This is a genomic window from Rhizobium sullae, from assembly GCF_900169785.1.
GTDB lineage: Bacteria > Pseudomonadota > Alphaproteobacteria > Rhizobiales > Rhizobiaceae > Rhizobium > Rhizobium sullae.
In genome coordinates, this window is record NZ_FWER01000003.1 from 112,975 (window position 1) to 207,882 (window position 94,908).

Sequence of the window (94,908 nt, forward strand, 5' to 3'; positions counted from 1 at the left end):
GCTACCCGGATTTCCAGGCGCATCTGCATCAGGAAGTCGAAGCGACGATCTCCAACCCGATCGCCAAGCACGACCGGTGGGCCTCCAATGCGCCGGGCACCCACATCCTCAACCGTTTTGCCGATGCCATCATCGGAAACCTGCGGCAGACGCTGAGCGGTCTCGACACGGCAACCTTCAACAGCGCGGCTGCGCTGCTTTCGGATCGCAAACGCGGCCTCTATTTCGTCGGCGGCCGCATCACCGGCGCGCTTGCCGAATATTTCTTCACCCATATGCAGGTCATCCGGCCGAATACCGCTCTTCTGTCGTCCAACTCGTCTAGCTGGCCGCAATATGTTCTCAACATGAATGCCGGCGATCTGCTGATCATCTTCGATATCCGCCGCTACGAGCAGGAGATGGTGAGCCTTGCCCAGGCCGCCCGCACGCGCGGCGCCGAGATCATCGTCTTTACGGACCAATGGGGATCGCCGGCGGCAAAGCTCGCAAGACACGCCTTCCGCGTCCAGATCGAGGCGCCGTCGGCCTGGGATTCCTCGGTCGTCACGCTCTTCATCATCGAAGCGCTCATCGAAGCAGTCCAGAATTCGACTTGGGACGAGACGAAGGAGCGCATGAAAACACTGGAGGGCCTGTTCGAGCAGACCAAGCTCTTCCGAAAACCTGGCTAGGAGGAGAGAGCAGGAACCAACAAAGACAAAGAGGCTGCATGAAAGAAATAGAAAAGCGTGTCGCAAACGAACCAGAGTTCGAAAATACTGAAAATCGCAAGAAGAACGAACGTCACGCAACCGTCATACAAGCTTCATGCAACGCCAGTAACAGCATCGCCGGACCACTAAAAACCGAAGGAGAACAACAGTGATCTCTAACATTTCTCGACTACTCTCGCTTTCTACTGCCATCGTCGTCGCTTCGACTGCGATCGCGGCAGCAGAACCGAATGCCGAACTCATCGCTGCCGCCAAGAAGGAAGGCACACTGACGACCATCGCCCTCCCGCACAACTGGTGCGGCTACGGCGACGTCATTGCCGGCTTCAAGGCCAAGTACGGCATCGAAGTCAACGAACTGAACCCGGACGCAGGTTCGGGCGACGAAATCGAAGCCATCAAGGCCAACAAGGGCAACACCGGCCCGCAGGCTCCGGACGTCATCGACGTCGGTCTCTCCTTCGGCCCGTCGGCCAAGGCTGAAGGCCTCATCCAGCCCTACAAGGTCTCCACCTGGGATTCCATTCCGGACTCCGCCAAGGACGCCGACGGCTTCTGGTATGGCGACTACTACGGCGTTCTCTCGTTCGTCGTAAACACAGACATCGTCAAGAACGTCCCGAAGGATTGGGCTGACCTGAAGAAGCCTGAATACGCCAACACCGTTTCGCTCGCCGGCGATCCGCGCGCGTCGAACCAGGCCGTTCAGGCCGTCTACGCCGCTGGCCTCGCCGCCGGCGAAAAGGATGCCACGAAGGCTGGTGAAGCAGGTCTTGCCTACTTTGCAGAGCTCAACAAGGCCGGCAACCTCGTTCCGGTCATCGGCAAGTCCGCGTCGCTCGCTCAGGGTTCCACCCCGGTCGTCGTCGCCTGGGACTATAACGGCCTTGCATGGCGCGACAGCCTCAATGGCAACCCGCCGGTTGAAGTCGTCGTTCCGGCGTCGGGCGTCGTTGCCGGTGTCTACGTCCAGGCGATCTCCGCCTTCGCTCCGCACCCGAATGCTGCCAAGCTCTGGATGGAATACCTCTATTCCGACGAAGGTCAGCTCGGCTGGCTGAAGGGCTATTGCCACCCGATCCGCTTCAACGATCTGGCTGCAAAGGGTAAGGTTCCGAAGGAACTGCTCGACAAGCTGCCGCCGGCTGAAAGCTATGCCAAGGCTACCTTCCCGACGCTCGAAGAGCAGGCCGCAGGCAAGACGGCCATCACCACCAAGTGGGACAGCGTCGTCGGCGCCAACGTTCAGTAAGGCATGACATCCTGCCTCCCCGCCGTTATGAGCGGGGAGGCATTTTCTTTCACTCCGACGCCCCCGGATGAGCTTCGCATGAGCACCGTTTCAACGCCTATGGCGAGCACCGCCCCGCTGATCAACAAGGATCGCGTGATAGACTGGCTGGGTATCGCGCCCTTCGTCATCTTCGCTCTGCTGTTTCTGATCATCCCCACACTTTATCTCGTCGTCGGCGCCTTCCTCACGCCGGAAGGCGAATTCACCTTCAAGAATATCGGCGATCTCTTCACGCCGTCGATCATGAGCGCCTACTGGATCAGCATCCGGGTATCCGTGGCTTCCGCTCTCGGCGGCGCGCTGATCGGCTTTTTCCTGGCTTGGGCAGTCGTTCTCGGCGGCCTGCCCTCCTCGGTTCGCTCGACGCTTCTGACCTTCTCCGGCGTGGCCTCGAACTTTGCCGGCGTGCCGCTTGCCTTCTCGTTCCTGGCAACGCTCGGCCGTACCGGCCTCGTCACCATCTTCCTGCGCGACTGGTTCGGCTTCAATCTCTACGGAACCGGCTTCAACCTTTTGTCCTTCTTCGGTCTCACCATCACCTACATGTATTTCCAGATCCCGCTGATGGTGCTGATCCTCACGCCGGCGCTCGACGGCATGAAGAAGGAATGGCGCGAGGCCGCTGAGATTCTCGGCGCCACGAACCGCCAGTATTGGACGATGGTTGCCCTGCCGATCCTCTGGCCGAGCCTGCTCGGCACCACGCTGCTGCTTTTCGCAAACGCCTTCGGCGCCATTGCCACAGCCTATGCGCTGACCGGCAGCTCGCTGAACATCGTTCCAATCCTGCTTTACGCGCAAATCCGCGGCGATGTCCTTCACAATCCGAACCTTGGCTACGCGATCGCGCTCGGCATGATCGTCATCACCGGCGTCTCCAACGTCCTTTACCTGATGCTGCGCATGCGCGCTGAACGGTGGCAGAAATGAAAGCTCAACGTCTCGGCGCCTGGATCGCCATCTTTCTAGGTGCATCGTATTTCATCATTCCGCTGATCGGCACGATCGAGTTTTCGCTGCGAATGCGCCGCGGCGAATACAGCTTCGACGCCTATCAGTCGGTCTTTTCCGACATCCAGTTCCGTGAAACCTTCGGCTATTCCATGCTGATGGCCCTTTTGACGATCGTCTTCGGCATGTTGCTCGTCGTGCCGACGGCCTATTGGGTTCGCCTGCGCCTGCCGCAGATGCGCCCGATCGTCGAATTCGTGACGCTGCTGCCGCTGGTCATTCCGGCGATCGTCATCGTCTTCGGCTATCTGCGCATGTACAATTCGTCATCGGTTCTGCCGTTGACGGGTTATACGACCGGCACGAACATCCTGCTCGTCTGCTCCTATATCACGCTGTCCCTGCCCTATATGTACCGTGCCGTCGACACCGCCATGCGCGCCATCGACGTGCGCACGCTGACGGAGGCCGCCGAAAGCCTCGGCGCAAGCTGGCCGACCATCATGTTCCGCTGCATCTTCCCGAATGTGATGAGCGGCGTGCTGTCCGGCGCCTTCATCACGCTCGCGATCGTCATGGGCGAATTCACGATGGCGGCACTCCTCAACCGGCCGGCCTTCGGGCCGTACCTACAGCTCGTCGGCGCCAACAAGGCTTACGAGCCGTCGGCGCTCGCCGTCATCGCCTTCTCGATCACATGGCTCTGCATGGGTCTGCTGAACCTCATCTCCCGCTTCCAAAAATCCGCCCCCGCAAGGTAACTGGCCATGTCATTCCTCACGCTGACCAATCTTCAGAAGTCCTTCGGCCAGGTTCAGGTCGTCCATAATTTCAACATGAGCATCGAAAAGGGCGAATTCGTCTCCTTCCTCGGGCCATCGGGCTGCGGCAAGACCACGGTGCTGCGCATGATCGCCGGCTTCGAAACGCCGACTGGCGGCAGCCTCTTCATCAACGGCAAGGATCAGCGCCCGCTGAAGCCGAATCAGCGCAACATCGGCATGGTCTTTCAGGCCTACGCGCTGTTCCCGAACATGAGCGTGCACGACAACGTCGCCTTCGGCCTCAAGGTCGCGGGCATGCCGAAGGCCGATATCGATGCGCGCGTGAAGGAGATGCTGGGCCTCATCCGCCTCGATCACCTCGCAGATCGCTTCCCCTACCAGATGTCCGGCGGCCAGCAGCAGCGCGTGGCGCTTGCCCGTGCGCTCGCGGTCAAGCCGCAAGTTCTGCTGCTCGACGAGCCGCTTTCCGCGCTCGATGCGAAGATCCGCGTCTCGCTGCGCGAAGAAATCCGCCTCATCCAGCAGAAGCTCGGCATCACCACCATCTTCGTGACGCACGACCAGGAAGAGGCGCTCTCGATCTCCGACCGTATCGTCGTCATGAACGGCGGCAAGGCGGATCAGATCGGCACACCTTTCGAGGTCTACAATACGCCCGCGACCCGTTTCGTCGCCTCCTTCGTCGGCACGCTGAACATGATTGAAGCACAGGTCATCGATCCGGCGGCGAACCGCATCCAGATCGGCGACCAGGGCGTGACGCTCAAGCAGTCGCTCGCAGCCTACAAGGCAGGCGACATCGTCTCGTTGGCGCTTCGTCCGGAAGCGGGCTCTCTTTCCGACAGCGTCAAGAGCGATACGGCGCTGACCGGCCAGGTCATCTCCGCCCACTTCCTCGGCTCCGTCATTCGCACCCGCATGAACGTCGGCGGCAACGTCATTTCCTTCGATATGTTCAACAGCCCGGGCCTCACCCCGCCGCAGTCTGGCGAAACCGTCACGCTCCGCTTCATGGCCGCCGACCTGCTCGTCGTCCGCGATTGATCGTGCGAGCCGAAAGTCTGCTCGGCGAAGGCTTGGTTGGCGAGGCTTACTTCGATTCCGGCGCGTTTCGGGAGGATTTGGCACGTCGAGTAGGGATGCCGACCGAGCGCCCGTATCCGGACCGCGCGCCGGATCTGGGTGAACCCAGCGTCACCGGAAGATCAGAGATTGCTTAGCCACTGAGCGCTAACTGATATTCCCTTCCGATGCGTCGCGCCTCCTTCATTTCCAAACATCTTCAACAATCGTGATGCCGCCATCAGTAAAAAGCGCTTGAACTGACGGGCGCCATGCCGCATGGACCCAACGATCCCCGTCCATCAAAAGGCGCAGCCTCATGTCTCCCACCACGACGCCCGCCGCGGCCCCTCGCCGTCTCACATCCCAGGATTTCCGCACGCTCGGCCTTTCGGCTCTCGGCGGCGCGCTGGAATTCTACGACTTCATCATCTTCGTGTTCTTTGCCACCGTCATCGGCCACCTGTTTTTTCCGCCGGACATGCCGGATTGGCTGGTAACGATCCAGACGTTCGGCATCTTCGCCGCCGGCTATCTCGTCCGTCCGCTTGGCGGTATCGTGCTCGCGCATTTCGGCGACCGCTTCGGCCGCAAGCGCGTCTTCGCCTTCTCGATCCTGCTCATGGCGCTTTCGACCCTCGGCATGGCGGCCATGCCGACCTATGCCTCGATCGGGGTCGCCGCTCCCGTCCTGTTGATCCTGATGCGCATGCTGCAGGGTGCCGCAATCGGCGGTGAAGTACCGGGCGCCTGGACCTTCGTCGCCGAACACGTCCCCTTCCGCCGCGTCGGCTTTGCCTGCGGCTTCCTCTGCTCTGGCCTGACGCTCGGCATCCTGCTGGGTTCCTTCATCGCGACGATCATCAATTCGATCTTCACGCCGGAGGATGTCGCTGCCTATGCCTGGCGCATCCCCTTCTTCATCGGCGGCGTCTTCGGCCTCGTCGCCGTCTATCTCCGCCGCTGGCTGCGGGAAACGCCGATCTTCGCCGAAATGACGCGGAGCCGTTCGCTGGTGCCGGAACTGCCGCTGAAGGCGGTTCTCCGCGATCATCCGCGCGGCGTGGTCATCTCGATGCTGCTGACATGGATCCTGTCGGCAGGCATCGTCGTTACGACGCTGATGACCGCGACCTTCCTGCAGAAGCTTTACGGCTATACCGCCCAGCAATCACTTGCCGCGACAAGCTTCGGCACGCTGTTTTTGATCTTCGGCACGGCAGCCGCCGGCGCGATCGTCGACCGGATCGGCTCCGGCAGGTTCTTCACCGTCACAAGCATCTTCTTCGGCGTCGCGACCTTCGCGTTCTACACCTATGCCGCCGTCTCGCTGACCATACTCTTCGTGCTGTACGCGATCATGGGCCTTGCCGTCGGCATGGTTGGCGCCGTGCCCTATGTGATGGTCCGGGCTTTCCCGGCCCGCGTCCGCTTCACGGGCCTCTCATTTTCATACAACGTCTCCTACGCGATTTTCGGCGGCCTTACGCCGCTCGCAGTGGCTTCGCTTCTGCCGATCAACCCGATGGCGCATGCCTATTACCTGCTCTTCATCGCAGCGCTCGCCTTTGTTCTCGGGCTTTACCTGATGGCCAAGGGCGACAGCATCGAAGCCGAAGTCGGCATCGAGGAACTCACCGAGCGGCTTGCGGCAAGCTCGTAAGCCACATCCCCAACGGCCGGACGGCAGTTTGCCCGGCAAATCATCATTCGAGGATATTTCAATGATTACCTGCCATTTGCGCTACGTCCTCGACCCTTACAAGGTCGCGGAATTCGAGGAATACGCCCGGCTCTGGATTCCGATCGTCAATCGGATGGGCGGCACTCATCACGGCTACTTCCTGCCGTCGGAAGGCGCCAACAACATTGCCGTTGCCCTCTTTTCGTTCCCGAGCCTTGCCGCCTACGAGGATTATCGCACGCGCATGGCGACAGACCCCGAATGCCAGGCGGCCTTCGAGCTTGACCGCCACAACCGCAGCATCATCAGCTATGAACGAAGCTTCATGCGGCCCGTCCTCGGATGAGCTGAGTATAACCGTATGAAAAAGCCCTAACGGATCGCCTGCTCGTTCCCATCAAAGCGATGCATATGCGCCTTGTCCGGCGTCGCGTAGACGATCTCGTCGGGCTCGTACTGGTGTTCGCCGAAGAGGCGCGCCGTCAGCAGGCCGCATTGGTCGGACTCAAGATAGACGATCGTGTCGGCACCGAGATGTTCGACATGGACGATTTTCGCCTTCCAGGTCCCCTGCTCGCGCGAAAGCGTCAAATGCTCGGGACGAACGCCGATCGTCTTCGCCTCCCCGTCGCCGAGCTTTTCTGCCGGAATCAAGTTCATCATCGGCGAGCCGATGAAGCCTGCGACGAAGACGTTGGCCGGACGGTTGTAGAGTTCCATCGGCGATCCGACCTGCTCGATCGCACCGGCGTTCAGCACGACGATCTTGTCGGCCAGCGTCATCGCCTCGACCTGATCGTGGGTGACGTAGATCATCGTCGCCTTCAGGCTGCGGTGCAACCGGGCAATCTCGAGTCGTGTCTGGACGCGCAACGCCGCATCGAGGTTCGACAGCGGCTCGTCGAAGAGGAAGAGTTCCGGTTCGCGCACGATGGCGCGGCCGATCGCAACGCGCTGGCGCTGGCCGCCGGAGAGTTCGGCCGGACGGCGCGCCAAGTAGGGCTCCAGCGACAACATTGACGATGCCTTGTCGACGCGCGTCTCGATCTGGTCCTTCGGCATTCCCGCCTGCTTCAGGCCAAGACCCATATTGTCCTTTACGGTCAGGTGGGGATAGAGGGCGTAGGATTGGAAGACCATCGCGATGCCGCGCTTGGCAGGCGGCGTCAAGGTTTCGTCCTTGCCGTTGATGAGAACGGTGCCGGACGTCACGTCCTCGAGGCCGGCGATGCTGCGCAGCAGGGTCGATTTTCCGCAGCCAGACGGCCCGACGAAAATGACGAATTCGCCGTCCTTGACCTCAAGGTCGATGCCCTTCAGCACTTCATGCGTGCCATAGGTCTTGCGGATGGATTTGAGTTGAAGCGATCCCACTAGTCGTTCCCTTACAGTTTGACCGGTTGCCCGGTGCGCACGCTCTCATCGGCGGCGAGGCAGATGCGCAGCGACGCGACGGCGTCTGCCATGTGGCGATTGAGGTCGATGTCCTCGCGAATGGCCTTCAGCACGAAGGCCTGCTCACGGTCGCAGAGCTCCTGATGGCCCGGTTCGCCGGCCATCGTCATGTCCTGATCCGGCGTAATGAACTTACCGTCCGGCCCGGTCTCGGCGCTATGGAGCCGGATAACGGAGGTCTTGGTGTGCGTGTCGATATCATCCGATTTCGCGTTCGGATCCATGACGATGGAAACGGCACCCTTCGGGGACATGACATCCTTCACGAAGAAGGCCGTCTCCGAGATCATCGGCCCCCAGCCGGCTTCGTACCAGCCGACGGAGCCATCTTCGAAGATCACCTGCAGATGGCCGTAATTGTACATATCCGGCGCGATCTCGTCGGAAAGCCGCAAGCCCATGCCGCGCACCTCGACCGGCTTCGCGTCGGTGATCTGGCACATGACGTCTACGTAGTGAACGCCGCAATCCACGATCGGCGATGTCGTCTGCATCAGCGATTTGTGCGTCTCCCAAGTCGGGCCGCTAGACTGCTGATTGAGGTTCATGCGGAAGACGTAGGGTCCGCCAAGCTTCCGCGCTTCCTCGATCAGCTTCGTCCAGGACGGATGATGGCGAAGAATGTAGCCGATCACCAGCTTTCGTCCGGATTTCTTCGCAGCCGCTACGACGCGCTCGGCGTCAGCAACAGTCGTTGCCAGCGGCTTCTCCACGAAGACATCGCAGCGCGCCTCGAACGCGGCGACTGCATAATCGGCATGGCTGTCGGAATAGGTGCAGATGGCGCAGAGATCGGGCTTCAGTTCGGCCAGCGCCGTCTCGAAATCCGGATGGATCGTGTAGCCCTCAAGCTCCTCCGGCAACGTCGGCCTCGAACGGTTGACGAGACCGGCGATCTCGAAGCCCGGATTGTTGTGATAGGCAAGCGCATGGCTGCGGCCCATATTGCCGAGCCCCGCGACGAGAACGCGGACCGGCTTCTGCGAAACGGTCATTTCACTGCTCCGGACGTGATGCCGCGGATCAGTTGCCGCGAGAAGATGACGTAAAGCACGAGGATCGGCAGGATCGCCAGCGAAAGTGCTGCCAGAACGGCGTTCCAGTTGGTCACGAATTGGCCGATAAATATCTGCGAGCCGAGCGTGACGGTCTTGGTGGATTCAGACGGCGCCAGGATCAGCGGGAACCACAAATCGTTCCAGATCGGGATCATCGTGAAAACCGCGACTGTCGCCATTGCCGGGCGCACGAGCGGCAGCACGAGCCGGAAGAAGATTGCATATTCAGACAACCCGTCGATGCGCCCGGCATTCTTCAGGTCGTCCGAAACCGTGCGCATGAATTCCGACAGGATGAAGATCGCCAACGGGATGCCCTGCGCGGTATAGACGAGAACCAGCGCCGTCAGCGTATTGACGAGGCCGGCGGCCACCATGCCCTGCAGGATAGCCACCGTGCCGAGACGGATCGGGATCATGATTCCGATCGCCATGTAGAGGCCCAAGAGCGTGTTGCCGCGGAAGCGGTATTCGGAAAGCGCGAAGGCCGCCATCGCACCGAACAGCAACACGAAGAAGATCGAAACAACCGTCACGATGAAGCTGTTCTGGAAATAGGTTGCGAAATCGCCCTGCCCCAGCACCGTCTGATACCCGACAAGGCTGAAGGTCGAGGGCGTCGGCACCTGCAGCGGCGAGCGGAAGATCGCGTTGCGGTCCTTGAACGAGTTGATGATCGTCAGAAACACCGGAAAGATGGCGACGAGCGTATAGCCGATCAAAGCCAAATGCACGAGGCCGGCGCGGAGGGGGGACGTGCGTGCTCTATTGGACATGGACCACGCTCCTTAGAATTGATACCGGCGCATGCGCCGCTGGATTGCGAAAAGATAGAAAGAGACGCCGGCGAGGATGATCAGGAACATCACCGTCGCGATCGTCGCGCCCATGGAGCGGTCGCCGAGCTGCAACTGGAAGCCGAAGAAGGTGCGGTAAAGCAGCGTTCCCAGGATATCGGTTGACATATTGGGACCGGCAAGCGCGCCCTGTACGGTGTAGATCAAGTCGAAAGCGTTGAAATTACCGACGAAGGTCAGGATCGAAATGATGCCGATCGCCGGCAGGATGAGCGGCAGCTTGATCTTCCAGAACTGTGCCCAGCCGGTGATGCCATCGCATTCCGCAGCCTCGATCACCTCTTCGGGAATGCTGAGCAGCGCCGCATAGATCAGCATCATCGGGATACCGATATATTGCCAGTTGGAGATCAGCGACACGGCGACCAGCGCCGGACCGGACTGGCCGAGCCAGGGCGCGAAGAAGGACTTCATGCCGACAAGGCTCATCAGCCATGGTGCGACACCCCAGATCGGCGAGAGGATCAGCTTCCAGATGAAGCCGACGATCACGAACGACAAGAGCGTCGGCAGGAACATCGCCGTGCGGTAGAAGGCGACGAAACGCAGCCGCGGCGTGGACAGAAGCGCTGCAAGCGCAACGCCGATCGGATTCTGCACGCACATATGAATGGCGAAAAAGATCAGGTTGTTGACAAGCGCATTCCAGAAATCATGCGCCCAGCGCGGATCGCCGAACAGCACCTTGTAGTTCGCAAGGCCGACGAAGGCGGGCGTGCCGTCGACGATGTTGTAGAACGAAAGCCTGAGCGTTTCGATCAGCGGCAGGACCATGATCGCCGAATAGACGATGATTGCCGGGAGAAGAAAGACGCCGATATGCCAGCGCACCGGGCGCCTGATCGGTATCGCGGTTTCCGCTGTCAGATCGGTCATTGTTCTGGCTCGCTTTGCTTCGTTCTCTCCCCTCGTCCCTGTCCTCGGGTTTATGTCCGGGGTTCACACAGGGATCCAGTTGCGCCGCGTTGGCGGCACGGGAGACTCTTCTCACGCGAAAGACTTCGCGTGGCTGGCTTCCTGTGACGAGCACAGGAATGAGGGCGGCGAAATCGCCGCCCTGCCTAATCGACGCCGGCTTACTTGCCCGGCTTGTACCAGCCGTCGAGACCCTTCTGGAGCTTTTCGGCAGCCACTTCCGGCGTGTCGGTGCCGTTGATGACATTGGCCGATTCGACCCAGGTTTCGTTTTCCAGGTTCGGCGTACCGCGCGACAGGATCTGGTAGGTCGAGCGGACGGTCGACTCGTACGGGCCGCGCCAGGAAACGAATTCCTGTGCTAACGGATCGCTCATCTTCACCGGGTTGGAGTTCAGGCTGAAGAAGCCCGGCAGCGAGTTCGCGTAGATGTCTGCGAATTCGGAGGAGGCAACCCAGCTCAGGAACTTCTTGGCTTCTTCGGCATGCGCGCTCTTCGTATTGAGACCGACGCCGATGTCCGGATGGTCGGAGATGTAGCCGGTGTCGCCAGCCTTCGGAACCGGCGGCGGGAATGCGCCCATCTTGAACTGCGCCTGGCTGTTGAACAGCGAAATTTCCCAGGAACCAGCCGGGTAGATCGCCGCACGGCCGAGCGTGAAGAGGTTCTGGCTGTCGGAATAGGTCTGCGCTTCGAAGCCATCGCCGAGATAAGGCTTCCACTTGGCAAGTTCCTTAAGGGGCTCGACCCACTCGGCATCCGTCAGCTTCTTCTTGCCTTCGATCAAGGCCATGCGGCCCTCTTCGCCCTTCCAATAGTTCGGGCCGATGTTCTGGTAGCCCATGGTCGCGGCCTCCCAGAGGTCCTTCGTACCCATTGCCATCGGAATGTAGGTGCCGTCCGCCTTGATCTTTTCGAGAGCGGCGTAGAACTCGTCCTGCGTCTTCGGAACGGCGATGCCGAGCTTTTCGAAGGCATCCTTGTTGTAGATGAAGCCGTGGATGACCGAAGCCATCGGTACGCAGAAGGTGGACTTGCCGTCGTCGGTCGACCAGGCAGCCTTCGCAACCGGCGTGAAGTTTTCCATGCCTGGCAGGCTGGTGAGATCGGCAAGCTGCTTCTTGTTGAAGAGTTCGAGCGACGCGTCGAACGGACGGCAGGTGATGATGTCGCCTGCAGAGCCGGCATCGAGCTTTGCGTTCAGTGAAGCGTTGTATTCCGTCGGAGCAGTCGGCGAGAAGACGAGCTTGATGCCCGGGTTCTTGGCTTCGAAGGCCGGAATGATCTTTTCCTGCCAGATCTGCAGGTCGTCGTTACGCCAGCTTTCGATCGTCAGCGTGACGTCCGCAGCATAGGCAAAGCCAGCAGACGTGAGCAGACTGGAGGCAAGCAGCAGGCTTTTCAGAGCAGTGTTTTTCATTTCCCTCTCCTGTTTTAAGCGCCGCAAGGCGCTATCTTGGTTCTGGTACAAGCAGTTGGCGTGCCTGAGGTTTACACCCAACGCCACCTTGGTGGGGCCGCCAGCAACTGCCGGCCCCGGAAGCTCGACGGACCCGGAAAGCAAAGACGCCCCCGGCCAGTATGCGCCCTCCCAATACGCTGAACTGGGCGCGATATTCTCGAAAGGAAAAAGCTGCGGCGGTCTGATCTCCCATGAAGCGCGCGCCCTGAAGCGGCAATCGTGATGCGATCTTTCTTAAGACACCAGCAGATCATTTTAGCGCCGGTTTCTATCTGCCTCTAGGTGCTGTTCCCTTTTCCGGAATTAAGTCCAAAAAAATACCAATTGTCCAGCCAAATTTAACTTTTGGCGCATACAAATTTCGTTTAAAAATTTTATCATTTAAAATCAAATAGATAAAACGGCAAAATTTTCGAGCCAATTCCACTTGGTAAATGGTATTTTTTTGGTATTGTAGTAAAACCAAGGGAATGCGGCATTCGGAGGTTCGATGACGGAACTTGCAATCGGCATAGACGGAGGCGGATCTGGCTGCCGTGCTGCAGTTGCGGACGGGAGGGGCAACGTTCTGGGCCGCGGCAAGGCGGGGCCTGCCAATATCCTTTCCGATCTCGACAACTCTCTCCTCAATATCGTGGAGTCAGCGCGCGAGGCTCTGCGGGATGCGGGCCTGCCTGCAGAAACCGTTTCCAAGGTCTCCGCTGTCGTCGGCGTCGCGGGAGCCAACGTCGGCGACTACGGAACCCGCATCGACCGCGCCCTGCCTTTCGCGGACGGCCATGTCGTCACCGATGCTCTGATCGCGCTTCAGGGCGCGCTTGGCGATTCCGACGGCGTCATCGGCGCCTTTGGCACTGGCTCGGTCTATAATGCACGCCGGGACGGCAAATTGCGCGGCATTGGCGGCTGGGGATTCGTCGTCGGCGACCAGGCAAGCGGCGCGCGCCTCGGCCGCGACCTATTGGAAAAGTCCCTGCTCGCCTACGACAAGGTGCGTCCGTCGTCGCCGCTGACCGCAAGGCTGATGTCTGAATACGGCGGCAACCCCGAACGCGTCGTGGAATTCGCCCATACCGCAAAGCCCAAGGATTTCGCACGCTATGCGCCGCTGGTCTTCGAGTATGCCGCCCAAGACGACGAGATCGCAATTGCCATCGTTAAGGACGCCGCAGCGGCGATCGGCGAGAACCTGGACACCCTCCTCTGGCCGCAATGCCCGGCGATCTGCCTGCTCGGCGGCCTCGCAAAGGCCTATGGACCCTGGCTTGCGGAGCGGCACAGGGCACTGCTTGCAGAGCCGAAAGGCGACGTCCTCCAGGGCGCGATCGATCTCGCAGTAAAATTTCTCCAAGAGCGACAGAAGGGTGCGGCATGACGGATGATTTCGCCAGCATCCTTTCGCCCGAGCGCCTCCAGGCCGGCGGCAGCGGCCCGCTCTATGTCAAGCTGCGCCGCACCCTTGAAGAGGCCATCCGCGCCGGTACGCTCGGCCATGGCGATGCCTTGCCGCCGGAGCGCGACATCGCGGAGTTTGCGACCGTCAGCCGCGTTACAGTCCGCAAGGCGATAGACGAACTCGTTGCGGACGGCCTGCTCGTGCGCCGCCACGGCTCCGGCACGTTCGTGGCCAAGCCGGTCTCGAAGGTCGAACAGCGGCTGTCCCAACTCACCTCCTTCACCGAGGATATGGCCCGCCGCGGCATGACCTCGCGCTCCGAATGGCTGCACAAAGGCATTCACACCCCCTCGCCCGACGAGATGATGATTCTCGGCCTCGCCGCTGATATCAAGGTCTCGCGGCTGAGCCGCCTGCGCATTGCCGACGATCAGCCTCTGGCGATCGAGAATGCTAGTGTTTCCGGCGAATTCCTGCCGGACCCTTTCGTGGTGACGACATCGCTTTATGCCGAACTCGAGCGGCGTCAAGTTCGTCCCGTCCGCGCGGTGCAGCGCATCTCGGCCACCAACATGAAGGAAGCCGACGCCCATCTCCTTGGCGTCCCTGTTGGTGCCGCCGGCCTGTCGATCGAACGTATCTCCTATCTCGGCTCGGGGCGGGCCGTCGAATTCACCCGCTCGCTCTATCGTGGGGACGCGTATGATTTCGTGGCAGAACTGACGATCGGGGCAAGCTAAGCTTAGGCGTAAAACATCCTTGCCGCGAAACGCACGCACCGCACCGCCGACGCTTTTTCCATTGTCATCGACGCCGTCGAGCGCGCTGAAATGGATCCTGCTCATTCAGATCTCGATGAATTGCTGTAGACCCGCATGGCATCGATCCCCGAACCGGAACCGGGTCTTGTCATCCGTTACGATTATCTGTGGTCGCGTGAAGCCCTTTCTGGCAGACATCAAGGGAAGGACAGACGCCATGTCTCGTCGCTGCAAGCGACAGCGGCAGCCAGCCCCGTTATGTCGTTCTCTTGCCAATCACTCATGCACCGCCATCCGGAAGCACGGTCGGTGTCGAAATACCGTTGAAAGTAAAGCAGGCAATCGGTCTCAACGATGAGCCGAGTTGGGTCATCGTCTCAGAATACAATGTCGACGAATGGCCGACTGTCACCAGTACCTGGCAGCGAGGGAACATTCGCTTACGGTTTCATTCCTCCAAGCCTCTTTGGCTGGGTCAAAGTCAAATTCCTCGAACTTGCGCGGGGTAACAAGACAGCCTCGGTACGCCGGTGACCGAGACTTGTCTTTCGATTCAAATAGATAAACCCGGAAAACGAGTCACTTTCCGGCTTTTTTGAATCGACCTGAACATCGCGCGCTCCGCCCTTACGCCGCGTCGTCGATCTGCTCAGCCGCCTTGCGCGGCACGTAGTTGAGCACCGGCCCGAGCCAGCGTTCCACTTCGGAAATCTCCATGCCCTTACGCGCGGCATAGTCCTCGACCTGGTCGCGTTCCACCTTGGCAACGCCGAAATAGTAGCTGTCGGGGTGGCCGATATAGAGGCCGGAGACCGAAGAACCGGGCCACATCGCGTAGCTTTCCGTCAGCTTCACGCCAGCTGCTTTCTCAGCGTCGAGCAGGCGGAAGAGCGTTGCCTTTTCCGTGTGGTCGGGCTGCGCCGGATAGCCAGGTGCGGGGCGGATGCCGGCATATTCCTCGGTAATGAGTTGCTCGTTGCTGAGCGTCTCGTCTTTGGCATAGCCCCAGTATTCACGGCGGACCCGTTCGTGCATGCGCTCGGCAAAGGCCTCCGCAAAGCGGTCGGCGATCGCCTTGACGAGGATCGAGGAGTAGTCGTCGTTCGCCCGCTCGAAGCGCTCGGCAATGGCGATTTCCTCGATACCCGCCGTCACCACGAAGCCGCCGACATAATCCTCGACACCGCTCGAAACCGGCGCGACGAAATCCGACAGCGCCACGTTCGGGCGGCCGTCGCGCTTCGAAAGCTGCTGGCGGAGCGTATAGAAGGTTGCAAGCTCTCTGTTGCGCGCCTCATCCGTGAAGAGACGGATATCGTCACCGACAGCGCCAGCCGGCCAGAAGCCGATCACGGCGCGCGGGCGGAACCACTTCTCGTCGATCACCTTCTTCAGCATCGCCTGCGCATCGACCCAGAGCGCTCGCGCCGCTTCGCCCTGCTTCTCGTCTTCAAGGATCGCGGGATAACGGCCACGCAATTCCCAGGTCTGGAAGAACGGCGTCCAGTCGATGTACTTGGCGATTTCCGCCAGATCGTAGTCCTCGAACACCTTGGTGCCGATGAACTGCGGCCTGGTCGGCTTGTGGGCGGCCCAATCCACCTGCTGCGCATTCTCGCGGGCGCGAGGGAGCGGCAGGCGAACCTTCTCCGCTTCGCTGCGCGCATGGGCGGCAGCAACCTTGGCATATTCGCCGCGAATGTCATCGATATAGGACTGGCGCGTATCCGGAGAAAGCAAGGACGAGACGACGCCGACGGCACGGCTCGCATCCGTCACATAAACCGTCTGGCCCTTGTTGTAGCCCGGATGGATCTTCACAGCCGTATGAACGCGGCTCGTCGTCGCGCCGCCGATCAGCAGCGGGATATCGAAGCCCTCACGTTCCATTTCGGCTGCCACATGCACCATCTCGTCAAGCGAAGGCGTAATGAGACCTGAAAGGCCGATGACATCGACCTTCTCGGCCACCGCCGTCTCGAGGATTTTCGTCGCCGGCACCATCACGCCGAGGTCGATGATCTCGTAATTGTTGCAGGCAAGTACGACGCCGACGATGTTCTTGCCGATATCGTGCACATCGCCCTTGACGGTCGCCATCAGGATCTTGCCGGCAGTCTTCCTCTCATCGCCGCCGTTCAGGCGCTTTTCCTCTTCCATGTAAGGCAGCAGCACGGCGACCGCCTGCTTCATGACGCGCGCCGACTTGACGACCTGCGGCAGGAACATCTTGCCCGAGCCGAAGAGATCGCCGACCACGTTCATGCCGGCCATCAGCGGGCCCTCGATGACATGCAGCGGACGCGCCGCCTTCTGGCGGGCCTCCTCGGTATCGGCCTCGATATATTCGGTGATGCCGTTGACCAGCGCGTGTTCAAGACGCTTCTCGACCGTCCATTCGCGCCAGGAAAGATCCTGAACCCTGGCTTCCTTGGTCCCTGAACCGCGGAAACGTTCGGCGACCTCGAGCAGGCGCTCGGTACCATCCGGACGGCGGTTCAAAACGACGTCCTCGCAGGCCTCGCGCAGTTCCGGATCTATCTGGTCGTAGACCGCGAGCTGGCCGGCATTGACGATGCCCATGTCCATACCCGCCTGGATGGCGTGGTAGAGGAATACGGCATGCATCGCCTCGCGCACCGGCTCGTTGCCACGGAACGAGAACGAGAGGTTGGAAACGCCGCCGGAAATGTGCACCAGCGGCATACGCTGACGGATCGTGCGCGTCGCCTCGATGAAATCGACGCCGTAGTTGTTGTGCTCCTCGATGCCGGTCGCGACCGCGAAGATGTTGGGATCGAAGATGATGTCTTCAGGCGGAAAGCCCGCCTTCTCGGTCAACAGCTTATAGGCGCGCGTGCAGATTTCCACCTTGCGCTTGTAAGAATCCGCCTGCCCCGTCTCGTCGAAGGCCATGACGACGACGGCGGCACCATAGCGGTGCAGCAGCTTCGCCTGGGCAAGGAAATTCTCCTCGCCTTCCTTCAGCGAGATCGAATTGACGATCGGCTTGCCCTGGACGCATTTCAGGCCCGACTCGATGATCGAGAACTTCGACGAATCGATCATCACCGGCACGCGGGCAATATCCGGCTCGGCGGCAATCAGATGCAGGAACTCGACCATCGCCTTTTCCGAATCGATCAGGCCCTCGTCCATGTTGATGTCGATAACCTGAGCGCCGTTTTCGACCTGATCGCGCGCCACATCGAGCGCCGCATTGTAGTCGGCATTGGTGATCAGCTTGCGGAAGCGGGCCGAACCGGTGACGTTGGTGCGCTCGCCGACATTGACGAATGGGATATCCTTGGTCAGCTCGAAGGGCTCGAGGCCGGAAAGCGACATGAACGGCCGGTGCTCCGGGATCGGCCGTGGCTTGTACTTGGCGACCGTTTCGGCGATCGCGTGGATATGCTCCGGCGTCGAGCCGCAGCAGCCGCCGACGATATTGACGAGGCCCTCGCGCGCGAAGCTGTCGATCTGTGCGGCCATCAGCTCCGGCGTTTCGTCGTACTGGCCGAATTCGTTCGGCAGGCCGGCATTCGGATAGGCGCAGACGAAGACGTCGGCAACGCCCGAAAGCTCCTGCAGGTGCGGACGCATCGCATTGGCGCCGAGCGCGCAGTTGAGACCGATCGTAAATGGATTGGCGTGACGCACCGAATTCCAGAAGGCCGATGGCGTCTGGCCGGACAGCGTGCGGCCGGAAAGGTCGGTGATCGTGCCGGAGATCATCACCGGCAGGCGGATGCCCTTCGCTTCGAACCGCTCCTCGCAGGCAAAGATCGCCGCCTTGGCGTTCAGCGTGTCGAAAATGGTCTCGATGAGGATGATGTCGGCGCCGCCATCGATGAGGCCGTCGATCTGCTCGCCATAGGCGATGCGCAGTTCATCGAAGCTGATCGCACGGAAACCCGGATTGTTGACGTCAGGCGAAATCGAGGCGGTACGGTTCGTAGGGCCGATGGCGCCGGCGACGAAACGGCGGCGGCCATCCTCGCGCTCGGCTCGGATCGCCGCGCGGCGCACGATCTCGGCGCCCTCCTTGTTCAGCGCGTAGACTTCGCCTTCCATCTGATAATCGGCTTGCGCGATGCGGGTCGAGGAGAAGGTATTGGTTTCGAGAATATCCGCGCCGGCCTTGGCGTATTTGTAGTGGATTTCCTCAAGCGCCTGCGGCTGCGTCAGGATCAGAAGGTCGTTATTGCCCTTCTGGTGACAGGCGCAGCCGATGAAGCGCTCGCCCCGGAACTGGTCCTCATCGTAGCCAAGGCCCTGGATCTGCGTGCCCATGGCGCCGTCAAGAACGAGGATTCGCTCGCTTGCGGCTTTCCGCAGAGCTGCAAAGACTTCGCTGCCGTCGCGTTTTGCCCCTTCGGGACCGAAAAGATTGTCGAACACGGGCGGACTCCTTGACGTCGTTAAAGACCAAAGTGACCAAATCACATAAAGATATCTTTATGTCAATATATGCCTGGCGTTTAATGCTTTGCAAGGCTTGGCGGGTGACAGACTCGAGCGTGCCCTATATAGGCCTTTTCGCAAGGCGTTGTGCACGAAATGGGAGGAGTAACATGGCACCTGCAATCGGCGGCACCGGGCTCGGAAACTGGAGCGCCCGTGCCTATCACCGGAACTGGCTTCTTGCCCAGGCGAACGGCCTTTTCGATTTCTTCCAGCACAATTCTATCAATCCCAAAGGCGGTTTCTACGATCTCGACGATCATGGCAAGCCGCTTGATGCGGAGGGACAGGTTCGCAGCATCCATATCGCATCGCGCGCAGTCCATTGCTTCTCGGTCGGCGTCCTTCTCGGCCGTCCGGGTGCCGCCGGCGTCGTCGATCATGGCATGGACTATCTCTGGAACCATCATCGCGACAAGAAGAACGGCGGTTATTTCTGGTCGCTGAATGACAGCGGCCCGGTTGATTCCAACAAGCAGGGCTACGGCCACGCCTTCGTATTGCTCGCCGCCTCTTCCGCCAAGACGATCGGCCATCCGCTGGCCGACGGCATGCTGGCCGACATCACGGAAATCCTAAACACGAAGTTTTGGGAGGCGCAACACGGCGCCATCGCCGAGGAATTCACCGCCGACTGGCGGCCGCTCGACGGCGGCGCCTATCGCGGTCAGAACTCCAACATGCATCTGACCGAAGCGCTGATGGCCGCCTTCGAGGCCACCGGCGACAAGGACTATCTCGCCAAGGCCGAAAGCATTGCCGATCTCGTCATCCTCCGCGCGGCCGGTTCCGTCGGCTGGCGCGTTGCGGAACATTTCAGCGCCGATTGGGCCCTCGACAAGAATTACTATCATCCGAACGAAATGTTCCGTCCCGCCGGCACCACGCCCGGCCACTGGCTGGAATGGGCTCGCCTCATCCTGCAGCTCTGGTCGCTCGGCGGCAAGCGCCACGACTGGATGCCGGACGCGGCAAAGGGCCTCTTCTCGCAGTCCATGGCGCTCGGCTGGGACAGCAGGAAAGGCGGCTTCTTCTATACGCTCGATTGGGACGATAAGCCCGCCAAGCGCAACAAGCTCTGGTGGCCGGCCTGCGAGGGTGCCGCCGCCGCCCACTTCCTCAACGAGCACCTGCCGAGCGACTTCCACGAGCAAAGCTACCGCAAGATCTGGAATGTCATCGAACGCGCCTTCATAGACCACGAGAACGGCGGCTGGCACGAAGAGCTGACGGAAGACCTCGTTCCCTCCCACAGCCTCTTTCCCGGCAAGGGCGATATCTACCATGCCCTCCAGGCCTGCCTCATTCCGCTCTTCCCGGCGGCCGGCAGCCTGACCAAGGGGATTATCGAAGTCGGCGGGAGGATTTAAAGCAAGTGGCGGGCGCAAGGCCGGTAGGTGCGCCCCACAGTTAAATCCCTCAGCTCAACCGCAAGGAATCCAAATCCTTCGCCAGCATCAGCGATAGCGCCTCGACGACGAGATTGTGGTCGTCGCGTTGCGGCAGGCCGGAAACCGTGACGGCGCCGATGCAGCCGGTCCCTTTGACGTTGATCGGGAAACTGCCGCCGTGCGGCGCGTAGTCGGCACCAGAAAGCCCGTTGTCCTCGACCGTCTTGCCGTCTTTCTGCAGCTTCAGGCCGCACGCATAGCTGCTCTTGAAATAGCGGAGCACCATGTTGCGCTTGCGACGCACCCACTGGACGTTGTCGGGTGTTGCACCGGGAAGTGCCGCATAAAAGGCCGGCATTGAGTGGAGTGTTACGTCGATTGCCACGCCGAGGCCGCGTTCGGTCGAAAGTTCCTGCAGCAGCTTGCCGAGCTGCCAGGCGGTCGCAAGGTCGAAGGTATCGAAACTCAGCACCTTTTCTTGCTCCGCGATCCGGCCGAGATCCTCCTCGATGGTCATAGCCCCACTCCTCTTCTGCAATCGGACGGCAGAAAACATCCGCATGCGGAGCCGAAAAGTAAAGCAAAATCGTGGTGATACCTGCGATCAATGCGGCATCGACGACAGCGCCCCGATGATTTCCGCCGGCTGCATGGGTTCGCTGGAACGCAGCTTCACCTTGCCGTCGCGATCGAGCAGCACGAGCCCGAACTCGCCAGGCCGCGGTCCTTCGAGGCCGTCGCGGATGTCGTCGGCATCGAGCTCGTAGGAGCCTTCGAAAAGCGGGAACACCCCGCCGCCGGCAATGCTGAACACCTCGATATCCTCCTCGATGAACCGCAGATGCGAGGTGCGCAGCAGCTCGTCCTGAACGGTCGCGCGATCGTCATCCGCATCCGCGAATATGATGAGCAGCCGTTTGTAACCGATGAACGGTTTGAGACAGTCCGGCGAAACGGGCGCACGCGGCGCCGGACCCATGATTTCGCGTATGATTGATTTTAGCATGGGGCTCACATCCTTCGTATCTGTCTTCAACGATTGGAAGTGAGACCGGTTCCCTGCCGGGTGGGGACCGCGGTCCGGCCGCGATCCCTCAAGGCTCATTCGGGCGGTTTGCGTTCGGCCGTGCGGCTGGTGACGGCGACGATATCGGCGCCGCCATTGGCAAGAAGGCGCTTGCGCACCAGCACGCGCATGACGCGGGCGGCCGTCGAGAAGCTCATCTGATCGAGCGGACCCTCGCCTTCCCAGGGTTTGGTTAGTCTTTCGGTAACGGCGCCGACAATGTTCATCGGCACGATATCGTCGCATTCGCGCATGGCTTCGAAGACGAGACTGATCGGGATGACCCGGCCTTCGAACGTGACGATCGGTTCGGTAAGTTCCGTATCCCATTCCTCGAAGGCATAGAGCGCTTCGCGGAAGAGTTCCTGAAGGGTGATCGGCGCGTGTCCGTTGTGAAGTGGCGGCAAGGCATTCGTCATGTCTGTCTCCTCTCGTGGATTAAGCCAGTTCCTCCTCATCGGCCGGGATCGAAGCAGGACACACAGAACCCCAGGGGTTCTCTCCGGACCGAATAACACGATCGATTTTATAGTGTAACACTCGCGTGATAAAGCGATTTATGCCCGCCGGGCTGCCAACGGGTGCCTTGAAACGGATAAGCCATTGATATCGCTTAGGACATCAATGGCTTTTTTTTTCACTTTGAAGTGGAGATTTGAGCTTACTGTTCGAGCGCGAAGGTCACGTTGACCGTAACATTATAGGTGTTTTCACCGCCCTGGACCGGCACGGAAGCGTCGCTCGCCTCCTTCATCATCGCCGCGCGATAGGCCGGCTGCGGCAGGGGCCGAACGTTGTTTTCGCTGATCTCGATGATGCGGCCGAGCTTCACGCCGGCAGCCTCCGTCAGCGTCTTTGCCTTCTTGATCGCCGCCGCAACGGCATCCTTGCGAGCCGCCTCGATCACTGCCTCCGGCTTGTCGTTGGTGAACTGGATGTCACCGCCCTGGTTGATGCCGAGCGTCACGGCCTGGTCGATGATGCCGCCCAGCTCGCCAAGATCGCGCACGCGCACCGTCAGCCCGTTCGAAACCTGGTAGCCGATCAGCTCCGGCGGTTTCGGCTGGCCATCGGTGTTCTGCGGATAGTTATACTGCGGCTGCACCGAAAAGCCCGATGTCTGCAGATCCTTGTCGGCAATCCCGCCCTTCTTCAGCGCTGCCAGGACGCTCGCCATCGCCTTGTTGTTCTCGTCAAGCGCTTCGCGCGCCGTCTTCGCCTGTTTGACGACGGCAAGGTTGAGCACAGCCATATCCGGCGCCACCGCCGACTGGCCCTCGCCCGAGACCATGATCACCGGCTCGCGCGGCTTCGATTCGTCCGCCGCCGAAGCCGAAGCCCCCGCAAGCGCGGCCGGCATGCCGATCAGCACGCCGAAAGCCAAGTTCCTGATAGTCCGCAGCGCCATTTTTTCACTCCTTGGTTGTCGCCATTTCACCTCACTCTTTGCCGATTGATTGTGAAGCTATTGCGGCAGCGTCTTGTCGCTGCATCCGAATTACGTTAGAGCGAAATCGCACCGGGGAACCATTGCCCCGCTGCCCGCGAGGCAAAGCCACGTGAGGGCCTGTAGCTCAATGGTTAGAGCCGGCGGCTCATAACCGCTTGGTTGGGGGTTCGAGTCCCTCCGGGCCCACCATCGACCAAAAGCCTTGAAAATACAGGGCTTTTTAGCGGTCTCTGCGTCCTCTGTACACATCAGCGTACACATCGCCGTACCCATCTGAGCTAGAAGGGAAAAGGCGTGAAATGTACTTATGGAAGCGCAGTGGGGGATTCACCTTTCAACAAAGAATTCCTTCTAGTCTCAAGATCAGGTTCGGCACCTCGCCCCTCAGAGTGAATCTAGGGCCGATATCTGCCGCAACAGCGAAAAAAAGGGCTTTTCTGCTCGCGGCGGAAAGCCTGCGCCTGATGGAAAGTCCGACGATGACGAGAGAAATCCTTTTGAAAAGTCTGTCAACGCTGGCCCAAGAATTGAAATCCTTGGATCGAGAGCGCTTCGGTGCTGGTCTCGGCGAGCTGCGCGCCATGTCGCGAATAGCGGACGCGATAGAAGAAGGTGATGTTGATTTTCTCCCGGCCCTTCGTCGGGAAGAACAGGTCGCCATCGCTCGGAAGCGCGAGATCGAATTATTTCGCGATCGGTTAGGCAAAATCTCCGGCGCGCTTTCCAGCGATGCGGTTGCCTGGGAGGCCGAACGGGCAACGTATGAAAGCGTCGTAAGCTTGCTTGGGAGAATTGAGCACCAAATCGCCGCTCCGGCTCCCCCGATAGCGGTTGAGGCTGACTCCGAACACGAGTGCGACGAAAGGGCTTTCAAGCCAACAACGCTTTTGAGCGTAGCTGGGCGATCGATTCTCGATGCCAGAAAAGCCGCGCTGAACCCAGACGATAAGGACGGCACGCGCTATGAGGAGCGCTTGGAAACAGCGTTTACGGCTTTTTTGGAGGTGATTGGCGACAAGCCACTCCGGTACTACCTGCCGATCCACATGCAGGATTTTGCGACCATTCTCGCTCGCGTGCCTGCGAATCGCTCGAAAATCAAATCTTTCAAAGGAATGACTTTGAAAGAAATGGGTGAGGCGAACTCGAAGTTGCCTGCGGATCAGCGTCGGCGATGCCTGTCCGAAACAACCGTCGGCAGCTATCTTTCTGAAGTGAAAAATATCTGGTCGCGAGTGGCGGCCGGGGTGCCAGGCCTTCGCGATATGGGGGCGTATAAGGTCACAATGCCAACAGAGGCTGAAGAGGCTATCGACCGTGACCCCTTGCTCTTGACGTCCGTCAATCTTTGGCTGCGTTCGGCAAGCGAAAGCGCATTGATCAGGAAGCCACACAAAGTCTGGCTACCTCTTGTTGGGCTACTGACGGGAATGCGGCTCGCCGAGCTCGTTTACCTGCAGAAGGCCGACATCGTGGATGTTGAAGGAAACGAGGTACTTGACCTTCGCCTTCCACTTTGGATCGACGGGCAAGAAGTGGATAGGCCGGTAAAAACCAAGGCTTCGAAGAGGATCGTGGCAATACATCCGTTGCTGCGAGAAACGGGCTTTGTCGAGTACATGAAGACATGCAAGACGAAAACTGGTTTTGTCTTTGATCGTTTTCACAGTGCGGAAGACCCAGCGGACGCAGCTCAAAAGCAGATGTCTAATGACATGCATGGGCTCGGCATTCACATGAGGCAGAGACAGGTTTTTCACAGCCTACGGCACAACGCCAAGGACTGGGTTCGTTCGAATGTCGGGGATCGTTTGGCCGATAAACAGTGCGGACATGCACTCAACGGGACAGCGGCCAACTACGGTGCGAAGCTTTTGACGCCGCCGGAAGTAAGGCTAATAATGTCGATGCCTGCGCCGGAAGGAGTAGATTTCTCGCCGTTTATCTCTCGCCGTTAAAAACGGCCTTGCACCCGCTACCGCCGCCACGGTTTAATAGGCGAAACATCGGGTGTAGGCACATGAGAATCCGAGAATATTTCACTGGCAAATCGGACGTTACAAAGGCTCCTTCGGGGGCCTTTTTCAATGGACTTGTCAACAAATTTGACCTTCTCGCGGTCTCTCGACGCTTCGCCCACGCACCTCATGACCGCGCGATAGTCTCTGATCTTCGCCAGCGCTCTCGGAACGCGGATGTGTCTGGCGCGGCGCTGCTAGAGGCCTATTTGGTATGGGAGCTGTCGCATTGGCGGCGGCTGGATATTCCGAAGCTAAGTCTGCTCTTGAGGTGGGTGCAGCGTTTTGATCCGAGCTTGTATGCCTATCTGTGTCACATCGACCAATTTCGGCAATGGAGAGACATCGCCGTCAGATCGGGCGCAGAGTTCAATAGGCTGGTCGCGTCTGGATACGAATGGCCGGACAGATGCGAGCCTTACTACCATCTTTCCGGCATAAAAGCCCTTGAGGGGATGCGTGCTGTCGGCGCTGGCCTATTGTCAGAACAAGCTAGAGTCTCCCTGGACCCAACGCCTGCTTCTCGCGCCGATACCGAAGTGGGAACGAGCGGCGGTGACGGATCGGGCGGCGGCGATAAGCGGCCCACTCCGAAGCCAAAAGGGGAAGATGAGGAGCCAATCAGCCCTCGCTCTTTTTTCGTCCCCGTCGATGTAGTGCCGGAAATGCTGCCGCCGTGGATTTCAAGGAGCGCCGATTGATGACTTTCGACCTCCTCGCGACACCACCGGCCACGGACATTGCATGGTCTTGGCTAAATGCGATCTTACCAGATGATTCAAGTTCGCCGTGGGGGGCCGTGCTGTATACCTTCAGCGCCGCCCTGACGCTCTTCGCCTGTGGCCTGATCGGATACATGACGATTTCCGGAATCGTACAATCCGCTTACACTGGTAAGGTGCTTGGGGAACGCTGGCATAAGATTTTTACCCCCTTGCGACTGATCGTCGGCATCGGCTTGCTCGTCCCGATCAACAGCGGTTTTTCCCCGGTCCATTTCCTCATTAAGGATATAGTGGGGCGGGTGTCGATCAACATCGCAAACGCGGTTTGGGTGGGGTTCGTGACGGATGTCGCTGGCCATGGCACGCCGATCTTGCCCACCAGCTCCGGAGGCTCCGGCCTTGTGCTGGACATAGCCGAACATGAAATTTGTGCTGCGGTTGGCAACGCAGTCGGACGCGGCCGGTACAATTCCACAAGCCCTATTCCCGATCCGCGCGGCGATGTCGGCGGCCTTGGAATCTTGGGATACCAGCAACAAGTTTCGTGGTCATACGGATCGGATTGCGGTCGGTTTTCGTTCACGATCCCCGACAATCGAGCGGCATTTTCAGAAGCTCGCCGAAACGCAGTCGCGACGATCGTCAGCGCGATCCGGCCAATCGCGACCGCATACGGCAAGGCGTATGCGGATGGCCGAAACCCAGGCGCGACGCCGGAAACGGCAATGCTTTCTGAATCGACTGGAAAGCTCCCTGCCGGGGTCGCTGAAGTGATCCGGGCAGCAGGGGCGGCATATGATGCGGTGATCTCCGAAGCTGCTCGTACGGAGGCCGTAAGTCTGGAAAGCGAGGCCCGTTCGAAACTCGTCGATACGGCAAAGGCACAAGGCTGGATCAGCGCGGGAAGCTACTGGCGATCTCTCGCCCAATTCTCGGAACTGACCGCCGCTCTTTCCGGGGAGAGGGTCGAGAACACGGCTCCCCGGTGGGGAAAGATGTCCGGCTTTGAGAACACCATAAAGGCCGCTCTGGCGGGTCTGCGGCACCAGATAACCGGCGAGCAAATCGCCGTCGATCTCAGCGCCGCCGATCTCGCAGCGGCCGGGGATGAATCGGCGGACTTTTTGACCAAGGTACTCGGCCCGGTCACGCGCAATATTAGCGAATGGCTTGTTTCCACCGATCCGGACGCGGACCCGATGGGAGCAATGATCTCATCCGGACACGCGATGATTTCGGCCGCTGGAGTCGGTGTTGTCGCCGGAGCTGCGGCCAGCGCCGGGGCGTCAAATTGGCTCTCTGAGGCCGTAGGAGCTGGCGGGGCAATTGCGTGGTTGCTCGACTGGTCAAAGTTTGCCATCGGCGCTCTGTGGCTGATCGGCGCGGCATGGGCTTACGTCCTGCCGATGTTACCCTTTCTTCTCGTGATCGTCGCCGCCATCACATGGGCCTCTGCCATCATTGAGGCTATGATTGCGGCGCTTCTCTGGTCGCTGACCTGGCTGAGACAGGACAGCGATGATTTTGCCGGTCGGGCGCAGATGGCAGGGCTGATGCTCTTGGTCAATGTCGGCCTTCGACCAGTTCTCGCCGTCCTATCTCTGTGCGGCTCGTACATGCTCCTGTCCATTTCCCTTGGAACCGTTCAGCGGCTTTTCGCGACCGCCTTTTTCGGAAGCACGGGCGGACACATCAGCGGACTTGCCGGTCTGATCGTCTCGCTACTCCTGCTGACGTTTATTCAGTGGTTTTTGTGCCTGCAGATTTTTGGCCTAATTGCCTCCCTTGCCGACAAGGTGGCGACCGGCTGGCTCGAAATGCCCTCAAGCGGCCAGATGGGCGAAGGCGGACACGTAGCGGCCGCTGTCGGCGGCGCTGCGGCCCTTGCGTCTCGGGGGACGCCGGGAGCCATTCCGCCGTCTCCTCGTCCGGAAAAAGAGGAACCTGACGATGACGACAACTCTAGTAGCAAGGCGACTGCCGTTTCGAGCGCGCCCCCGATCAAAAAACAGGAGAACAGCCGATGAAGATGAAGCTGATCATTTTGACCACCGCAATTTCGGCTCTCTCAGGCTCCGCATACGCGGAATGCTATCCTCTAACGGGCAGCCTAGTTGGAGGGTACGCGAAGCCTGCAGCAGTGGCTCATTGGCATTATGACCAATCGAAAAGCTCGCAAGACCTTTTCCCTTTTAGGAATGCCACTGGCGAGCCAATGGAACTCGATCTACCGCCTTTTCTGTCAGCGCGGCGGCTCGATTCAGTAGGGTCTGCCTGGATGGTGACACTCAATCGAAAAATGACCGGGGTAGTAACTTACGCTAATCGAGTGCGCTTCAAGGCTTTGAACGCCAACCCCGCCAGCGGCCCGGTTGGCGCGAAAATCGCGGTCACATGCACGTATACGGATCAGCTCACCCCCTACTGAGGGGTGAGCTGATGTTTAGTCATGCACTCCAGTGCGTTAAGGCGGCGATAAGGAAAGAGCCGCCGTTAACGAGGGAAACCCCCGCAAGGCTTGCCCACCCAAACCAAGGCCACGGGCTTTTTGTTTCTCTCGCTTGCCTGGCAAAAATCCAGAAAAGAAACAGGAAGAATGCGGTCATGGCCCCGAGTTTTTCTGGATCGTTAAACTGGATAAATTCAGTATAAATTAGAAATTTCTCAACAATAAATGGCGTCAGTCCTGCCGAAAAGCTATTGTCCACGCATAATACTCCATAAAATTTGCGCCATTTTCGCAGATAAAGAACTTTTTCCCCATTTCAAGCGATGATCCGCGCCTCAATGCTTTTTTCTTCTGCCTTTTCGAAAGGCGATCAAAAGCAAACAGAGACCTGCGATATAAGGCACTAGTGACGATACTGCTGACGCGACCGGGAGCTTTTCCGCCAGCGTCATTGCAGCGATGAAATAGGTGGGCGGCACCAGCATGAGAGCGGTTATGCCGAGCCAGCGTTTGACAAAGAGGATAGCGTTATATTTCATCTTAAGCTTCCAACATTTACATCCAACGGTTCAGTCAGCGTGACATAAGGCGGTCAAATGCCTGTAGCCCGTCTCGCTGAATCTCTTTGCACAGCTCTGCCGCTGTTCCGGGCAGCCGCGATTTGCGAAGGAGCCTTTTCTCTGACCTTCCGCGATGCTGGACGTATATGGCTGCGTGGTACCAGATCGTGACGCCGTTGCTGTCTTGCTGCTGGACTTCAAGCACCTCGACATTAACCGTCAAACCCCGGATTTTCGTGATCGTCTGCTTCATGGGAAATCCTCGTTTCTATTTGATTTCATTGAGGATTTTGTAGCATAAATGTGGATTCTTGAGAATCCTTACGGCGGGAAAGATGTCGCTTATGGGATTCTAGCCGTTAACGGATTTGGTTGGATTTTAAGGGTTTTAGGAGGAGATCGTTTGCCTCGCTCTCGGCGGTAGGTAGGGGTTGACAGGCATCGGGCGGCATAGGCTCTTTACCCGCCTTGGCCAGAATGGGCATGGCGGTGACCGAAGGTCATAAGAGCCGCCCGATGCGCTGTCACCGAGCGAAAGGGTTCCGTGTCTATGCGGGAGTGCCGGTACGCGAAGCGTATCGACCAGAGACACGCGGCTCTGGTCGAAGGCATGGAGCATCGACACGGAAAAGAGCGAGGCTACCCCTGCCGGACTGCGCTCAGCTTTATCTTGCCTTCCTTCTGCAAACCGCTGGGGATCATCAGAACGGCGAGCGACGCAATTCCGTAAGAAAGTGAGAAGTGAGCCATATCCCAAATCGAAAACTGGCTGCTGTTGGCCGAGCCCATCAACGCCGCCATCTGCCGGGATGCGTTGTACATCTCATACACCGCGGCAAGTAGCTTACACAGGACGTAGATTGCCGCTGCGACTGCGAAGACAAAGCCAACGATTTCGAGAAGCCGCATCTACGGTCGGAGCGGAGCTGCGAACAAGCTTCCTCCGTCCTTCAAAGCCCCCATTTTTGGAGGGACTTTTCTGCGTTGACGGGGTCCATTTTAATTCGCAGGACCGTTTGCCGGGACACGCCAGCGAGCTTCGCAATGGTCGATGCCCCAGTGCCAGAAGTCAAGTGATCGCAAATGAGATCAAAAGTCGCGCGATCATAGCTCGGCTTCTTACCGAGATATTTTCCATCACCGCGTTTTGCCGCCTCAATTCCAGCCTTCTGGGCTTCCTTCATGGCTTCTGCCTGAGCCTGGGCCATGGCAGCCATAAATGAAATAAGGCTATCGCGAACTGCCTGTTGCATCGGGTCTGAAGTCGATCCGTCGAACGTCATCCCGTTGATGACAGTGCGGATCACGACACCTTGCCGGATGAAGTGGCGGATTGCGTCGGTCACGTCACTGTAATTGCGGCCAAGACGGTCCACCCAGCGGACAACGAGGGTATCGCCCGCCCGAAGCTTATCGAAAAGCCGCCTTCCCTGGGGACGTTCAGCAAGACTCGTGCTGATACCCGATACGCCGTGGTCGGCAATTACTTCGTCGATGACGAAACCGGCGGCCCGAGCTTGGGTGACCTGATGGTCTAGATTCTGGTCTGCGGTGGAAACGCGTGCATAGAGAATGATGGGCATGGGGCCTCCGAACTGTCCGATTGGGTAGTGTTCGGAGGCTCGGGCGTCCGGATGCAAGCAACAACCCTTACGGACGTCATCTGCGCTGCCGTGGCAAACGTCCGTGAGGGCATACCCTGTCGGCCCAGGCGTCTACTTGACAGTGCCGTCTCGCGCCATGCGAACCTTTCATCACATTCGTCACAGCTACGCAGGGATGAGAACCTGTGACGATTGCAAAGTGCAAAATATTGTGCTCATTATCCGCTTAATGCGAAATGCAGAGTCGGAGCAACAAGGAAATTCCATGATCACCGATGAGCGTAGGTTCGAATTTGAGGCGGCGATACGGCGCGATGTGCCCCGCAACGTATTCGTGGAAGTGAAAGAGCAGTTTCCACGTGCCGCTGAGCAGGCAGACGCTGCTGTAAGAAGTTCGCATGGTTCCGTCACCAATGGTGTGACGCTGTCGCGACCAAGACAGAGCAAAGCGATTGGTCTCGTTCGTCATCAGATTACTGATGAAGTATTCGAGCAGGTCATGCTGCGAAACGGAGGTGAGTTTATCAAATCCGTACCAGTCGAGTACAAGCCTGACGAGGTTAAAGATGCGCCGGTGCACCTGACCACAGGACTGTTTGGTCATACAATGGTCGGCTTTGCGTCGCATCGAGAGCTTGAGGATGCACCCGTTAAAAATGCGTCTAGGCGTGCACTGTGTTACCAGAACAGGGGCTTGTCGCCGGATTTTTTCCACCCGCCGGAAATGTTCAGTGATCGGAAACGATTGGTCCTCATCATGGTAAGGCGTGACCCTGCGATCTTGGGAAAAATAGCTTCCATGACTGTCAGCGTATTGGACAGCAAGCTGGAAACTTTCCTCTACCAGTCTGACATTGAGGATTTTTTAGCGGGCTACGGAACTGCTCCGGTAACTGGAAAGGCTCCTCCGGTTCTCAAGTCGGTCGCTCGTAGTTACAAGGCATCGCGCGGCGAGAACGCGGCAATGAAGAAAGACTAGTGAGTTTGGGATGGAAAGTGCGTAGCGGAGTACAGAATTTCGTGGGTGCCAAGTTGGCGGAGGCAAGACAAGCGAGAGGCATCACCTCGCGAAAAGCCTTAGCTGACTTGATGCAACGTGCGCCGAGCACAGTCATCAGGTGGGAAGATGGTGAGACCTTTCCCGAACCGCAGGCGCTCTCCGAGTTGGCGGCCACGCTCAATGTTCCGGAAGATTTTTTCCTCACCTTACGGTCCGGCTCAGCTGGGCCCTCATTTTTTAGGTCATTCGCGGGGGCCTTGAAGGGCGAGAGGCTTGTGCAGCAAGTCCGGCTGGCGTGGTTGCAAGATGTTACCGCAGTTGCGGAGCACTACGCTTATCTGCCAGCGGTCGATATTCCGGATTTATTGACGGGGCGTAATTTCAAGACGTTGCGAGAGGATGATTTTGAGGGGCTAGCCCAAATTGCCAGAGAGCATTGGGGCATCGGCCTGCGGCCCATCGTCGACATGGTCGCGCTGATGGAGCGTATTGGAGTGGTGATCGCCAGCGAGGCAATGGAGACTGATCAATTAGATGGATTGAGCAGGTGGGGTTCCGATGGTCGGCCCTATGTGCTGCTGGCCAATGACAAGCAATCTTACGCAAGGAGGCAGTTTGACGCCGCCCATGAACTAGCCCATTTGCTGCTCCACAGAGCGGTAACTGAGGATGAGTTTGAAGACAATTTTAAACTCATCGAAGATCAGGCACACCGGTTTGCGTCCGCCTTTCTCCTCCCTGCCAGTCAGTTCTGTGCCGAGATCGATACCGCAGCAATCTGGGAGCTAGAGCGGCTGAAATCTCGATGGCGGGTTTCTATCAAAGCGCAGATAATGCGACTACAACGCCTTAACGTGCTAGATCGTGGCGCGGCCACGAGGCTATACAAGATTTACAGTGCCAAGGGATACTCTTCAAAAGGGGAGCCCTTCGATGACACTTGGCCTTTGCAACAGCCGACACTCCTTGCCGACATTTTCAAGGCTATCGTGGATGCCGGGCAGGTCAGTAAGGAGGCGCTTTGCCAGGACCTTCCCTTGTTCCCACATGATGTGGAAAGCTTGACCGGTCTGTCCGCTGGATGGTTGACGATGGAGACCGCTCGTGTGGTCGCGTTAAAGCCAACTGCCGTTTCGCGACCCGGGAAGGCTGATGCAACGGGTAGCAATGTTGTGCCCATAAAGCGGCGATAGGAGCTTGTGGCCCACAGTTTGATGCCTCGAACTTCGACGACATCGCATTCTAATACTTCCCGCTTAAACGGTTCGTGTTCAATAGATGCTTGTTGCCTGACCGCCCAGCGTCATCCTTTCACTCGCTCCTCGGGAGCCCAGAAGACAGAAATCGGCTTGTGTCGGACAAAGAACTGGCGTCCGTTATTCGAATGCGGCTCTCGCGACAAGAATTCGATCTTGTCCAGATCGTGCTTTAGCTTTTCGAGATTTTCTCGCTTACCCGCAATATGCCCAATCCAACTCTCCAGCACTTGATCAATTCGCTCACAATTGCAGAAAATCAAAAGCCCACCTTTGTCCTGAGCAGGTAAGCAAGTCGCGTAGCGCGAGAATAGCTGCAGATATCCGTCTTCAATATGGGCGTTTTGCTTGCCAGTCACCAGCTTCGCCTCACCGAGCCAAAGTAGATCAACACCTTCCTTAATAACAATGTCGCAGTGGCCACCTACAGTAGAGTCATGAGAGGCATTTAAACCAATGCCTTCTAGCCTTCCGATCATAAAGATGGAAAGCTGATCCTCGGACTGTTTTTGAAGCTCCTTGGGATACCTCGCCATTGTAGAGACGCATGAATCGATTGCGGCATCTACAATCGCGTAGAACTCATCGGCATCCTTCATACCTCCGGCACGCAAATTCATCAGCCGGTACTGCAGTTCCATACCGGTAGATAAGGAAACTATACGAAGCTCCTCCAAAGATGGCCTTTGCTGGCCTGCGGCATCAGTCATCTTCAATTACTACGCTCGAAGTATGGATAGAGGTGCTTTCTAAAATCCTTGACCGCCTCTCCAGAGTTTGGGTCTACTAGGAACCCGTGACGGTGTGCTTCCTGCAACTGTTCGGGCGATATCTTGTATTCGTCGCCGTTCACGTTTTCATATACATAGAACACGTTTAGCAGATGCACTCTTCCTGAGGTCAAGGTGGCGACGCATTGAAGCAGCCGACCGTCCGCTGGCTCTACCTCTCCAAACTTTGCAAGCTGGCTGTATGAAATGTATTTGGCCTGACTGGGGCTCAGCGCTACGATATTTTTTGCAATGCTCTTGGCGACGTCGCAAGCGGGATCATCCGCTAGTATCCGGTCAATTTCCGCAATCGGCTCTGAAGCATCAACGCTCATAGTCAGAGATAGCTCTCAAGTTTTTGCTTGATCTCGGAATATTCCTGGGAGTCGCTACACTTACGAATTGTGGCCGAAAAGAGACCCGGCGAGGTGGATGCTGCCATTGTTGCACGACCGTCAAGGAAAAGCTCCGGGGAGCTGAATTCGCCGTGTTGGCCAGCAAGGACCCACCGAACTCCAATCCGATATGGTTCTATGTCTGCCGCCAAGGCAGCCTTGCCGTTAACATGATACACCTCTTTTCTGAGGCAAGCATCTCTATCGCGCATCTTCTCATGTTTCGTAGAACCGGTCGAAGTCGCAAATGCCAGTTCGATTATAATTCCTTCGTTCGAATTGTCATAGATTGGTTTAATGGCAGGGAAGAGATCAACTGGCGCAATTAGGGCCTTGGAACCCGATTTTCCATGGACATCAGCGTAAATTTTCTGGTGTGCATTCGTCACGGCCTCTTGCGTCTCATTTCCTAAAAAGTCGGCCCGAACCTCAATGACCTTGCCCTTATGGGGAACCCAAACAACGTCATACGCCTGAACTTTCCGATTATGTATGCCAATGATTTCTTCGAAGTCACCAATAGCCTGCTGGGCGGCTTTGGGTAGCGATTGGACACTAAGTCGTTGACGCTCATCCTTCTTTCTCACCGAGGAATATATCGCGGCCATCCCGGTGGGGGTCTGATGCACATAGACTAAGGCCGGGTCGCTCAAGGACGCTTTCTGCAATTGCTGACCGGACAGTGGCAGCGGGAGGAAAGGAGCATTTTTGAACTTCTGATATTGAAACCTTAGGTTGTCGACGTTCGCCTTCCCAAGATTGTAGAATCTTACAGATTTCTCTCCGGAGGAAATATGATCTAGATATGCTGTAACGAGGCCGTCAACGTCGGCCACGCCTTTGTGACTCTTGACGGCTTCGATAGTGTTCTCCCACCCATGCCCGATAGGAACCTGATGCTTATGGAAGATTTTCTTTGCGACGTACCACGGCGCTCGTTCCTGAAATACTTCGATCAGCTTCAGCAAACGAGCACTCGGATTGGAATACGGCGTTCCTGCATTGTAAAAAAAGAAAAACATTGGTCCCCCTGAAATTCAATCTCAACAGCAAACGTGGTGCATTGTCCAGCCCCTCCTTACCTCACCAACACGTTTCAGGGTTGCGTTTCAGCAGCTCCACATCGGAAGGTGTATTTCGAGTGTTCGCGAATCGGTTATCAACATAGAAACAGCTCTTTTGGGGGACCCATGGCAAAGCGTGTAAGCGTGATCAATTTCAAAGGAGGCGTCGGTAAGACGACCTTAGCTTTCCAGCTGGCAGCTGGCCTAGTTCGATATCATAAGCCCGCACGAGTTCTGGTTGTAGATATGGACCATCAGAGCAGCCTTTCAATCGTGTGCTTAGGTGCAACAAACTGGAACGCCCGCGTTGGTGCAAACCTGACAGTAAACGAAATATTCAAGCCCTTTGTGGGTCAAAACCCTTCAATGCCAGGAACGGGCATTGTCAGCGGTACGCAACTGAACCCTGTACACTACACCAATCTCAAGGTCGTTCCGGCGAGTTTGCAGCTTGACGATATTGAGATTGAGCTGACTGCATCTCACCACGGTAATGCCATCCACTCTGAATGGGATAAACGCACTCTGGTGTGCCGCTGGCTGGAAGAATCTGGTGTCGATGCCATGTTCGATTACATTATCTTTGATTGCCCGCCAGCGACCAAGATTGTCTCGCAAAACGCTATCGCAGCGAGCCATGGCTTCATTATTCCCGTTATCCCTGAAGCCGTAATGGAGCGCGGAGCCCCCCATCTATACAGCATGGTTCAAAACGGCATCGACAAGAGGCTGAAAGCGCTCGCATCGATGGGTACCCCACGTTCAATGCATGTCCCTGACACAAAGCTCGCCGGGGTTGCAATAACCCGTATCAAAACCCACGGGCCCGCCGCTTCTGGCTACACCGATGATCATACACAGCACCTGACCTCGCTTCAGCGATATTGGACGGGGAATCTGGTGACGCCTTATATCGAAGATGGTACAGGTATATCTCAAACTTTGGCCGAAGGCGTTCCCGTATACGACCGGGGCTCAAACCAAAATATTGGCGGTCGAGGACTTCATACTATGTACAGGGACCTCACTGCAGCGTTGAAGACGAGGATTGATGCACTGTGAATAAAAAGCCTTTCCAACCTCGTGGCAGACTGAAAAAGCCCCTTACAGGGGCTGAAGTGGGGCGCTATCTAAAAAGCCTAGCGCTTCTTCAACGCGATCCTCGTATGGGGAACCTGGAACTAAGTGAAGCTCTTATGAGTCTGGGAAAGGCGCTTTTAGAGACCAAATCTGCTCCCCTCGAAAGGGTGATTGATGACATCACCAAGAATGACCAGGGGTTCCTTCCAGAGCTTGCGAGTTTTCGTGGCCTGACTTTGGAGGATGTTAGGCGTTATTTAGATCGCTCGACGACGCAGAAGGGTGAGCTTGTCACTATTGGTACCGAACGATTTGGCATCGCGAAGTCGAGGTTAGAACGGTTGCCTCGCGAAGAGGTGGTTGCCGCATTGCGTGCAGCATTGGAGCACGAAGAATCTCTGAACATTATTTCTGAGGAAGCTAAACGAGGCGGACAATTGCGGTCTTCTTAGTCGCGACTGAATTACTGACCCGGTTCCAGCGCTTGGGCTTATTTGGCCCCGTTTTGTATCCCGGACTGCGCCTCCCAAACGTGGTCCGGATCGAAATCGTAAATGTTGACATATTCAGCATTTGGCGTACACAGAAACCAGCTCGATATTGTGCACGTACGCGATATAAAACGTTGTTTTCGTTACTGATCTAGGCTTACGCCGAGGTGCCCGCTTCTTCCCTCCAGGCCCACCCAGCAGCTATTCATTTTGCTGGTAGTCCTCGACGCTGCATTCATTGGTCTTGCTCGCGTCGCTGCAGTTGACGGCACAGGAAAATGCTCCCAACATTTTTCCATCGGCGTAATTTGGGACTTCAGATGGACAATATCGAAGATTGCAGGACCGCACTGGAGCAAGTCGAGCGGGACATCATCACTGCTCGCTGGAGATATCGGTCAGTAGCGGAGCACATCAGTGCGCTTTTCAAAAGCGGAAGCGGCGATGCCGAAATCCGAGCCGGATTCTCCGACGCGAAAACGGTCAAGGCACAGCTCGACGATCTATATCAGGCAGCTGTTCCACTTCGAATGCAGGTTTACGCTGTGAGCGATTGACGCCGACAGTTTTAGGGCCGAGCATTAAAAAAGACGCCGTCACAGGGCTGGAACCCTCGGGCGTCTTTTTAATCACTGTTTCAAAATAATGAACGACAGAATGTTTATTGTAAAGCCCCCATTGACGACGAAGTGAGCGTCGGGCTGGGAGATACCCCAGCCCAACAGACAGATTTCCTCGCCCCCGCCCGTCAACAAAATTGGCTTGATGGAACTGGGATGGTCGGGTTCGAAAGTCGCTATGAAGAAGCTCGCCGCCGTAAGCGCGAAGCACGTGAAAAGCGGGGCAGTACTAAGGGTGAATTCAGCGAATTCGCGCTCGCCGCAAGTGAGCAGAACGGTTTAGTAAAGAAGCGCTTGGAAAACGGCTTCGAACTGCCCTTTGCACGTGAAATCGGCGGGCGAACAAGGCAGCCATTCCGGGAAATGGGCCTGCGATCCGAAAATAACGTCGTCCTAAAATATTTTGTGACACTCGTGCCGAAGGGTGGAGACGCCCGCGCGTCAGACGACAAAGCCACTCTAGCAGTTCAGTGCACATCCAAGCTGCTGACACTCGACTATGCATACATTGAACTGAATAGGGATTTTTTGGCGGCGCTCCGCGTCGATTGCGACGGCATTTTTCATACACCAGCGGCATGTCTTTTTCGTCTGACCGAGGCCGTTCGTGACGGCCGAATCCCATGTCTCCCTCACATAATCGTCGGCGACTTGCAGGACGATGGCCGGTATGCTCGGCCTCACTTTGTATGGCTGCTGCCGTACGGATCGGCAGTATGGCGTAGCGACGACGACCGGTGCCGTCAGAAGCCTATCCGGCTCTTCGACGCCGTTGCACGGGGTCTCGCTGCCGCACTGCTCGATCTTGGCGCGGACGCGGCTGCTCCGACCATGACCGGGCGCATGAAGAATCCGCTGAGTCCGTTCTGGCACACGGTCACGCCGAACGGTGACGTCTGGCCGACGCTGTCTGAGTACGCGGAATATGTGGACACCAGCGCCAGCCGTGCCGTCCTCGCACGGGAGGCGGCGGCAGTGCAATCCGGTCTCGGTCTGACAGCATCGAACCGGCTGTTCGACGCGCTGCGCACGGAAGGCCAGCGGCTCCTGGCCGAATGGCATTTCGGAGCCGACGCCCGGATGCGCGGTAGCCGCGCGGCTATGGCCGACGATCTCCACGAAGCACTGGCCGCCTTCGCGGAGAAGGCGGGGCTGGGCGAGGACGGCGTCAGCTACGTGACGGGTAAAGTCGCGGACTACCTCGCCTCGCACTTCGACGCCGCGAAGCTCGAAGCACCGCGCCGCGTCCGTGGCCGACTGCTCGATGTCGTCGATGGTCTGAAGACGGTCATTGAGCGACAGTCGGCGGGCGGACGGTATTCCGGCGCGGCGAAGGGCGCGGCAACGCTCCAACGGCTGCGTGAAGCCCACGAACAGCTTGTCGCGTCCGGCGAGGCCGTGACGCGGGCGTCGCTAGCTGCGGCGGCAGGCGTCTCTGTCCGGACGGCCACGGCGCGGTGGAGTGAGATTGTCCCCTATGGTGATACGCAACCGGAGAGCGGTGAAAATAGGTGTATAGATAAAAAGGGCGCTGCTCACTTTTCGGAGGCAACGTCGGCCAGGTTCGATCCCGCAAAACCAGATATGTCGACAGTATCTGCGGAGAACCTCCCGGGGCCGCACGCTACGATCTGCTCCTACTCCAGGGAGGACGGGGTCAACGATGGAAAATGCAGCCCACTATCGCAAACGTTGCGCTGATCGCAGGGGAACGGGTGCGCAAGCTTGACAAAGCATTCGGTCAGCGGAGTGCTATCAAGCCGATCCTTGATGAACTTGCTGCTACGTATGGGATTCGGTTGACGGAAGCGCAAGCATTGCAAGCGGCCCGGTCGGCGTCGGGCTGGATGCGCGACTTCGAGGAGATCATCCCCGGCAGATGGCTGTCGGATGAGGAGAGCGCGGCGCTTGGGCTTCCGATCGCGGCATAGCGATCGGCGTATGGCCTCCCCGACCATAAAGGGGTTCGCCGGAAGGCTCTCGATGAAATCGTCCCTCGGAAGAGCATCCATGGAATGGCCGACACTTACGAAGTAAGTGGTAGTCGGTCACTACAGCTTTGCCGACGGCTCCTTCTTCCTTTCCGCCGATGGCTTTTGCTCCCAACATTTGACACACTTACGCGAATCACGAGAGATTACGACCCTCTGATTGGGTTAGGAGACTGTAGATGGCTAAAAAACCTTCTAGTGACGGCAAGTCTGATCGAAGCGCCGTGACTGGTCGCTACGTCACTGAGGAGTATGCGAAGAAGCATCCAAGGACGACGGTGAGCGAGAGCCGTCCAAAGCCGCCACCGCCGGGGAAGAAGGGTAAATAGCTACTGATAGAACCCAGATTGCAACGGCTATTAGGGGTGATGACGCCGACAGCATTGCCCCTAGTGAAAGCAGCTTGCCGTTTTGCTCCAAGAAGGCTGCGTTCTTTTCAATATTCTCTTGGTAGTTCTGCGCCTCGCCCCATAAAACCTCACTCAAAGGCTGATGAAGCACGCTTTCCCAGCAGTGCGGGTGCGTTCCTGGGAAATAGAAATCGACAGGCCTAGCTGCCCATAGACAAATGCAGGCGCCAACTGCCATGAGAACCGAACCCGATAAGCCCGCGAGCAGTATGGGGAATTCCGTACTTTTGTCCCAATACGCTATCGCTCCAGCTGCGATCGCGGCGGCGACCGACGCGAAGAAGGCAGCCATAGTCATTGCCCTCTGGTCTGAAGCTAGCGCGGATTCAAATTGAGCCTGCAAGTAAAGCTCGCCTTGGTGCAGAACCTTCTCTGCCATATCGAGCGGTACGCTTTTTTCAGGCATAATGTTCGAAGGGAAGTCGTTCATTTGTCACCTCATAAGAGGCCCGCTCATTTGAACTGACCCCATTAAGTTGGACGGTTTAAAGGCAAGGCAGATTTAAGGATTTGTCGATTTGCTTCTGTTCAATCTTAATCATCCGGAGAGATGAAGGAGCAGTGTCCATGGAATCATGCGATTGGCGAAGCGCCAGCTACCCCAGGAGTTCAAATACGAGTTCGTTGATCTCCTGACCCTCCCCGGTCGCTTCGAGATGCGCCCGGATATGCCGTCGTGTAGCCGCGAAATGCAGATCGGGATCGATGGGAAATGCCGCGACAATCTCTTCCGCGCTCTTTCCGAGTTCGGAGAGGCGGCGATGCGAGGCAATCTCCGGATCGTATTTCGGAATCGGGACCTCCCATACGTGCTTATGGATATCCCGCTCGTCCTTCCCATAGGACATGAATGGCCGCACCATCTCTGTCGTGACGGGGGCGTTCATGACGGCGCACAGATAGTCAGCCTCCTCTTCAGTTTCCATTGATGCCCAATAAAGGCCGCTCGCGATGATGGCCCTCGGCTCCTTCACTTTGGCAGCCATCAAGTGCATTCCGGCTCGGTTGTAGACGATTCGGAGCGGAGGGGTCGGCAGTTGCTTGGACAGTTTTGACTGAAAGTCCAGCTGCTGCATCAGAGTCAGGCGCTCGCTGGATCGATGTTCCATCCAAAGCGCTTCGGCGCGCTCCCACCACTGACTGAGGCCGGGGTGAAGATCGATCTGGGACGACGGTAAGATGCCGCTCTTCCGGCAAGGGAGTACGACCATCTGCGCCGCGCCTGTCCGGTATGGATAGGCGTTGTCTCCGGTAAAGAATGGGCGGATGAATTCCGTCTCCACCACGCCATTCAGGTCTGGAAGCAGTTTCCAGGGCTTGTTTTCCTGCACGCTTCTGGACGACTTAATGGCCTTGCGTCCGGCTGGAACGCCGAGCGACGTCGCAGGCTGCTCCTCGACTACGAAGGCTATCCTCGGAGCGAAGATCGCGCCTTGAGTGAAGGCAGGATCGTATGGCGATTTCGCCAGCTGTCCAATATGCTTGACCTGCCCCGGCTTCCGGCTCAGGGTCTTGCTGGCCTGCGTCCAGGGCAAATTCGACCCTGACAATCGGCCGCTCCAGATTTCCGCCTCCAACGGCATCTTGCGTCCGGCCCATGTGCCTTCGCCTTCCTTTGTCTCCCTGGTGTGCTCCTCGCGCCTTCCAAACACCACGGACGCAGCTCGCGGAAAGAAGTGCGGCCGAATACGCCGCAAGTCCCACGAAGGGTCGAAGGCGATGGCGGCATTACCGGAACCGTCACCGTAGTAGCCGCTCCGGAAGCCTGAGTAGTGCTCCCGGTCGATGGCGGCATTCGGGAGCACCAGTCCGAACCTGCCCTCGACCTTTAGATAAAGCTCGCAGGCCCTAACGGCGAACAATCCAGACAAGTCTTGATGGGTCGAAAGTTCACCGCCAGCCCACAGTCCCCGCGCCTCGCTCATCGCGCGGAAAGTGGCCTGCATATCTGACGTCATTTTGCGGTAGGCGAGCCACGGAGGGTTCCCGACCAGAACGTCGACTCGGTTCTTTGGTCGCGACAACCAGAGCGGTCGGGCAAGGTTTCTGACGTAATAGCCCCAGATGTGGTCACGACCCTCGTCGTGCAGTCGGCACATAGTTTTGAACGTCGCCTCGATCGTCGGCTTAAACTTATCTGGTATGGCGAGGCGCTGAAGAACTGCATTCAGTGAGGGCACCGCCGACCCCGGCTTGCGTGTCGAGGCCTTGTTGGCCATCTCAGTCACGAGGTCGTCGAACCGGGCGGCGTTATCCAAAAGCCCATCGGGGAAGGATAGTTCGTTGCCGAAGAAGTCCTTCTTATCGTCCGTCCGGATAGTTAGGTTCCCGGCAGCCCACAGATCGGTGTTTTGTTCCTGCCATTGAAGACTGTCGCCAAGATAGACTGGGATGCGAATGGTCCCTCGATTGGGATCGACCAACCTGTGCCTGCCTATGGCGAGCAAGTAGGTGACACGGGCAAGGGTGACGGCCACCGGATGAAGGTCCATGCCGATAACGTGCTCCGTTACTCCGTCAATCAACTCTCCCACTGGCATGCCTTTTGCCTCGGCCGCCGCGATGTATGTTCGGATCGCATGGAAGAGAAAGGTTCCAGAGCCACACGCCGCGTCCAACACTCGGGAATGAAGGGGGTCGACGACAGTTTCCTGGACGACAATGTCGGCGAGCCAGTCTGGAGTGTAATACTCGCCGAGACGCTGTCTGGTTTCGGTTCCGATGACGCTCTCATAGAGCACCTTCAGTACGTCCTGTTCAACTTTGCTCCAGTCAAACCGCGCGAGGCGTTTTGCTAGTGTTCTGACAAAAACATCTCCTCCCTCGATCTCGACGACCCAATCAAAGAAGTCCGACTCGACCACCCCGTGAATTCCGCTTTCATCAAACTTATCGCCTGCCAAAAGTGCAGCGGGATTCAGTGATTGTATGGGAAGGCCCAGGACCGCATGAGCAATAGTCTCGGCCGTATTGACGAGGAGCGTATGTTCAACAAACAGCTTGTCCGTATCTTCGAATGCAGTACCGAGAGCGGATGTTAGAAGCCGTGACCACAGTGTCCGTTTCAGTTGGACAGTCGGGTTATTCTTGTTCTGTTCGTAAAGCGACGACATCGTCGCCCAATCCAACTGGTAGGAGCTGCTCCCGGAGCCTAGCCTCATCTCTATATTGCGAGCGGTTGGGGCGATATTCTGCGCGGTAGCGAGTACGCCTTCCAACCAGACAGTGAACCTCTCCATGTCGGCTGCTGACGGCTCGACCGTGATCACCGATACCTCTCGCAACTTGCCTTCAACGAGGTCATAGCAAAGCCATTCTGTGCCGTCAGTCAACAAGCCTACATAGCGAAGGCCGGTTTGGTTCATCCGCAGTTCCACGTAGCCAGCTAGTTGTTCGATGGCGTCAGCTTTGACCTTTCCCTTTCGCAGATCGCGCTTGATCTCAATGACCGTCGAACCAACCTCGACATCGATGCGCCTGCGGTCTCCGGTCTGCGATTCAAGCGAGACAATCTTGACGTCGTCCTCATCCAGATTGAGCGGGGCGCTCAAAATGAACTGGCGAACGTCAGCCTGAATCTCGGACTCTGTCCGCTTATCGTTGCGCCTAGCTATTCTGTCGAAGATTTTCAGCAATGCCCGCCCCTATTAAATGCAACTCTTCCGATTCGCGGAGGACCGCCACTCCGGCACGAGTCTTATCCGTCGTTCAGCCCCGATAGCAACTCATCTTATCCTGACAGGCCGTGGTGCGACCTATTCGCTGCACTGAGTAAGCAACCGCAGTTTGTACACTTTTTACAACTTTGTCGTTTGCAGCACTTTAAACAATCCTGCGGAAAGTGTTCAACAGCGAGCTTGTCATGGGCTATCAGTTCGCCCACCTCGAAACCTATTCCCGTAAGGCGGACCCAAAAGGACGAAACGTCGATTTCGTCCTCTCCGAAGCCGCGCGTAATCCAGAAGCGTCTATCCATGTTGCCAATCCGATGCAGCCGACTATCGTTTACGGGGTGGAAATTGAAGCGCTCCGCGAGCTGCACGACAATGCCGCGGCGTGCGCTGCGATAGCGGTCAAGGGGGGAAAGGCTCGTAAGATAAGACAAGATCAGAAGACCTTGCATACTGTTGTTTGCTCACATCCTTACACAATGGAGGAAGTTCGCGCTGATTCCGCGAAAATGGCGGAAGCGTTGGAATGGGAACGGCGCACCGTCGAATGGCTTCGCAGCCAATATGGCGACGATTTAAAAAGTGTCATCCGCCATGAAGACGAAGCGCATTTCCATCTCCATGCCTACGTGATTCCGTTAGACGATCCCGAGTTCAAGGCGGCTCGATTCCACCCCGGGGTTGCAGCGAAACGTGAGGTCACGTCTCTTGGCGCTACAGACGGCGAAGACGGAAAGACTCTCTCGAAACGAGCTGATGCTGCTTACAAGTCCGCGATGCGCGCTTGGCAAGATTCCTATTATGAGGCTGTCGCCGTGCCGTGTGGTCTAACCCGTCTGGGCCCCGCTCGCCGACGCCTCAGCCGGGAAGGCTGGCAGCAGGAGAAGACGCAAGCAAAAGCACTGCAGAAGACGATAGCCAGGGCGAAAACGCTGAAAAAATCCGCCGATTCTCTTATCGATCGGACACAAGCTGAAGCCGCGAGAATTATTGCTGAAGCCAAAGGACAGGCAGCCGCAGCGAAGCAATCGGCTGCCGCCGCAGTTGCTGCTCAGGACCGCGCAATAAAAGAGCAAGAAGCAGCTCGGTTGGCAATGGCTGAAGTCCAGCGCTATTCCGGCTTTGCGGGGAAGTTGCGTGCGATTTGGGATGGCCTTCGGAAATCAAAGGTCGCCGAAAAAATCCGTCGCGAGCTTTCCTCAGAGCTAGAGCGCGTCCATAGAGCTCGCGAAGCTGCCGAACGGCAGCTAGGTGCTGAGCGACGGCGTCGGGCAAAGGCCGATAGCGCGACCTCCGCTATGCGCCGCTCGATCTCTGAAGTTGCGCAGGAGCGTGACCATGCACGCTCTCAGCTTCAGCTTGATGATGAGCCGGTACACCCGGCTCCGCCTTTTGCTCCGAAATTTCCTTCAAGGCACCATGGCAAGTCGCGTCGGTGAAACCCAACGCCTCAGCGCCTCCTCCGCTTCCTGTCGTGCAAGCGCTGGGGTCTGGGCATGTCCTTGGATGATGGTACCAGCGTCAGCCCCGTCCTTGTCATCTCTGAAGTCGAGTCTGTCTATGGTGTACGCGACACGCCCTGGCTGCCGCCACTGGACGGCCGTGGGTCTCATTTCCGCGCACTCGATGATGAATGCGGTGACGCGCTCGGTGACGTGTTTGTAGTCCACTTCGCAATACAACTCGCCGGTCCAATCGAATTTCAACTTACCCTTGCACAAGCTCATCAAAAACTCCAACAGCAACGTGAAACACCGTTGTTCATTATTTTCAATAAAAAACGATGTCAATACCGTGAATTTAAATAATAATGTCAACATTACGGACGCAAAATTATGAATATCGAGAGAATTTCTATGAACATAAAGTTGCAATGGATTTTTATATTCTTATGTTGCTTTCAATAACAGGACAAGGAATTCCCCCGCGCGAATTCCTTGCCCGCTAAATCTCTAAAATGTTGACATCATGTACACTGCGCCGTACACATCCGGCAGCTCATTAGTGAGTGTGTCCGCGATTTACAGGGCCGGATCGCTGCGTGGCAGGCGATTTCGGCGGCGCGCAGCGGGCGGTCCCTCCGGGCCCACCATTTCCGTCTTCGAACGTTGTTTTTGCGTCGTTTTTTCCTCGATATGTCTCACCGGCTCGATGAAAGTGGGACATTTTTGCGCGCCACATAGGTTTTGCGGCGCTCGAAACCGGCATCGATGATCCCCTTGGATTGAGCGGCTTCGTGTAGTGCTGCGCCATCTTGGAATCAGACCAGCCAAAGATCGCCATCAACTGATGTTCGGTCGCGCCGGCCCCGGCGAGGATGGTCGCGGACGCCTTTCTGAGACCGAGTGGTTTTTCCCGATCGGGAAATTTACAGAAGCAAAAGAGATTGCCATCAATAATTTTCCCGATCGGCAAAATATAGCCTCGAATTTGGCGGCTCACTGACCGATAAAAACTCGCGTCTGCAAGAGCGACCTCGGAACTTGGCCGAGCTTCAAATGAGCGGTGAATGCAGCTTTATTCTCATTTACCAACCTCACACATTTCAGATGCTTGGCCAACAAATCCGGCCGTCCTTTCGCGTTCGTTTTTTGATAGCTGCTTTGCTATCTGGCTTGGCGTCTTCGCAAACTGAAGATCTTTGCATTCCAAAAGCATGACACGGCCATCCGCGCTGAAAGATGCGCCTTCATTTATCGAGGCGGAATTTCCGGTTGGGCGACTTTCAGCAGAAGCTTACAAAGAGCGGAAAGCAATCATCGGTCAAACGTAAACGGGGCTGGGGTTCCTACTGGAAAGGCCGAAAGCCGCTTACGGCGTCGCTTTTGGCGCAGCCACGAACGATTTTGGCCTGACGATCCCCTTACTTTATTTTGGGTTCCAAATCTGCCACCGCTCTTGATTTCGTCGGTGTCAATGTCTAATTTGACTATATATGGTCACATTCAGATAGGAAGCCGCAATGTCAACAATCAGCGTAGCAGAGGCAAAGGCCGGTTTCGCCGCTCTGGTGGATGAAGCAGCGAACGGCGATTTCGTCACCATCACACGGCACGGCAAGCCCGCTGCGGTGCTTGTCAGCGTCGAGGCGGCGGAAGCTGCCAAAAAGGCTTTGAAGAAGCCACGGCCGAATTTCGGGGATTTCCTGATGTCGTATCCCGGCCCCGCCGATCTGGAACGAAACCCCTCGAAAATGAGGGAAATCGACTTTGAATAATGGCCTGCTGTTGGACACTAACATCATCAGCAAATTCTCGCCTGATAAAAAAGAAAAGCCATCCGACGCGGTGAAAGCGTGGTTCCATGAGCAAGGCGAAGCGGACGCGCTCTATCTGTCGGCAATAACCATTGCCGAAGTCGAGAAAGGCATGCGCAGCCTTCACAGGCGGGGAGTGATCGAAAGGGCCAAGCGTCTGAATGCATGGCTGGATTTCATCTTGGAATCGTTCGGAGATCGTATCTTGAACGTGGACCCCATCGTTGCCCGGATAGCCGGAGCGATGGAGGATATGGCGACAGCTAAAGGCCGTCATCCCGGCCTCGGTGATGTCATCATAGCCGCAACGGCTAAAGCTTACGGCCTAACCGTAATAACGGAGAACCTAAAACACTTCGTGCCACTCGGTGTGGCGGTCGATCTCCCGGCAGTCTTCAAACCCTGAAAACGATAATGGACGAGCGCTGCCGACAAGTTTGTAAATGGCGCTCACAATGCCAAGGTCTCGAAATCGGCCGAAAAGGGACCCAGGCGGCAATCGGCTAGCCAAGTCCCCGGAGGAAAGGTCCCGAATGCTTTGGTTTGCCCGTGACGAAGGCAAACGTTTGCTGTTCTTTGCAAGACTCCACGTCCATTCGTCAAGCTTTAGAACGGTTTTTTGACAGTGCTACGGACAGTAAGGCTAAAAAGCTTCTCGACGTACTGGAGTCGGTAAGCGCTCCCCGATCCGTATCTCAAAGGCATCTCGGAATCTCGCGAGTGATGTCAACGCTTCCGCAGGTACTCCAGAACGTCGATTGGCATTCAAATATTGGTGCCGCTTTTGCGTGAGCGTCCGGTGAGTGGATTTTGCTGAACGAGCCGGTTAGGCGATGTGACACCCACGCGGCTTGCCGGGCCGAATCCCAATCCAGCCGTCGCTCAGGTGTTGCCGCCCTAACATGGCAGCATCAGATAGCCGCAGCCCGGTAAACATGAAAATTGCCAGCGCCAGGCGCGCAGTAGTCCCCGGCTGGTGACAAGCCTCGTATTGCTCTGTCTCCTCAAGCGTCTATGTGTGAAACCCGTCGCCGGACTTAAGCCGCTTGGTGCCGTTACAGGGATGCGCCTTTGCCTCGCCAACCTCAATTGCCCCATCGAAAAGAGCGCTGATTGCCTTCACTATTTTGTTGGCCGCGCCGGGGGCATCTATGCGGGTGTCGCGGATCGCAGCCACATGCTTGCGCTCAAGATGCTCAAAGGGCTTGTCGCCGTGCTTGATGCAGATTGCATCTGGCACTGGATGCATAGCGGCGAGATCATTGCCCATACTCTGACCGACCAAGACACAGGCGATGCTTTTCAGGCGGACCACTGCTCGGCCAGATCGGGGTCCCGACCGGACAGATCACTGCTGACGACGCCTATGGCGGAAAGCCAACCTACGATGCCGTCATCAACCACAGCGCTGCTGCCCATCCGGCGAGGGGTCCCGCACCTGTGGGACACGGACCGCCGCGAACGTCGTCGGATTGGAGATGAAGAAGGTCCTTCAGAAATTGAACCGCACGCCGACGACATTGGCACTGGAGCCGCCGTGCATGTCACCGAGCGTCCCCCAGGCTCCGGACCGGTGGTGTATCCGCCAGAAGAAATCGACGTCGGGCATGGCGTTGAAGGAAAGGTTCAACTCGGGGCCGAGATAGAACAGCGTTCTGGCGTCCCCGTTACCCTCCAGCTCGTTCTTGCGCTCCCGTCCCTCCTGGGTATGCGTGACATGGCTGATGCCAAACGTAAAGGCTGGTGAAATACGGACGGTATCACCAATCTCGAAACCGTCGTAGCGACCGACGACGCCGCCCCAGAATTCCGCATTCGGATGCCCGCCGTATCTCCCAGCGAGCCCCGCTTCCAGTCCGAACCTGAAGGAGCCCATCCTAGCCGGGAAGTACTGGTAGCCGAGGCCGAAGATCGGGAGGTCTTCGTATGTGACGCCGAAAGGATTGGATGCCTGGAGGATGTCGGCGTCGACCATCGTGCCGCCGAAGGCGAATACCGACTGATTGACGTCGCGGTTCTGCGCCTGCGCGTCGGTTGTTCCCAAGAACGGCATAGTGGCAGCGCCGAGCAGCAGAGCAAGCGGGATGGCGTTCGAAGGCTTCATATCGGATCGTTTCCTGGACTTCATTTTTTCTCTAGGGCGCGCATTCACCGAGAGCTCTGGAACGGCGCCTGACTGGGCGGAAGACACCTTCCGCTAGCCCCTGCATGCGGCCCCGCAGTATCGTCAACAGAGTCCTTCGGGGATCGCGGAATTTTACCATCGACGTGCTCACGGCATTTTGCCATTCCCAATCTAGAAAATGTTCCATTTTGCAACGCGTTGCAAATCCCGTTTGAATGGCTGGAAGAACGACGTTTCAGAACTGCTTCTCATCGGGGTCTGTTGGCCAGGCAACCGACGATGAAAGCCCGCCACGAAGTCGATTGACTGCCGGTGCGGCATGCTCTGCCGCCTGGCTTCAACAGACATGCCGGCGACCGTCGGCGGAGAGGACCCGGTCGCTTTTGCCGCCCTTGAAGCGGGCCTGCTGCTGGAGGATATTTTTGCCCGGTGTCTGGTCGCCTCGTTCTTCAGCGTCAGGTGCATGCGCTCATGCCGGCCGTTTTCTTGGGGACGGCCCGGCCTGATGCGCTCCAGCGTGATCCCGAGCCTCAGCCACCACACCGACAGCTTCGACAGACTGTAGAGCCCGTTTGGGCTGGCGAACGGCAAGCCGTTGTCGCTGCGGATCGCCGTCGGCAGGCCGCATTCGGTAAACAGCCGCCGGAACGCGTCGAAGACAGCCCGTTCTCGCGTCGACTCAAAGGCTTCGCAGGCGAGAAGACAACGCGACGCCTGGTCGGTGACCGCCAGCGGGTAAGCGGGTGTCACGGATCGCCGGAGCCGGAGCCTTAAAAGTCGAAAATCTCTCCGAGAAAGCCGCCTTTTTTCTTCTTATAGGGCTGCGACGCGTGCGTGCCCCCGTGCGTCCCGTATCGCTCCTGTTCCCTCTGCGGCTCGCGGTACGGCGCGGGCTCACCACTAGAGCGTTCGATGATTTTGTCTAGCTCGCCGCGGTCCAACCAAACGCCTCGGCACTTCGGGCAGTAGTCGATCTCGATTCCCTGGCGATCACTCATCACCAAGTCGGACTGATCAATCGGACATTTCATCGCTAATTCCTTTAGATGTCAGGGGTTGAATATGGGGCTCCAACCGCCACACACAAGAGCACTACCTAAGCTTGGCGATCTCAAGTTTGTGGATGAGCATTTTTTCTTAAGAGGCGCGCGTTTTGTCTTGCGACTCCCTAGCCAAGAATAGCACTTGGTTGCATTTATCAATACATTCTCGTAAAGAGTTTAGATGCGCAACAACCGATGAGCCGCTACGATGGATGAGATTCCCACCGAAGGCTTTGATGCGGCAGTGACCCTGACAGACCATCTAGACCACCTGCCCGACAAGAAGCGCCGCGAGCTTGCCCGGGTTCTGCAGGTCCTGTTTTTCGAAGTCGAGCAGTTCCGCGCCACCAAGCTGTCCGGAAAGAAGGCGGCCGGAAAGGTGCTCATGGTCGTGCTTTACGGCTCGTACGCCCGCGGCGACTGGGTCGAGGACCGTGCGAGCGGCTACCGCTCCGACTATGACCTTCTGATCGTCGTCAACACCAAGAGCTTCGCCGAAGAGCATGAGCTGTGGGAGGCGCTGGAAGCACGGCTGCTGCAGGAGCAGATCAGCCACCGGATCGAAACGCCGGTGATCCCGATCGTGCACTGCCTCTCAGACGTCAACGACCAGCTGGCACGCGGCCGTCCTTTCTTCACCGACATCGCCAGAGACGGCATCGTGCTCTACGAGGAGCCCGGCCATCCCCTCGCCCAGCCGAAGGCGCTGACACCGGAGGAGGCAAGGGCCGAGGCACAGCGGTATTTCGATAAATGGTTTCTCGATGCGTCTTACTGTGTCAGGCAGGCTGAAAATGCTGTTGCCGATCAGATGTCAAACCACGGCGCCTTCGATCTGCATCAGGCCACAGAGCGCTTTTACCACTGCGTCTTGCTGACCTTGACGCTCTACAGCCCGAAGTCTCACCGCATCAAGGTGCTGCGCTCGCAAGCCGAAAGCGCCGATGCGCGACTGGTTTCCGCCTGGCCGCGCGAGACGCGCTTTGCCCGCCGTTGCTTTGAGCTTTTGTCTCGCGCGTACGTCGAGGCGAGGTACTCGTCGAAATACACAATCAGTGATGAGGAGCTGCAATGGCTTGTCACTCATGTGAAGGACTTGCAGGCGCTCGTTGAGGAGATCTGCAAGGAGCGTCTGAACGGGTGAAACTGCCGTATAGTTCGATGCAACCGACTCCCGCGCGCAATCATACTCACTCCGCTAGCTGCGCAGCACTCGCCGCTCCGATCTGCAAAAGCGGCACCCTTGGTGCAAGGTCACGCGGCCTCTGCCACCGTCGCGGCGCCCGCTGCGATCTAACGCTGACGGCGTGCTTCTCGATGCCCCTGGCGAGTTTCGACGGGCGGTCGAACATACGGCGCCAGAGGCCGCGGATGGCGGCGATCGGATAGGCGCGGGCGGGCATCGCCAGCGGCATCTCGCTGAACAGGCGCTGGATCATCTTGCGGCGGATCTCTTCGGCGGTCTGCCGGATCTCCCAGTCATATCGGCGGTCGCGGACGGCGACGATTGAGATGGATAGGCCGAGGCGCACCCTGTCCGCGCCCGTCACCCTGCCTGCAACGTCGAAGTCAGCAAAAGGAGAAAAGATCAGGATGTCGCCCGGGCGAACCTGCCCTGCCGCCCGCCCGTCATGCAACGTGATCTCTGCCTTGCTGATTGAAATCGTGTCGACAGTGCAAGGGGTGGAATTGCCGTCGCGTGCAAGATTTGCCTGCCGGGCAAGCGGAAACTGGATGCTGTCCAGCGGTTCGCGCGGAAGTTCGATGCAGACGAGCAGGGAAACGAAGGCATAGACCATGACGACCATGCCCCAGGCGACGCTGAAGCCGTCGAGGTCGTTGTAGGTGCCCATCAGGGGGCCATTCAGCATGCCCACGAAGGTCAGGATGATGACCAGGAGGAACGTGCCGGCGATCGGGTAGAGGATATCGACGCGCGCCCGGTCCTCCCCTTTAGCCGTAACCTTGAACGGCCGCCCGAACGGATGGATGAGGGCGTGAAGCAGGGCGATGGTGATGGGGATCGCCGACACCATCTGCGACACTTCGGTAAAGAGCGGCATGCTGCGCCGGCCGGAAACCCAGGCATGAAAGGCCCACATGCCGCCGACCATCGGCAGCGCATAGAGAAAGAAGGCTTCCGGCTCCATCTGGATCGCCGGCAGGCCAAGGAAATAATAGAGGATCGGCGCCGCCATCAAAAGCAGGATGAACGGGCGGCAGAACCAGAACAGCAGTCCGTGGAAATAATGCAGCCGCTGCAAGAAGGTATAGCCACGGCCGAAGAACGGGCCGTCCCGGAGCAGCGCGACCTGAATGGTCCCGAGGCACCAGCGGCAGCGCTGGGTAATATAGCCGGAAAGGCTTTCGGCCGAGAGGCCGACGCTGAGGCGTTCGTTCAGCCAGCGAGTCTTCAAGCCTTTCTGCAGCAGCCGATAGGTGAGATGGATATCTTCCGTCACCGTTTCCTGCGGCATGCCGCCGATCATGCCGAGCGCATCGCGGCGCACGATGCAGGAGGTGCCGACGCAAAAGGCAGCTCCCCATCCGTCCTTCGAGGGCTGCATGACATCGAAGAAAATGCGCTGATCATCGACCCATGCCTTCGATGCCAGGAGGTTATGTTGGACGGGGTCGGCATTGTAGTAGAACTGCGGCGTCTGGATGAGCCCGATTTCCGGATCGGCGAACTGACCGACGGTGCGCTTCAGGATGGCGCGCTGCGGCGCGAAATCGGCGTCGAGAATGAGGATATAGGGCGCGTTCGTCTCCCTGGCCGATTGCCGGATGGCATTGTTGAGATTGCCGCCCTTGGCGCCGACATTGTCGCTACGCCGCAGATATCGCACGCCGACCTCGGCGCAATAATCCTCCAGCCAGTCGCGGCGTCCGTCGTCCAGCACCCACACGGTGAAATTCTGGTAATCGATCGCCTTCGCGGCAAGGATCGTGCGCTCCAGAATGGAGAGCTCTTCGTTATAGGTACAGATGAAGACATCGACGGCTGGCGGCGATGCGGAGCCGGCGATGAAGAGCTCGCTCGCATCCGCAGCTGCACTGTGGTCGGTCCGCCGGAAGAAGAAGACGATCGAAAGCACCGTATAGAAGATGACGACGATCTCGAAGCAGAGATAGGCCCGCGGCCACAGCGCATAGGCGCTCCATTCGAAGTCCGGCAGCGTTTTGGTGACGCGGAAATAGAGATAATTCAACAACATGACGATGAGGATCGCGCCGAATATGACGCGGTCTTTACCCCGGCGGCTATCGAGCAGCCAGGCGCAGCCCATGATGAGCGCAAGCGCCAGAAGCGAGAAGAGAATGGCGTCCGATAGAGTCACTACTTCGGGGGACATGGGCTATCCTTGCTGATCAACGCCTGGCCCGCGCGGCCGAAGAAAGGGTTGAGATCGAGCGCGGCAAGCACGGCCCAGGCGGTCGCCCCGACATGCGGAAGACGGTAATATTTGAAATCGCCGGGCGAGGAGTTGGGGCCAACCTGAAGGCCGGTGGAAAGCTGCTCGTTGACCGTTGCATAGATAAGGCTGCCGGGCGTGACCTGAGCGGCGATGGTCTTGAACAAAGGCTCGGCTTTTTCCGGATGTCCAGCAAGACGCAGGACGAGTGCCGCCTGCGCGGTACCTTCGAGCCAGATCCCGTCCCGGTCGCTGTTGAAGTCGAAGCCGCCGTCGACGCCATGGTTCAACTCAGTCCATTCCATGACTTGCCCGGCCTTTGTCTTGAAATCCGGCACGGCAATCAGCGGCCACAGTTCGGCATCGAGCCCCGACATTTCGACGTTCGGCGCGTTGCTGCCGGGCACGCTGCCGATGTAGAAGCGCCCCTCGTCGTCGTTCCACATGGCATGAAGGAACTTGAGCGCAGTGTCGCCGCGATGGGTCCAGTCGCCACCGGCGTCCAGGCGCGCAAGCCAGCTATCCGCGGCGTAGACGTCCAGATTATGTTCCGTCGATTTCCAGGTCAGGCGCTCGGGCGCCGGCTCGTGGCCGAAGAAGCCGCCGAAATAGCCCGGGTTTTGCGGATCTGCCGTGCTGCGGTGGATCCAGTCCATGATCTTGCGCGCGGTATCGAGATAGGCAGGCTGCTCCGTCTCCTCGTAGGCCATCAGCAGCGCCAGCGCGCCCCATGCCGTGCTGCCCGTCGCACTGCCGACCTGATAGCCGTCCTCGATCCAGGAATTGCTGGCAGCGCTCCAATAGCCGGGCAGCAGCATTCCCTCCTTGCCCGGCATGACGGGGCCGGACCGGTAGGCATTCCTCAGTCGCCCGTCATGATAGTGGCGGTCCGTCTCCACGGCGAGCACGAGGGCATCGGCAATGCGGCGGGCTTCGGCTTTCCGCTTGCAGCCGTAAAGCGCCATCAGTGCGAGCGCGTTGTCATAGGTGAAGCCGGTGTTTTCCAGAGCTGGATGCAGCGCCGAACCACCGTTTGCCGGTTCGAAACTGCGCAGGACGAAGGGCTGTCCCGGATCGCCGCCCATCTGGGCAGCCAGACCGTCGCAAAGCGTGCAGGCAAGCTCCTGATGTTCGCTATCGGCGAGCACAGGGAATGCCGGCAGGACGATCACCGTCGCTGCGAGCAGCAGCAAGCGTCCCTTGTTCATGGTCGATCTCAGATGCTTCATTGTTGACCCTCGTCAATGCAGCGGCGAAACCGGCGTTACGGATTGGCGGGTTCGGCGGCGGCGGAGCGCGGCGCCGTAGCCTTGTCGAAAAGCGTGGACGCGGAAAGCATGGCGCTCTGCGACGCCAGCCTGTTCATCGCCAGCGTCGAATAGCGGGTGATCCGTGAGACGATCGTCTCGCCCAATGAGACGATCACATCCTCGCCGACGTGGCACCCGAAGAATTTGTCGTTGTTCTGCTGCGCCGGACCGCCGCCCACGCCGGCAGGCTCGTCGATTTTGACGAGCACGTAGACCTCGTGGCCTTCGGCTTCCGGAAATTTCGCATAGTAGCGATTTTCCGGGCCTGAGTTGAAGTAGCGCACGATCTTGTAGATATGGGCGTCGCGCTTGACGCCGAGGCTGCGGAAATTGACCATCGCCGGCATGCCGATTTCCAGCGATGTCACGTCGCGGCTGCGATAGACGGCGGCGGCAAAGGCCTCGTTGCAATCCAGCGATTTTGCCACCGGCTGACCCTGCATCACGAAATCGCCGAAGGATGCGTCGACGCTGACGATCTGGCCATGGCGTTCGGCGACGACCTCGGCCGCACCAGTCTTGCCGAGCCGCCCCTCCTCCCGCGCAATCAGGTTTTCGACCTGCTGCTTGCGTTCCGTCATCTGGTTGATCTCGATATTGTCTTCGGCGATCTCGCCGGCAAGCTTCGTGCGCTGCATTTCAAGCGTCAGCAGATTGGCGGCAACGGTACCGCCCGTGTAGATGTCGCGTTCGACGAGCGACAGGACAATCTCGTCGCGGCGCAGTTCGCCGCGTGCGGAGTCGAGTTCGTACTGCGCAGCGTTGCGCTTCTGGCGTTGTGGTTCGATGCTCGCCTCGGAGATCAGTTTCTTCTTGAGAAGCACCAGCTGCCTCTGCAGCAGAGCGTTCTGTTCATTGAGCCGCGCCTCGTAGGTCTGCACGTTGTAACGGGCATTTTCGATGACCGCCGAAAGCTCGCTGATCACGCCGTTCTTGACATCCGCGATCTGGCTCTTGACCTTCTGGAGCTGGCCGGTGCGTTCCTGAACGACGCTTCTCGTATTGTTCAGCTTTTCGGTGAGATCGAGCTTCTCGAGCCGCAAGCCCGTCAGCGACGTCTGGTCCTGGTTGGGATTGGACACGGTCGCCATCACGTCGCCGAGCTTGACGACCTGTCCGACCTGCAGGGAAATCCTGTCCACCCTGCCGTAGATCGGCGAGGCGATCATTTGCACCGGCGCATTGATGACGGCGCGCGTGGAGACAATGAAAAACTGATTGGGGATCATCGCCATGGCGATAACGAAAATCAGCATAAAGGCAAACACATAACCAAGCGCCCTTGATACTGAAAGTATCTTATGATCACGCGGATCAAGCACTATAGTTTCGTCCTTCATTTTCGTCATTCCTGACTTTTTACACTGCAGGTCGAAGTGAAGGGCGTTTCCATGTATATTTTTTATTTCTTATGTTTTATATCCATGAAATCCTAGTATGCAAATGAATTTTTTTCTGCAATGCCGTTGCTTAGTTTCAGTATCAGTACGATCAACATCGGTGAGACTACTATGGACACATATTGTCTTAAGTAATTCACACAATTATTGCGCGCAATTTTGGATGGAATCGAATTTCATCCATCCAACCATTGTTTTAATTTGTCTTTGATTTTGCGGTGATTTTTGTGACGCACCTGAAGAGACAGCCGACATGGCGCCTCATCCCTCATCTGTCGAAGCGGGGCCGTACACAATTAGAAAAAGAGAAGCCCGCCATCTCAGAAAATTGGCGGGCTTTTTATTACTTTACTGCTGCGCCGGAGGCGTTGCCGGCGGGGTTGCAGGTGCCGGTTCCGTAGCCGGCGGTGTTGCCGGTGCCGGAGTTGCCGGGGCCGGAGTTGCCGGGGCCGGCTCTGTGGCTGGCGGCGTTGCCGGCGCAGTCGACGTTGCCGGCGGTGGCGTTGTCGTTTCGCCGGCTGGGGGTGCGCCCGCGCGCGGCCAGTAAATTGCGGCCAAGGCTATGATTACAACAACAGCCGCGATGCCTATCCACATCGCCCATGGTGAGCGGCGGTCGCTGCCCGGAGTGCCGCGGGCATCTTGGCCAGGCCTATTAAAATCATTGGTCATAGTAGTCCTCCTGTACACTCTAAAACTACCAAGTGCATAAAAGGTTCCATGCGGCGTTATGATGCGATGCTCGACTAGTGCAAGCCACCACAGTTCGGACGTTATACTTCTTCAGGCTTCCGGACAGTAGCGCCTGCTGCGCATCGCATCAGAAGCGATTATACCATCTTTTCGCCCTTTCCATCGCAAAAAGGAGGAACTCTATATTCGAAAGGTGATTTGCACCGGTACCGATGCCGTGGCAGCATTCACCTCCAGCGTTGCGGCCTGGCCGATAGCGCGACTGTCACCGAACAAGCATGAAACCGCGCCCGTGGGAGGGAACCATGTCCGATCAACTGCCGATGTTCATCCTGCAATCGATCGTCATCTTCGGTCTCGTCGGCGCGCTCTTCATTCGCGCCTGATCCCGTCTACCGGACCTCCGCCCTTGCTCTCGGCCGCGTATCGTTGCGTTCCCAGGAGAAGATGGCGCGTGGCAAAGGCGCCCGCCCGCGTATGATGTCGGCTCCCTTCTCGCCGACCATGATCGTCGGACCATTGGTGTTGCACGAGGGAACACGCGGCATGACGGAGCTGTCGCACACCCGCAGTCCCTCCAAACCCCTCACCTTCAGATCAAGCCCCACCACGGCCATCCCATCCGTGCCCATCTTGCAGGTGCCGACCGGATGGTGGTCCGTCTTGGCATTGGCGCAGCCATAGTCGAAAAGCTGCTCGTCGGTGACGGCGCCGGCTCCGGGGAGCTTCTCCTCCAGCACATAGGGCTTCAACGCCGCCTGCTGCATGATCTCCCGGGCGATCTTCAAGCCCTCGATCGACATCTTCCGGTCATGCGGTTCGCTCCAGTAATTCGGGTCGATCAACGGCGCAGCCGCCGGGTCGGCGGATGAGAGGCGCACTGTACCGCGCGAGCGGGGATGCAGATAAGCGGAATTCAGCGTCACCCCGGCATTCTTCAGCCGGGCAACGCCCGCCTCGATGCCGGAGCCGAGGCCGAGATGGAACTGGACATCCGGCGAGCGCGCGTTCGGATCCGCATACCAGAAACCACCGGTCTCGAAGAGCGACGAGGCCACCGGACCCGAACGGAAGAGCAGATACTGCAGCCCCGCCCAAAGCGTGCGGTGCAGCTTGGCGACGCCGTCGTAGGTGTGGTCGCCGGTGCATTCGGCAATGACGAAGAGATCGAGATGATCCTGCAAATTGCCGCCGACGCCGGGCAGGTCATGCTTCACATCGACGCCAACAGCTTTCAGATGATCCGCAGGCCCGATGCCCGATTGCAGCAGCAGCTTCGGCGAGCCGATCGCACCAGACGAAACAAGGACTTCACGCTCGGCACGGATAATCTCGATGCCGTTCCGCCCGACAACTTCGACGCCGACCGCTCTCGTTCCTTCGATCACGATCCTGGCAACGCGGGCATTCATCCGGATGGTGAGGTTCGTTCGGTCCCTGATCGGGGACAAATAGCCGAGCGAGGCCGAAGAACGGCGGCGGTTTCGCTGCGTCAGCTGGTAGAAGCCGACGCCCGCCTGCTGCCGGCCGTTGAAATCCTGGTTGTAGGGAATGCCAAGTTCCTGCCCTGCACGGATATAGGCATCACAGATCGGTAGCGTTGAAACCGGCATCGACACTCCGAGCGGCCCGCCATAGGAATGGTAGTCGTCGGCAAAACGCTCATTGTCCTCGCAGCGTTTGAAATAGGGCAGAACGGAGCGGTAGTCCCAGCCCTCGCAACCGTCCTCGCTCGCCCAGAGATCGTAGTCTGCGGCATTGCCACGGGTATAGAGCTGCGCGTTGATCGAGGAGCCGCCACCGATGACTTTGGCCTGGGTATAGCGCAGCACCCTGCCCTTCATGTGCTTTTGCGGCACCGTCTCCCAGCCCCAGCTGGCGACGCCCTTCGTCATCTTGGCAAAGCCTGCCGGCATATGGAACAGCGGGCTCCAGTCACTGCCGCCTGCTTCGAGCAGCAGCACTTTGACGTCGGGATCCTCCGTCAGCCGGTTGGCGAGCACGCAGCCCGCCGGGCCTCCGCCGGTGATGATGTAGTCGTATGCCATCGCAACTCCCCCGCTCAAAGGCGGCCGATCGAAAGCCCGCCGCCGGCATCGATCACCGAGCCCGTGGCAAAGCCGAAACTTCCCGAAGCCAGCGCTGCGACGATCGCGCCGATGTCCTCAGCCTCTCCCCAACGTTTCATTGGAACGACCCCGCCTGCAATCAGCGCATCATATTTTTCAGAAACCTTCTCGGTCATCGCCGTGCGGATGATGCCAGGCCGCACCTCGAAGACGCCGATGCCGCTTTCGGCAAGCCGCACCGCCAGCCCCTTGGTGAAGGCTGAAAGTCCGGCCTTGCTGATGCAGTAATCAAGACGCTCCGGCGATGTCAGCTCCGAGGATGCCGAGGTGATGTTGATGATCGAACGGGTCGCCTGCCTGGCGCCGCTCGTGAGCATCGCCTTGACGACCGCCTGCGTGAAGAACACCGTTCCCCGTAAATTGACGTCGAGCACGGTGTCAAAATTCTCCGGCTTCAGCTCGAGGAAGTCGCCGCGCACCACTGAGCCGATGCCGGCATTGTTCACCAGGCAGTCGATCGCCCCGAATGTCTGCAGGACTTCATCGACCGTTGCAGCATGCCCGACAACATCCGCCAGATCGGCCTGCAGATAGACGGCCTTGGCGCCGAGCGAGCGCAATGCCCCGACCACCGGATCGTTCGGCTGGTCATCTTCTATTCCGGTGATCGCGACGTCATGCCCCGTCTTCGCCAGTGCCTCGGCGATCGCCAATCCGATGCCACATCTCCCGCCGGTGACAAGCGCAACCGGCCGCCTTCTCTGCGCCATCACGCTAGATCCTTTTGCATGATATGTTCTCCGACGCGCAGCGCCTGTGCTGCCACCGTCAGTGCCGGATTGACGGCGGCGGACGTCGGCAGGTGGCTCGCATCGACGACGAAGAGGTTCGGATGGTCGTAGGCACGGCACCAGATGTCGAGCGGCGCTGCCGCCGGATCGTTGCCGATCTTTATCGTGCCGCATTGATGCGACGGCGTCCGCTTGTCGAAGGGCCGGGAGAGAACCAGCGGAAAGCCTGCCGCCCGAAGCGCCTGCTTCAGCTTCTTCACCAGCATCAGATGCGCCGGCCAGTTCGTCCGCACCCACTGCAGGAGGATACGGTCGCCGTCGACCATAATGCGGCTTTCGGGATGCGGAATGTCCTCGCTCATCGCGTAGAAATCGATCGCGTGCGCCGACAGTTGGTTCAGCATCCATTCCGGCACCGACGGCATATTGGCCTTCAGGATGGTGCCAGACACGCGGCCCAGCAGTTGTACGTTGCCGAGCGGCGGCCCGCCCTCGCCGTCCGAGAGGTAATAGTCGTTGAAGCCGAAGGTCTTCTGATAGATGGACGTATTTCGAAAGCCTGGTGAGACCGCGATCACCGCGCTCGAATTGTGGTTCATGAAATTGCGGCCGACCTGATCCGAGCTGTTGGCGAGCCCTTTCGGATGCCTGTCATCTGCCGAGCGCAACAGCAGGACGGCAGATTGCACCGCGCCTGCGGAAAGGATCACGAGCTTCGGAGAGACCGTCTCCTCGGCACCATCCTTCCGGTAATGAACCGTCTCGATGTGCTTGCCGTCCGCCGCCGTTTGAAGCCGCGTCACCTGCGATCCGGTCTGCAGCCGAACGTTCGGATGCTGCAGCGCCAGCGCGAGGCCGATCGTCTCGGCATCCATCTTTCCGTCGAAACTGTTCGGATGTGCGTCCCAGGGGGTCTTCGCCTTGGCAAGCCAGCGCTCGATATCGATGCCGAGCGGCAGCGAATAGGGATGCAAGCCGTTCCGCTTCATCCGCTCGCGCACAAGCGCGATCGGCGGCTCGTCAGGCACCGGCGGAAAGGCATAATTTTGCGAATGCACTGGTTCCGTAGGATCCTCGCCGACTTGCCCGCGCACTTGGTAGAGGTGCTCCGCCCGACTGTACCAAGGCTCCAGCTCTTCATAGGCAAACGGCCATGCAGGCGAGATGCCCTCGAGATGCCGCATCTCGGAAAAGTCCTCGCGCCGGTAGCGCACCATGACCGCCCCGAAGAATTTCGAATTGCCTCCGACATTATAGTAGTTGCCGGGATTGAACGGCTTGCCGTCCATCTCGTACCAGGATTCCTTCGGCCGGAAGTGGCCGCGCTGGAAGATCGCGCGCTGGTCGCGGTTTTCCGGCCGGTCCTCGATATGCCCGCCTGCCTCAAGGATAAGAATGTCAGCGCCCGAAGGCGCAAGCGCGGCGGCGGCGGTCGCCCCACCGATTCCCGAGCCGATAATGACAATGTCCGGCTGCTTCACCAAGCGATCCTCCCAGAACGCAATGCCTGCGGCTCAGCGCGGCATCCACCAGCCCGTCCGGGCGCCGATATGCATGTTGAGCGTCTTGGTCTCCGTATAGTCCTCTACCGCATGCCGCCCGAGTTCGCGGCCAAGGCCGGATTGGCGGTAGCCGCCAAACGGCAGTTCCGCCGCACCATCCATGAAGGTATTCATCCAGATCGTGCCCGCCTTCACCTTGCGGCCGATCGTCAGGCAGGTATCGAAGTCGCGGCTCCAGACGCCGGCCGAAAGGCCATAGTCGACGGCATTGGCGATGCGGATTGCATCCTCGACGCTTTCGAACGTCAACACCGAAAGCACCGGCCCGAACACTTCCTCACGGGCCACAGCCATATCCGCCTTGACGCCGGAAAGGATCGTCGGCGCCATGTACTGGCCGAAGCCGAAATCGATATGGCTGCCGCCAAGGGCGATACTTGCACCGCTGCCTGCCGCGGCAGAAACATAACCCTGAACCTTCTCCAGATGCTGCGGCGTGATGATCGCGCCCACCTGCGTCGACGGGTCCAGCGGATCACCGACCTTCACCTTCTGAGACAGAGCCGCCACGCGCGAAGTCACTTCTTCCGCAATGTCGCGATGCAGGATCAGGCGCGAACCGGCATTGCAGCATTCGCCCGCGTTGAAAAAGGCGCCGAACACAGCGGCATCAATGAAGGCGTCGAGATCGGCATCCGGGAACACGATCTGCGGATTCTTGCCGCCAAGCTCCAGCGAAACCTTCTTCAGCGTCTTTGCGGCATTTTCCATCGTCAGCCGGCCGACGCCGGTGGAACCGGTGAAGGAGACCATATCGACATCCGCATGCCCGGTCATCGTTCCACCGACGGCTGCCCCCGTGCCGACGATGATGTTGACGACACCTTCTGGAACGCCAGCCTCCATCAGGATTTCGCCGAGCACGAGCGTCGAGCCGGAGGTGAGCTCAGACGGCTTGACGACCGCTGTGCAGCCCGCCGCAAGCGCAAAGGGCAGTTTCTGGCTGACAATCAGGAACGGGAAGTTCCAGGGCGTGATGATCGAGACGACACCGACGGCCTCCCGCAACACGACGCCGAGCGTACCGTCGCCGAGCGTATTGTAGCTCTCGCCGTGCAGACCGCGGGCAAGCGCTGCCGCATAGCGCCAGATGTCAGCGGCACCGGCGATCTCGCCTTTCACCTGCGTGATCGGCTTGCCGGCTTCGATCGCATCGAGATAGGCCAGCTCGTCGGCACGCGCGGCGATCATATCCGCCGCCTTTAGCAGAATACCGGAGCGTTCGGAGGCCGTCATGCGCGGCCAGGCACCGTGATCGAAGGCCTTTCGGGCGGCGGCGATCGCCTTCACCGCATCATCCCTGGTCGCCGCCTTGTAGCGGCTGACGGCGACGCCATGGCTCGGCGCCACGCGCTCGATCGTGCCTGCCTCAACGCCCTCCACCCACTTGCCGTCGATCAGCATGCTGAACTCGCGCACCTTCGCGTCCGCCAGCTTCTGCGGCTTCACCAGCACCGTCATCACCATTCTCCCTTGAATTGAGCTGGGCGCTTTTCGGCAAATGCCGCAACGCCCTCTTTGAGATCGCCGGTCTTGGCAGCCAGGATAGACCCTAGCGCCTCGACAGCCGCGCCATTGTCCTCACCATTCGCCGATGCGATGAGAAGCTTCGAGATCTCAAGTGCGGCCGGACCACGCTGAGCAATCCGCGCCGCGTGGTCCTTCGCCGCGGTAAGCGAAGTGCCGGTCTCGACGACGGCATCGACAATACCGTTCGCGCGCGCCTCCTCCGCCGAAAACATCTCGCCGCCGAGCACCATTCGGCGAACGATCTGCGCGCCGAAGCGCTTGACCAGCCGCTGCGTGCCGGACCAGCCGGGTATCATGCCGAGACCCGTTTCCGGCAGGCCGATCCTGATCTGCGTTTCGGCGATGCGGATATCGGCAGCGCCGGCCAATTCCAAACCACCGCCGAGCGCATGACCGTTCAGCGCCGCAATCACCGGCATGCGCAGCGTCGCTAGCCGCTCGAAAACGCGGTGCCCGAAGCGCACCCAGGCATGACCGAATTCATTGGCCTCCATGCCGCCCCAGGCCTTGATGTCGCCGCCCGCAGAAAAGGCTTTGCCCTCGCCCGTCAGGATAGCGACGCGGACGGTGGCATTCGCCTCCACCTCGTCGCAGGCCGCGGCCAACGCCTTCAGCATGTCGATATCGAAGGCATTGAGCTTTTCCAGCCGCGAGATGGTCATGACCGCGATCTGACCTTCGATTGAAACCTTTACCTCACCCATGGAACGTCCCTTCCAGAACCCGCTGCGGCTTCTGCGAGAGCTTGAGACCGATCGGCGCCTCGCCGAACAAAGCGGCATCCATCACCTTCAGATTGTCGGAAACGATCAGCGGAAACTCCGACTGATCGAGAATGTGCGCCTGCAGGTCGACGCCGGGCGCGATCTCCGTCAGCACAACGCCCTCAGGCCTCAGCTTCAGCACGCACCGCTCGGTGACATAGGTGACATCCTGCCCCTGGGTCACGCCGCGCGGACCGGAGAAGGTCACATGCTCCACCGTTTTGACGAGCTTCTTCAACTTGCCTTCCTTCTCGATCACCAGCCTGCCGTTCTCGACGCCGAGCTTTGCACCAGCATTGAACATGCCCGAGAAGACGATCTTCTTCGCCCGCGCTGTAATATCGACGAAGCCGCCGGCGCCCGCCGTCACATGCGGACGGAAGGAGAGCTTGGAGACGTTGACCGATCCGTCGCGGCCGATCTCAAGGAAGGATAGCAGCGAGGCGTCGAAGCCGCCGCCCTGGAAATAGGTGAACTGATAGGGCGACGGCATGAAGGCATCGGCATTCGAGGCGCAGCCGAAGGCAAAGTCGAGCAGCGGAACGCCGCCGACGGCACCCTGCTCGATCACCCATGTCACCGCCCCGTGAAGTCCTTCTTCCAAGAGAATGCGCGGCACGTTGGCCGAAATCCCAAAGCCGAGATTGACGGCACTGCCGCCCTGCAGTTCTTGCGCGACTCGGCGTGCAATCGCCTTCTGGATATTGAATTCCGGCAGGCGGAACGTATCGAGCGGCCGGAAGATTTCGCCGGAAATCGCCGGATCGTAGAGCGTCTGCGTCGTCTGCTTCTGGTCGGGATCGACCACGATGTAATCGACAAGCACGCCGGGAACACGCACGTCGTGCGGCTTCAGAGAGCCTTCCTTGGTGATCCGTTTCACCTGCGCGATCACGATGCCGCCGTTGTTGCGAGCGGCGAGCGCCTGGTCGAGGCCGCCGAGATAGGCGCCTTCGTGTTCATAGGTGAGATTACCACGCTCATCCGCCGTCGTCGCCCGGATGATCGCCACCTGCGGTGCGATCGCCTTGAAGAACAGCCAATCCTCGCTCTCGAAGCTGATCTTCTTGACGATTGGCTCAGCGGCGGCCTTCGCATTCATGGCGCAGCCTTCGCGCGCCGGATCGACGAAGGTTTCGAGTCCCACCTTGGTCATCACCCCCGGCCGCTTGGCGGCTGCCTCGCGGTGCATGTCGAAGAGGATGCCCGAAGGCACGTTATAGGCGGCGATTTCGTCGTTGCCGATCATCTGCCAAATCAGTGGCGGCTCCGCGCTGGACGGGCCGGAGGGATAGGAGCCGCCGATGATCTTCTTCAGCAGGCCCTTCTTCGCGATGTAATCCACGCCCTTGATGCCGCTCATGTCGCCCGCCGCAATCGGGTGCAGCGTCGTCAGATCACGCGGATGGCCGGTCGCTTCGAAACGCGCGCCGATCGCCTTCAGCATCAGGTCCGGGCAGCCGAGGCCGCTGGACGACGAGACCGAGACGATTGCGCCGTCGGGGATCAGCGCTGCGGCTTCGGCGGGTGTTACGTGCTTGTCCATGTCAAAGCCCCGGCTCGATCTTGACTGCCTTGCCGGTTCTTGCGGACTCGACGATGGCAAGGCCCGTCGCAAGCGACCAGACGCCGTCTTCGCCCGTCGCCGCCGGCTTGCCCTTCCCGGCAACCGCATCGTGGAAGGCCCTAAGAGTGACCTCGTAGAGATTGGTGTTTTCGCATTCGAGTTCGGTTTCGCCGTCCGCATTCCGTAACGTCACGCGGCCGACCGCACGCTGGGTCATCACGTTATGGGCGACGAGCGATCCCTCGCTGCCATGCACCTCGAAACCGGTCTCGGCGTATTTCGTGGTGAAACCGTCATGGAACTGCGCGATGACGCCGGACTTGAAGCGCAGCACGCCCATGACGGCATCCTCCAGCCCGACCTTGCCCATGCCGCCGCTCTGGCCGAAGGCGATCGCCTCCACCGGATCGTCGCCGAGCACGAAGCGCAGCGTATCGGCATCGTGCACGCTGATATCTAGAATGACGCCGCCGCCCGCCTCCGGCCGGTCGAGCCGCCAGCCCTGCAGATGCGGCGGCAGATAGACCGCATGAAAAACGCGGGCGCTGAGCGGTTTGCCGATCCTGCCCGCTGCAATCGCATCGCGCATGGCGCGGTGGGTGGAAGCATTGCGCAGGTGGTGGTTCGTCGCCATCACCACGCCCGCCTCCCTTGCCGCCTTCACCATGGCGTTCGCATCCGCCAGGCTGATCGCCAGCGGCTTCTCGCAAAGTACATGCTTGCCCGCCCGGATCGCCGCCAGCGCCTGGTCGCGATGCAGCTCGTTGGTGGTCGAGATGTAGACCGCCTCGACATCCGGGTCATTGACGAGGCCGGCGACGCTGATCACCGATTTCTCGATGCCGTACTCGGCCGCGTAAGTCTTGCCGCGCGCCGCATCCATGCTCATTACGGAGACGGCCTCACCGCCGGCTGCGCGGATCGCATCGATCATCCATTCCCTGGCGATCGTGCTGGCACCGATCAAACCCCACTTCGTCATCGCACTCCTCCTTGAATGCCTGTGCCGCAGCTTTGACGGACGACGAGGCGCACGCTGCTGACCAGCGCTTCCGGCTCCGACGCCCCCGAATTGATCTGCTTCAGCAGCAACTGCGCCGCCCGGCGCCCCATGCCTTGCGGATCGACGGAAACGGTCGTCAGCGCTGGCACCGCCGTCTTTGCCTCGATAACATCGTCGAAACCGATCACCGCGAAATCGGCGCCCGGCTCCATCCTGCGGCTTCGAAGCCCGTCGCAAACGCCGAAGGCGACCGCATCGTTGAAACAGACCGCAGCCGTCGGCGGGTCGGCAAGCCGCATCGCCCGCTCGATCGCCTCGACGCCGCCCGCCCGCGAGGGCGCCGCCCCGATGAGCAGATCCACGTCGAAATCCAGTCCTGCCTCGATCAGCGCGTCGCGATACCCCGTAAAGCGCTCGGTGAAGACAGCGGTATCCGGAAAGCCGCCGAGAAAGGCGATGCGGCGATGGCCGAGCTTTGCAAGGTGCGCGACGGAGGCGGCCGCTCCCGCGTGATTATCCGATATCAGCGACGAAACCCGCGCTCCGGGCACATTGCGCACGGCCATCACGACAGGAATCCCGGCATTGGAAAGCGGCCAGAAATCCGCAGCCTCAGTGCCTCGCGCCGGCGAAATGATGAGCCCGGAAATCCCATGTTCGCGCATCGATGCAATGACCTCGCGCTGCCGGTCGATGTTCTCGCCGGTATTGGCGAGAAACTGCACGTAACCTGCCGATTGCATGACACTGTCGATGCCGACGGCGAGTTCAGCGAAGAAACTGTTCGTCAGGTCGTTGACGACCATGCCGACGATTTTCGACTTGGCATTTGCCTGCCTCAGATTGGCAGCGCCGCGATTATAGACATAACCAAGTTCGCGGATCGCGGCATTCACTTTCGCCCGCGTCGTCTCGTTGACGAGCGAGCTTCCCTGCAGCACGAGCGATACGGTCGACTTCGAAACGCCGGCGGCGTTCGCAATGTCGATGACGGTCGCCCGCTCCCTGCTCATGATTGCTCCTCCAAGAATACCCAGAGTTAATTGGAACGTTCCAAATTTGTCAAGAAATGAATTACTTTGCAGCCATATCTTTCTCAGATCGATTTGGAACGTTCTAAACCGAGGTGATAAGTCCGTGTGAAAAAATATATCCTCGAACACAAAAGCGTACCGGAATTGACAAAAGTGCACTTTGCAGCCGTACTCGACGGTACTAGTGAAATGAGCGTCGCTTCTTCTTTTCCCCGAAGCGGCCTAGAACTCAGCCTCGCCCGTCGCGAGGCTTTTTTCATTTTTTGCAGCCGGAATCCCGGCAATAAAAAACCGCCCTTGCCATGATCCGAGGAGAATTGGCAAAGGCGGTTCTTGTGCCGCCGCGTCAGGAAAGACCGGCGGATGCTACTTAGCGGCGGATCAGCGGGCAGCCGCGGACATTCGCAAAGGTCATGCGGTCCCAACCGCGGCGGTCACGGCCGGCAACGACGACGCGGCGCGGCGTGACATTGACTACGCGCACGTCGCGCAGGCCGGACCAGCGAGCCGCGCGGACAGCCATGACCGGCGAGCAGCCGCGGTAGACCGGCGGCGGACGATGGTACTGGGCGTCGACGATAAAGCCGCGCTCAGCCCCTGCCGCAGCAGCGGTGGAGACGGTGGCGGGGATCGAAGCAATGGCAAGCAATGCGGCAAACGACGCTTTGGCAATGAAATTGGTCATTGGAGAATTCCCTCGTGTCAATGGACGCTCGAACTCCCTTTCAGGGATGATTCGACCATAGAGGGCCAAAGCTGAACGATGTTCGAATTGCGTATTCAGGCTCTGTTCACGCGCTGAGATGCAGCACGATTTCGCGGTGATGGGGACGGTCTCGATGCTCGAAGAGAAAGAGACCCTGCCAGGTGCCGAGCACCATCCTGCCGTTCGTAACGGGAATGCCGAACGAAACCTGTGTCAACGCCGCCTTGATATGGGCGGGCATGTCGTCCGGGCCTTCGGTCGTATGGACGATCCAGCGCATCGACGGGTCCGATGACGCTGGCACGAGCCGGCGGAAGAAGGCATTGAGGTCCGTCTGCACATCGGGGTCCGCATTTTCCTGGATCAGCAGCGAACAAGAGGTGTGGCGCACGAAGACCGTGAGCAGGCCTTCGTCCACGCCGCTTGCGCCGACGAAAGCTGCCGCCTGGTCCGTGAACTCGTAAAGACCTTGGCCGCGGGTCGGGATGCTGATCGTCGTCTGGGGCACCGAACTCCTCTTTCAAAGTTCGACGAAGGTTTCAAAACCGCCGTAGATCAACCGCTTGCCATCAAAGACCGTTTTCCAATCATCGCCCTGCAGGCGTGGATCGGACATGACCTTGGCGACTATATCGTCGCGTTCTTTTCTCGATCCATAGACGATCCAGGAAAACACGACCACTTCATCCTCCTTGGCCATCACCGCACGCGGAAACGAGGTGAGTTCTCCATAGGGCACGTCATCGGCAAGGCACTCGACATATTTCTGTGCACCATGCTCCTTCCAGATCGAGCCGGCTAAATTCGACAGTTTCTTGTAAGCCTCGATATTGGCTTTCGGAACAGCCACCAGGAATCCGTCGATGTAAGGCATTGTCGTTCTCCTATCTTCTGTTGACGATCATAGGACGAATAGCGGACGCAAAGGCCGACAGTCTCGATGAGAAAATATGCGTGATCCGACTATGTTCCAGTCCTGCAGCGTCCCGGTCTTGGCGAGATCAGGGAAAAGACCCGTCCCCCGTCTGAAGGATCCGCTTGCTGACCGTGGCGAATGCGCAGGCGCAATTTTGCGACTAATGGAACGATTGTTCCGATCGCGACAACGCGCTCAAATGCTCATTGAAAGAAAGCGTCAATGCGCCATTTTCTGGCGTAAACGGAATGGTGCATGGCAACTGAAAACATGCTCAATAGGCGTGCTGGCGGACGCGGTGCCGCGGCACCCGGGTTCACGTTACACCGCGACCAGAGGGAACAAGAAAATGAAAGCACTTTTGGCCTCAACCGTCCTTGCTGCCGGCCTGTTCGGCCTTGGGGGCGTGGCTTCGGCCGCCGAATGCGGAAATGTGACCATCGCAAGCATGAACTGGCAATCCGCCGAAGTTGCCGCAAACCTCGACAAGATCATCCTCGAGGAAGGCTATGGATGCACCGCCGAGATCGTCAGCGGCGATACGGTACCGACGCTCACCTCCATGGCTGAAAAGGGTGAGCCGGACATCGCGCCGGAAGCCTGGGTCAGCCTTCAGCCGGAACTCGTGAAACGCGGCCTCGAAGGCGGCAAGGTGGTCGCTGCCGCGAAGATCCTTTCGGACGGCGCGATCCAGGGCTGGTGGATCCCCAAGTACATCGCTGAAGCGCATCCCGACATCAAGACGATCCCTGATCTCTTCAAGCATCCCGAACTCTTCCCCGCCCCGGAAGACAAGAGCAAGGGCGCCGTCTTCAATGGCCCGCAAGGCTGGGGCGGAACGGTCGTGACCTCGCAGCTCTTCAAGGCCTATGGCGGCGACAAGGCCGGGTTCACGCTGGTGGATACAGGCTCGGCAGCCGGCCTCGACGGCTCGATCGCCAAGGCCTACGAAGGCAAGCAGCCCTGGGTCGGCTACTACTGGGCCCCGACTTCCCTGCTCGGCAAATATGAAATGGTAAAGCTCGGCTACGGCGTTGAATATGATGCGGCGGAATGGAAGCGCTGTACCTCAGTTGCCGATTGCGCCGACCCGAAGCCGAACGCCTGGCCGGCTGACGACGTTCAGACGCTTGTGAGCAAGACATTCGCCGATCGCGCCGGTCCTGCCATGGATTATCTCAACAAGCGCGCCTGGACGAACGATACCGTCAACAAGCTGATCGCCTGGATGACCGACAACCAGGCCACCGGCGAAGATGGCGCCAAGCACTTCCTCAAGGAAAATGAAGCCCTGTGGAAGGAATGGGTCTCTCCGGAGGTCGCCGAGAAGATCAAGGCTTCCCTCTGATCCCCGATGATCCGCAAGCAGGCGGTGCCTTGACAGCACGGCACCGCCCGCCCGATCTTTTCAAGCGACGGCCATAAGAAGAACAGGCCCGCCGCCGCTTTAGCCATGGGGAACGAGACATGGACTGGCTCTGGAAATTTCCAACAATGGATGCCGATACGCTGCGTATCTTGAAAAAGAACGTGGACGAAGGCTTTCGCGCTTTTACCCGCGCTTACGGCGACAGCATCGAAGGGCTGTTCAGCCCGCTGCAAAGCTTTCTGATCTGGGCTGAAAGGCTGCTCACCGGCGCGCCATGGCCGCTGGTGATCCTAATCGTCGCCGGCATTGCCTGGCTTGGGAGCCGCAATTGGAAGATCGTCATCGGCTGCGCCGCGACGCTTCTCCTGATCGGCTGGTTCGACATGTGGGAAGACACGATGAAGACCGTTTCGATGATCTTCGTCTGCACTGTGATTTCAATCGCGATCGGCATTCCGATCGGCATCGGCATGTCGCGTTCCAACCGGCTCCAGAACGCCGTCAATCCGGTGCTCGACGTCATGCAGACCATGCCGAGCTTCGTCTATCTGATCCCCGTCGTCATGCTGCTCGGCATCGGCCGCGTGCCTGGGGTGATCGCCGTCGTTATTTACGCCTTGCCGCCGATGATACGCCTCACCAATCTCGGCATCCGCATGGTCGACAAGGACGTTCTCGAAGCGGCCGACGCCTTCGGCTCATCGAGCTGGCAGAAACTGCGCAACGTCCAGCTGCCGCTTGCCCTGCCGACCATCATGGCCGGCATCAACCAGACAATCATGATGGCGCTCGCCATGGTGGTCATCGCCTCGATGATCGGCGTCCAGGGCCTTGGACAGCCAGTCCTCAAGGCCATCGCCAACCAGTACTTCACCCTCGGCGTCTTCAACGGTCTCGCCATCGTCGGCATCGCCATCATCTTCGACCGCATCAGCCAGGCCTATGGCCTCAGGCTGCAGAAGCACCGGGAAATCGTGCATGGCTAGCCAATCGATCGAAATACGCAATCTCTACAAGATCTTCGGTCCGCGTGGCGACGATTTCATCCAGGCGGTCACCAAGGGCATGTCGAAAACCGAGCTCAACAAGAAGCACGGGCACGTCCTCGGCCTCAAGGATATCAACATCTCGATCCCCGGCGGCAGCATCACCGTCATTATGGGGCTTTCCGGCTCCGGCAAGTCGACACTGATCCGCCACATCAACCGCCTGATCGACCCGACGGCCGGCGAAGTGCTCTATGGCGATACCGACATCTGCAAGATGGGCGAAGAGGAACTCCGCGAATTCCGCCGCCGCAGAACGGCGATGGTGTTCCAGAAGTTCGGCCTGCTGCCGCATCGCAACGTGCTGCAGAACACCGTCTACGGGCTAGAAATCCAGGGCGTCCCGAAGGCAGAACGCGAAGAGCGCGCCAATGTCTGGATCAAGCGCGTCGGCCTCGATGGCTTTGCCGGACATTACCCGAACCAGCTTTCGGGCGGCATGCAGCAGCGTGTCGGCCTGGCCCGCGCGCTCACCAACGACGCGGAGATCCTGCTGATGGACGAGGCCTTTTCCGCCCTCGACCCGCTGATCCGCGTCGATATGCAGGGCGTTCTGCTCGACCTGCAGAAGGAGTTGAAGAAGACGGTGGTCTTCATCACCCATGATCTCGATGAAGCATTGCGGCTTGGCGACAAGGTCGCCATTCTGCGCGATGGCGAGGTCATCCAGCAGGGAAGTGCGGCCGACATCGTGCTCAATCCCGCGGACGGCTACATCGAGGCCTTCGTCAAGGAAGTGAACCGCAGCCGCGTCATCCGGATCGAGGCGCTGATGGAACCGCTCAGCAATCCTGCAAGCGACACGGTGATCCGCATCCCCGGCCAATCGACGGTAGAGGAAGGAATGCGGATGATGACCGAAAGCAATGTCACCCACGCGACCGTCACCGGCGCCGACGGGCGGCCAGCCGGCCGCGTCTCGCTGGAAGGTCTCGTGCGCTGTCTTGTTGGGACGGAACGCTAGAACTCGCCGGCCTCGGGCGCCTGCAGTTCCTCGATCGAATCCACGCGGTCCGGATAAAACGCCATGCGGTCCTTGATTTCACGCACCGCATCGTGCGGTTTTTCATAGGTCCAGATGGCGTTCTTCGAGCGCTCGCCGCCGGGCGTGATGCTGTAATAGGAGGCGTCGCCCTTGTACGGGCAATGCGTCGAATGATCGGTGCGTGCAAGCAGCGACATGTCGACGTCCTTACGCGGAATATACTGCACCGGCGGATAGGAGGCTTCGCGCAATGTCAGCGCATCGCGCGTATCGGCAATGACGCGTCCGCCGAGCCTGACGACGACGCGCGCGGGATTGTGGTCTATGGTGATCGGATGATCAGGCCCGGGAATCTTGATCGGCTTGTCTGACATGGGGTTCGCCTTCGAAAGATTGCACCGTCCTTAGATAGGGTCGTGTCTGGCGCTTCCCAAGGGGCGCCGTCACGCGCGCCGCACCCGGACAAGTGCGGAAAACCCGAGCCCCAGGATTGCGGCAAGCACGCAGGCGACGCCGAAAATCTGATGGAGGCCGACCGGTTCGCCGAGCAGCACGAAAGCGAGGATGACGGCTGAGACCGGGGCGATCGCCGTAAACAGCGAAGCCTCGCTGCCGCTGACGCGCTCGGCGCCTGCGTACCATAAAATGAAGCCGCCGACAGTCGGCACCAGCGCATAGTAGAGAACGGCCGAAAGCGCCGCTGCGGAAAACCCGCTTGCGGCATGGTTTTCGAAGAGAGCCGGAATACCGGCAACGAGGAAACCGATGCCGGTCATCAGCGATGACTGCGTGAGCGGCGGGATTTCGGTCCGCATGCGCTTGTTGAGAAGGATGAACAACCCTTCGCAGACGACGGCGCCGAGGATCAGCGCATTGCCTGCCAGCGAGCCGCCTGCGGATGCACCCGGCGTCACCGCGATCGAGAATACGCCGAAAGCGGCGAGCGCGATGGCAACCAGCAGGAAGCGATGCGGCCTTTCGCCGAGAATGAGGATCGAGATCACCGCCGAGACGACCGGCAGCGTGCCAATGATGACGCCGGCATTTGCCGCCGACGTCAACTGCAGACCCGAGATCAGCAGCGTCGTATAGCCGACGCTGCCCGCCCCTGCCTGCGTCACGAGGATAAGCCAGTCGTGGCGCGACACCCTCGGCAGCCGCGATCGAGTGAGATGCATCAAAATCAGGAAAAAGGGGAAGGCTGCGGCGAAACGCAGCGCCGTCGCCGTGAACGGCGCAAGGCCGGACGCGATGATCTTGCTGGCGATCACCGTGCTGCCGACGGTGATCATCGCCAGCGTCAGATAGATGTAGCCCTGAAATGCTCTTGTCATGGGATCCTCCGTTTCGATGAACGGAGAGAACCGCAAAGACGGCGAAGCTTCTTGAACGAAATTGCAGTTCGTCAGGCAAGCGCCCTGGCATAGACACGCGGCGACAGGCCGTATTTGGCGGTGAAGACACGTGTCATGTGACTCTGGTCGGCAAAGCCGCTGGCAAAGGCTGCCTCGGCAAGCGGCATGCCGGAAGCGATCAGACGGCGCGCCATGTGAATGCGGGCCTGGACGAGATAGGCATGCGGCGTCATGCCGGTCGCCTTTGCGAAACCGCGCAGCACCTGAAACCGGCTGAGGCCGCTTTCTCGCGCAAGATCGGCGAGCGAGACGTTGGCGAGAGGATCATCGTCGATCAGGCTTTGCGCCTTGTGGATCGCGGCCGGCGCCATGCGCGCCACTTCCGGCATCGGCTGTTCGCGCATCACATCCGCAACAACGCCAAGGAGCAGTTCTTCGCGTGCAAGGTCATCCTGCGTGGAGCCGCTGGTGATTGCGGCAAAGAGGCTTGCGAAACGCGCTGTAAGGGTGGCATTTTGAATAACGGGGCGCGGAATTTCCGAGCGCATCGCCCTGCCCTCGCCAGCGTCCTGCATGAGATCGCTGATGATCGTCGGATCAAAATAAAGGATGCTCCACGACCGACCCTCCCCGATCGGCGCGCCGTCATGGACCTCGTTCGGATTGACGGTGATGAGGTCACCTGCTTCCGCCTCGACCATGCCGCGCCCGCTCAGCGACTTCTGCGCGCCGGAGATAATCAGGCCGATGCCGAATTGTTCATGCGTATGCCGCGCGAAACTGTGGCGCGTTTCCGCCTCCACCGCCTCCACCCCGGCAATCGCCGAACGGCGCATCGTGAACTGACTTTTGGCCACGCAGCGTCTCCTTCCGGCCGGACTCTGCCAGCGGCAGGCGAAGCACGCAACATCTTTACCGAGATCAGTGAAGGGTTTCAGGCCGGATTTCGTTGGAGAGAATTTTCAGGGCGTCTTCGAGCGCAGCGACCAGAATATCGGTCAGCTCATCACCCTTGTTTTCGAGGAACGCCAAGCTCACGGCCTCGTCTTGTGTTTCAAAGAAGTGCTGGATTTCGTTCGACATCATCGTCCTTTCATTCACCGGAACATTCAGCGATGTAAGCAGGATTACGAGAAGTCACTTGCGCAGGGCTGACGTAGCCGGCGCCATCAGTATTCCGGGAAGCCGCGGCTCCGCCACTGGCTGCTTGGAATCGGATCGCCGACATCGACGGCGAAGGACACGATCTTGGTCACTCCTTCATCGACCTCGCAGCGGAATTGAACGTCATACCAGCCCTCGCGCGTGCGGAAAGCGCCACGCCGAACGTCCAGCTTCGTGCCGCGCGGTAGCGCATAGGCTGGGACGATCACCGGATTGTAGGGGGGCGAGCCGTGAACCAGCTGCTCGCGAAGCTCGGTACTGCAAAGCTGGGCGGCCCGCCTGCTGCGCGGCAGGTTGCCCATGGCGGTTTTTGCCACGGGATCGTCGGTTGCATTCTGCGAAAAGAGCGTCTTTGCTTCCTTTAGCTTTGTGGGCTTTTCAACCTTCGCCACTTCCGTCTGATCGGTGTTCGGCTTGTCCGCGAGCTTTGTCTGTTCGAAGCCGGTCTTGGAGCCGTTTTCCGCGCCAGCCGCAGGTCCGTTCTTCTCCGGATTGACAGCGGAGATATCCACCTGCGGCAGTTGGACGTCGTCCGGCACCGGATTTGCCGGTGGTTTGCCGGCGACGGGCGGCTTTGCTGCAACCGTCTCGGCCGGTTCCGGCTCCTCGGGTCTCGGCTCGTCCGGCGGAGTCACCGGTGGCTTGCCTGCTTCCGCTGAAGCATTGCCCGTTTCGGATTTGCGCGGGCCGCTATCCTTGTCGCCGTATTCGAAGACGGGTCTGAGAACTGGCATGCTCTGTCCCTTCCCGTCCTTGTCGGCAGAATCGTTCTTGGCTTCAGACTTCGGCGGTTCGGACGGCTTTTCTTCCGGCTTGGCTTCCGGCGGCGCCGGAGGTGGTGGGGGCGGCGGAGGTGGTGGTGGCGCCGGCGGTTTCTGCTCGGCCTTCTCCTCGATCTTCGGCAGTTCGGGAGGCTTCTCAGCCGGCTTTTGTTCTTCCACCTTCTTTTCTTCGGCCTTCTTCTCCTCCGGCTGTTTTTCCTCGTCCGGCGGAGGCACGAGATCGACGTTCACCGTCTCCTCTTCTGGCGGCTGCGGAGCCTTCTCGGGCAGCTTCACCAGGAAAAACGCAACGACGGCAATATGCAGCGCGATCGAGGCTGTGACACCCCAACTGATTTCTCTCCAGCGCTTTCCGACGATCTTCTGCATGCCCGCGTATGATGCTCTCCGATAAGGTACGGATGTGGCCTTTTAAGGAGGCAGCATCAAGCCGTAAAACAAAAAAGTGCTTTGCCGCGCGACCAAGCGAAGGCCGCACGGCGGATGCTCCATATCTTTTCACCTTTACGAGGCTGCGATTCGCAGGCCGATCGCCACGGTTAGCCGAGCGAGCCTATGATTTCGCGATAGGCAGCCTCCGGAAACGCCTTCAGCGTTTTCGTGCGAACATTGCCGGCCGTCGCAAGCTGCAACGTGAACCGCGCCATCACGGCGTCGTCCGGCGCCTCGCATATGGAGACCATGTCGTATTCACCCATCGTCAGAAAGAAATCCTTGAAGGAGCCGCCCATCTCGCCGAGCGCCTTCTTTGCCGCGTCCAGCCTTTTTGCCGAGTCGCGTGCACTGCGAACGCCTTGATCCGTCCAATTGATAAGCATGACGTAAGTGGTCATTCCACACCTCCCTACGGAGGGTTTTGGTCCACGCAGGTATGTGGCGACCTTCGCTCACGCGCTGCGGCCGGTCCCGTCCCCCGTATCCTCCGGACTATACCATTGAGGCGCGCGGAAAGCGACGAAATGTCGGATGGCCCAAAAAGAAAAGAGCCGGGACCAACCCGGCTCTCCTATCATCGATCGGTCACCGCACGGCTGCATCGCAGCCGGTACGGCTTTAACTGTCCAGGAAGCTGCGGAGCTTTCTGGAGCGGCTCGGATGCTTCAGCTTGCGCAGCGCCTTCGCTTCGATCTGGCGGATACGTTCTCGGGTAACCGAGAACTGCTGGCCGACTTCCTCAAGCGTATGGTCGGTGTTCATGCCGATGCCGAAGCGCATGCGCAGCACGCGCTCTTCGCGCGGCGTGAGCGATGCCAGAACACGCGTCGTCGTTTCGCGCAGGTTCGCCTGGATCGCAGCGTCGATCGGCAGCAGCGCGTTCTTGTCCTCGATGAAATCGCCGAGGTGTGAATCCTCTTCGTCGCCCACAGGGGTTTCGAGCGAAATCGGCTCCTTGGCGATCTTCAGGACCTTGCGGACCTTTTCAAGCGGCATCGCAAGCTTCTCAGCCAGTTCCTCCGGCGTCGGCTCGCGGCCGATCTCATGCAGCATCTGGCGCGAGGTGCGGACGATCTTGTTGATCGTCTCGATCATGTGCACCGGAATGCGGATCGTGCGGGCCTGGTCGGCGATCGAGCGGGTGATCGCCTGACGGATCCACCACGTCGCATAGGTCGAGAACTTGTAGCCGCGGCGGTACTCGAACTTATCGACCGCCTTCATCAGGCCGATATTGCCTTCCTGAATGAGGTCGAGGAATTGCAAACCTCGGTTCGTGTACTTCTTGGCGATGGAGATGACGAGGCGAAGGTTCGCTTCGACCATTTCCTTCTTGGCGATGCGCGCCTCGCGCTCGCCCTTCTGCACCATGTGCACGATGCGGCGGAATTCCGATATCGAAATGCCGGTTTCCGTAGCGAGGTTCTGGATCTCCTGGCGGATGTCGCGGATCGTCGTGTTTTCGCCCTTGGCGAATTCCTTCCAGCCGCGCGCAGCCAGATTGCCGATCGACTTCATCCAGTTCGGATCGAGCTCGGCGCCCTGGTACTGCTCCAGGAAGCTGTCGCGCTTGACGCCGTAGGATTCGGCCAGACGCAGCAGGCGGCCCTCGTTCTGCACGAGGCGCTTGTTGATGTCGTAAAGCTGCTCGACCAACGCCTCGATGCGGTTCTGGTTCAGCGACAGCGACTTGACGGCCTTGATCAGCTCGTCCTTGAGCTCCTTGTAACGGCGCTCCTGGGCGGAAGACAGCGTGCCGGTCGCGGCAAGACGTTGCTCGACCTGCTGGTCCTGCAGCTTGCGCAGCTTCTTATAGGTCTCGGCGATGAGGTCGAGCGTCTCCATGACCTGCGGACGCAGTTCCGCTTCCATGGCTGCGAGCGAGAGGTTGGATTCGTCCTCGTCCTCTTCCTCTTCTTCCGCGGGCAAGCCCTCGCCGCCGACATCGGTGATGTCGTCGTCGCCGAAGCGCATGCGCCGGGTCTTTTCCTTCTCTTCGGCAGCCTTGCGGTCAGCCTCGATTTTTTCCGGGCTCTGGAACTGCGGGGCGGCCTTGGCTTCCGGACCGGAATAGGTCGTTTCGAGATCGATGATCTCGCGAAGCAGGGTCGTGCCCTCGTTCAGTTCGTCGCGCCAGATGATGAGCGCCTGGAAGGTGAGCGGGCTTTCACAGAGCCCGGCGATCATGGTTTCGCGGCCGGCCTCGATGCGCTTGGCGATGGCGATTTCGCCTTCGCGCGACAGAAGCTCGACGGAACCCATCTCGCGCAAGTACATGCGCACCGGATCGTCCGTACGATCCGTCGGCTCTTTCTTCTTCGCCGTTGCGAGCGCGGTGCCGCCGGAAGGCGCGAGTTCGCCGCCTTCGCTCTCCTCGTCACCGCCCGCGTCGTCGTCGTCACCGCCGCCCGGGCTTGCCTCTTCGGCTTCCTCGTCTTCGACGACATTGATGCCCATATCGGACAGCATCGCCATCGTGTCTTCGATCTGCTCGGACGTCACTTCTTCGGACGGAAGAACGGCATTCAGCTCGTCCATCGTCACGTAGCCGCGCTTCTTCGCGGCCTTGATCATTTTCTTGACCGCGTCATCGGAAAGATCGAGAAGAGGGCCGTCGGATGCGCCGTCGCGTTCGACTTCCGCTTCTTCGTTCTCTTTGACCTTGGTTGCCATTTATATCGTCGCCTTCCTGACGCTATTCAAACTCGCTGCGATGAACGGCCCGAAGCCTGGGTAGAACCCAAGCCTCGAATCACCTTATCCACCTAACGGGATGAGCTTTAAAGCCTGATTAACCACGATCGCTGATGCCGGACGACAGAGCTTTAGTGCTTCGAAATTTCCGGCCATGATTATGTGCGATCCGCCTCGACCCAGTTCACCGCTTTTCAAGTCGAACGGTGATTCCCACATTTTTAGTTCTCGTCAAGCTTTTCTAGTAAAAAAGCCGCCGAAAACACGGAAAAAGCCTTATCCACAGGCTAGGAACCGCTCAAGCGATTGCTTCGCTTAGATAGGATGTCACCGCAAGAAGACAAGGGGAGCGAGAATTCTTGCCACGGCAGCAGGCGTTTTCCACTGCCGTTGCCAGGATACATGCAGCCCGCAGCTATCGGGACACACCATCGTAAGGCACGATTTCCAGAGAACCGAGATCGATCACAGGAATACAACGGAGATTGATCGATGCCATGGGATCGCCGTTCGGCAGAACGCCTTCACCGAAGGGTGGATTACCGCAGTTGGTGCAGAAGTAATGTTTGATGACGTGGTTGTTGAAAGTACAGGTCGACAGGTCTTCTTCCGGCGTCTGCAGCTTCAGCGTGTCATGCGGAACGAAAGCAAGCAGGCCGCCCCCCGGCGGCAGAGCGAGCAATTGCAATCAATCGCCCTGCTTGAGGTCTCTGTCCACCTCGAATGCGATCTTGCCGCAGTGGCGACTTCCTTGGTAGATCATCGTCCCTTAATTCCAATCCATCACGACCTTGCCGGAATTGCCCGAGCGCATCGCCTCGAAGCCGTCCCGGAATTCGTCGATCTTGATGCGGTGCGTGATGACCGGCGACAGATCGAGGCCGCCCTGCACGAAGGCGATCATCTTGTACCACGTCTCGAACATCTCGCGGCCGTAGATGCCCTTCAGGTTCAGCATCTTGAAGATCACCTTGTTCCAGTCGATCTCGAAGCCGGCCGGCGCAATGCCAAGGATGGCGATCTTGCCGCCATTGTTCATCTTGTCGATCATGTCGCGGAAGGCGGGTGCCGCCCCCGACATTTCCAGGCCGACATCGAAACCCTCTGTCATGCCGATCGCCTTCATGACGTCGGCAAGATTCTCCTTCGATGCATCGACGACGTAGTCGATGCCAAGCTTGCGCGCCAGATCCAGCCGATGCGGGTTGATGTCGGTGATGACGACCTTGCGGGCGCCGGAACGCTTGGCCACCAGCGCGCCCATGATGCCGATCGGGCCGGCGCCGGTCACAAGCACGTCCTCGCCGACGAGGTCGAAGGAGAGCGCAGTATGAACCGCATTACCGAAGGGATCGAAGATTGCGGCGATCTCATCGGGAATGTCGTCCGGTATCGGCACAACATTGCTTTCCGGAATGCAGACGAACTCAGCGAAGGAGCCGGGACGGTTGACGCCGACGCCAAGCGTGTTGCGACAGAGATGCCCCCTTCCCGCGCGGCAGTTGCGGCACTTGCCGCAGACGATATGGCCCTCGCCAGAGACCCGCTCACCGACATGGTATTTGGTGACGGCAGAGCCGATCTCGGCGATCTCGCCGCAGAACTCATGACCGACTACCATCGGCACCGGAATGGTCTTCTGCGCCCACTGATCCCAGTTCCAGATGTGAACATCGGTGCCACAGATTGCCGACTTCTTCACGCGGATCAGAACGTCGTTCGGTCCGACCTCAGGCACCGGCACGTTTTCCATCCAGAGCCCGACCTCGGGTTTCGACTTGACCAGCGCCTTCATCATGTTCGACATGATCTGACTCCCCCCAACCCCTTAAATGACTCCGAGTTCCCGTCCAGCCTCAGCGAAAACCGCAATCGCGCGCTCAACATCCGCCTTCGAATGCGCGGCTGACATCTGCGTGCGGATGCGTGCCTGGCCCTTGGGTACGACGGGGAAGGAAAAGCCGATCACGTAAACGCCCTTCTTCAGCATCAGAGCCGCCATATCCTGGGCGAGCTTGGCATCGCCGAGCATGACGGGGATAATCGGATGCCCCTCACCCGCCAGCGTGAAGCCAAGCTTGGTCATCTCTGAACGGAAGAGCGAGGCATTGGACGAAAGCTTGTCGCGCAACGCATTGCCGTTCTCGATCAGGTCGAAGACCTTCAGCGAGGCGGCGGCAATTACCGGAGCGAGCGTGTTCGAGAAGAGATAGGGCCGCGAGCGCTGACGCAGCCATTCGACGACCTCGGCCCTTGCCGAAGTATAGCCGCCCGAAGCGCCGCCGAGCGCCTTGCCGAGCGTGCCGGTGATGACGTCGATCCGGCCCTCAACGCCGCAATATTCCGGCGAGCCACGGCCGTGTTTGCCGACGAAACCGACGGCATGGCTGTCGTCGACCATGACCATCGCGCCGTATTTCTCGGCGAGATCGCAAACACCCTGAAGATTGGCGATTATGCCGTCCATAGAGAAGACGCCGTCAGTGGCGATCATCTTGAAGCGGCTGCCTTCGGCCTTTTTTAGCTCCTCTTCGAGCGCCTTCATGTCATTGTTGGCATAGCGGAAGCGCTGGGCCTTGGAGAGCCGCACGCCGTCGATGATCGAGGCATGGTTCAGCGCATCGGAGATGATCGCATCTTCTTCGCCAAGCAGGGTCTCGAACAGGCCGCCATTGGCATCGAAGCAGGACGAATAAAGGATCGTATCCTCCATGCCAAGGAACGACGAAATGCGCGCCTCGAGCTGCTTATGCTCTTCCTGCGTGCCGCAGATGAAGCGCACGGAGGCCATGCCGTAGCCATAGCGGTCGAGCGCCTTCTTTCCGGCTTCCGTAAGTTCTTCGTTATCCGCAAGACCGAGATAGTTGTTGGCGCAGAAGTTCAGCACGCGCTCGCCGGATGCGACGGCGATTTCACCGGCCTGCTTGGACGTGATGACCCGCTCGGCCTTGTAGAGCCCGGCGTCTTTGAGGGCCGAAATCTCGGAGCGCAGATGGGAGAGAAACTGCGAGGTCATTGGCTGCCTTTCTTCTGATACTTCCCGTTGGCGGTCGAGTAGCACATCGACGAAGGCTTGTCTCGCTCAACGCTCGGCGGAAATCAGTAGGAACATCGGCCGGTCGAGCTCCTCGGCCCAGTCGGGATTGGCCGCGAGTTCCTCGGCATTCGGTGCCCATTCCTCCACATGGCGGATGGCAAAGCCGGCGCCGATCAGCGTGTTCAGCGTCGTCCCGAGCTTCCGGTGCTGTTTGACGACGCCTCTAGCGAGCCAGTCGGTGGTGCGGCTGCCCTCCAACGAATAGCTGGCGAGCGGCCAGATGCGCCGCCCTTCGGCATCTGTCGTCCAGGTCGGGCGGGTGGGCGCCATGTAGATCGGATGCTCGATTGTGAAGACGAATTGCGAGCCGGGAACGAGGCTGCGATGGATGGTCGCAATCACCTGCGCGAAGTTCTCGATGTAATGAAGTGCAAGCGAACTGTAGGCGAAATCGAAGACCGCCTTCGGCAGTTGCAGGTGCTCGAGGTCCGAGATCTGGTACGTGATCGCCGCATGGCCGTTATCCGCGTTCGCGCGGGCGATCATCTTTTCGGATATGTCGAGAGCCAGCACGCCTGCCGCGCCCCGCTCCACGGCATAACGCGAAAACCAGCCGAAGCCGCAGCCGAGGTCGACGACACGCTTGCCGGAAAGATCCGGCAGAAGCGCGCGGACCGCTGGCCATTCGGCGGCTCCCTCGAGCCCGAGCACGGACCGGCGCATGTTGCTGTAGCCTTCGAAGAATTCAGGCTTGTCGTAAATGTTCTGCGTCATCGGGCAGCCTCCCGGCCGATCCTTATAAACGGCCACGCCCCGATCTCAAGGATCAGGCCTCCGGCAATCTCGATAAATGCATTCTCCATCCTCACACTATTGCCAAAATTACTTGACTCAGTCCATTATTGGAGCCGGCGGCGAACGGATATCGCTTTCAGCATGGAGAGAGCTATGAGCATTTTCCAACGATTCTCCCTGAGAGGCCGGATCGCCCTCGTCACCGGCGCAGGGCGCGGGCTGGGGTTCGAGATGGCGCGGGAGCTTGCTGATGCCGGGGCGCATGTCCTCGTTAACGGACGGACGGCTGCAACGCTCGACGAAGCCGTCGAGGCCATCCGGGCGTCCGGCGGCAGTGCCGAGGCTGCCGCTTTCGATGTGGCCGACCGCGATGCGCAGCGCGCAGCGATGATCGATATCGAAATGAACCACGACCGGCTCGACATCCTGATCAACAATGTCGGCACCCGCGACAGACGCCCGCTTGCCGATTTCGAAGACGAAGCGATCCTCCACCTCCTCCAAACGGATCTGGCCGCTGCGATGACGCTCTCCCGGGATGCCGCCAGGCTGATGAAGCGGCACAACCATGGGCGGCTGATTTCAGTGACGTCGATCAGCGGCCACGTCGCTCTTCCCGGCGACTGCGTCTATCCCGCTGCAAAACAGGGACTGACCGGTCTGATGCGGGGGATGGCAGTGGAATTCGGCCCACATGGCATCACCAGCAATGCCATTGCGCCCGGTTGGTTCGCGACGGAAACGAACGCGGCGATGGCGGCGAACGAAGAGCTGATGCCATTCGTTAGGCAGCGGATCCCGGTCCAGCGCTGGGGGCGGCCGGACGAGATCGCCGGTGCCGCCCTCTTCCTTGCCAGCGACGCCGCCTCCTTCGTCAACGGCCATGTCCTGATCGTCGATGGCGGCATGACTGTCAGGATGTGAAAGCTTGCTCCTCCGGCTGGCCTTCGCCCGGCGGTGGACCGCAAAATGCCGGTCCCGATCCTAGAGTTCGGCTTCGATTTCGACGTCCATGAGGCCAAAACGTTGCTGGATCAAAAGGATGGCCTCCGGCGTGCTGGCGCCGGTGCGTTCGAGCTCCATGAAGAAATGTTCGAAACCACCGGGCGTTACGACGGCCATCATGCGCCCTGGGGCATCGCTGATGTTTTTCCACGCATGCGGCACGTTCGGCGGCAGAACGACCGTGGTGCCTACCGGCGCATCGATTACCTCGTTGCCGCACCAGAAACGATAGGCTCCAGCAATCACGCGGAAAACCTCAGTCTCCCGCGTATGCATGTGCGGCCCCGGTCCTGTGCCGGGCGCCGAAAATGTCTCCCACATGCCGAGCACGCCACCCGTTTCTTCTGCCGTCGCATGTATGAAGACCTGCCCGTCATGCAGATGCCTGGCAATCCGTTCACGCCCGGGCAACGAAACCACCGCTTTATTGAAAGTTGTCATCGAAGCCCCCGAACTTTAGGAAAAACATATCAGAGGTCCGGCGCGCAGAATATCACCCGATTGCATTAGGCCAGCATATGCAACCGCCTCATTCCGGTCTACTCGTCGTGGGCCAGAATGACGTCCAGAAACGCGTCGCCATAGCGCTCAAGCTTCGATTGCCCCACGCCGGATATGCCAAGCAGTTCCTTGCGGCTGCGCGGCCGTTCGGTGGCGAAGGCGATCAGCGTCGTATCGGGGAAGACGACATAGGGCGGAACGCCGAGGGATTTGGCGATCGATGTCCGCTCCGCCCGAAGGGCCTCGAACAGAATGCCGTCGGCGCCGGAAAGGCCGGAGCGGCGCTCGCTACGTTCGGCTTTCTTGGTGCGGCGCTCCGAGGCCGGGCGGTCCTTGCGGAAGAAGACCTGGCGTTCATGCTTGAAGACGGCGCGGGCATCCAGCTCCAGTTTGATAGCGCCATGGGCGTCATGATCGACGCGGGTCAGACCCATGGCAAGAAGCTGGCGGAAGACGGATTGCCAGACGCGGGCCGGGATATCCTTGCCTGCGCCGAAGACCGGCATGTCGACATGGCCGAAGCGCTCCGTCTTTTCATTGATATTGCCGAGAAGCACATCGATCACGTGGCCGGTGCCGAAACGCTCGCCGGTGCGATAGACGGCGGCAAGCGCCTTGATCGCCGCTTCCGTCCCGTCCCAGGTTTCGACAGGCTTCAGGCAGGTATCGCAGCTGCCGCAATTGCCAGCATGCGCCTCGCCGAAATGCCCAAGGATCGCCTGGCGGCGGCAGGAAGCCGTTTCGCAGATGGCGAGCAGCGCATTGAGCTTGCCGCGTTCGATGCGTTTGATCTCATCTGCCGCACTGCCCTGATCAATCATGCGGCGGCGCTGGATGACGTCGGCCATGCCATAGGCCATCCAGACCTCCGACGGCAGGCCGTCGCGCCCGGCGCGGCCGGTTTCCTGATAATAGGCCTCGACGGAGCCTGGCAGGTCGAGATGGGCGACATAACGCACATTCGGCTTGTCGATTCCCATGCCGAAAGCGACGGTGGCGACGAGGCAGAGTTCTTCCTCTTTCAGGAAGGCATCCTGATTGGCGTCACGCAGTGCCCGGTCCATGCCGGCATGATACGGCAGTGCGCGAATGCCCTGTCCGTTCAACCAATCTGCCGTGTCATCGACCTTGGCGCGCGACAGGCAATAGACGATGCCGCTATTGCCCTTGTGGCCCGAGAGGAAGCGTAGCAGCTGCTGGCGCGGCTGATCGCGCTCGACGATCTCGTATGCAATATTCGGGCGATCGAAACTGGTGGTGAAGACCTTGGCGTTGTTCAGCGCCAGCCGCTCTATGATGTCGTCGCGCGTATGCGGATCTGCGGTCGCCGTCAAAGCGATGCGCGGCACGCCGGGATAATGTTCCGCAAGCCTGCCGAGTTGGCGATATTCCGGGCGGAAATCATGACCCCATTGCGAGACGCAATGGGCTTCGTCGATCGCAAAGAGCGCGATCCTCGCCCTGCCGATGATATCGCGAAAACCGTCCATCAGGATGCGTTCAGGCGTGACATAAAGCATGTCGAGCGCACCGGAAGAAAGCGCCCGGCGGATGTCCGCATATTCCTCTCGCGAAATCGACGAATTGAGCGCGGCGGCGCGGATGCCGAGCTGCCTCATCGCCTCCACCTGATCGCGCATCAGGGCAATCAGCGGCGAAACGACGACGCCGAGGCCGTCGCGGCAGAGCGCCGGGATCTGGAAGCAGAGCGACTTGCCGGCACCCGTCGGAAAGAGCACGACAGCATCGCCGCCCGCCACGACCTGTTCGATCACCTGCTGCTGCTTGCCCCGAAATGCCGGGTAGCCATAGACGCGCTTCAGGATATCGAGCGGATCCCGGCTGCCGAAGAGCGCGCCTGTGGCCGAAAATGCCATGTCGCCGCCGTCCATCAATGGCTTGCCGCGCCTTTGACGCGGCCGGAAAGCACGCCGAAGCCATCGATGATGGCTTCCTGGTTTTCCAGCCGAAGGCCTTCGAAATGGACTTCCTGCAGCGCGCGCATCAGCTGGTCGATGACGTCGCCGTCCCCGGCTTCCGTTGCCTCGGCGATCTCGCGTTCGAGCTCGATCTTCTGCCAGCGCAACGCCTTGGTGCGCTTGTGGAAGGCAAGCGCCTGGCGGTAGCCCTCACGGGCATCCTCCATAGCCGCCTCCTCCGTCGCGATCCAGAGGCGGGCGTTGCGGATCTGCTGCTCCAGGCCTTTGAGGAGCGCGCCGAAGCCCTGCTCCTCCAGGCGCTCGATCAGATATTCGCGCGTCAGATGCTGTGCGGCGACTGCCGCCGCAGCGCCCAGCACGCCGGACCAGAGGCGCTGAAGCTCGCGATTGTCGTAGTCGATCGAAGCGATTTCGTCATACTCGTCCTGCATCAGCGCCGGATGATTGACGATAGTGAGGGCGAGCACGCTTTCCCGTAACGCCGGAATTTCCTGATGTCCGCGCACGAGGCCCGATCGCGCAAGGCGCTCGGAAATACCGCCGCCGGAGATGCGCGCACCCCGCGCCTCCTGCTGCCCGCCACGCCCACCCGGCCGACCGCCACGATCGAAGCTCCGGCGTTCGCCTCCGCGGTTCTGGAATTGCGGCTGGAAGAATGCCTTTAGCCTGTCGCGGATATCCTGCTGATAATGGCGGCGGACATTTTCGTCGGCGATGACAGCAACCATCTGCTTCAGGCGCGCTTCGAGTTCGGCGCGCGCTTCCGGCGTATCGAATTTGCCCGTGTTGATCTCGCGGCTCCAGAGCATTTCGGCCAGCGCATTTGCCTGGCTCATCACCTTGTCGAACGGCGCGCGGCCGTCATGGCGCACGAGGTCGTCAGGATCCTTCCCGTCGGGCAGCAGCGCAAAACGCAAGGTTCGGCCGGGTTTCAGGTGCGGCAGGGCCAGATCCCCGGCGCGGTTGGCCGCGCGGATGCCGGCGCCGTCACCGTCGAAGCAGAGTACCGGCTGCGGCGTCATCTTCCAAAGCAGCTCGAGCTGGTTCTCGGTAAGGGCCGTGCCGAGCGGCGCGACGGCATTTTCGATGCCGGCCTGATGCAGCGCGATGACATCCATGTAACCTTCGACAACGATGATGGTCTGCGCGCCGTCCGCACCTTGGATCGCTCGCCGGGCGCGCGCGAAGTTGTAGAGTACGTTGCCCTTATGGAAGAGCTCGGTCTCATTGGAATTGAGATATTTCGCCGCCGCATCCGACGACATGGCGCGGCCGCCGAAGGCGATCACCTTCTCCCGCGACGAGAGGATGGGAAACATGATGCGGTCGCGGAAACGGTCGTAGCTGACTGGCACCTCGGGGCCATGCACGACGAGGCCGCAGGCCTCGATCTGCTCCTTGACCACACCCTTGCCCGCTAGGAACTCCTTGAGCGCATTGCGGCTGTCCGGCGCAAAGCCCAAACGGAAGGTGTCGATTGTCCGACCCGTCAGCCCGCGGTCGCGAAGATAGGCCCGCGCCCGCGCGCCGTTTGCCGTCTGCAGCTGGTCCTGGAAGAACTGCGTCGCAAGCTCCATCACATCCTGAAGCGAGCCGCGCTCCTTCTCGCGCTTTTCCATCACCGGGTCGGCGATCGGCATCGCGACGCCCGCCATATCGGCAATCTGCTGCACGGCTTCGGGGAAACTCAGGCCCTCAAGGTCAGTCAGAAAACGGAAATGGTCGCCCGTGACGCCGCAGCCGAAGCAATGATAGCGGCCCTTGCGGTCTTCACAATGAAAGCTCGGCGATTTTTCGCCGTGGAACGGGCAGCAGGCCCAGTAATCGCCGCGCGGCACGTTGGTCTTGCGCTTGTCCCAGCTCACACGACGGCCGATCACATCCGAAATCTGGACGCGGTCGCGTATCTCGTCGAGAAAGGAATTGGAAAAGCGCATATGAACCCTCGTGACCAACCATCATATACGCAGGTTTGGTGGAACGTGCCATGAACTTTGACGGAAAGACGCGCTATTCACAGGCTTTGGCCGCGCAGCGTACATCGAAGAATGTCAATCACAGAAAGCCTGAACCACCAGGGAGACGGGCTGCGACAATTGTGCACAACGATGCGCGCCGCCTCGTTTCCACAATTTCTCCAGACAGGAATAGGGATCTCACAAAAATCTTTAAAAACAAAACTTTATGATATTATTCCGGGAACGATAGAAGCGGCTACCGCCCGACCATTGTCTGTCATCCGCAGGTGCAGAGGCAGCATGCGATCGAATTATTATATTTTTGTAATTTGAATCCCCTGCCGCACCGCAATACCGTCCACCCCAACAAGCGATCCCCGAGCGAGGCTCCATCCCTACCCCCGGCGCCGCCTCGCAAGGGTGCCTTTGCAAATACGCCGCTGGTTTGGGTTTCGGCCCGCGTCGCCAGCGACAGCAAAGAGCAAGAAGGCAGGAGCACCCCCCAGCTCCTGCCTTCTTTAATTTTGCGCTTTAACCTTGCCGGTTAACTGACCGAAGCAATTTTGCAGCATCCTTGTGCAATGTAACATTGACAGGCGCATCCTTCGTGCCAGATGGAATACGTGTGCCCGCCTGGATTGTTCGATGTCTAATACCGCAGAAAAACTTGCAGCCGATGATCGTTTTTTTGAAGCGGTACTGCTCTGCGCCAATGAAATGCTTGCAATTTATCGCGACAGCCCACGCATTGCCTCGATCTTTGCCGCGCAGCAGCGCTGGTTGATGGCGCACGCCGGGTTTGCGCTGCACTACGGCTATCCGGACGGCACGACGAAGGGGCTTTATTCCGGCCGCTTTGTGGAATTCGTCGTCGCCAACAAGATCGCCAGCCGCAATACCGCTGCCGCTTTCATGCAGGAAATGCTCGCCTATCGGTTTCTGAGGCCGGCAATCGGGCAGAGCGATCGGCGCACGCGGCTGCTTGAGCCGACGGAAACGGCCGAACAACATTTCCTGAAATGGCTGCTCGCCCATCTGTTTATCCTCGATGGGCTCGACGGTGGAAAGCGTGTCGAACGGGCAAGTGCCGACCCATCGACCATCGGCAAAATTCAACCGCTGATTGCCAAGGCGATCATCGAGACCGATGCCGTGCGCGATCCCGGCAAGACCTTCAATCTCTTCAACTGGGCAAATTCGGGAGGCCTGGTCATGGATTATCTGATGACGCGCCTGCCGGGCTTCGACCGGTCGAAGGAGCGGATCGCTCTTGGTCCCGTATCGCTCGGCGAAATCCGCGCGCAGTTCATGATTTCGAACACGCACCTGAAGCGCCTGCTTTCCCAGGCTGCCGAAATGGGGAGCGTCGGCTGGGAAGCGCCGCCGCGCAAAGGCGATCTCTGGCTCTCGCGCGGCTTCATTCTCGAATACTGGAATTATCAGGCCGCGAAGTTCGCGGTCGTCGATGCCGCGGCCGAAGCGGTGCTTGGCCCGGCTGTTTAGCCTACTTCAGCAGCTCCTTGACTGTGCCGGACGCCTTGGCGAAGTCCATCTGCCCGGCATAACGCTCCTTGAGCGCCGCCATGACCTTGCCCATGTCCTTCGGCCCCTCTGCGCCGGTTTCCTCGATGATCGCGGCGACATTCGCCCGCACTTCATGCTCCGAAAGCTGCTTGGGCAGGAAGTCCTGGATGACAACGATTTCGGCACGTTCCTTGGCGGCGAGTTCCGGACGGGCGTTCTCTTCGTAGATCTTCGCCGATTCGTCGCGTTGCTTCACCATCTTGGCGAGGATCTGCAGGATCTCGTCGTCCGAAGCCTCGCCTTTGCCTGTGCCGCGATTGGCGATATCGCGGTCCTTGATCGCCGCCTGGATCAGGCGGACGGTCGAGAGCCGTTCGGCATTCTTGGATTTCATCGCGTCCTTGAGCGCGGTGGCGAGCTGATCGCGCAGCATTATCTTCACTCCTGTTGAATGGCGCTTCATAAACCAGCCCGATGGCAGGGATCAAATAAATTGCGAGATTCGCGTAAGAAAGCGCAGGAAAAGGCCACCGATCCGCGCTAGAAAGATTGACGCCGGGGCATAGCGCGGCTATCTACCGCCACCTGCACCAAAATTCGTGATCAGGCCTGAGATGCGCTGCGACAAGCTGCGCTCATACGCTTGCGAACACAAATGGCAGTCTGACGGCCCCGAGACGTCGACACCTGCCGGAAACGGGATAAAGATGACCGCGACAGCACCCTGGACAACCGAAAAGCCGACCGCCCTGCTCGTTCTGGCAGATGGAACCGTGATCGAAGGCAAGGGCATCGGCGCGACCGGCAAGGTTCAGGCCGAAGTGGTCTTCAATACGGCGCTGACCGGCTACGAGGAAATCCTGACCGACCCCTCCTATCTCGGCCAGATCGTTACCTTCACCTTCCCCCATATCGGCAACATCGGCACCAATGACGAAGACATCGAAGACCTGACGCCGGCAGCACGCCACGGCGCGGTCGGCGTCATCTTCAAGGCCGACATCACCGAGCCTTCCAGCTACCGCGCCGCAAAGCACCTCGACACCTGGCTGAAGGCCCGTGGCGTCATCGGCCTCTGCGGCGTCGATACGCGCGCGCTTACCGCCTGGATCCGCGAGAACGGCGCACCGAACGCGGTCATTGCCCATGATCCGAACGGCGTCTTCGACCTTGAAACCCTGAAGGCGGAAGCCAAGGCCTGGAGCGGCCTCGAAGGCCTCGATCTCGCCAAGATCGCGTCTTCCGGCCAGTCGTCGCAGTGGGCTCAAACGCCGTGGATATGGAATGAAGGCTACGCGGAACTCAACGCCGACAAAACAAAATACCATGTCGTCTGCCTCGATTACGGCGTAAAGCGCAACATCCTGCGCCTCTTTGCCGGCCTCGATTGCAAGGTCACGGTCGTTCCGGCGACGACGAGCGCCGAAGATGTGCTTGCCATGCAGCCGGACGGCATCTTCCTGTCAAACGGCCCGGGCGATCCGGCGGCAACCGGCGAATATGCCGTGCCGGTGATCCAGAAGCTGATCAAAACGGACATCCCGGTCTTCGGCATCTGCCTCGGCCACCAGATGCTCGGCCTCGCGCTCGGCGCAAAGACCGAAAAAATGCATCAGGGCCATCACGGCGCCAACCATCCGGTGAAGGACCATACGACCGGCAAGGTCGAGATCGTCTCGATGAACCACGGCTTCGCAGTCGACACGAAGTCATTGCCAGAAGGCATTGAAGAAACTCACGTTTCTCTCTTCGACGGCACGAATTGCGGCCTACGTGTTTCAGGCAAGCAGATCTTCTCCGTTCAGCACCATCCGGAAGCCTCCCCCGGCCCGCAGGACAGCCACTACCTCTTCCGCCGCTTCATCAACATGGTGCGCGAGAAGAAAGGTGAAGCAGCGCTCGCCGAGCGTTGAACCGCCCCTGACGGCCAAGTCAAAAGCCCGGATGCCCTCAAGACAGTTGCCTTTGCGTGACGTGCTCTTTGCGGCGCCGGCCGGCGCTGATAGGCCGCGTCCGGTGGTCCGGCCGCTGATCGGCGCGCGGGATCGGCCGTTCATTGTTGCCGGCCGCCCCCGAAGTGGATGTCCAACTTTCGGGGGCCATTTCATGGCTGCGGGCGTTTTACTCCGTTACGAAGAACTCAGTCCTTCTTGATCGGCGGGATCGGCCGGATCGCCAGTTCGCGCAGCTGCGTCGGCGTTGCCGGCGACGGGGCGCCCATCAGGAGGTCCTGCGCCTGCTGGTTCATCGGGAACAGCGTCACTTCGCGCAGGTTCTTGGCGCCGACGAGCAGCATCACGATACGGTCGATGCCGAAGGCAGCGCCACCATGCGGCGGCGCGCCGTATTGGAAGGCACGATAGAGACCGCCGAAGCGATCCTCGACGTCCTGCTGGCTCAAGCCCACCTTTTCGAAGGCGGCGACCATCAGTTCCGGCGACTGGTTACGGATCGAGCCCGAAGCGATTTCGAAGCCGTTGCAGACGGCGTCGTACTGGAAGGCCTTGATTGTCAGCGGATCCTGGTTCTGCAGTGCCTCCAAGCCGCCCTGCGGCATGGAGAAGGGGTTGTGCGCGAAGTCGACCCGCTTCTCTTCCTCGTTCCATTCGAAGAACGGGAAGTCGACGATCCAGCAGAGCTCAAAACGGTCGCGGTCGATGAGGTTCAGCTCGTCGGCGGCGCGGTTGCGTGCTTCGCCTGCGAACTTGTAGAACTTGTCCGGCTCGCCGGCGACGAAGAAGCAGGCGTCGCCGTCATCGAGGCCGAGCTGGGTACGGATTGCATCCGTGCGCTCTTCGCCAATGTTCTTGGCAAGCGGGCCTGCGCCTTCGAGCTTGTCGCCCTCCTTGCGCCAGAAGATGTAGCCAAGGCCCGGCTGGCCCTGGCTCTGCGCCCAGGCGTTCATGCGGTCGCAGAAGGCGCGGGAGCCGCCGGTCTTTGCCGGGATCGCCCAGACCTGAACCTTCGGGTTGGATGCGATCATGTTCGCGAAAACCTTGAAGCCTGAACCGGCGAAGTGTTCGGTCACCGCCTCCATGACGATCGGGTTGCGCAGGTCCGGCTTGTCGGAGCCGTATTTGCGGATTGCCTCGTCATAAGGAATGCGCGGCCACTCCTGGGTCACCGGCTTACCTTCGGCAAACTCCTCGAACACCTTGGTCATCAGCGGACCCGTGGCATTCCAGACGTCCTCCTGGGTCACGAAGCTCATTTCGAGGTCGAGCTGGTAGAATTCACCCGGCAGGCGGTCGGCACGCGGGTCTTCGTCGCGGAAGCAGGGTGCGATCTGGAAATAGCGGTCGAAACCGGCAACCATCAAGAGTTGCTTGTAAAGCTGCGGCGCCTGCGGCAGGGCATAGAAGGTGCCCGGATGGATGCGGCTCGGCACCAGGAAGTCACGTGCGCCTTCCGGCGAGGAGGCCGTCAGGATCGGCGTCGAATATTCGGTGAAGCCGATATTGCCCATTTCGCGGCGCATGGCAGAGATGACCTGGGTGCGCTTGACGATGTTCTTGTGCAGCGTCTCGCGGCGAAGGTCGAGAAAGCGGTACTTGAGGCGGACGTCTTCCGGATAGTCCGGCTCGCCGAAGACCGGCAGCGGTAGTTCCTTGGCGGCGGAGAGAACTTCGATCTCCTGCGCGTAAAGCTCGATCTCGCCAGTCGCCATCGCCTTGTTGACGGTGTCTTCGGTACGTGCCTTCACGAGGCCGTCGATGCGGATGACCCACTCGCCGCGAACGGTTTCCGCCATCTTGAAAGCCGGCGAATCCGGATCGGCAACGACCTGCGTGATGCCGTAATGGTCGCGAAGGTCGATAAAGAGAAGGCCGCCATGGTCGCGAACGCGGTGGACCCAGCCGGAAATCCGGACATTCGAGCCGACATCCGCCTTGCGGAGGGCTGCACATGTGTGGCTGCGGTAGCGATGCATAATGTCTAATCCTGGTATTTTGGCTTGAGACGGCAGCAAGGGGCTCGAATGGCTCTCCGGTGCCGACAAGAAAATCGGGCGGAAAAGCGCATGGACGGTCCGATTTGTCAAGGCTTGGGCCGCATCGAGCAGCACTTTGGCGTGGTTTATTCGGAAGCCCAATGCAAGGCAACTGCGGCAGTTTAGCCTTCACTTCTTTATTGATGAAACCTGCAGTCAACTTTAAAGATGACGCCATTGTTGTTGCCGGAGCGCCAGATGCCCCTACTCACCCGCCGCAATCTGCTGAAGGCGTCCGCCATCGCCGGCGCTTATGGCGCCGGCATGGCTGTCGCCGGCAAGTTCGGCTTTGCCGGCTCGGCACCCGAACCGCGGGTGCTGCGGGCGGTGAAGACCGAGGCTTCGCTGACCGCTGCCGGGCCGACGAGGGGTGTCATGACCTGGGGCGACGGTGGTCCACCGCCGGTGCTGCGCATGACCCGTGGCAGGCCCTATGCCGCGCGCCTGACCAATGCTCTAGACGAACCGACGACGATCCACTGGCATGGCCTGCGCATCGACAACCGGATGGACGGCGTGCCCTTCATGACGCAGCCCTACGTCTATACCGGCGACAGCTTCGACTACGCCTTCACGCCGCCGGATGCCGGCACCTTCTGGTACCACCCGCATTGCAACACGCTTACACAGATAGGGCGCGGCATGGCCGGCGCGATCGTCGTCGAGGATCCGGCCGATCCGGCATTCGATGCAGAAATCGTGCTCAACCTGCGCGACTGGCGGCTCGGCGGAGACGGGCAGTTCATTGCGCCCTTCCGTCCGCGCGACGCGGCAAAGACCGGCACCTACGGAACAGTGCGCACCGCGAACTGGCAGCAGGAGCCGCAATATGATGCGCCGGCCGGCGGCCTTGTCCGCCTGCGCGTCGCCGTGACAGATGTCACCCGCGTCTTCTCGCTGCGGATGGAGGGCGCCGAGGCGACGGTGATTGCCATCGACGGCAATCCGGTGCCACAGCGCTTTCCGCTTGACCTGCTCCAGATCGGCCCCGGGCAGCGGCTGGATCTTGCCGTCAGGATGCCGGACAGCGAGGGCGCTGTAGCGATTCTGGAGGATATTCGGGGGACTGCGCCGAAAACAATCGCCAGCCTGCGCGCCGTCGGACAGTCTCTGAAACGCAATGCGGGCGACCTTGCCCCGCTTGCCGCCAATCCGGTCCCGCACGCCGATGTGTCCTCCGCCGAGAAGATCCCGCTGGTGCTCAGCGCCACGGCGGAAAACGCATCCGCCGACAGCATATGCGGCACGCTGGGCTACACTTTCTGGGCGATCAACAGGGTGCCATGGCCGGGCGACATTGCCGGTTCGGCCGCTCCGATTGCCGAGCTGAAGCTCGGCAAGAGCTACGTCTTCCAGCTCGAGAACGTGACGCCGCACTTGCATCCGATCCATCTGCACGGCATGAGCTTCACCGTTATTTCGTCCTCGACGCGACAGGTGATGCCGCTCGTTTCCGACACCTATCTCGTCCAACCCGACGAGAAGGTCCAGCTCGCCTTCGTCGCCGACAATCCGGGCGACTGGGTGCTGCATTGCCATATCATCGAGCATCAGAAAACGGGCATGACGAGCTATGTGCGGGTTGTTTAAGATGCCGGCAACGTCCCCGCCCTTCTAGGCCATTTGGCGAGGCAAGTCCCCTCGCCCCGCTTGCAGGGAGAGGGCGAGGGGAATCTTCGGCATGACGAGACCTCTCTTTGTATGTTGCATAAAGCTTTCCGCCATAGTTGCATTACCTTTAGCAGAGAGTCGTACACTGAGAGGCCTCCCGCTGTGAGCGGTATCGAAATCTTCTCTTTCATTGTTCTGCCTGCGATGGTAGCCGCCGGAGGCTGGATTGCCATGCTCGCCAACGAACGCAGCAATTGTAGGAAGCATCGTGTGACTTCTCCCCGCCGTGAAGGACGGGGCTTCCGGTCTTGATCACGCCGCATTCGCGCGGGGACTGCTACCGTCTTCTTCCTGCTTCCGACCCGCAACCGGGTTCGATTCACAGGCCATCTCCGGATGTCCGCCGGTTCGGGCCTTGCGGCCCAGGTAAAGGATGTTCAGCGCCGCATTGTGGTCGGCGCAGGCGGCGTGGCCGCAGAGAGGCACTGGAACGTGTCCCTGTCGGGACGGTTGGCCGCCTCGATGTGTCCGCACGCGTGACACCTCTGCGAGGTGTAGGCGGGGTTGACGTAGTAGACGCCGCCGCCGGACCGGCGCATCTTGTATTCGATCTGCCTGACGGTCTCGCCCGGCGAGACGTCGAGCATGGAGCGGTTCGA

The 94,908-nt window shown here is 59.4% G+C and carries 89 protein-coding genes, 1 tRNA gene and 3 pseudogenes (1 of these 93 only partly in view); 37 read left to right on the forward strand and 56 right to left on the reverse strand.

What is annotated here, in order from left to right; genetic code table 11:
• From BN1800_RS04200 to BN1800_RS04230, 8 genes are all read left to right on the forward strand, one after another.
• A protein-coding gene (locus tag BN1800_RS04200; protein WP_027508689.1) for a MurR/RpiR family transcriptional regulator crosses the window boundary here: on the forward strand, positions 1-674 show its 3' portion. Its footprint begins 199 nt before the window's first position; 674 of the gene's 873 nt are visible here — the last part of the coding sequence; the start codon falls outside the window, past its left edge; it ends in the stop codon at positions 672-674.
• Positions 675-712: 38 nt separating this feature from the next.
• A complete protein-coding gene (locus BN1800_RS41250) occupies positions 713-868 on the forward strand; it encodes a hypothetical protein (RefSeq protein ID WP_157814333.1) in 156 nt (51 codons plus the stop codon).
• Positions 865-1,968: an ABC transporter substrate-binding protein gene (locus BN1800_RS04205; protein WP_086994762.1), complete on the forward strand. Its 1,104-nt coding sequence runs from the start codon at positions 865-867 to the stop codon at positions 1,966-1,968. The genes BN1800_RS41250 and BN1800_RS04205 overlap by 4 nt, the downstream gene beginning before the upstream one ends.
• A 78-nt stretch (positions 1,969-2,046) precedes the next feature.
• Positions 2,047-2,940, forward strand: a complete 894-nt coding sequence (locus BN1800_RS04210) for an ABC transporter permease (RefSeq protein ID WP_022714326.1) — start codon at positions 2,047-2,049, stop codon at positions 2,938-2,940.
• Positions 2,937-3,722, forward strand: a complete 786-nt coding sequence (locus BN1800_RS04215; protein WP_086994765.1) for an ABC transporter permease — start codon at positions 2,937-2,939, stop codon at positions 3,720-3,722. The genes BN1800_RS04210 and BN1800_RS04215 overlap by 4 nt, the downstream gene beginning before the upstream one ends.
• Before the next feature lie 6 nt (positions 3,723-3,728).
• The gene (locus tag BN1800_RS04220; protein ID WP_086994768.1) at positions 3,729-4,790 is read left to right on the forward strand and encodes an ABC transporter ATP-binding protein; all 1,062 of its coding nucleotides are present in this window, start codon (positions 3,729-3,731) and stop codon (positions 4,788-4,790) included.
• A 337-nt stretch (positions 4,791-5,127) separates the two neighbouring features.
• The gene (locus BN1800_RS04225; protein ID WP_086994771.1) at positions 5,128-6,471 is read left to right on the forward strand and encodes an MFS transporter; all 1,344 of its coding nucleotides are present in this window, start codon (positions 5,128-5,130) and stop codon (positions 6,469-6,471) included.
• Between the two features lie 61 nt (positions 6,472-6,532).
• Complete coding sequence (locus BN1800_RS04230; RefSeq protein WP_027508683.1) at positions 6,533-6,838, forward strand: NIPSNAP family protein; 306 nt, start codon at positions 6,533-6,535, stop codon at positions 6,836-6,838.
• A gap of 26 nt (positions 6,839-6,864) precedes the next feature.
• On the opposite strand, the gene BN1800_RS04235 is transcribed toward BN1800_RS04230, so the two are convergent.
• The 5 genes from BN1800_RS04235 to BN1800_RS04260 all read right to left on the reverse strand — a co-directional run bounded on the left by BN1800_RS04235 (position 6,865) and on the right by BN1800_RS04260 (position 12,198).
• Positions 6,865-7,866: an ABC transporter ATP-binding protein gene (locus BN1800_RS04235; protein WP_086994774.1), complete on the reverse strand. Its 1,002-nt coding sequence runs from the start codon at positions 7,864-7,866 to the stop codon at positions 6,865-6,867.
• Between the two features lie 11 nt (positions 7,867-7,877).
• Positions 7,878-8,942, reverse strand: a complete 1,065-nt coding sequence (locus tag BN1800_RS04240) for a Gfo/Idh/MocA family protein (protein WP_086994777.1) — start codon at positions 8,940-8,942, stop codon at positions 7,878-7,880.
• Positions 8,939-9,781 (reverse strand): carbohydrate ABC transporter permease, encoded by an 843-nt coding sequence (locus tag BN1800_RS04245; RefSeq protein WP_027508680.1) that lies wholly within the window; start codon positions 9,779-9,781, stop codon positions 8,939-8,941. The genes BN1800_RS04240 and BN1800_RS04245 overlap by 4 nt, the downstream gene beginning before the upstream one ends.
• Before the next feature lie 12 nt (positions 9,782-9,793).
• A complete protein-coding gene (locus BN1800_RS04250; RefSeq protein ID WP_027508679.1) occupies positions 9,794-10,738 on the reverse strand; it encodes a carbohydrate ABC transporter permease in 945 nt (314 codons plus the stop codon).
• Positions 10,739-10,938: 200 nt separating this feature from the next.
• A complete protein-coding gene (locus BN1800_RS04260; RefSeq protein WP_086994783.1) occupies positions 10,939-12,198 on the reverse strand; it encodes an ABC transporter substrate-binding protein in 1,260 nt (419 codons plus the stop codon).
• Between the two features lie 532 nt (positions 12,199-12,730).
• Between BN1800_RS04260 and BN1800_RS04265 the strand changes: the two genes are divergently transcribed.
• Together BN1800_RS04265 and BN1800_RS04270 are read left to right on the forward strand one after the other, a co-directional pair.
• Positions 12,731-13,615, forward strand: coding sequence for a glucosamine kinase nucleotide-binding domain-containing protein (locus BN1800_RS04265; protein ID WP_086994786.1), 885 nt, complete (start codon positions 12,731-12,733; stop codon positions 13,613-13,615).
• Entirely contained in the window at positions 13,612-14,376 is a 765-nt protein-coding gene (locus BN1800_RS04270; RefSeq protein ID WP_027508676.1) for a GntR family transcriptional regulator, read from the forward strand. The genes BN1800_RS04265 and BN1800_RS04270 overlap by 4 nt, the downstream gene beginning before the upstream one ends.
• A gap of 648 nt (positions 14,377-15,024) precedes the next feature.
• Here the strand turns inward: BN1800_RS04270 and metH are convergent.
• Positions 15,025-18,798 (reverse strand): methionine synthase, encoded by a 3,774-nt coding sequence (gene metH / locus BN1800_RS04285; protein WP_086994789.1) that lies wholly within the window; start codon positions 18,796-18,798, stop codon positions 15,025-15,027.
• 173 nt (positions 18,799-18,971) lie between these two features.
• Here metH and BN1800_RS04290 point away from each other — a divergent pair, with 173 nt between their 5' ends.
• Positions 18,972-20,231 (forward strand): AGE family epimerase/isomerase, encoded by a 1,260-nt coding sequence (locus BN1800_RS04290; RefSeq protein WP_086994793.1) that lies wholly within the window; start codon positions 18,972-18,974, stop codon positions 20,229-20,231.
• Positions 20,232-20,280: 49 nt separating this feature from the next.
• On the opposite strand, the gene BN1800_RS04295 is transcribed toward BN1800_RS04290, so the two are convergent.
• From BN1800_RS04295 to BN1800_RS04310, 4 genes are all read right to left on the reverse strand, one after another.
• Complete coding sequence (locus BN1800_RS04295) at positions 20,281-20,769, reverse strand: heme-degrading domain-containing protein (RefSeq protein ID WP_027508672.1); 489 nt, start codon at positions 20,767-20,769, stop codon at positions 20,281-20,283.
• Between the two features lie 87 nt (positions 20,770-20,856).
• A complete protein-coding gene (locus BN1800_RS04300; protein WP_027508671.1) occupies positions 20,857-21,258 on the reverse strand; it encodes a DUF4174 domain-containing protein in 402 nt (133 codons plus the stop codon).
• 95 nt (positions 21,259-21,353) lie between these two features.
• Entirely contained in the window at positions 21,354-21,737 is a 384-nt protein-coding gene (locus BN1800_RS04305) for a BRA0787 family protein (protein ID WP_027508670.1), read from the reverse strand.
• Positions 21,738-21,979: 242 nt separating this feature from the next.
• Positions 21,980-22,678, reverse strand: coding sequence for an SIMPL domain-containing protein (locus BN1800_RS04310; protein WP_375714134.1), 699 nt, complete (start codon positions 22,676-22,678; stop codon positions 21,980-21,982).
• Between the two features lie 203 nt (positions 22,679-22,881).
• Here BN1800_RS04310 and BN1800_RS04315 point away from each other — a divergent pair.
• From BN1800_RS04315 to BN1800_RS04335, 5 genes are all read left to right on the forward strand, one after another.
• A tRNA-Ile gene (locus tag BN1800_RS04315) sits at positions 22,882-22,957 on the forward strand.
• 110 nt (positions 22,958-23,067) lie between these two features.
• A complete protein-coding gene (locus tag BN1800_RS04320; protein WP_086994796.1) occupies positions 23,068-24,726 on the forward strand; it encodes a site-specific integrase in 1,659 nt (552 codons plus the stop codon).
• Positions 24,727-24,788: 62 nt separating this feature from the next.
• Complete coding sequence (locus BN1800_RS04325) at positions 24,789-25,487, forward strand: hypothetical protein (protein WP_086994799.1); 699 nt, start codon at positions 24,789-24,791, stop codon at positions 25,485-25,487.
• Positions 25,487-27,538 (forward strand): DotA/TraY family protein, encoded by a 2,052-nt coding sequence (locus tag BN1800_RS04330; RefSeq protein ID WP_086994802.1) that lies wholly within the window; start codon positions 25,487-25,489, stop codon positions 27,536-27,538. Before BN1800_RS04325 ends, BN1800_RS04330 begins: the two co-directional genes overlap by 1 nt.
• Positions 27,535-27,939, forward strand: coding sequence for a hypothetical protein (locus tag BN1800_RS04335; RefSeq protein WP_086994805.1), 405 nt, complete (start codon positions 27,535-27,537; stop codon positions 27,937-27,939). The genes BN1800_RS04330 and BN1800_RS04335 overlap by 4 nt, the downstream gene beginning before the upstream one ends.
• 19 nt (positions 27,940-27,958) lie before the next feature.
• Here the strand turns inward: BN1800_RS04335 and BN1800_RS04340 are convergent, their stop codons facing one another.
• From BN1800_RS04340 to BN1800_RS04360, 5 genes are all read right to left on the reverse strand, one after another.
• Positions 27,959-28,219, reverse strand: a complete 261-nt coding sequence (locus BN1800_RS04340; protein ID WP_086994808.1) for a hypothetical protein — start codon at positions 28,217-28,219, stop codon at positions 27,959-27,961.
• A 76-nt stretch (positions 28,220-28,295) separates the two neighbouring features.
• On the reverse strand, positions 28,296-28,499 hold the full coding sequence (locus BN1800_RS04345; protein ID WP_086994811.1) for a hypothetical protein: 204 nt from the start codon (positions 28,497-28,499) through the stop codon (positions 28,296-28,298).
• Positions 28,500-28,533: 34 nt separating this feature from the next.
• Positions 28,534-28,773, reverse strand: a complete 240-nt coding sequence (locus BN1800_RS04350) for a hypothetical protein (protein WP_086994813.1) — start codon at positions 28,771-28,773, stop codon at positions 28,534-28,536.
• A 386-nt stretch (positions 28,774-29,159) separates the two neighbouring features.
• Positions 29,160-29,429, reverse strand: coding sequence for a hypothetical protein (locus BN1800_RS04355; protein WP_086994816.1), 270 nt, complete (start codon positions 29,427-29,429; stop codon positions 29,160-29,162).
• 41 nt (positions 29,430-29,470) lie between these two features.
• Positions 29,471-30,103 carry a recombinase family protein gene (locus BN1800_RS04360; protein ID WP_086994819.1) on the reverse strand — a complete coding sequence of 211 codons (633 nt, stop codon included), beginning with the start codon at positions 30,101-30,103 and terminating at the stop codon, positions 29,471-29,473.
• A 286-nt stretch (positions 30,104-30,389) separates the two neighbouring features.
• Between BN1800_RS04360 and BN1800_RS04365 the strand changes: the two genes are divergently transcribed.
• Positions 30,390-31,103, forward strand: a complete 714-nt coding sequence (locus tag BN1800_RS04365) for a hypothetical protein (protein ID WP_086994822.1) — start codon at positions 30,390-30,392, stop codon at positions 31,101-31,103.
• 17 nt (positions 31,104-31,120) lie between these two features.
• Complete coding sequence (locus BN1800_RS04370) at positions 31,121-32,317, forward strand: helix-turn-helix domain-containing protein (RefSeq protein ID WP_143533880.1); 1,197 nt, start codon at positions 31,121-31,123, stop codon at positions 32,315-32,317.
• A 110-nt stretch (positions 32,318-32,427) separates the two neighbouring features.
• On the opposite strand, the gene BN1800_RS04375 is transcribed toward BN1800_RS04370, so the two are convergent.
• Genes BN1800_RS04375 through BN1800_RS04385 form a run of 3 tightly spaced genes read right to left on the reverse strand, consistent with a single transcriptional unit; the run spans position 32,428 to position 34,567 of the window.
• Complete coding sequence (locus BN1800_RS04375; RefSeq protein WP_143533883.1) at positions 32,428-33,096, reverse strand: hypothetical protein; 669 nt, start codon at positions 33,094-33,096, stop codon at positions 32,428-32,430.
• Positions 33,093-33,485, reverse strand: a complete 393-nt coding sequence (locus BN1800_RS04380; RefSeq protein WP_086994830.1) for a hypothetical protein — start codon at positions 33,483-33,485, stop codon at positions 33,093-33,095. Before BN1800_RS04380 ends, BN1800_RS04375 begins: the two co-directional genes overlap by 4 nt.
• A 2-nt stretch (positions 33,486-33,487) precedes the next feature.
• Entirely contained in the window at positions 33,488-34,567 is a 1,080-nt protein-coding gene (locus tag BN1800_RS04385) for a hypothetical protein (RefSeq protein ID WP_086994833.1), read from the reverse strand.
• A 168-nt stretch (positions 34,568-34,735) separates the two neighbouring features.
• Here BN1800_RS04385 and BN1800_RS04390 point away from each other — a divergent pair, with 168 nt between their 5' ends.
• From BN1800_RS04390 to BN1800_RS04410, 5 genes are all read left to right on the forward strand, one after another.
• Complete coding sequence (locus tag BN1800_RS04390; RefSeq protein WP_086994836.1) at positions 34,736-35,671, forward strand: ParA family protein; 936 nt, start codon at positions 34,736-34,738, stop codon at positions 35,669-35,671.
• On the forward strand, positions 35,668-36,141 hold the full coding sequence (locus BN1800_RS04395) for a hypothetical protein (protein WP_143533885.1): 474 nt from the start codon (positions 35,668-35,670) through the stop codon (positions 36,139-36,141). The genes BN1800_RS04390 and BN1800_RS04395 overlap by 4 nt, the downstream gene beginning before the upstream one ends.
• Before the next feature lie 359 nt (positions 36,142-36,500).
• Positions 36,501-36,737: a hypothetical protein gene (locus BN1800_RS04400; RefSeq protein WP_143533887.1), complete on the forward strand. Its 237-nt coding sequence runs from the start codon at positions 36,501-36,503 to the stop codon at positions 36,735-36,737.
• A 219-nt stretch (positions 36,738-36,956) separates the two neighbouring features.
• Positions 36,957-38,501 (forward strand): hypothetical protein, encoded by a 1,545-nt coding sequence (locus tag BN1800_RS04405; protein WP_086994846.1) that lies wholly within the window; start codon positions 36,957-36,959, stop codon positions 38,499-38,501.
• A complete protein-coding gene (locus BN1800_RS04410; RefSeq protein WP_086994849.1) occupies positions 38,471-38,731 on the forward strand; it encodes a hypothetical protein in 261 nt (86 codons plus the stop codon). Before BN1800_RS04405 ends, BN1800_RS04410 begins: the two co-directional genes overlap by 31 nt.
• Positions 38,732-39,031: 300 nt before the next feature.
• Here the strand turns inward: BN1800_RS04410 and BN1800_RS41255 are convergent, their stop codons facing one another.
• Complete coding sequence (locus BN1800_RS41255; RefSeq protein WP_179213749.1) at positions 39,032-39,631, reverse strand: hypothetical protein; 600 nt, start codon at positions 39,629-39,631, stop codon at positions 39,032-39,034.
• A gap of 166 nt (positions 39,632-39,797) precedes the next feature.
• Positions 39,798-42,836, reverse strand: coding sequence for an N-6 DNA methylase (locus BN1800_RS04415; protein WP_244564432.1), 3,039 nt, complete (start codon positions 42,834-42,836; stop codon positions 39,798-39,800).
• Positions 42,837-43,063: 227 nt separating this feature from the next.
• Here BN1800_RS04415 and BN1800_RS04420 point away from each other — a divergent pair, with 227 nt between their 5' ends.
• Positions 43,064-44,311 (forward strand): plasmid recombination protein, encoded by a 1,248-nt coding sequence (locus BN1800_RS04420; protein ID WP_086994852.1) that lies wholly within the window; start codon positions 43,064-43,066, stop codon positions 44,309-44,311.
• Positions 44,312-44,368: 57 nt separating this feature from the next.
• Positions 44,369-44,680 carry a hypothetical protein gene (locus BN1800_RS40140; protein ID WP_143533891.1) on the forward strand — a complete coding sequence of 104 codons (312 nt, stop codon included), beginning with the start codon at positions 44,369-44,371 and terminating at the stop codon, positions 44,678-44,680.
• Positions 44,681-44,873: 193 nt separating this feature from the next.
• On the opposite strand, the gene BN1800_RS42215 is transcribed toward BN1800_RS40140, so the two are convergent.
• Positions 44,874-45,314 carry a site-specific integrase gene (locus BN1800_RS42215; protein ID WP_244564433.1) on the reverse strand — a complete coding sequence of 147 codons (441 nt, stop codon included), beginning with the start codon at positions 45,312-45,314 and terminating at the stop codon, positions 44,874-44,876.
• 520 nt (positions 45,315-45,834) lie between these two features.
• On the opposite strand from BN1800_RS42215, the gene BN1800_RS04435 reads away from it, so the two are divergent.
• Positions 45,835-46,089: a type II toxin-antitoxin system Phd/YefM family antitoxin gene (locus tag BN1800_RS04435; RefSeq protein WP_027508666.1), complete on the forward strand. Its 255-nt coding sequence runs from the start codon at positions 45,835-45,837 to the stop codon at positions 46,087-46,089.
• Positions 46,082-46,534 (forward strand): type II toxin-antitoxin system VapC family toxin, encoded by a 453-nt coding sequence (locus BN1800_RS04440; RefSeq protein WP_244564434.1) that lies wholly within the window; start codon positions 46,082-46,084, stop codon positions 46,532-46,534. The genes BN1800_RS04435 and BN1800_RS04440 overlap by 8 nt, the downstream gene beginning before the upstream one ends.
• 606 nt (positions 46,535-47,140) lie before the next feature.
• Here BN1800_RS04440 and BN1800_RS41260 read toward each other — a convergent pair.
• Positions 47,141-47,368, reverse strand: a complete 228-nt coding sequence (locus BN1800_RS41260; protein WP_425298960.1) for a hypothetical protein — start codon at positions 47,366-47,368, stop codon at positions 47,141-47,143.
• Between BN1800_RS41260 and BN1800_RS40145 the strand changes: the two are divergent.
• Positions 47,353-47,544: pseudogene (locus BN1800_RS40145) on the forward strand (transposase); the annotation flags it as partial. The gene BN1800_RS41260 and the pseudogene BN1800_RS40145 overlap by 16 nt on opposite strands.
• Before the next feature lie 76 nt (positions 47,545-47,620).
• Here BN1800_RS40145 and BN1800_RS04445 read toward each other — a convergent pair.
• The 3 genes and pseudogenes from BN1800_RS04445 to BN1800_RS04455 all read right to left on the reverse strand — a co-directional run bounded on the left by BN1800_RS04445 (position 47,621) and on the right by BN1800_RS04455 (position 49,284).
• Positions 47,621-48,232 carry a hypothetical protein gene (locus BN1800_RS04445; RefSeq protein ID WP_086994860.1) on the reverse strand — a complete coding sequence of 204 codons (612 nt, stop codon included), beginning with the start codon at positions 48,230-48,232 and terminating at the stop codon, positions 47,621-47,623.
• 415 nt (positions 48,233-48,647) lie between these two features.
• Positions 48,648-48,991 (reverse strand): annotated as a pseudogene (locus tag BN1800_RS43815) (integrase core domain-containing protein); the annotation flags it as partial.
• 32 nt (positions 48,992-49,023) lie between these two features.
• Entirely contained in the window at positions 49,024-49,284 is a 261-nt protein-coding gene (locus tag BN1800_RS04455) for a TFIIB-type zinc ribbon-containing protein (RefSeq protein ID WP_086994863.1), read from the reverse strand.
• Positions 49,285-49,504: 220 nt separating this feature from the next.
• Between BN1800_RS04455 and BN1800_RS04460 the strand changes: the two genes are divergently transcribed.
• Entirely contained in the window at positions 49,505-50,440 is a 936-nt protein-coding gene (locus BN1800_RS04460; RefSeq protein ID WP_086994866.1) for a HEPN domain-containing protein, read from the forward strand.
• A gap of 46 nt (positions 50,441-50,486) precedes the next feature.
• Here the strand turns inward: BN1800_RS04460 and BN1800_RS04465 are convergent, their stop codons facing one another.
• The 11 genes from BN1800_RS04465 to BN1800_RS04525 all read right to left on the reverse strand — a co-directional run bounded on the left by BN1800_RS04465 (position 50,487) and on the right by BN1800_RS04525 (position 66,414).
• Positions 50,487-52,652 (reverse strand): glycosyltransferase family 2 protein, encoded by a 2,166-nt coding sequence (locus BN1800_RS04465; protein ID WP_086994869.1) that lies wholly within the window; start codon positions 52,650-52,652, stop codon positions 50,487-50,489.
• Positions 52,637-53,941 (reverse strand): hypothetical protein, encoded by a 1,305-nt coding sequence (locus BN1800_RS04470; RefSeq protein ID WP_244564435.1) that lies wholly within the window; start codon positions 53,939-53,941, stop codon positions 52,637-52,639. Before BN1800_RS04470 ends, BN1800_RS04465 begins: the two co-directional genes overlap by 16 nt.
• 35 nt (positions 53,942-53,976) lie before the next feature.
• Complete coding sequence (locus tag BN1800_RS04475; protein ID WP_027508658.1) at positions 53,977-55,362, reverse strand: HlyD family secretion protein; 1,386 nt, start codon at positions 55,360-55,362, stop codon at positions 53,977-53,979.
• 1,145 nt (positions 55,363-56,507) lie between these two features.
• Entirely contained in the window at positions 56,508-58,163 is a 1,656-nt protein-coding gene (locus BN1800_RS04490; RefSeq protein ID WP_086994871.1) for a GMC family oxidoreductase, read from the reverse strand.
• 14 nt (positions 58,164-58,177) lie between these two features.
• Complete coding sequence (locus BN1800_RS04495; RefSeq protein ID WP_086994873.1) at positions 58,178-58,954, reverse strand: 3-ketoacyl-ACP reductase; 777 nt, start codon at positions 58,952-58,954, stop codon at positions 58,178-58,180.
• Positions 58,954-60,459 carry a GMC oxidoreductase gene (locus tag BN1800_RS04500; protein ID WP_086994876.1) on the reverse strand — a complete coding sequence of 502 codons (1,506 nt, stop codon included), beginning with the start codon at positions 60,457-60,459 and terminating at the stop codon, positions 58,954-58,956. The genes BN1800_RS04495 and BN1800_RS04500 overlap by 1 nt, the downstream gene beginning before the upstream one ends.
• A gap of 30 nt (positions 60,460-60,489) precedes the next feature.
• The gene (locus BN1800_RS04505; RefSeq protein WP_086994879.1) at positions 60,490-61,998 is read right to left on the reverse strand and encodes an aldehyde dehydrogenase family protein; all 1,509 of its coding nucleotides are present in this window, start codon (positions 61,996-61,998) and stop codon (positions 60,490-60,492) included.
• On the reverse strand, positions 61,998-62,771 hold the full coding sequence (locus BN1800_RS04510; RefSeq protein ID WP_086994883.1) for an enoyl-CoA hydratase/isomerase family protein: 774 nt from the start codon (positions 62,769-62,771) through the stop codon (positions 61,998-62,000). The genes BN1800_RS04505 and BN1800_RS04510 overlap by 1 nt, the downstream gene beginning before the upstream one ends.
• Positions 62,764-64,377 (reverse strand): acyl CoA:acetate/3-ketoacid CoA transferase, encoded by a 1,614-nt coding sequence (locus BN1800_RS04515; RefSeq protein WP_086994886.1) that lies wholly within the window; start codon positions 64,375-64,377, stop codon positions 62,764-62,766. The genes BN1800_RS04510 and BN1800_RS04515 overlap by 8 nt, the downstream gene beginning before the upstream one ends.
• Position 64,378: 1 nt before the next feature.
• Entirely contained in the window at positions 64,379-65,380 is a 1,002-nt protein-coding gene (locus BN1800_RS04520; RefSeq protein WP_086994889.1) for a Gfo/Idh/MocA family protein, read from the reverse strand.
• Entirely contained in the window at positions 65,377-66,414 is a 1,038-nt protein-coding gene (locus BN1800_RS04525; protein ID WP_086994892.1) for a LacI family DNA-binding transcriptional regulator, read from the reverse strand. Before BN1800_RS04525 ends, BN1800_RS04520 begins: the two co-directional genes overlap by 4 nt.
• A 126-nt stretch (positions 66,415-66,540) precedes the next feature.
• Here BN1800_RS04525 and BN1800_RS40150 point away from each other — a divergent pair, with 126 nt between their 5' ends.
• Positions 66,541-66,741 carry a hypothetical protein gene (locus tag BN1800_RS40150; RefSeq protein ID WP_143533893.1) on the forward strand — a complete coding sequence of 67 codons (201 nt, stop codon included), beginning with the start codon at positions 66,541-66,543 and terminating at the stop codon, positions 66,739-66,741.
• 64 nt (positions 66,742-66,805) lie between these two features.
• On the opposite strand, the gene BN1800_RS04530 is transcribed toward BN1800_RS40150, so the two are convergent.
• The 3 genes from BN1800_RS04530 to BN1800_RS04540 all read right to left on the reverse strand — a co-directional run bounded on the left by BN1800_RS04530 (position 66,806) and on the right by BN1800_RS04540 (position 68,015).
• On the reverse strand, positions 66,806-67,120 hold the full coding sequence (locus BN1800_RS04530) for a hypothetical protein (RefSeq protein ID WP_086994896.1): 315 nt from the start codon (positions 67,118-67,120) through the stop codon (positions 66,806-66,808).
• 106 nt (positions 67,121-67,226) lie between these two features.
• The gene (locus tag BN1800_RS04535; RefSeq protein WP_086994899.1) at positions 67,227-67,649 is read right to left on the reverse strand and encodes a secondary thiamine-phosphate synthase enzyme YjbQ; all 423 of its coding nucleotides are present in this window, start codon (positions 67,647-67,649) and stop codon (positions 67,227-67,229) included.
• 12 nt (positions 67,650-67,661) lie between these two features.
• Positions 67,662-68,015, reverse strand: a complete 354-nt coding sequence (locus BN1800_RS04540; RefSeq protein WP_086994902.1) for a DUF1428 domain-containing protein — start codon at positions 68,013-68,015, stop codon at positions 67,662-67,664.
• A 391-nt stretch (positions 68,016-68,406) separates the two neighbouring features.
• Between BN1800_RS04540 and BN1800_RS04545 the strand changes: the two genes are divergently transcribed.
• The 3 genes from BN1800_RS04545 to BN1800_RS04555 all read left to right on the forward strand — a co-directional run bounded on the left by BN1800_RS04545 (position 68,407) and on the right by BN1800_RS04555 (position 71,436).
• Positions 68,407-69,405: an ABC transporter substrate-binding protein gene (locus BN1800_RS04545; RefSeq protein WP_086994905.1), complete on the forward strand. Its 999-nt coding sequence runs from the start codon at positions 68,407-68,409 to the stop codon at positions 69,403-69,405.
• A 119-nt stretch (positions 69,406-69,524) separates the two neighbouring features.
• Complete coding sequence (locus tag BN1800_RS04550; RefSeq protein ID WP_027508644.1) at positions 69,525-70,412, forward strand: ABC transporter permease; 888 nt, start codon at positions 69,525-69,527, stop codon at positions 70,410-70,412.
• Complete coding sequence (locus tag BN1800_RS04555) at positions 70,405-71,436, forward strand: quaternary amine ABC transporter ATP-binding protein (protein WP_086994908.1); 1,032 nt, start codon at positions 70,405-70,407, stop codon at positions 71,434-71,436. Before BN1800_RS04550 ends, BN1800_RS04555 begins: the two co-directional genes overlap by 8 nt.
• On the opposite strand, the gene BN1800_RS04560 is transcribed toward BN1800_RS04555, so the two are convergent.
• The 11 genes and pseudogenes from BN1800_RS04560 to BN1800_RS04605 all read right to left on the reverse strand — a co-directional run bounded on the left by BN1800_RS04560 (position 71,433) and on the right by BN1800_RS04605 (position 81,698).
• Positions 71,433-71,831 (reverse strand): DUF427 domain-containing protein, encoded by a 399-nt coding sequence (locus BN1800_RS04560; RefSeq protein ID WP_027508642.1) that lies wholly within the window; start codon positions 71,829-71,831, stop codon positions 71,433-71,435. The two genes, BN1800_RS04555 and BN1800_RS04560, sit on opposite strands and share 4 nt — an antisense overlap.
• Before the next feature lie 69 nt (positions 71,832-71,900).
• Entirely contained in the window at positions 71,901-72,791 is an 891-nt protein-coding gene (locus BN1800_RS04565) for a DMT family transporter (RefSeq protein WP_086994911.1), read from the reverse strand.
• Positions 72,792-72,862: 71 nt separating this feature from the next.
• The gene (locus BN1800_RS04570) at positions 72,863-73,669 is read right to left on the reverse strand and encodes an AraC family transcriptional regulator (protein WP_086994915.1); all 807 of its coding nucleotides are present in this window, start codon (positions 73,667-73,669) and stop codon (positions 72,863-72,865) included.
• 64 nt (positions 73,670-73,733) lie between these two features.
• The gene (locus BN1800_RS41265) at positions 73,734-73,898 is read right to left on the reverse strand and encodes a hypothetical protein (protein WP_179213741.1); all 165 of its coding nucleotides are present in this window, start codon (positions 73,896-73,898) and stop codon (positions 73,734-73,736) included.
• 83 nt (positions 73,899-73,981) lie between these two features.
• Positions 73,982-75,127, reverse strand: coding sequence for a DUF930 domain-containing protein (locus BN1800_RS04575; RefSeq protein ID WP_086994919.1), 1,146 nt, complete (start codon positions 75,125-75,127; stop codon positions 73,982-73,984).
• A 170-nt stretch (positions 75,128-75,297) separates the two neighbouring features.
• Positions 75,298-75,591 carry a GYD domain-containing protein gene (locus BN1800_RS04580; protein WP_022714277.1) on the reverse strand — a complete coding sequence of 98 codons (294 nt, stop codon included), beginning with the start codon at positions 75,589-75,591 and terminating at the stop codon, positions 75,298-75,300.
• A gap of 220 nt (positions 75,592-75,811) precedes the next feature.
• On the reverse strand, positions 75,812-77,866 hold the full coding sequence (rpoD, locus tag BN1800_RS04585; RefSeq protein WP_027508638.1) for an RNA polymerase sigma factor RpoD: 2,055 nt from the start codon (positions 77,864-77,866) through the stop codon (positions 75,812-75,814).
• A gap of 436 nt (positions 77,867-78,302) precedes the next feature.
• Positions 78,303-78,650: pseudogene (locus tag BN1800_RS04590) on the reverse strand (GFA family protein).
• Between the two features lie 6 nt (positions 78,651-78,656).
• Positions 78,657-79,694: an L-threonine 3-dehydrogenase gene (gene tdh, locus BN1800_RS04595; protein WP_027508637.1), complete on the reverse strand. Its 1,038-nt coding sequence runs from the start codon at positions 79,692-79,694 to the stop codon at positions 78,657-78,659.
• A 21-nt stretch (positions 79,695-79,715) separates the two neighbouring features.
• Positions 79,716-80,903, reverse strand: coding sequence for a glycine C-acetyltransferase (locus BN1800_RS04600; RefSeq protein ID WP_086994922.1), 1,188 nt, complete (start codon positions 80,901-80,903; stop codon positions 79,716-79,718).
• 66 nt (positions 80,904-80,969) lie between these two features.
• The gene (locus BN1800_RS04605; RefSeq protein ID WP_086994925.1) at positions 80,970-81,698 is read right to left on the reverse strand and encodes a class I SAM-dependent methyltransferase; all 729 of its coding nucleotides are present in this window, start codon (positions 81,696-81,698) and stop codon (positions 80,970-80,972) included.
• 174 nt (positions 81,699-81,872) lie between these two features.
• Here BN1800_RS04605 and BN1800_RS04610 point away from each other — a divergent pair, with 174 nt between their 5' ends.
• Complete coding sequence (locus tag BN1800_RS04610; protein ID WP_086994928.1) at positions 81,873-82,643, forward strand: SDR family oxidoreductase; 771 nt, start codon at positions 81,873-81,875, stop codon at positions 82,641-82,643.
• 60 nt (positions 82,644-82,703) lie between these two features.
• On the opposite strand, the gene BN1800_RS04615 is transcribed toward BN1800_RS04610, so the two are convergent.
• From BN1800_RS04615 to dnaG, 3 genes are all read right to left on the reverse strand, one after another.
• Positions 82,704-83,165, reverse strand: coding sequence for a cupin domain-containing protein (locus BN1800_RS04615; RefSeq protein WP_086994931.1), 462 nt, complete (start codon positions 83,163-83,165; stop codon positions 82,704-82,706).
• Between the two features lie 98 nt (positions 83,166-83,263).
• Complete coding sequence (gene recQ / locus BN1800_RS04620; RefSeq protein ID WP_244564436.1) at positions 83,264-85,102, reverse strand: DNA helicase RecQ; 1,839 nt, start codon at positions 85,100-85,102, stop codon at positions 83,264-83,266.
• Positions 85,103-85,116: 14 nt separating this feature from the next.
• Positions 85,117-87,102 carry a DNA primase gene (dnaG, locus tag BN1800_RS04625; RefSeq protein ID WP_086994938.1) on the reverse strand — a complete coding sequence of 662 codons (1,986 nt, stop codon included), beginning with the start codon at positions 87,100-87,102 and terminating at the stop codon, positions 85,117-85,119.
• 666 nt (positions 87,103-87,768) lie between these two features.
• Between dnaG and BN1800_RS04630 the strand changes: the two genes are divergently transcribed.
• Positions 87,769-88,626 carry a hypothetical protein gene (locus BN1800_RS04630; RefSeq protein WP_027508630.1) on the forward strand — a complete coding sequence of 286 codons (858 nt, stop codon included), beginning with the start codon at positions 87,769-87,771 and terminating at the stop codon, positions 88,624-88,626.
• A 1-nt stretch (position 88,627) separates the two neighbouring features.
• On the opposite strand, the gene BN1800_RS04635 is transcribed toward BN1800_RS04630, so the two are convergent.
• Positions 88,628-89,080: a GatB/YqeY domain-containing protein gene (locus BN1800_RS04635; RefSeq protein ID WP_086994941.1), complete on the reverse strand. Its 453-nt coding sequence runs from the start codon at positions 89,078-89,080 to the stop codon at positions 88,628-88,630.
• Between the two features lie 274 nt (positions 89,081-89,354).
• On the opposite strand from BN1800_RS04635, the gene carA reads away from it, so the two are divergent.
• Entirely contained in the window at positions 89,355-90,560 is a 1,206-nt protein-coding gene (gene carA, locus BN1800_RS04640; RefSeq protein ID WP_027508628.1) for a glutamine-hydrolyzing carbamoyl-phosphate synthase small subunit, read from the forward strand.
• A gap of 227 nt (positions 90,561-90,787) precedes the next feature.
• On the opposite strand, the gene aspS is transcribed toward carA, so the two are convergent.
• On the reverse strand, positions 90,788-92,578 hold the full coding sequence (aspS, locus tag BN1800_RS04645; RefSeq protein WP_086994944.1) for an aspartate--tRNA ligase: 1,791 nt from the start codon (positions 92,576-92,578) through the stop codon (positions 90,788-90,790).
• 258 nt (positions 92,579-92,836) lie between these two features.
• Here aspS and BN1800_RS04650 point away from each other — a divergent pair, with 258 nt between their 5' ends.
• On the forward strand, positions 92,837-94,228 hold the full coding sequence (locus BN1800_RS04650; protein ID WP_086994947.1) for a multicopper oxidase family protein: 1,392 nt from the start codon (positions 92,837-92,839) through the stop codon (positions 94,226-94,228).
• A 458-nt stretch (positions 94,229-94,686) separates the two neighbouring features.
• Here the strand turns inward: BN1800_RS04650 and BN1800_RS04660 are convergent.
• The coding region (locus BN1800_RS04660) for a zinc ribbon domain-containing protein (protein WP_210191270.1) at positions 94,687-94,908 on the reverse strand (222 nt) is incomplete at its 5' end.

Bases quoted from the DNA above. Each gene is read 5' to 3' on its own strand.
- BN1800_RS04295 (WP_027508672.1), bottom strand. From the start codon at position 20,769: ATGACCATCGAGGAGGATCTCGGCCGGATCGCGGAGCAAGAAAAGGTG.
- BN1800_RS04350 (WP_086994813.1), bottom strand. From the start codon at position 28,773: ATGAAGCAGACGATCACGAAAATCCGGGGTTTGACGGTTAATGTCGAG.
- BN1800_RS04245 (WP_027508680.1), bottom strand. From the start codon at position 9,781: ATGTCCAATAGAGCACGCACGTCCCCCCTCCGCGCCGGCCTCGTGCAT.
- BN1800_RS04530 (WP_086994896.1), bottom strand. From the start codon at position 67,120: ATGACCAATTTCATTGCCAAAGCGTCGTTTGCCGCATTGCTTGCCATT.
- BN1800_RS04460 (WP_086994866.1), top strand. From the start codon at position 49,505: ATGGATGAGATTCCCACCGAAGGCTTTGATGCGGCAGTGACCCTGACA.
- BN1800_RS04270 (WP_027508676.1), top strand. From the start codon at position 13,612: ATGACGGATGATTTCGCCAGCATCCTTTCGCCCGAGCGCCTCCAGGCC.
- dnaG (WP_086994938.1), bottom strand. From the start codon at position 87,102: ATGCGCTTTTCCAATTCCTTTCTCGACGAGATACGCGACCGCGTCCAG.
- BN1800_RS04400 (WP_143533887.1), top strand. From the start codon at position 36,501: ATGGACAATATCGAAGATTGCAGGACCGCACTGGAGCAAGTCGAGCGG.
- BN1800_RS04435 (WP_027508666.1), top strand. From the start codon at position 45,835: ATGTCAACAATCAGCGTAGCAGAGGCAAAGGCCGGTTTCGCCGCTCTG.
- BN1800_RS04555 (WP_086994908.1), top strand. From the start codon at position 70,405: ATGGCTAGCCAATCGATCGAAATACGCAATCTCTACAAGATCTTCGGT.
- BN1800_RS04390 (WP_086994836.1), top strand. From the start codon at position 34,736: ATGGCAAAGCGTGTAAGCGTGATCAATTTCAAAGGAGGCGTCGGTAAG.
- BN1800_RS04320 (WP_086994796.1), top strand. From the start codon at position 23,068: ATGTACTTATGGAAGCGCAGTGGGGGATTCACCTTTCAACAAAGAATT.
- BN1800_RS04335 (WP_086994805.1), top strand. From the start codon at position 27,535: ATGAAGATGAAGCTGATCATTTTGACCACCGCAATTTCGGCTCTCTCA.
- recQ (WP_244564436.1), bottom strand. From the start codon at position 85,102: ATGGCATTTTCGGCCACAGGCGCGCTCTTCGGCAGCCGGGATCCGCTC.
- BN1800_RS04260 (WP_086994783.1), bottom strand. From the start codon at position 12,198: ATGAAAAACACTGCTCTGAAAAGCCTGCTGCTTGCCTCCAGTCTGCTC.
- BN1800_RS04635 (WP_086994941.1), bottom strand. From the start codon at position 89,080: ATGCTGCGCGATCAGCTCGCCACCGCGCTCAAGGACGCGATGAAATCC.
- BN1800_RS04405 (WP_086994846.1), top strand. From the start codon at position 36,957: ATGGTCGGGTTCGAAAGTCGCTATGAAGAAGCTCGCCGCCGTAAGCGC.
- BN1800_RS40140 (WP_143533891.1), top strand. From the start codon at position 44,369: ATGTCCTTGGATGATGGTACCAGCGTCAGCCCCGTCCTTGTCATCTCT.
- carA (WP_027508628.1), top strand. From the start codon at position 89,355: ATGACCGCGACAGCACCCTGGACAACCGAAAAGCCGACCGCCCTGCTC.
- BN1800_RS04210 (WP_022714326.1), top strand. From the start codon at position 2,047: ATGAGCACCGTTTCAACGCCTATGGCGAGCACCGCCCCGCTGATCAAC.
- BN1800_RS04630 (WP_027508630.1), top strand. From the start codon at position 87,769: ATGTCTAATACCGCAGAAAAACTTGCAGCCGATGATCGTTTTTTTGAA.
- BN1800_RS04605 (WP_086994925.1), bottom strand. From the start codon at position 81,698: ATGACGCAGAACATTTACGACAAGCCTGAATTCTTCGAAGGCTACAGC.
- BN1800_RS04505 (WP_086994879.1), bottom strand. From the start codon at position 61,998: ATGACGGTGCTGGTGAAGCCGCAGAAGCTGGCGGACGCGAAGGTGCGC.
- BN1800_RS04410 (WP_086994849.1), top strand. From the start codon at position 38,471: ATGCAGCCCACTATCGCAAACGTTGCGCTGATCGCAGGGGAACGGGTG.
- aspS (WP_086994944.1), bottom strand. From the start codon at position 92,578: ATGCATCGCTACCGCAGCCACACATGTGCAGCCCTCCGCAAGGCGGAT.
- BN1800_RS04365 (WP_086994822.1), top strand. From the start codon at position 30,390: ATGATCACCGATGAGCGTAGGTTCGAATTTGAGGCGGCGATACGGCGC.
- BN1800_RS04225 (WP_086994771.1), top strand. From the start codon at position 5,128: ATGTCTCCCACCACGACGCCCGCCGCGGCCCCTCGCCGTCTCACATCC.
- BN1800_RS04330 (WP_086994802.1), top strand. From the start codon at position 25,487: ATGACTTTCGACCTCCTCGCGACACCACCGGCCACGGACATTGCATGG.
- BN1800_RS04510 (WP_086994883.1), bottom strand. From the start codon at position 62,771: ATGGGTGAGGTAAAGGTTTCAATCGAAGGTCAGATCGCGGTCATGACC.
- BN1800_RS04520 (WP_086994889.1), bottom strand. From the start codon at position 65,380: ATGACGAAGTGGGGTTTGATCGGTGCCAGCACGATCGCCAGGGAATGG.
- BN1800_RS04345 (WP_086994811.1), bottom strand. From the start codon at position 28,499: ATGAAATATAACGCTATCCTCTTTGTCAAACGCTGGCTCGGCATAACC.
- BN1800_RS04615 (WP_086994931.1), bottom strand. From the start codon at position 83,165: ATGACAACTTTCAATAAAGCGGTGGTTTCGTTGCCCGGGCGTGAACGG.
- BN1800_RS04650 (WP_086994947.1), top strand. From the start codon at position 92,837: ATGCCCCTACTCACCCGCCGCAATCTGCTGAAGGCGTCCGCCATCGCC.
- BN1800_RS04250 (WP_027508679.1), bottom strand. From the start codon at position 10,738: ATGACCGATCTGACAGCGGAAACCGCGATACCGATCAGGCGCCCGGTG.
- BN1800_RS04545 (WP_086994905.1), top strand. From the start codon at position 68,407: ATGAAAGCACTTTTGGCCTCAACCGTCCTTGCTGCCGGCCTGTTCGGC.
- BN1800_RS04470 (WP_244564435.1), bottom strand. From the start codon at position 53,941: ATGAAGCATCTGAGATCGACCATGAACAAGGGACGCTTGCTGCTGCTC.
- BN1800_RS04300 (WP_027508671.1), bottom strand. From the start codon at position 21,258: ATGCTAAAATCAATCATACGCGAAATCATGGGTCCGGCGCCGCGTGCG.
- BN1800_RS04310 (WP_375714134.1), bottom strand. From the start codon at position 22,678: ATGCCGGCCGCGCTTGCGGGGGCTTCGGCTTCGGCGGCGGACGAATCG.
- BN1800_RS04215 (WP_086994765.1), top strand. From the start codon at position 2,937: ATGAAAGCTCAACGTCTCGGCGCCTGGATCGCCATCTTTCTAGGTGCA.
- BN1800_RS04420 (WP_086994852.1), top strand. From the start codon at position 43,064: ATGGGCTATCAGTTCGCCCACCTCGAAACCTATTCCCGTAAGGCGGAC.
- BN1800_RS04515 (WP_086994886.1), bottom strand. From the start codon at position 64,377: ATGGACAAGCACGTAACACCCGCCGAAGCCGCAGCGCTGATCCCCGAC.
- BN1800_RS41265 (WP_179213741.1), bottom strand. From the start codon at position 73,898: ATGATGTCGAACGAAATCCAGCACTTCTTTGAAACACAAGACGAGGCC.
- BN1800_RS04290 (WP_086994793.1), top strand. From the start codon at position 18,972: ATGGCACCTGCAATCGGCGGCACCGGGCTCGGAAACTGGAGCGCCCGT.
- rpoD (WP_027508638.1), bottom strand. From the start codon at position 77,866: ATGGCAACCAAGGTCAAAGAGAACGAAGAAGCGGAAGTCGAACGCGAC.
- BN1800_RS04565 (WP_086994911.1), bottom strand. From the start codon at position 72,791: ATGACAAGAGCATTTCAGGGCTACATCTATCTGACGCTGGCGATGATC.
- BN1800_RS04240 (WP_086994777.1), bottom strand. From the start codon at position 8,942: ATGACCGTTTCGCAGAAGCCGGTCCGCGTTCTCGTCGCGGGGCTCGGC.
- BN1800_RS04230 (WP_027508683.1), top strand. From the start codon at position 6,533: ATGATTACCTGCCATTTGCGCTACGTCCTCGACCCTTACAAGGTCGCG.
- BN1800_RS04540 (WP_086994902.1), bottom strand. From the start codon at position 68,015: ATGCCTTACATCGACGGATTCCTGGTGGCTGTTCCGAAAGCCAATATC.
- BN1800_RS04610 (WP_086994928.1), top strand. From the start codon at position 81,873: ATGAGCATTTTCCAACGATTCTCCCTGAGAGGCCGGATCGCCCTCGTC.
- BN1800_RS41255 (WP_179213749.1), bottom strand. From the start codon at position 39,631: ATGAACGACTTCCCTTCGAACATTATGCCTGAAAAAAGCGTACCGCTC.
- BN1800_RS04325 (WP_086994799.1), top strand. From the start codon at position 24,789: ATGAGAATCCGAGAATATTTCACTGGCAAATCGGACGTTACAAAGGCT.
- BN1800_RS04475 (WP_027508658.1), bottom strand. From the start codon at position 55,362: ATGAAGGACGAAACTATAGTGCTTGATCCGCGTGATCATAAGATACTT.
- BN1800_RS04385 (WP_086994833.1), bottom strand. From the start codon at position 34,567: ATGTTTTTCTTTTTTTACAATGCAGGAACGCCGTATTCCAATCCGAGT.
- BN1800_RS04305 (WP_027508670.1), bottom strand. From the start codon at position 21,737: ATGACGAATGCCTTGCCGCCACTTCACAACGGACACGCGCCGATCACC.
- BN1800_RS04355 (WP_086994816.1), bottom strand. From the start codon at position 29,429: ATGCGGCTTCTCGAAATCGTTGGCTTTGTCTTCGCAGTCGCAGCGGCA.
- BN1800_RS41250 (WP_157814333.1), top strand. From the start codon at position 713: ATGAAAGAAATAGAAAAGCGTGTCGCAAACGAACCAGAGTTCGAAAAT.
- BN1800_RS04575 (WP_086994919.1), bottom strand. From the start codon at position 75,127: ATGCAGAAGATCGTCGGAAAGCGCTGGAGAGAAATCAGTTGGGGTGTC.
- BN1800_RS04495 (WP_086994873.1), bottom strand. From the start codon at position 58,954: ATGGCGCAGAGAAGGCGGCCGGTTGCGCTTGTCACCGGCGGGAGATGT.
- BN1800_RS04490 (WP_086994871.1), bottom strand. From the start codon at position 58,163: ATGGCATACGACTACATCATCACCGGCGGAGGCCCGGCGGGCTGCGTG.
- tdh (WP_027508637.1), bottom strand. From the start codon at position 79,694: ATGTCGAACATGATGAAGGCGCTGGTCAAGTCGAAACCCGAGGTCGGG.
- BN1800_RS04550 (WP_027508644.1), top strand. From the start codon at position 69,525: ATGGACTGGCTCTGGAAATTTCCAACAATGGATGCCGATACGCTGCGT.
- BN1800_RS04600 (WP_086994922.1), bottom strand. From the start codon at position 80,903: ATGACCTCGCAGTTTCTCTCCCATCTGCGCTCCGAGATTTCGGCCCTC.
- BN1800_RS04560 (WP_027508642.1), bottom strand. From the start codon at position 71,831: ATGTCAGACAAGCCGATCAAGATTCCCGGGCCTGATCATCCGATCACC.
- BN1800_RS04580 (WP_022714277.1), bottom strand. From the start codon at position 75,591: ATGACCACTTACGTCATGCTTATCAATTGGACGGATCAAGGCGTTCGC.
- BN1800_RS04380 (WP_086994830.1), bottom strand. From the start codon at position 33,485: ATGAGCGTTGATGCTTCAGAGCCGATTGCGGAAATTGACCGGATACTA.
- BN1800_RS04445 (WP_086994860.1), bottom strand. From the start codon at position 48,232: ATGAAGCCTTCGAACGCCATCCCGCTTGCTCTGCTGCTCGGCGCTGCC.
- BN1800_RS04525 (WP_086994892.1), bottom strand. From the start codon at position 66,414: ATGAGCAGGGAGCGGGCGACCGTCATCGACATTGCGAACGCCGCCGGC.
- BN1800_RS04265 (WP_086994786.1), top strand. From the start codon at position 12,731: ATGACGGAACTTGCAATCGGCATAGACGGAGGCGGATCTGGCTGCCGT.
- BN1800_RS04360 (WP_086994819.1), bottom strand. From the start codon at position 30,103: ATGCCCATCATTCTCTATGCACGCGTTTCCACCGCAGACCAGAATCTA.
- BN1800_RS04455 (WP_086994863.1), bottom strand. From the start codon at position 49,284: ATGAAATGTCCGATTGATCAGTCCGACTTGGTGATGAGTGATCGCCAG.
- BN1800_RS04465 (WP_086994869.1), bottom strand. From the start codon at position 52,652: ATGTCCCCCGAAGTAGTGACTCTATCGGACGCCATTCTCTTCTCGCTT.
- BN1800_RS04220 (WP_086994768.1), top strand. From the start codon at position 3,729: ATGTCATTCCTCACGCTGACCAATCTTCAGAAGTCCTTCGGCCAGGTT.